The following is a 115,343-nucleotide window of genomic DNA, read 5'->3' on the forward strand; positions in this document are numbered from 1 at the left end:
CTCCTCAAGCAGGTCCTCCAGGGCCACGAAACCGATCGGCCGGGCCGGGCCACCGCCGTTGCGCACCAGCGCGAGCTGCGACTGTCGGGCCCGCATCGCCCCCACCGCCTCGGTCACCGAGGACGTCGCGGGCAGGGTGAACGCGGGCGTCATCAGCTCTCCGGCGGTGGCGACCCGGCCGGCGGTGACCACCCGTACCGCCTCCCGGACGTGCACCAGGCCGCAGACGTCGCCCGCCTCGTCCAGCACCGCCAGTCGGGATCGACCGCTGTCCCGGCTGACCTGTTCGACCCGTTCGGCCGGGTCGTCCCGACGGACGGTGACCATGGTGGCGAACGGTTCCATCACCTGCGCCACGGAGGTGCCCTGCAGCTCCAGCATGCTGGTCAGCAACTGGTGTTGCTCGGCGCCGAGCAGCCCGTGCTCGCGGGACTGTTCCAGCAGGATCTTCAGCTCGTCCGGGCCGTGCACCTGGGCGAGCTGATCCTGCTGGTTCACCCCCACCAGCCGCAGGATCGCGTTGGCCAGGGCGTTGAGCGCGGAGAGCACCGGCCGGGAAACCCGGGCGAAGGCGCGGAACGGCAACGCGAGCAGCGTCGCCGAACGCTCCGCATCGGTGATCGCCCAGGACTTGGGTGCCATCTCCCCCACCACCAGGTGCAGGAAGGTGACCACCCCGAGGGCGAAGACCAGGGCGACCAGGTGACTGGCCGCGTCCGGCAGGCCCACCGCGTGCAGCAGCGGGCTGAGCAGGTGCTCGATCGCCGGCTCGGCCAGCGCGCCGAGACCCAGGGTGCACAGCGTGATGCCGAGCTGCGCGCCGGCCAACATCAGCGACAGCTCGCGGACGCCGTCCAGCGCGGCGCGTGCCGCCCGACCGCCGTTCGCCGCCGCCTGCTCCAGGCGGTACCGCTTGCTGGCCACCAGGGCGAACTCGGCGGCCACGAAGAACCCGTTCAGCGCCAGCAGGATCACCGAGCTGAACAGCGCGATCCCGGGGCTCATCGGTGCTTTCCCTCATTCGCGACTGCGGGGCTCGCAAGCTCACTCCTCGCGCTCACGGGCCCACCCCCGGCTTGGTCAACTGCAACCGCACCGAGTCGGCCACGTGTCGGTCCACGGCCAGCACCTCGACCAGGGCCCGGGGCTCCGTCTCGTTGTCCTCACCGTCGGCGCCCTCGGGCAGCAGGCTGATCTCCAGCCGGTCACCGACCTCCGGCACCCGGCCCAGCTCCCGCATCACCAACCCGGACAGGGTGTCGTACTCCGGGGCCTCGGGCAGCGCGATGCCGGTGCTGTCGGCGACCTCGTCGATCCGCCAGCGGGCCGGCACCACCCACGACCCGTCGTCCTGCCGGGCCGGCGCGCGGTCCGGCGGGTCGTCCTCGTCCCGGATCGGGCCGACCAGTTCCTCGGCGATGTCCTCCAGGGTGATCACCCCGGCGAAGCCGCCGTACTCGTCGACCACGCACGCCATCTGCCGGTGCCCGGACCGCAGCCGGTCCAGCACCGTGGGCAGGGCCAACGTCTCCGGTACGAGCAGCGGCGGCCCGGCCACCGCGCTCACCGGTGTGGTGGCCCGCTCCGCCGGGGGTACGCCGAGCACGTCGGCGATGCCGACCACGCCGAGCAGGTCGTCGACGCCCTCCGCACCGCGCACCGGGAAGCGGGAGTGGCCGGTGTCCAACAGCTCGACCACCCGACTGACCGGCTCGTGCGCCCGTACGGTGTGCACGTCGACCCGGGGCACCATGGCCTCACCGGCGGTCAGCTCGCGGAAGTCCAGACCTCGGTCGAGCAGCGTGGACATCTCGGCGTCGAGGCTGCCCTCCTCGCGGGACTCGGCGATGATCTGTTCCAGGTCCGCCGGGGTGGCGCCACTGGGCAGCTCCTCGATCGGTTCGATGCCGATCCGGCGCAGCAGACGCACCGATGCCCGGTCGAAGAGGTGGATCACCGGCCCGGCGACGGCCAGGTAGAGCAGGGTGGATCGGCTCAGCGCCCGGGCCAGTTGCTCGGCTCGGGCGATGGCCAGGTTCTTCGGGGCCAGCTCGCCGAGCACCATCTGCACGACGGTGGCGATGACCAGGGCCAACGCCACCGACAGCGGCAGGCTTACCGACTCGCTGACGCCGGCCACGCCGAGCAGGTCGGCGAGGCCACCGCCCAGGTACGGCTCGGCGACGTAGCCGACCAGCAGGGCGGTGACGGTGATGCCGAGTTGGGCGCCGGAGAGCACGAAGGAGAGCCGGCTGGTGACGGTCAGGGCCCGGGCGGCGGCCTGGTCGCCGTCGTCGGCGAGCTGGCGCAGCTTGCCCCGGTCCACGGCGACGTAGCCGAACTCCTGCGCCACGAAGTAACCGGTGGCGGCAGTGAGAAGAATGATCAGAAGAAGGCCGACGACGATCAGCACGGGTCGCTCAGGGCTCCCGGGGTCGTCGGGACGGGGAGATGCCGGGCACGACCCGGCTGGCTACTGCTGCCCTCCTGGGCAGAGGAGTCGATCATGCCGCTATTTTATCGGCGCTGACTGGGACTCCGCTGGGGGTGGGCCGAAGGAGCAGCAACGTCCGGTTCGCCCGCCGTCACGCCGCTCCGGTCGACCCGCCACCCGAGCCGTGTTCGGCCAGCTCATCGGCATCGAGCAGACTCCGGTCCAGCCGCCCCGACCGGTACGCGGCCCGCCCGATCATCTGCGCCGAGACCGGCGCGGTCGCCAACTGGAAGACCGCCACCAGCGCGACCATGCCCAGATCCGCCGGAGACCGCAGGCGCAACGCGATGCCCAACAGCAGCAGGAGCACCCCGAGCACCTGCGGTTTGGTGGCCGCGTGCATCCGGGACAACGCGTCCGGGAAACGCAGCACGCCGATCCCGGCGGCCAGGCCGAGCAGCGCACCGGCCACCAGACAGGCGGCACCGAGCCAGTCCGCGATCGTCGCGATCACTGCTGCTCCCGGACGGCGAAGCGGACGATCGACACCGAGCCCACGAAGCCGAGCAGGGAGAGCACCACCAGCACGGGCAGCGTGGTGGCATGCCGGTTGACCGCCGCCTCGGCGCCCACCGCGCCGACCATGGTGGCGAGCAGCATGTCCGCCGCGATCACCCGGTCGACGAGCGACGGGCCACGGTAGAGGCGGGCCAGCGCGAGGAGCGCGGTCACCGACAGCAGGACGGTAAGGACGACGGCCAGGAACGTGGTCACGGGCTGGTACCCCTCTCGGATTCGTCGGTCTCGACGCGGCGCAGTTCGACGCCGGAGCCCACCGCGCGGATGATGCGTCGTTCGACGGTGCGGGTGCGTTCCCGGGCCGCGCCCAGGTCCGCCGGCCCGTGGGTGTCGAGCACGTGCAGGTAGAGCGTCCCGGAGTCCCGGTCCACCTCCAGGATCAGCGTGCCCGGCACCAGCGAGACCGCCTCGGCGGTGAGCGCCAGGTTCAGGTCGGTGGGCACCCGCAGCCGGACCGCGATGATGGCCCCGCGCGGCCGGTAGCCGGGCTGCACGGCGATCCGGGCGACGTGCAGGCTCGCGCTGACCAACTCCACGGCGAACCGCGCCGCGAACACCAGCAGCCCCCGCAACCGCAGCCGACCGGCGAAGCTGACCGCCGGCAGCGGGAAGAAGGCCAGCACCGCGCCGCCCACCAGCACACCGCCTGCCGCGTTGGCCCAGTTGACGTCACCCCAGAGCAGGTTCCAGACCACCACCAACCACCCGAGCGCCGCCGTCTGGTCCCGCCAGCGCCCGAGCCGGCCGCGCCCCGACGCCGGCGGCCCGGCGGCGTCGCGGGCCGACTCGGAGGGGCCGCTCACGGCACGCCGTTCGGCAGCACGGCATCGACGTACGGGGTACGCAGGCGCAGGTCGGCGGCCGCGTCGGCGGTGACGTCGAAGAGCGGACCGGCCAGCACGGTCAGCGCCAGCCCGAAGGCGACCAGGGCCACCGTGGCCCCGACCATCAGCTTCGGCAACCGGACGGCCGGCTCGCTGGTGGCCAGTCGCGGCGCGCGCCAGAAGGCGATGTTCCACACCCGCGACGCCACGTAGAGGGTGAGCAGACTGGTCAGCGTGCCCGCCGCGACCAGCGCCCAGGGCAGCGGACCGCCGACCGCCACCCCGGCCTGGAGCAGGCCGAGCTTGCCGAGGAACCCGGAGAACGGCGGCACCCCGGCGAGGTTCATGGCCGGGACGAAGAACAGGACACCGAGCAGCGGCGCCACCCGGGCCAGCCCGCCGATGCGGCGCAGGTCGGTGCTGCCCGCACGCTCCTCGACCAGCCCGGCCACGAGGAACAACGTGGTCTGGATGGTGATGTGGTGCACCACGTAGAAGATCGCGCCGGAGAGCCCGGCGGCGGTGCTCAACGCCACCCCGAAGATCATGTAGCCGATGTGGCTGACCAGGGTGAACGAGAAGAGCCGCTTCAGATCGGACTGGGCCACCGCGCCGAGGATGCCGATCACCATGGTCAGCCCGGCGACGACCATGAGCAGCACGTCGGCGTGCCCACCGGGAAACAGCAACGTCTCGGTGCGGATGATCGCGTAGACGCCCACCTTGGTGAGCAGACCCGCGAAGACGGCGGTGACCGGGGCCGGCGCGGTGGGATAGCTGTCCGGCAGCCAGGCCGACAGCGGGAAGACCGCCGCCTTGATCGCGAAGGCCAGGAGCAACATCAGCTCCAGGGCCAGTCGTACGCCGTCGGGCAGGTCGTCGAGGCGCCGGGCGAGCTGCGCCAGGTTGAGCGTGCCGGTGGCCGCGTACACCAGGCCCACCGCCGTCAGGAAGATCATCGAGGAGAGGATGCTGACCACCACGTACGTCGACCCGGTCCGGATCCTGGCCTCGGAGCCACCCAGGGTGATCAGCACGAAGCTGGCGGCCAACAGGATCTCGAAGCCGACGAAGAGGTTGAACAGGTCACCCGCCAGGAACGCGTTGGTGACGCCCGCGGTGAGCACCAGGTACGTCGGGTGGAAGATGACCACCGGTGAACTCTCCCCGGTCTCGCTGCGCCCCTGGCCGATCGAGTACAGCAGCACGCAGAGAGTGACCGCCGACGAGACCACGAGCATCAGCGCGGCGAGCTGGTCGGCGACCAGCACGATCCCGAACGGTGCCGGCCACGCCCCGACTGCCACCACCACCGGCCCGTGCCGGTACGCCTGCACCAACAGCAGCACCGCCACGGTGAGGGTGCCGCCCAGGCACAGCACGCTCACCAACCGCTGCAGGCGGGGCCGCGCGGCCAGCAGCAGGGTCAGCGCCGCACCGAGCAGCGGCACCACCACCGGCAGCGGCACCAGCGTGCTCATCACGCCTCCTCCCCGCGGCGCAGTCGGCGGCGGGCAGGCTCGGGATCGACCTGCTCCGGGTCGTCACCCGGCCCCTCCCCGCCGAGGTCGGCGGTGCCCGACTCGTTCCGAACGGCCCGACGGATGATCTTCTGGTCCTCCAGGTCGTCGGGCACCTCGTCGTCGCCGGTCAGATACCAACTGCGGTACGCCACCGCGAGCAGGAACGCGCTCAGCCCGAAAGTGATCACGATGGCGGTCAACACCATCGCCTGCGGCAGCGGATCACTCATCCGCTCGATCGGGCCGGTCCCGACGATCGGCGCCGCACCGGGCCGCCCGCCCAGCAGGATCAGCAGATTCACCCCGTTGCCGAGCAGGATCACCCCGAGCAGGATCCGGGTCAGGCTGCGCTCCAACAGCAGGATCACCCCGCACCCGACGAGCACCGCGACGGCCAACACCAGCACCAGCGTCGGCCCCGCGCCGGTCGCCGTCACTGTTTCGCCCTTGTTCGCGACTGCGGGGCGCGCAACCCCGGCGCGCTCCTCGCGCTCACGGCCGCTCACTCTTGTCGACGGCCAGGCCGCCGGTGGCCGTCCCGGTGGCCTCGATGTGCCGGTCCACCTCGGCGCCGAGGCTGCGCAGGATGTCCAACACCAGCCCGATCACGACCAGGTACACGCCGATGTCGAAGAAGAGTGACGTGACCAGGTGGGCGTCACCGACCAACGGCAGAGACCAGTCGACCTTGGCGCTCTCCAGCACCGACCCGCCGACCAGCAAACCCACCACGCCGCTGCCCACCGCCACGGCCAGTCCGGCGCCCAGGATCACTCCGGCGCCGATCGGGGCCGCCTCGGTCAACTCGTACCGGCCGCCGGCCAGATAGCGGACCACCAGGGCGAGACCCGCCACCAGACCGCCGGCGAAACCGCCCCCCGGCGCGTTGTGCCCGGAGAAGAGCAGGAACAGGGAGAACAGCAAGACGGTGTGGAAGATCAGCCGGATGACCACCTCCAACACGATCGAACGGCGTTCCTCGTGGAGAGTGGGGCCGCCCCGTAGCCACACCGGCCGACCGGGTCGATTCACCCGCGCATCCGACCCGGGCCGACGCGGTCGCGGCCCGGTGCGGGACCGCTCGAAGATCAGGCTGGCCACCCCGGTCGCGGCCACCACCAGGACCGCCAGTTCGCCCATCGTGTCCCAGGCCCGGATGTCGACAAGTGTCACGTTGACCACGTTGCGGCCGTACCCGTGGGTCACCGCCAGATCCGGAAAGGCGGCGGAGATGTCCGGTGCCCGGCGGGCACCGGCGGCGGTCAGGGCCAGCCCGGCGGCCACCACGCCCACCGCCACCCCGATGACCCGGCGGGTCCACCGGCTACGGCGCAGCGGGCGGGCCGAGAACCGCTGCGGCAGGCGACGCAGCACCAGCACGAAGACCGCGATCGTCGCGGTCTCCACCAGGAACTGGGTGAGCGCCAGGTCGGGTGCCCCGTACAGGACGAACAGCATCGCGGTGCCGTAGCCGGTCATCCCCACCAACAACATCGCGGTCAACCGACGGCGGGTGCCGACCGCCAACACCGCGGCCACCGCGATCACCAGCACGACCACCGGTTGGAGCAGGTTGTCCCAGAGCGGGAGCCGGGCCCGCCACGGGCTGGCGGAGAGCATCGCCGCACCGGGCACCAACACGAAAGTGACCAGGATGATGCCCAGATACTGCGGCAGGGAGCCGCGCTGCGTCGCCCCGGTGACCTCGATGGCCAGCCGGTCGAACCGGCCCACGAGCCACTCGTACCCCTGGTTGCCGCCCACCGGCGAACGGAGCCGGGCCAGCACCGGGGTGAGCGGCCCGCGCACGGCGAAGAGCAGGCCACCTCCGGCGAGCGCCAGCGCGGACAGGCCGAGCGCCGGGGTCGGCCCGGACCACAGCGCCAGGTGCGCGTCGACCCCACCGAGCAGATCGGCGTACGGGCGCAGCAGGTCGTCCAGCACACTCGCGGCCGGGCCGGCGAGCAGACCGAACCCGGCCAACACCGCCGGCGGCACCAGCAGCGACGCGGCGATCGGGCCCGGTCGGGCCGGTGCCACGCCCGGGCGGTCGGCGAACGCTCCCCAGAGAAAACGTGCGCTGTACGCGACAGTGAGCACCGTCCCGACGACCAGACCGGTGAGGAGCACCGGCTGGTCGGTGAACGCCCCGAACACCGCCTCCTTCGCGACGAAGCCGACAAGCGGCGGCACACCCGCCATCGACGCCGCGGCCAGCACCGCGACCACGAACAGCGGTGTCGACCAGTGCCGCAGCCCGGACAACCCGCCCAGGTCACGGGTGCCAGCGCCGTGATCGATGATGCCGACGACCAGGAACAACGCCGCCTTGAACAGGGCGTGCGCCAGGAGCATCGCGGTGCCGGCCAGGGCGGCGTCCGGGGTGCCGGAGCCGGTCACCGCGACCAGCAGGCCGAGCTGACTGACCGTCCCGTACGCCAGCAACAGCTTCAGATCGGTCTGCCGCAGCGCGGCCCAACCGCCGAGCAGCATGGTGGCCACACCGGCGATCTGCACCACCGGCCGCCACGGCCCGACCGTGGCGAGCACCGGCGCGAGCAGCCCGACCAGGTAGACGCCGGCCTTGACCATGGCGGCGGCGTGCAGGTACGCGCTGACCGGCGTCGGCGCCGCCATCGCGACCGGCAGCCAGGAGCTGAACGGCAGCACCGCCGACTTGGACAGCGCCCCGGCCAGGATCAACAGCACGGCGACCACGAGGTACGCGCCGCCGGGCGGTGGCTGGGCGGCGATCGCCGACCAGCGGTAGGTGCCGGCGTGTTCGCCCAGCATGATGAACCCGACGAGCATGGCGAGCCCGCCCAGCGTCGTGACGGTCAACGCCTGCGCCGCCGCCCACCGACTGGCACGCCGCTCGGTGCTGTGCCCGATCAGCAGGTACGAGAAGATGGTGGTCAGTTCCCAGCCGACATAGAGCAGCAGCAGATCGTCGGCGAAGACCAGGACGAGCATCGCGCCGGCGAAGGCGACCAGGACACCGACGTAGCGGGCCAGTCCGCTCGACCCGGCGTGGAAATAGCGGGCGCTGTAGACCAGCACCAGCGCGCCGACACCCCCGATCAGCAGCGTCATCAACCAGGACAGCGTGGTGAGCCGGAACGCGAGGTCGAGGCCCAACTGCCGGATCCACGGGTACGTCTCGACCACCGCCCCGCCGTCGCCGACGGCCGGGGTGTGGGCCAGCGCCCAGCAGAACGCGGCGGCCGGTGCCAGCGCCAGCGGGTAACACGCCCGTCGACCCCACCACCGGACGAGCAGGGGTGCGACGAGGGCCCCCACGAGGTGAAGGACGAGCAGTACCAGCACCTGCGCTCCCGATCGAGGTGGCCAGCGCCCGTGAAACAGGCCCTAGCAGCGATCAGACGTCAGTTCGTCGCCCACCGTGCCGTTTTGCTGGAATTCATCCATAAAGACCGGACCGCCGCCCCCGCCCGCAGGCACCTGACCCAAGGCCACCCCGGCCCGGCGACGCCGTTGCTCAAGAGACGTGCGTCATCCGCGGCGGCGCTTCTGACACAAACGTCAGCGTGGGATTGCGGGTGGGGTGGGTCAGCGGTGTAGGGCGTTGTTGCGGGGGTGGGGGTTGTCGGGGATGGGGCGGTCGTGGCGCAACTCGGCGAGCAGGTCGACGCGGCCGAGTTGGCGTGCGACCCGGTCGACCACCCGTTCCGCGGCGGCCAGCGACCGCACCGACAGCAACCGACCCCGGCTCTCCCGGCGCAGCACGAAATAGTGGACGGCGACGCGCACCTGGCCACGATCGGCGGCGCTGGCCTGGGCGGTGCACAGGACCAGCTCCCGCAGGCAGTGGGCGAGGCGTTCGGCGAGCTCAAGCTCGGGGCCGTGCAGGCCCGCGCGGAGGGCCGCAAGGTGACTGTCGACCTTGCGAATCAGCACGTCGGTGCCGGGTTCGACGGTGTGCTGCTCGCCGGCCATCAAATCCCCTCACCCCGGTTCGCGTTGGCAGTGAAGTTACTTTATGTTGCTCCTCAGAAGCAAGCAGTTAAGTGAGACTTAACGTATTAAGCGCACGTTCCATGCTTTTTGCTTTTGTCCGGCACATTCCACTGTCGGCCGGTCGTCGTTGTCGTACGGGCGGGGCAGGATGGACCGGTGACCGGGGCAGACGCAGACACCGGCGCGGTGCTCGCCGGCTTCGGCCCGGCCACCCGCGCCTGGTTCGAGGCCGCCTTCGCCGCGCCCACCGCCGCCCAGACCGGCGCCTGGCGGTCGGTCGCCGCCGGCCGCAGCGCCCTGGTTGTCGCACCCACCGGTTCCGGCAAGACGCTCGCGGCCTTCCTCTGGTCACTGGACCGGCTGGCCCGCGAGCCCGCGCCGGCCGAGGCACGCCAGCGGTGCCGCGTGCTCTACGTCAGCCCGCTCAAGGCCCTCGCCGTCGACGTGGAACGCAACCTGCGCGCCCCGCTCGCCGGCATCCGGCAGGCGGCCACGAGGCTGGGTGTCGCACCCCCCGACATCACCGTCGGCATGCGCACCGGCGACACGCCGGCCGACGAGCGGCGCGCCTTCGCCCGCACCCCACCGGACATCCTCATCACCACGCCCGAGTCGCTGTTCCTGCTGCTCACGTCCGCCGCCCGCGACTCTCTGCGCGGCATCCAGACGGTGATCGTCGACGAGGTGCACGCGGTGGCCGGCAGCAAACGCGGCGCCCACCTCGCCCTCTCCCTCGAACGCCTCGACGAGCTGCTGCCCGCGCCGGCCCAGCGCATCGGCCTCTCCGCCACCGTCCGGCCGATCGACGCCTGCGCGCAGTTCCTCGGCGGCGCCCGCCCGGTCGACGTGGTGCAGCCGGCCACCCCGAAGACCATCGAGGTCAGCGTGCAGGTCCCGGTGGAGGACATGACCCGCCTGGACGAGCAGGAGCAGCCACCGGAGGACGACCTGGGCGGCCCCGGGCCACGCCGCGCGTCGATCTGGCCGGCCGTGGAGGAGCGGGTCTTCACCCTCATCGGGCAGCACCGCTCGACAATCGTCTTCACCAACTCCCGCCGCAGCGCCGAGCGCCTCTGCGCCCGGCTCAACGAGCTGGCCGCCGAGGCGGTGGCCACCGAGGCAACGGCCGACGACGCGGGGGCCTCCGCGTGGGCAGAGGGCGCGATCGGCGTACCCGAGGGGTTGTCGGCGGGCGACGACCCGGCGGCCGACGGCGGCCCGGTGCCCGGCGCGCAGCGGTGGGGTGGTCCCGCCGGTCCACTGCGCAACCGGCCGCCGGCCGAGGTGCTGGCCCAGTCCGGTGCGGCCACCGGCGCGGCGCCGGTGATCGCCCGCGCCCACCACGGCAGCGTCTCCCGGGAGGAGCGCAAGCACATCGAGGAGGCGCTCAAGTCCGGCCAGCTCCCGGCCGTGGTGGCCACCTCCAGCCTGGAGCTGGGCATCGACATGGGCGCGGTCGACCTGGTGGTGCAGATCGAGGCGCCGCCGAGCGTGGCCGCCGGGCTGCAACGGGTCGGCCGGGCCGGGCACCAGGTGGGTGCGGTCTCCCGTGGGGTGGTCTTCCCCAAGCACCGTGGCGACCTGCTCTCCTGCGCGGTGGTCGCCGAGCGGATGACCGACGGCGCGATCGAGGAGTTGCACTACCCGCGCAACCCACTGGACGTGCTGGCCCAGCAGATCGTCGCGATGGTGGCCCTGGAGCCGTGGCCGCTCGGCGACCTGGCCGTGCTGGTCCGGCGGGCCGCGCCGTTCGCCGAGCTGCCCGACTCGGCGTTGCACGCCGTACTGGACATGCTCTCCGGCCGTTACCCGTCCACCGCGTTCGCCGAGCTGCGTCCCCGGCTGGTCTGGGACCGGGCCACCGACCTGCTCACCGGCCGTCCCGGCGCGCAGCGGCTGGCGGTGACCAGCGGCGGCACGATTCCCGACCGGGGGCTGTTCGGGGTCTTCCTGGCCGGCGCGGAACGGGCCGCCCGGGTCGGCGAGCTGGACGAGGAGATGGTCTACGAGTCCCGCGTCGGTGACGTGTTCCTGCTCGGTTCGTCGTCCTGGCGCATCGAGGAGATCACCCCCGACCGGGTGCTGGTCTCGCCCGCCCCGGGGCAGGCCGCGCGGATGCCCTTCTGGAAGGGCGACCAGCTGGGCCGGCCGGTGGAGCTGGGCCGGGCCATCGGTGCCCGGGTGCGCACCCTGCTACGCCAGAGCGACGAGGCGGCGCTTGCCGCGTTGCGCGACGGTGGGCTGGACGACTGGGCCGCCGGCAACCTGATGGCCTACCTGCGCGAGCAGCGGGAGGCCACCCGATCGCTGCCCGACGACCGCACCATCGTGGTCGAGCGGTTCCGCGACGAGCTGGGTGACTGGCGGCTCGCCGTGCACAGTGTCCTCGGTGCCCGGGTCAACGGGCCGTGGGCCCTGGCGGTGGGCCGCCGGCTGGCCGAACGCTACGGGGTGGACGCCCAGGTGATGCCCTCCGACGACGGCATCGTGGTGCGCCTGCCGGACACCGCCGACGAGCCGCCCGGCGCCGACGTGGTGGTCTTCGAGCCGGACGAGATCACCCAGCTGGTGGAGGAGTCGGTCGGCACGTCCGCGCTGTTCGCCGCCCGCTTCCGCGAGTGCGCCGCCCGGTCGCTGCTGCTGCCCCGCCGTGATCCGCGCCGCCGCCAGCCGCTCTGGCAGCAGCGGCAGCGTGCCGCGCAACTGCTCGACGTGGCCCGTGAGTACGCGGACTTCCCGGTCACCCTGGAGGCCGCCCGGGAGTGCCTTCAGGACGTCTTCGACCAGCCGGCGCTGGCCGGGTTGATGCGTGACCTGGCCAGCCGGAAGGTGCGGCTGGTCGAGGTGGAGACCAACGCGCCGTCGCCGTTCGCGCGGTCGCTGCTCTTCGGCTACGTCGGCGCGTTCCTCTACGAGGGGGACGCCCCGCTCGCCGAGCGGCGCGCCGCCGCGCTCGCCCTGGATTCCACGCTGCTCGGCGAGCTGCTCGGCCGGGTCGACCTGCGCGAGTTGCTCGACCCCGCCGTGCTCGCCGAGACCGATCGGCAGCTGCGGTGGCTGACCGAGCAGCGCCGCCCGCGCGATGCCGAAGACGTCGTCGAGTTGCTGCGGGTGCTCGGTGACCTGAGCGACGCCGAGTTGACCGAGCGGGGTGTGCCGGAGACCTGGCTGACCGAGCTGGAGGCCACCCGCCGGGTGCTGCGCGTCCGGATCGCCGGCGAGCAGCGCTGGGTGGGCGTCGAGGACGCGGCCCGGTTGCGCGACGCCCTCGGCGTGGCGTTGCCGGTGGGGGTGGCCGAGGCGTATCTCGCCCCGGTGGCCGATCCGCTCGGCGACCTGGTGGCCCGCTACGCCCGCACGCACGGGCCGTTCGCCGCGGCCAGCTGCGCGGCCCGCTTCGGGCTGGGCGTGTTCGTGGTCGAGCAGGCGCTGCGCCGGCTCGGCGCCACCGGGCGGGTGGTCTCCGGGGAGTTCACCCCCGATTCGGCCGGCGCCCAGTGGTGCGACGCCGAGGTGCTGCGGATGCTGCGCCGCCGCTCGCTCGCGGCGCTGCGCCGGGAGATCGAGCCGGTGCCACCGCGCGCGCTTGCCACGTTCCTGCCCCGCTGGCAGCAGGTCGGTTCGTCCGCCCGAGGGGTGGAGGCGCTCGCCGCGACCGTGGAGCAGTTGCAGGGCGCGGCAGTGCCGGCGTCCGCCCTGGAGCGGCTGGTGCTGCCCGGTCGGGTCGCCGACTACTCCCCCGCCCAGCTCGACGAGTTGTGCGCCAGCGGGGAGGTGCTCTGGGCCGGGTCGGGGGCGATCTCCGGGGGCGACGGCTGGGTCACCCTGGCGTACGCGGACGCCGCGCCGCTGCTGCTCCCGCCACCGGACGAGGCGTTGACCCGCACCCCGCTGCACGACGCGGTGCTCGACGCGCTCGGTGACGGGCAGGCGTTGTTCTTCCGGCCGCTGGCCGACCGCGTCGGCGCGACCGACGACGCCGCCCTGACCGGGGTGATCTGGGACCTGGTCTGGGCGGGGCACCTGACCAACGACACCCTCGCCCCGTTGCGCGCGGTGCTCGGCGCCGGCGGGGCACACCGCTCGCGGCCGTCCGCGCCACGCACCCGCTACCGGCGGCCCGGTCGGGTGGCGCTGCCCACCCGGGGCGGCCCGCCGACCGTCGCCGGTCGCTGGTCGCGCCTACCGGAACGGGACGTCGACCCGACCCGCCGCGCCGCCGCGCTCGCCGACGTGCTGCTGGAACGGCACGGGGTGGTCACCCGGGGTGCGGTGATGGCCGAGCAGGTGGTCGGCGGTTTCTCGGCGGTCTATCCGGTGCTGTCGGCGCTGGAGGAGCGCGGTGCCGCCCGCCGGGGCTACTTCGTCGAAGGGTTGGGGGCGGCGCAGTTCGCGGTGCCCGGTGCGGTGGACCGGCTGCGCGCACTGGCCGAGCCGATGGACGGCACCCGAGGTCGGGGCGCACCGGCCACCGTGCTCGCCGCCACCGACCCGGCCAACCCGTACGGCGCGGCTCTGCCCTGGCCGGAACGGGTTGTCGACTCCGGCGACGGTGCCGTCCCGGCGACCGGGCACCGGGCCGGCCGCAAGGCCGGTGCGCTTGTGGTGCAGGTCGGCGGTGACCTGGTGCTGTACGTGGAACGCGGCGGTCGGACACTGCTGTCCTTCAGCGACGACACCGACACGCTCGCGGTGGCCGGCAAGGCGCTCGCCGACGCCGTCCACTCCGGCGCGTTGGGTGCGTTGTCGGTGGAGCGGGCCGACGGGGAGGCGGTGCACTCCTCGCCGCTGCGCGACGCGCTGACCGCCGCCGGCTTCCGGGCCACCCCCCGTGGCCTACGCCTGCGCGGCTGACCCGCCACCCACCCGCCGTTGAGGAGGGGTCCAGCTCTCGCCCGGCCGGCCGGGCAATGCTTGGGGGGCGATGCCGCGGAGACCCTGATGCCGGTGAGTCATCAAGATGACTCACCGGCATCACGCTCAGCAGAACGACATGCCCCCGGCCGCGTCGAGGTCGGGCTCGGTGCTCAGCGCAGGCCGTTGAGCACCTTCTCGTAGCGCGGGCGCTCGGCCGCCGGGGTCTTCGCCTCCAGGTAGTTGAGCACCACGGCGCCACGCCGGTACGACTGGCCGCCCCAGGTCTCCGCGATGTCACCGGCGCTTGTCTCGTCCGGGAAGACGTACACCGTGACGGTGTCGGTGGCGATCAGCTCGGAGCAACCCAGGCCCAGCCCGTCCGGCCCGCAGTCGACCGAGCGGTCCACCGGGCGCGGCACCTTCAGGCCGGCGGCCCGGAACGCTTCGACGACCTGCTTCGCCCCGGGCGCCCCGGCCGGACGTGGGGGCAGCACCACCGGCGGTGGACTGGCCGGCCGGCGCTGCGTGGGCCCCTGCGGGGCAACGGAGGGTGTGGCCTGCGCAGGTGTGCTGGGCTGGGCCACCGAGGGCGTCGGTGCGCTCGGCGCAACGGCGGCCGTCGGGGCCACGGCGGGCGGGGCGGACGACGCGGACGAGGCGGTGGGGGCCGCGCTCGACGGGTCGGCTTCGTCACCGCCGCAGCCGGCGGTGAGGGCGACGGCGGCCAGCAGGACCGCGACAGCGGGCAGGCTCCGAGGGGTCACCAGGGCAGTCTGCCCGGCACCGCGCGACGGCGGGAGTGGCCGGTCGGTCAGCGCGCTGTCCCATATCCGCCAGCCACCGGTGGAGGACCGTATCCCGCCGCACGACGAACTGGTCCTGGAACGGCGCACCGACGCCGAGGGTTAGCCTGCGGGCATGCCCGCCACGCCCTGGATCTCGCTGACCACCGATTACGGCCTCACCGACGGCTTCGTGGCCGCCTGCCACGGGGTGATCGCCCGACTCGCACCGGCCGTCCGGGTCATCGACGTGACCCACCTGGTGCCACCGGCGGACGTCCGGCGGGGCGCTGCCGTGCTGGCGCAGACGGTGCCGTACCTGCCCGTGGGTGTGCACGTGGCGGTGGTCGACCCGGGGGTGGGTACCGCCCGGCGGGGAGTCGCACTGGCCACCCCGGGTGGGCTGCTGGTCGGTCCGGACAACGGGCTGCTGCCGGACGCCGCCGACGCTCTCGGCGGGGTGACCGCCGCGGTGCTGCTGACCGAGCCGCGCTGGCTGGCCGACCGGGTGTCCGCCACGTTCCACGGGCGGGACGTCTTCGCGCCGGTGGCGGCCCGGCTGGCGCTCGGCGCGCCCCTGGTCGAGGCGGGGCCGCCGGTCGACCCGGACGACCTGGTCCGGCTGCCGGCACCGACGCTGACCTCCGACGACGACGGCTTCACCGCCGAGGTGTCGACCGTGGACCATTTCGGCAACGTCCAGCTGGCCGCACCGGCGCACCTGCTCGACCCGTTGCCGGCGGCGCTGCGGGTGGGACCGCCCGGTCCGGAGCCGACCCGGCCGGCCGTCCGGGGCCGGACGTTCGGCGACGCCCCCGCTGCCGGCCTGGTGGTGTACGTCGACTCGGCCGATCTGGTGGCGATCGCCATCAATGGCGGGCGGGCGGTGGACCTCCTCCGGGTGGCCCCGGGAGACGTCCTACGGGTTTCCCGCTGATATTCGACTGTGGAATGCTGCCCCGGTGGGTGAACAAGTGGTTCCCGTGGGCTGTCCCTGCTGTGCATCCCGGACCGGCGGGGGGACCTGCCCGGTCTGTTTCTGGACCGACGACGGCCAGACCGACGCCGACGCCGACACGGTCCGGGGTGGCCCCAACGGCGATCTGAGCCTCTCGCACGCCCGACTCAACTACGCCGTCTACGGTGCCAGCCACCCGCGCTACCAGGACATGGTGCGCCCGGCCCGCCCCGACGAGCGCCCCTGAGGGCACCCGACGGGGCGAGCACGGGTCAGCAGACCGGCACGACGCCTCCGTACACCGTCGAGATGTACGCGTGGCTGACGTACTGGCCGGTGGCCAGCCGGTCCCAGCGGGTGGTGGTGCCGTAGGGCCCGGCCACGGACTGGCCGGTGACGTAGCACTGGATCGGCACGTTGGCGAACCGGGCGGCGAGGCCACGGCTCGGGTACGACGTGCTGGCCCCGGTGCGGATGGTGAGCGGCCCGTCGCCGACCACGCCGCGCAGCCCGCCACCGGTCCACAGGTAGGCGACATCCACCCAGGCGTTGGTGGTCAACTGGAGACCGTCCCAGAAGGTGCCGTCGGCCAGGTCGATGGCGGCCGGGTTGAGCACGGTCCTCCCGAACTGGTCCCGCCCGCCGTTGAAGCCGGACTGGTAGGCGGCCTGCGCCTCGGGTAGACCCTGCCCCAGGATCTTCCAGTTCTCGCGCACCGCCGCCGGGTTCCAGTAGTCGTCGCGGGTGTTCCACGGGCCGACGTCCCAGACCGGGGCGTACTCGCAGCGGGAGCCGGTGGTGGTGCAGACCCGCACGGAGTAGTCGCCCGAGTTGAGCGGGGACAGGCTGCGCCGCGACGGTAGCGCCACGAAGTGGTCCCGGGGCTGAACGGTGCGGCCGTTGGCGGTCTGCTGGCCGACCAGGCCGATGCGGGTGGCGTACACCCGGTAGGTGAGGCCCGGCGTGGCCTCGGCGACGGCGGCGGCCGTGGCGGCGGTGAGCTGGACGGCGCGTACCGTCGCGGTGGCACCGCCGGTGGGCGCGGTGAGCACCACGCGGCTCTGCACCCGGCTCACCGGCCTGTCGAAGGTCGCGCCGGCCGTGGCGGACCGCCACTCGGTCCAACCGCTGGCCCGCCAACCACGGACCTGGGCCTCGACTGTGGCGCCCGTCGGCACGTCGGCACTGACCTGGGCGCGGACCTGGTTGGCCGGCCGGCTGAGGGTCCGCGGAGCGCTCAGCAGCATCCCCTCCGCGGCCGCGCTGTGCGGGCTGCGCGGGCTGCGTCCGGCGGACCGGGCCTCGCGCAGCCGCAGCCCGGCGGCGGTACGCCGGACGTTGACGTCGTCGCGGTCGACGACGGACAGGTCGACGCTCCACCGCTCGCCGCCCGGTGCGGCGGCGGTGGAAGTGGGCAGGATTCCGGCGGCGGAGGCGGCCGGGACGGGGTTGGTGATGGGTAGGAGCGTGGCGATGAGGGCGAGGGTGACGGAGGCGACGAGGGAGAGGGATCGAGTACGACAATGCAGCCGTGACATAGGCATTCTCCTCAGAACTCCCTGACCCTCGCATGTCCGGAGATCAGTAGGAACCTGTGTACAAATAGCGACACATGCGAATCCTGCTCGAATGAGGGAGAATGGCGGGGTGCCCGAAGGCGACACCGTCTGGAACACCGCGCGTGTGCTGCACCGCGCGCTCGCCGGCGCGCGGATCACCACAAGTGACTTCCGGGTGCCGCGGTTGGCGACCACAGATCTCAGCGGCTGGACCGTCCGCGAGTCGGCCAGCCGGGGCAAGCACCTGCTGCTGCGTCTCGCCACCCCGGACGACGCGCACTGGACCCTGCACTCGCACCTGCGGATGGACGGCGCCTGGCGGGCGTACGCCCCGGGGGAACGCTGGACCGGCCGGCCCGCGCACCTGATCCGGGTGGTGCTGCGCAGCCCCGGCGCGGTCGCGGTGGGCTACCACCTGCACGAGATGACCCTGGTGCCGACCGCCGAGGAGGACCAGGTGGTCGGCCACCTCGGCCCCGACCTGCTCGGGCCGGACTGGGACGCGGCCGAGGCGGTCCGCCGACTCGCCGACCACCCGGAGCAGACCATCGGCGAGGCGTTGCTCGACCAGCGCAACCTGGCCGGGGTGGGCAACCTCTACAAGTGCGAGGTGCTGTTCCTGCGCGGTGTGTCGCCGTGGACACCGGTCGGCGCGGTGCCCGACCTGCCCGGCCTGGTGAGCCTGGCGCAGCGGCTGCTCGCCGCCAACCGCGGCCGGTGGACGCAGAGCAGCACCGGTTCGCTGCACCGGGGCCAGACCAGCTACGTGTACGGGCGCCGCGCCCAGCCCTGCCGCCGTTGCGGCACCGCCATCCGCAAGGAGGAGCTGGGTGACCGGGTCACCTACTGGTGCCCCGTCTGTCAGCCCGAGTCTCCGGACCCGGCCGAATCCGGCTGACCAGGGCACCCATCGGCCGAGGTCAGCCCAGATACGGACGATTGGGTAATTCCTATCTGGCCGTCGGAGTCGCATGCTGCGGTTGAGTGCTCACCGATAGTCAGCAGAGCGCCGAGGCAGCCACGCCGGGGTGGCGACCCTCGCGCTCCGACCCGGGGAGAGTCATGGCGCTGTTCCGCAGACTCCGCTCCACCTTCTTCGAACGGGCCACCCGTGCCACCGACGGCGACGCCAACGGCCGGACGGCGTCCGTGCCGGCCGCGCGTACCGCCGTGGAGACCGCCCCGGCGCCGAGCCTGGACCCGGCCGTGGTGCCCCGCTGCTTCGGCCCGGTGCCGAACTTCGCCCACAGCCCCCGCCCGACGCGCGACGCCGACGGGCGGGTGGTGCCCGGGACCGGACTGCGCAAGTTCGTGGACCCACTGCCCATCCCGGGCCAGTGGGCCGGCAGCGACCTCGGCGGACACCTGCCGGTGGCCACGCCGGACACGATCAGCTATCCGGGTTGCGACTACTACGAGATCGGCGTGCAGGAGTACGCGCAGCGGCTGCACCGGGACCTGCCCGCCACCCGGCTGCGCGGCTATCGACAGCTCAACCCGGGCACCGACCCGACGGGCCACAACACGGTCGCACCCCCGGGGCGGCCCTGGCACCTCGGTCCGATGATCCTCGCCCGTCGGGGCCGACCGGTCCGGGTGAAGTTCATCAACCAACTCCCCACCGGCCGGGCCGGTGAGTTGTTCCTGCCGGTCGACGACACGATCGAGGGCGCTGGCCTCGGCCCGCTGGACGGGCCCGCCCCGTTCCCGCAGAACCGCGCGGTGTTGCACCTGGCCGGGGCACAGACCGGCTGGACCAGCGCCGGCAACCCGGGGCAGTGGATCACTCCGGCCGGGGAGATCACCCCGTACCCGAACGGTGTGGGTGTGACCCACGTGCCGGACATGCCGGCGCCGGGTGCCGGTGCCACCACCCTGTACTACCCGAACGAGCAGAGCGGCCGGCTGCTGTGGTGGCACGACAACACCCTCGGCCTGGCCCGGCTCACCGTCTACGGCGGGCAACTCGCCCTCTACCTGCTCACCGACCCGGCCGAGGACCAGCTCGTCGCCGACGGGGTGCTGCCGGCCGACCAACTGCCGCTGGTGATCGAGGACAAGACGTTCGTGCCGGACGACGCCCAACTCGCCACCGAGGACCCGACCTGGGACCGGGACCGCTGGGGTGCCCGGGGGAGCCTCTGGCACCCGCACGTCTACCAGCCACGGCAGAACCCGTACCGGTCCGACGGGCGCAACCTGACCGGCCGGTGGGACTACGGCCCCTGGTCGCGCGACCCCGCGCCGGACGACACCCGTACCGACGGCTGGGTCACCAACCCGCACCACGACCCGGTCGACGCGCCGGACGAACCGCCGTCGCGCCCCGGCGTGCCGCACCCGTCCGCCGTCCCCGAGGCGTACGGCGACACCCCGCTCGTCAACGGCGTCGCCTACCCGTACCTGGAGGTGGCGCCGCGCGCGTACCGGTTCCGGATCCTCAACGCCTGCCTGGACCGCAGCCTCAACCTCCAGCTCTACCGGGCCTGCTCCGACGCGGCCATGTGGGCGGCCGACGGCACGCTCGCCGACGCCGAAGCCGGGGAGGTGCCGATGGTGCCCGCCGTGCGGGCGGCGGACCGGCCGACGGGGTGGCCGACCGACGGGCGCGACGGCGGTGTGCCGGACCCCCGCGCCGCCGGCCCGGAGTTCGTCCAGATCGGCAACGAGGCCGGGCTGCTGCCCGCCGCGGTGGTGCTGCCGAACCGGCCGGTCGGCTACCGCTACGACCGGCTCGACCCGACCGTGCTCAACATCGACGGGCACACCCTGCTGCTCGCCCCGGGTGAGCGGGCCGACGTGCTTGTCGACTTCTCCGCCGTGCCGGCGGGCAGCACGCTGATCCTGTACAACGACGCCCCGGCGCCGCTGCCCGGCTTCGACCCCCGCTACGACCAGCACACCGACGCCCCGGACCGGACGGCCGAGGGTGGGCCGCCGGGCACCGAACCGGGGTACGGCCCGAACACCCGCACCCTGCTCCAGTTCCGGGTCACCGGGACGCCCGCCCCGCCGTACGACCTGGGTCGGCTGCGCGACCGGCTGCCCGCGGCGTACGCGGCCAGCCAACGCCCGCCGATCGTGCCGCAGCCGGCGTACGATCCGGCGTTCGGCACCCGCACCGCGTCGACGACCACCGTGCCGGTGCACGCCACCTCGGTGGCGATCACACCGACGGCCGGCGCGGACCCGGTGACACTGCCGATCGCGGTCAAGGCCGCACAGCGGGTCTTCGAGCCCGACCACGGCCGACTGACCGGCCGACTCGGCGTCGGGCACCCGCACGCCGGGCCGCTCGACCCGCCAGCCCTGCCCCTCGGTCCGACCGACCCGGTCACCGAGGTGCTCTTCGCCACCGACCCCGCCGTGCCGCTGGGCAGCGCGACCGACGGCACCCAGCTCTGGCGGATCAGCGGCAACGTGCGGCAGACCGAACCGCTGCATTTCGGGGGCTGCGACGTGCAGGTGGTCAACCGGGTCGGTTGGGACGGCACGCTGCGGTTCCCGCACCCCAGCGAGTTGGGGTGGAAGCAGATCGTCCGGGTCAACCCCCGCGAGGACGTGGTGGTGGCGCTGCGCCCGGTCGCCCCGACGCTGCCGTTCAAACTGGGCGACAGCGTCCGGCTGCTCGACCCGGGCCGCCCGGCCGGCGCCCGGACCGGGTCGACCCCGATCAGCCCGGTGGACGGGCGACCCGCCACCGTGGTCAACCACCTGGTGAACCTCGGCTGGGAGTACCGCTGGCACAGCCAACTCGCCGGCCACCGCGACGGCGGGATGACCCGACCACTGGTGCTGCGGGTGACGCCGAAGGCACCGACCGGGCTGACCGCCACGCCGGTGCCGGGCTCGGCCACCGCACTACCCGCGATCGGGCTGGCCTGGACCAGCAACGGCGGCCGGCCCCCGGCCACCAGTCACCTGCTGCAACGGGCCACCGACGCGACATTCGACGGCGAGGTCACCACGATCACCGTCGCGGCGGCCGCCACCCGGTACACGGACGCGTCAGTGACCCCCGGCGTGACCTACCACTACCGGATCCGGGCGGAGAACACGGTCAGCTACTCGTCCTGGTCGAACGGCGTACCCGCCGCGGTGCACCTGGCCGCGCCGACCGGGCTGGTCGCCACACTGCCGCCCGCCGCGCCGCTGCGCGTGGCCCTGCGCTGGACGAACCGCTCGTTCGCCACAGGCGTCGACGTGCAGCGGGCCACCAACCCGACGTTCACCAGCGGGCCGGGCACCACGGCGATCGGTGCCGGCGACAACCACCTGGACGTCACGATCGCGCGGGACACCACCTACTACTACCGGGTACGCACCACCTATCTGGGTGCCGCCTCGGCCTGGTCGACTGTCGCCACGGTGACCTCCCCGCCCGCGCCGGGCACCCCGAACGAGGTGCGCGCCACCGCCAGCGCGCCGGGGCCGGACACCGCGACGGTGATCCTGGCCTGGGCGGCGAGCACCCCCGCCGGCCCGGGGTCCGGGTTCATCGTGCAGCGGGCGTTGGACCCGGCGTTCGACCGGGAGGTGGCCACCTTCACCGTGACCGGGCGGGGCTTCAGCAACACGGGACTGGCCCGGGGCGTCACCTACCACTACCGGATCCGGTCGTTCAACGTCGTGGGCAGTTCGCCGTACACCGGCCCGATCCTGGTCACGACGCCACCGTGACCGGCCGGCGGGCGCGGTGTCGGTCGCTCAGCGGGTCGGCGCCCGCAGCGGGGTGCCGACGGTGCGCAACTCGGCCAGGGCCCCGGCCACCCCGTGCAACAGGTCGGTCGCCTCGGTGAGCCGGTCCGCGGCCGGGTGGGTGGGCTCCGGTCGGGCGTCTTCGGCGAGATAACCGGCGGCGGCCACCACCAGCCGCTCGTAGGCCGCGACCCCGCCCTCCAACTGGGCGGTCAGCATGCCGTGCGCGTCGGCAAGCGGTGGGCGGGCGTCGGCCGGCGCCAGCCGCAACGCCCGTTCGACGCTGGCCACCCGTGCGGCCAGGTCGCGCAGCGAACGGTCGGCGGCGGCGGCCTCCAGCACCGCCGGCTCGGCCAGCCCGGTGAGCCGGGGGGCCATGCCGGCCAGGGTGAGCGCCGCCCGGTCGAGTCGGGCCCACTGCTCGCCCGCACTGGTGCCGCGCAGGGCGATCCGGGAGCGGACCCGGCGCACCTCGGCGAGCACCCCCGGCCCGACCGGCAGCCGCTCGACGGCGGCGATCAGCCGGGCTCGTGACCGGGCTGCCGCCTCCGCGGGGTCGAGCGCGGGAGGTGCCGGTTGGGCGGCCAGGGCGCGCACGTCGATCCAGCGCCAGGCGGCGAGTGCCACCGCACTGCCCGCGGCGCCGGCCCAGGCCGCGTCGGGCAGACCAAGGCCGGCGTACGGGGTCAGCACCGCCGCCGCGCCTCCGAGCCCACCGGCCAGCACGCTCCACCGTCGGGCGGACCGGCGAAGCCGACCCAGTTTGCGGAAGTACCGCGTCCGCTCGTCTGCCACCCTGACCTCCTCGGTCCGGTCGTTCAGCCGGCGGCGGTCGGGTCGCCGGTGCCCCGCTCACGAGCCATGCTGGCGCGCAGCTCGTCGAGGCGGGCGGCGGCCGTCGGGTCGGTGGCCGGGCCGGCCTTCTCGGCCTGCGGCACAGCCGGTCGCTGCCCGGCGCCGCCGAGCTGCTCCCCCGCCATGCTGGACCGGATCTGCTCGAGCCGGGCCGAGCCGGCCGAGTCGATCGTCGCCTTCTGGATCTCCAACATCCGGCCCTCGACGGAGTTGCCCGCCAGCTCGGCGCGACCCATCGCGTTGGCGTAGCGCCGTTCGATGCGGTCGCGCACCTCGTCCAGTGACGGGGTGTTCGTGGGCGCGGTCAACGACGACATCGACTCCAGCGAGCGGGCCACCGTCTCCTGCATCTTGGCCTGCTCCAGTTGGCTGAGCAGTTTGGTGCGCTCGGCGAGCTTCTGCTGGAGGATCATCGAGTTGTTCTCGACCGCGCGGCGGGCCTGGGCGGCGGCACCCAGCGCCTGGTCGTGCAGGGTCTTCAGGTCTTCGGTGGCCTGCTCGGCGGAGACCAACTGGGTGGCCAGGGTCTGCGCAGACTGCTCGAACCGCGCCGCCTCGGCCTCGTCACCCTTGGCCCGGGCCTGGTCGGACAGCACCAGGGCCTGCCGGGCGTTGCCCTGCAGCCGCTCGACCTCGGTCATCTGCCGGGACAGCTTCATCTCCAGCTGACGCTGGTTGCCGATCACCGCGGCGGCCTGCTGGACCAGCGCCTGGTGCTGCCGCTGGGCATCCTCGATGGCCTGCTGGATCTGCACCTTGGGATCGGCATGCTCGTCGATCTTCGCACCGAAGAGTGCCATCAGGTAGTTCCAACCCTTGACGAACGGGCTCGCCATCTCCGCGGTATCCCCTCAGTAGCGTCGCTCCACCACGGCCGGCCGGGCCCGATGGGCCGACCGACCACCACCGCCGGTCTCCATCGTCCCAGCCGAACGCCAACGAGGCATCCGTACCGGGCGGTCGACAGCACCGGCAGCTCCTGTGGGCCACCCTACGCGGCCGAAGCCAGCCCACCCATGGTCAACCGGACGGCGGTCTCAGGCGGCGCAGACCACGTCCCGGTCGCGCTCGGTCGGGCGGACGCGAGTGCTGCGCAGCGTGGCCTTGAGCGGCGAGTCCTGGCGGACGGAGACGGCGACCTTGCCGTCGGAGGTGACCTGACGGACACCCCGGCCGGTGCTCTTGGCCGCGGCCTCGGCCGACTCGTCCTGCATCGAGACGAGGACCTCGGGCATCTGCTCGGCGAGCGCCACGGTGTCGCTCACCTCACGCAGAAGCTCGGACAGCCGGGCACCGAGGGCGTCGCAGATCGCGGCGAGCAGCTCGCTGGACGGCTCCTTGTGCCCCCGCTCGATCTCGGAGAGGTAGCCGAGGCTGACGTTGGCGGCGGTGGAGACCTCACGCAGCGTGCGCTGCTGGCCCTGCCGGCGCGCCCGCAGTGCGTCACCGATCACCCGGCGTAGCAGGATCATCGCACCTCCCCCTGAGGGATACCTCGCGCCCGGCGCTGGGCGGCCGGCCGCGGCGGACCGCGCCGACCCCGAAACGTCGGAGCCTTCCCGCAACCGTACCCGCTACGAGCCCCGCCGACATCCCGCCCCGCCCGTCGGTTCGCCGAGACGGACTCACTTCGCGGCACCGATCGTTCCCAGCTGCCCCGGATGCCCCGGATGTCCCCCGGCTAACTCGCGGGCAGCGCGGCTTGCCCGGTGTCGGCGGCGGCGTGCGCGGTGTCGGCGGCGTGGATCCGGTCGGCGAGCAGCCGCAGCGCCTCGACCACCGCCGCGGAGCGGACGTGGTCCCGACCGCCACCCAGGTCGAGCTGTCGGACCACGGCACCGTTCGGGCCGGCGACCGCGACGTAGACCAGGCCGACGGGCTTGCCGTCCTGCGGTTCCGGGCCGGCGACGCCGGTGGTGGCCACTCCCCAGTCCGCGCCGCAGCGCTGGCGGCCACCCGCGGCGAGCGCCGACGCCACGTCCGGGTCCACCGGCCCCCGCTCGGACAGCAGGTCGGCGGGGACGCCGGCCAGGGTGCCCTTCAACTCGGTGGCGTAGACCACGAGGCCGCCCCGGTAGATTGCGCTGACCCCGGCGATGTCCACGATCGATGCGGCCAGCAGCCCACCGGTGAGTGATTCGACGGTGGCCAGGGTCTCGTGCCGCTGGGCGAGTCGGTGCACGACTCCGGCTGCCGCACTGCCCACCTCGGCATCGTCCGCCGCACCATCCGCCGGCCGTTCAAGCCCCGTGTCCCGCTGCATCAACCAGTCCTTCTCTCCCGCTACACACACCCTTCCCCACCCACCGCCCCCCAACCCAACCCAACCCCCCGCCCCGCCCCGCCCCGCCCCGCCCCCACCACCCGATCGCGTCGATCATGAGGTTAGCGGCGCGACACGCCGCCCCGGATGGCAATAACCTCATGATCAACGGAGGGGGTGGGGTGGGGGGATTCAGCGGGGGCGGCGGAGGCGGAGGGCTTGGGCTATGTAGTCGAAGCCGGTGGCGACTGTGACCAGGACGGCGGCGGCCATGATCCACGGGCCCACGGCGGCGAGGGCGGCCGGCATCGGCCAGAGGTACCAGGCGATGGCGAGGATCTGGAGCGCGGTCTTGACCTTGCCGCCTCGGCTGGCCGCGATCACGCCGTGCCGGATCACCCAGAACCGCAACCCGGTGATGCCCAACTCGCGGACGAGGATCAGCACGGTCACCCACCAGGGCAGCCGGTCGTACCAGGACAGCAGCACCAGCGCGGCCCCGGTGAGGGCCTTGTCGGCGATCGGGTCGGCCACCTTGCCGACCGAGGTGACAAGCCCGAACCGGCGGGCGATCCAGCCGTCGACCAGGTCGGTCGCCGACGCCACCGCGAAGATCAGGCACGCCGCCATCCGCCAGCCGGAGTGGGTCATCCCGGACATGACCACCGAAGCGGCGAAGACCGGCACCAGCGCCAGCCGCAGGGCGGTCAGCGCGTTGGCGGCGTTGACGACGGGCACCACGGCGACCACCCGGGCCGGAGTCGACCCCGTCGCCCCGGTCACCGCCGCACTCCGCTCGGGCCGCCGTGGCGTTCCCGGCACCGCACCACTGGGCTCCCCCGCTCCGCCTGGGCCCACCGTCACCGTGCCGCGCCGGGCGCCGCCGAGATCATCTCATCCGGCACCGCCAGCAGGTCGACCCCTTCGGTGCCGGTCACCGTCGCGCGTACCAGATCACCCGGTCGCAGCGCGGCGAGGTCGACCCCGCCCTCGGCCGGGGCGACCAGGGTGGTGGAACCGTCCACCTCCGGCGCCTGGTGCGCCGCCCGACCCTCCACCAGGCCGTCCGCGATCGAGTCGACGAGCACCTCGACGGTCGAGCCGAGCCGGTCCTCGGCCCGCTGCGAGCACAGCTCGTCGGCGAGCGCGCTGAGCCGGTCGTAGCGCCGCTTGATCGTCGCGGCGGAGACCTTGCCGGGCAGGCCGGCGGCCTCGGTGCCGTCCTCGTCGCTGTAGTCGAACATCCCGATCGCGTCCAGCCGGGCCTCGGTCAGGAACCGGACCAGCTCGTCGACGTCGGCGCGGGTCTCGCCGGGGAAACCGACGATGAAGTTGCTCCGGGCGCCCGCGTCCGGTGCCAACGCGCGGGCACCAGCGAGCAGCTCCAGGAAACGGTCGGTGGAGCCGAAACGCCGCATCCGGCGCAGCACCGGCTCGCTGGAGTGCTGGAACGACAGGTCGAAGTACGCGGCCACGCCTGGGGTGTTGGCGATCGCCTCGACCAGCCCGGGTCGGGTCTCCGCCGGCTGGAGGTAGCTGGCCCGCACCCGGACGATTCCGGTCACCGCGGCGAGCTGCGGCAGCAGCTTCTCCAACGCGCGGGGATCGCCGAGGTCCTTGCCGTACGAGGTGGAGTTCTCACTGACCAGCACCAACTCCCGGACGCCGGTCTTGGCCAGCCACTCCGCCTCGGCGAGCAACTCGTCCGGGGTACGCGAGACGAACGCCCCACGGAAGGCGGGGATGGCACAGAACGCGCAGCGCCTGTCGCAACCGCTGGCCAGCTTCAGCGAGGCCACCGGGCCGGTGTCCAGTCGGCGGCGCAGCACCTGGCGCAGGTGCGCGGGGGTGTGCTCGTCGGTGTCGACGACGGTGCGGCTCACCGTGCCGTGCCCGGGCAGCGACACCGTGCTGTCGCGGCGCTGCACCGGGGTCAGCGGCAGCAGCTCACGCCGGTCCCGAGGGGTGTGCGCGGTGATCTGCTCACCGGCGACGACCGCGTTCAGCCGGGCGGCGATGTCCGGGTAGTCGTCGAAACTCAGCACCGCCTGCGCCTCGGGCAGACTGTCAGCCAGCTCACGGCCGTACCGCTCGGCCATGCAGCCGGCCGCGACCACCTTGGCGCCGGTCCCGGCTGCGGCGAGCAGCGTCTGGATGGAATCCTGCTTGGCCTTCTCCACGAAACCGCAGGTGTTGACGACCACCACGTCGGCGCCCTCGCCGTCGGTGGTCACCTGCCAGCCGTCGGCGTGCAGCCGTGCGGCCAGCTCCTCCGAGTCGACCTCGTTGCGGGCGCAGCCGAGGGTGAGCAGGGCGACGCGGCGGCCCTCGGCGTGGTCAGAAGGAGAAGGAGAGGTGGCAGACACCATCCGAGGGTACCGGGCCGGCCGGCGAAGCCCACGCACGCGGGGCTTCGGCGACGGCCGGGCACGCGCCCGCATCGGTGTGCTCGCTTCCGGCGGCGGTCAGCGGGCCACGGCGCCGATGCGGGTCAGCGCATCGAGCAGGAACACCTCGGTGCCGGCCAGGCCGGTGGAGCAGAAGACCGAGATCTGGTCCGCGGTGGTCCGGCCGGGGACCGCGCCGGCCAGGATGCCACCCAGGTCCCGCAACCGCCCGGCGTACGGGGGTGTGGCCGCGAGCATCGGCGGCTGGTAGTCCGCCGCCTGGGCTGGCGAGTCGGTGACCAGCAGGTCGGCGGTGTCCAGCAGGTCGGTGCCGAACTCACTGCGGTCCCGCTGCTTGAAGCCGACCGCGTTGAGGTGCGTGCCGGGGCTGAGATCGGCGGCGCGGAGCACCGGGGTCGGGCTGGTGGTCGCGAGCACCACGATGTCCCGCCCGGTGACGGCCGAGCCCGGATCGGCCACCGTGCGGGCCGGCACACCCAGCTCGGCGCGGATCCGGACGGCGAGGGCGTCCCGCCGCGCCGCGGAGCGGCTGTGCACCACCACCTCGCGCAGGGAGCGCACGGCGGCGGTCGCCCAGACCTGGGTCCACGCCTGCCGGCCGGAGCCGATCACGCCCAGGGTGGCCGCTTCCGGCCGGGCCAGGGCGTCGACCGCCAGGGCACCCAACCCGCCGGTACGACGGGAGCCCAACTCCTCGCCCACCGCCACCGCCCGGATCGCCCCGGTTCCCGCGTCGTGCAGCACCACCACCTGCTCGCCCTGCGGGTGGCCGAAGGTGTCGTAGGAGCGAAAGCCGTACCACTCGCCGATCAGGTGCCCCGCGGTGAGCACCAGCCGCCCTCCGCCGAGCGGGGCGGCGGCCCGGGGCGGGGCCACGAGGCGTCCCTCGTACGCGGCCAGGAGGGCGGCACGCATGGCGTCGACCGTGGTGGCGGCGTCCAGTGCGGCGGCGACCTCCCGGTCGGCATAGATCAGCGTCATGGCGACCATCCTGCAAGTTAGAGTCAAGTTCAGGTCAATACGGGGTGGCGGGATTCACTGGGCCGTCGGCACCCGACCCGTCCACCCCGACCGTCGGCCGGTGCTAGCGTCGGCGTCGGTGGCCCGTGGCCACCCCGGACGAGTGGTGGGCGTACCCGGTGCGGCAAGACGCCCCGCGACGTGCAGACCCCGACTCGTCCCGGCGCCGGCGGCCCGGGCACTCCCGTGTGAGGTGGACGATGGCCTGGCTGGTGCTGGTGATCTCTGGACTGCTGGAGACGGCCTGGGCGGTGGCCCTGGACCGCAGTGCCGGCTTCAGCCGGCTGGGCCCGTCCGTGGTGTTCGCGGTGACGTTGGCCCTGAGCATGGCCGGGCTGGCGTACGCGCTGCGCGAGATCCCGGTCGGCACCGGTTACGCGGTCTGGGTCGGCATCGGCGCGGTCGGCACCGCGCTGGTCGGAATGCTGGTCCTCGGCGAGTCGGCGAGCCTGCCCCGGATCCTGTGCCTGCTACTGGTGGTCGCTGGCGTGATCGGCCTGAAAATCTTCCACTGAGGAGTCACCTCGGCAGGCGTGGTCGCCACCCACAGTGGGTAGTGATCGATTCGTCACGACAGGCTCTCACCCGGAGGACGACATGGCCGACCTGCCCAGCACCGCCCGCCCCCGCGCCAACGCCGCCCGCATCCTCACCATCGTGGGCTTCGTCTTCGCGGTTCTCGCCCTGCTCATCTCCCCGATCATCTTCGGCGTGCTCGGCATCGTCGCGGGCATCGTCGGCGCGGTGCTGGGTGACAAGCCCCTGGGCTGGTACGCCGCAGCGGCCAGCGTCGTCGGCGCGATCCTCGGCACCATCATCGCCGCCGCGTTGCTCAACTGAACGCTTCCCGACCCGCGGGCCCGCCGGATTCCGGCGGGCCCGTCGCGTTTCCCCAGGCCCGTCGCGTTTCCCGGGTCGGTCGCGTGTCCCGGGTCGGTCGTTGCGCCGGTCAGTCCACGTCGCCACGCAGGCCGACCAGGACCTCCTCCAGCTCGTCCGGCTTGACCAGCACGTCACGCGCCTTCGACCCCTCGGACGGCCCGACCACCCCGCGGGTCTCCATCAGGTCCATCAGGCGGCCCGCCTTCGCGAAACCGACACGCAGCTTGCGCTGGAGCATCGACGTCGAGCCGAACTGCGAGGTCACCACCAACTCCACCGCCTGCACCAACAGGTCCAGGTCGTCGCCGATGTCCTCGTCGGTCTTCTTCTTGGTCTCCTGTGCGGGGGCCAACACGTCCTTGCGGAACTCCGGCTCGCGCTGGTCCTTGCAGAACTTCACGACGTCGGCGATCTCCCGCTCGGTGACCCAGGCGCCCTGGATGCGGACCGGCTTGGAGGCGCCCATCGGCAGGAAGAGCCCGTCACCGCGGCCGAGCAGCTTCTCCGCGCCCGGCTGGTCGAGGATGACCCGGGAGTCGGCGAGGGAGGAGGTGGCGAACGCCAGCCGGGACGGCACATTCGCCTTGATCAGACCGGTCACCACGTCGACCGAGGGGCGTTGGGTGGCCAGGACCAGGTGGATGCCGGCCGCGCGGGCCAACTGGGTGATCCGGACGACCGAGTCCTCCACGTCGCGGGGCGCGACCATCATGAGGTCGGCCAGCTCGTCCACGATCACCAACAGGTACGGGTACGGGCGCATCTCCCGTTCACTGCCCGGCGGTGCCTTGATCTCGCCGTTGCGCACCTTGCGGTTGAAGTCGTCGATGTGCCGGACCCCGTTGGCGGCGAGGTCGTCGTAGCGCATGTCCATCTCGCGGACCACCCAGTCCAGCGAGTCGGCCGCCTTCTTGGCGTTCGTCACGATCGGGGTGACCAGGTGCGGGATGCCCTCGTAGCCGGTCATCTCGACCCGTTTCGGGTCGATCAGCAGCAGGCGCACCTCGTCCGGGGTGGCCCGGGTGAGGACGGACACCAGCAGGGTGTTGAGGCAGCTCGACTTGCCCGCGCCGGTGGCCCCGGCTATCAAGATGTGAGGCATTTTCGCGAGGTTGGCCACCACGTAGCCGCCCTCGATGTCCTTGCCGAGCGCCACCACCATCGGATGGTGGTCGCTGGTCGCCGCGCGTGAGCGCAGCACGTCGCCGAGGGCGACGTTCTCCGGGTCGGTGTTCGGGATCTCCACGCCGACCGCGCTCTTGCCCGGGATCGGGCTGAGGATCCGTACGTCCGGGGACTTCACCGCGTACGCGATGTTGCGGGAGAGCTGGGTGATCCGCTCGACCTTGACGCCGTGGCCCAGCTCGACCTCGTACCGGGTCACCGTCGGGCCACGCGTGAAGCCGGTGACCGCGGCGTCCACGTCGAACTGGTCGAACACGCCGGTCAGCGCGGCGATCACCTCGTCGTTGGCCTTGCTGCGGGTCTTCGCGGCGGCACCGGCGCTGAGCATGTTGGCCGGCGGCAGGGTGTAGTCCCCGGCCAGCCCGGTCAACGCGAGCTGCTCGGCCCGGGTCGGCGCGGGCGAGTGCTCCGGCGGCTCGACCGGCGGCCGGCGGCTCGCCGGCACCTTCGCCGGGGCCTTGCGCGGCAGCACCATGGTCTCCTGGAGGTCCGCGCCGTCCAGGTCCTCGAAGTCGTCCGGGTCGATCGGCGGCGGCGTCCGCTTCGCCGGTCGCCTCCGCGCCGGCTTCGCGGCCGGCTCGTCTTCTTCCTCGTCGGTCTCCGGTGCGGCGACCAACCCGCCGGCGAGCAGGCCCAACCGCTCCGGGATCTTGTTGATCGGTGTCGCGGTCACCACCAGCAGACCGAAGAGCAGCAGCAGGACCAGCAGCGGCACCGCCACCCAGGCGGTGACCGCGCGCTCCAGCAGCCCGCCGATGCCCGCACCGACCAGGCCGCCCGCGAAGTCCCGCTGGAGCGGGTTGGCCGGGGCCTGCCCGATGTGCAGCAGCGCGGCGGTCGAGACGAGCAGTGAACTCCAGCCGATCAGACCGCGGCCCCGGTGCTCCGGATCGGCGGGCTGACGCATCAACCGCCACGCCCCGATCATCAACAGCACCGGTACGACCACCGAGATCGCACCCAGGAACAGCCGGACCGTGTCGGCCAGTCGCGCGCCCACCGGGCCCGCTCCGGAAAGCCAGAGCGCCACGGCGGTGAGCAGGGCGAACCCGAACATCAGCAGCCCGGCGCCGTCGCGGCGGTGCTCCGGGTCGAGGTCGCGGGCGGAGGCGGCCTGCCGACCGGCGGCCCGCACCGCCCAGCCCATCCCGTGGGCCACGCCCATCCACAGTGCGCCCACCGCGCGACCCACGTAGACGGCCGCGCCGGGCCGCGTCGGCGCGGTACGACGCCGGACCGGTGCCCGGGTCTTCTTCGCCGGTTGACGGGCACGACTGTTGGTGCCACCGCGCGGCGACGCGCCGCGCCGCCGGCTCGCCTGAGAGGTACGGCCCGCCATAGAGTCACGGTAACGGTGGGGCCGGGCAGATCCCCGCTTTTCCGGGTCGTGTCCGCGCGTCGAAACACGGGCCCCGCCGCCGGTCGTGATATCCGCCTCAGAAGGGATGCCCCATGGCGTCGCCGGAAAACGAGGGCGATCCGGACGATCCGCTGGCCGGGCACCCGGGCGCGCTGCGCCCACTGACCGGCGAACTGGTCGCCGCGGTGCTCGCCGCCCGCGGCCGGTCCGTCGGCCTGACCGTGGCCGGCGAGTTGGTGGGCCACTTCGACGACAACATGATCTGGTTCCTCCGCCTCGGCGGGGACGGCGAGCTGCTCCAGGTCCGCACGATGGTGACTCCCACCTTCGGCATCGAGCAGGTGCCCGCCCTGTACGCGTTCTGCAATTCGTGGAACCACGACCGGCTCTGGCCCAAGGCGTTCGTGCACGTCGACGACGCCGGTCGGGCCCGGGTCTACGGCGAGGTGGTCACCGACCTGGAACGCGGGGTCACCCCGCACCAACTCGACCAACTGCTCGACTGTGGCATCTCCACCGGCTGCCAGCTCGCCGTGGCCGTCCGTCGGCTGCCCGGCGCGGTGCCGTCGTGACCGGCCGGGACGAGTTCACCGGCAGTCGCCTCGACCGGGCGGGCGATCCGGACCTCACCCGACGGCCGCCCGTGCAGCGTGACCCGGTACTGGTGAGCGCGCTGGCCGACGCACGGGACCTGCCCGACGGGCCGGCCCGGCTGCTGGCCCTCGAACGGCTCGCCGAGCGGGCCGACGCGTCCGGGGACCTCCGGTCCGCCCTGGACGCCCGGTTCGCGCTGATCGAGGCGTACCTGTTGCACAGCGAGCGGTGGCGGCTGGTCGAGCCGGTACGCCGGTGTCGAGCCGCCGCCGACTACCGGCCCGAGCTGCTCATCGGGGACGAGGCCGCTCTGCTGCTGCGCCTGCAGCGGTACGCCGTGGAGGCGCTGCTCGGCACCCCTCGGGTAGGGCTCGACCAGACCCGGTCCCTCCTGGACGATCTGGCCCACCGGATCGGGGCGGATGGCCCCGACGCGGCGACCGTCGCGGAGCTGCGCTGCCGGATCGCCGACCACCTCGGCGACGAGCCCACCGCCCGGCACTGGTACCAGCGGTGGGCGGGCACGGTCGGCGGGCCGTCCGGTGGCTGCCCCGGTTGTGCGCCGGCCCGCCGCGCCGAACTGCTCGCCGGCTGGGGGGAATGGCGCGCCGCGCTGACCGAGCTGCGGGCGCCCACCGGCGACGCGCTGGCTTGCACCGACCAGCCCGAGCGGGCGCTGGTGGCCGGTCTGCTCCCCGACCTGCGCGTCGGCGAGGCCGAACGGGCCGCGGTGGCGCACGTGCGGGCGTACCGGCGGCACCGACGCGAGCGCGCGGCCTTTCCCCACCTCGCCGCACACCTGCGGTTCTGCGCCCTCGGCGGGCACCTGGAACGCGGGCTGAGCATTCTGGCCGAGCAGCTACCCCGGTTGGACCGGCCCACCGACGACCTCGCCGCGATGGAGTTCGCCGCTGCCGGTGCGCTGGTGTGCGCGGTGGCCGTGGAGGCCGGGCTCGGCCTGCGCACGGTGCGCCGCCCGGCGTACGGCGGCCGGCCCGCCGCCGACCTGGACGTGGCCACCCTCGGCGCACTGCTGCTCGCGATGGTCAACGAGCTGGCCGGCAGCTTCGACGCCCGCAACGGCACCGGCCACCACTCCGGACGGATGGCCGCCTGGCTCGCCGAGCGCCCACTCGCGGCTCCGGTGCCCCTGCCCACCGACGACGAGCCCGCCGACGACGGAGCCGGCGACGAGGGATCGGGCGACGACGGTTTCGGCGACGTCGGATCCGGCGACGCTTCGCCCGGCGGCGCGGAGCGCGACTCCGAGACCGCCACCGACGACGAGCGAGAGCTGGTGACGCTCACCGTCGACCTGATCACGGCCGCCCTGGACCGCCGCGGGGACCGGTACGTCGTGGAGGAGGGCGACCGGGTGGTCGGCCGGTGGGACGGGGTGGTGATCCAGTTCCGCCGGGCCGGCGAACGCGGCGAGGTGCTGCACGCCCGGGCCATGGCCACCCGGCGGCTGCCGGCGACCCGCCGCGCCGAGGCGTACGCCTTCTGCAACGCCTGGAACCACGACCGGCTGCTGCCCAAGGCGTACGCGCACGATCTCGGCGGCGAGTTGGTGCTGGCCGGCGACGTGGCCACCGACCTGACCCACGGGGTGGCCCCGGCGCAACTCACGGTGCTGGTGGACGCCGCCATCACCACCGGCGTCGCCTACGCCGAGGCGGTCACCGCGCTGCCCTGACACCCCGGGCGCGGCGACGCCGGCCCACTCCGAACGGAGTGGACCGGCGTCAACGGGACAAACTCAGACCTCGACGACCGTGGGCACGATCATCGGGCGACGACGGTACTTGTCGTTGACCCACCGCCCCACCGTCCGGCGGACGATCTGCTGGAGCTGGTGCGGGTCGGTGATGCCGTCCGCAGCGGCCCGGTTGAGCGCCTCGGTGACGAGCGGGACCACCGGGTTGAACGCCTCCGGGTCCTCCGAGAAGCCCTTCGCGGACAACGTCGGGCCGGCGACCACCTTGCCGGTGACCGAGTCGACGACCACGGTGGTGGCGATGAAACCGCCGTCACCGAGGATCCGCCGCTCGGTGAGCAGCGACTCGCTGACGTCACCGACGGCGAGGCCGTCCACGTAGACGTACCGGCTCTTCACGTGCCCGACCAGGCTGGCGCGGCCCTCGACCAAGTCGACCACGTCACCGTCCTCGCAGATCACCACCCGGTCGGCGGCGACCCCGGACTCGATGCCGAGGCGGGCGTGGGCGCGCAGGTGGCGCCACTCGCCGTGCACCGGCATCAGGTTGCTGGGCCGGACCACGTTGAGCAGATAGAGCAGCTCCCCGGCGGGGGCGTGCCCGGAGACGTGCACCTTGGCCACGTCCTTGTGCACGACGACCGCGCCCGCCCGCGCCAGGCGGTTGATCACCCGGTAGACCGAGGTCTCGTTGCCCGGCACGAGGGAGGACGCCAGCACGACTGTGTCGCCGGGCGCGATGGTGATGTGCCGGTGGTCGCCGCTGGCCATCCGGCCCAGCGCGCTCATCGGCTCACCCTGCGAGCCGGTGGACATCAGCACGATCTCGTCCGGCGGCAACGTCGTCGCCTCGTCGATGCTGATGACCAGGCCATTCGGGATGTTGAGCAGGCCGAGATCCCGGGCGATGCCCATGTTGCGGACCATGGACCGGCCGATCAGCGCGACCTTGCGGCCGTGCTCCGCAGCGGAGTCGAAGACCTGCTGTACGCGGTGCACGTGCGAGGCGAACGAGGCCACGATGATCCGGCCCTTCGCCTTCGCGAAGATCGAGTCGAGCACCGGCCCGATCTCCCGTTCCGGGGTGACGAACCCGGGGATCTCCGCGTTTGTCGAGTCGGAGAGCAGCAGGTCGACGCCCTCGGCACCGAGCCGGGCGAAACCGGCCAGGTCGGTGATCCGGCCGTCCAGCGGGAGCTGGTCCATCTTGAAGTCGCCGGTGTGCAGCACCAGGCCGGCGGGGGTGCGGATGGCCACCGCGAGGGCGTCCGGGATCGAGTGGTTGACCGCGAAGAACTCACACTCGAACGGGCCGAGCCGCTCCCGGCCGCCCTCTCGCACCGTCAGCGTGTACGGCTGGATCCGCCGCTCGGCCAACTTCGCCTCGACCAGGGCGAGGGTGAACTGTGAGCCGACCAGCGGGATGTCGGGTTTGTGGGCGAGCAGGTACGGCACCGCGCCGATGTGGTCCTCGTGGCCGTGGGTCAGCACGATCGCCTGGACGTCGGCGAGCCGGTCCAGGATCGGGCCGAAGTCGGGCAGGATCAGGTCCACGCCCGGTTGCTCGACGTCGGGGAAGAGCACCCCGCAGTCGACGATCAGCAACTTGCCGTCGTACTCGAAGACGGTCATGTTCCGACCGATGGCGCCGAGCCCGCCGAGCGGGATGATCCGCAGGCCACCTTCGGGCAGCGGCGGGGGTAGTTCCGCCTCGATGTGCGCCTCGGTCACTCGTCCACCTCATTCTGCGACGCCGTCACTCGGCGCCCATCGTGTCGTTCGATCATTCGGGCAGCTCCAGGCCCGCTGCCGCGAAGTCCGCGCGCAGCTGGGCGATCTCGTCGTTGGTGGCGTCCACCAGCGGGGGTCGCACCGGGCCGGCCGGCAGACCCAGCGCCGCCAGGCCCGCCTTCACCAGGATGGTGCCCTGGGTACGGAAGATGCCGGTGAACAGCGGCAGCAGCCGCCGGTGCAGGGCCAGCGCGGCCGGCATGTCCCCCGCGTCGTACGCCTCGATCATCTGTGCGGTCAGTGCCCCGGTGAAGTGCGTCGAGGTCCCGACCACGCCCACCGAGCCGACGGCCAGCGCCGGCAGGGTGAGGGCGTCCTCGCCGCAGTAGAAGGCGAGGGCGGTCCGGCTGGTCACCCAACTGGTGGCGGTCAGGTCACCCTTGGCGTCCTTGACCGCGACGATCCGGCCGTGCTCGGCGAGCCGGACCAGCGTCTCGGTTTCGATCGGCACACCGGAGCGGTGTGGGATGTCATACACCATCACCGGCAGGCCGGTGGCGTCGGCGACGGCGGTGAAGTGCCGCAGCAGCCCGCTCTGCGGCGGCTTGTTGTAGTACGGGGTGACCACCAGCAGACCCTGCGCACCCGCCTTCTCGGCGGCCGAGGACAACTCGATGGTGTGCCGGGTGTCGTTGGTGCCCACCCCGGCGATGACCTTGGCGCGGTCTCCGACGGCCTCCACCACGGCCCGGATCAGGCGTTCCTTCTCCGCGTCGGTGGTGGTCGGCGACTCGCCGGTCGTGCCGTTGACCACCAACGCGTCGTTGCCCTGCTCGTCTACCAGGTGGCTCGCCAGCCGGGCGGCGCCGTCGAGGTCGAGCGAGCCGTCGGAGGTGAACGGGCTCACCATGGCCGTGAGAACCCGGCCGAAGGGGCGGGACACCGGTCGGGCCGCGGCGTCGGGGTGGTCGTGCGTCATACCCTCCAACCTAGCGGACGACCAGCCGGGGCCCGCCGGGGAAGGGCTCAGGACGCCTCGTGCGGGCTGGCCGCCACCTCGGTGCCGTCCGGCAGCGTGGAGATCACGAAGTCGGCGAACACGTTCGGGGCGACACCCTGGAGCTGGCGCAGGCACTCCACGGCCAGCTCACGGATCTCCACGTCGGCGTGCTCGGTGGCCCGCATCGCGACGAAGTGCCGCCAGGCCCGGTAGTTGCCGGTGACCACGATCCGGGTCTCGGTGGCGTTGGGCAGCACCGCGCGGGCCGCCTGCCGGGCCTGCTTGCGGCGCAGCGTCGGGTTCGGCTCGTCGGAGAAGCGCTGCTCCAAACCCTCCAGCAACTCCGTGTACGCCTGAACGCTCGCCTCGGCAGCCGCCACGAACTTCTTGTGCAGCTCCGGGTCGTCGGCGATGACCGCCGGCTCGACCATGGCCGCGTCCCGTTCCGGCACGTAGCGCTGGGACAGTTGGGAGTACGAGAAGTGCCGGTGCCGGATCAACTCGTGGGTGAAGGAGCGTGACACGCCGGTGAAGTAGAAGGTGACCGAGCCGTGCTCCAGCACCGACAGGTGCCCGACCTCGAGAATGTGCGCCAGGTAGCCGGCGTTGGTGGCGGTCGCCGGGTTCGGCTTCTTCCACGACTGGTAGCAGGCCCGGCCGGCGAACTCGGCGAGCGCCTGGCCACCCTCCGCGTCGGTCGACCACGGCACGTCGTCCGGGGCCGCGAACTGGGTCCACGCGATCAACTTGACCTGGGGCTGCACCATCTCCGGCATGCCAGGGACTGTAGTGGCGCGGCCCCTCCCGGCCCAACTCAGGCACGCCCCCTGCAATGTCGATCACTTCGTCAGCGGCGCGGGTGTCCACCCACCCATTGCGTTGATCGACTCGGCTTCCTGAGACCCGGGGTGTCCAGGTCGGGTGGATGGGCCGGTTTCCTGAAAGACGAGTCGATCGCGGCGCTCAGACGTAGAGCGAGGTGAACGGTGCCCAGGGCAGGTTGCGCAGCACCGAGAAGGCCAGCCACACACCCAGGAAACCGACGATGACCTTCGAGCTGATCTGCAGCTCCGGCAGTCGCCAACCGAATGCCTGGTTGGCCGCCCAGGCCACGAAGAGGTACGCGAGGAACGGCAACGCGAAGACGAACAGGAAGTGGTGCCGGGCGGCGGCCGGCAGGTCGGCGTGCAGCACGTACCAGAGTGCGCGGGTGCCGCCGCAGCCTGGACAGTCCAACCCGGTGGTCAGCTTGAGCAGACAGGTGGGTGCGGCATCCGGGGCGGCGTGGGCCGGATTGCTGAGTAGCGCGTAGCCCATGCCCGCGGCGACGCAGCCGACTGCGGCGAGTGGCACCGCCCAGCGCGGTGAGCGCTCGTAGAGGCGCAGCACGAACCGGGTGAGCCGGTCCGGCTCCGGCGCCGGGTAGCCACCGGGCGGGGTCGTCGGCCAACCAGCCGAGCCGGCGCCGTCGGGGCCAAAGCCAGCCGGACCCGCGCCGTCGGGGCCAAAGCCAGCACGACCCGCGCCGTCGGGGCCAAAGCCGGCACGACCCGCGCCGTCGGGGCCAACACCAGCCGGATCCACGTCGGCCGGACCCAGACCAGCCGGATTCACGCTGGCCGCATCGGCCGGCACGGTGTGCACCGCCCCGGGGGCGGGCTGCGGCTGGTCGAACGGACCGGGGACGCTCGTCACGCGCTCACGGTACACCGGGCACACCGGCCAACGCGGCGGTGAGCGGACCGGCCAGGTCGCCGGCCTGCGGCGGTGCCACCGCGTCCAGGCCGAGCCAGCCGGCGAGCCGGTGCAGCTCGACGGCGAGGGCCGCCGCGGTCTCCCCCGGGTCGGCTCCGGGTTCGAGCCAGGCGGCCGGCACCAGCAGCACCCCGGCCTTGCGGTCGGCCTTCAGGTCGACCCGGGCGGTGAACCGGTCGCCCTGGAGAAACGGCAGCACGTAGTAGCCGTAGACCCGCTGTGGCGCGGGAACGTAGATCTCGATCCGGTAGGTGAAACCGAACAGCCGCTCGGTGCGGGCACGTTCCCAGATCAGTGGGTCGAAGGGGCTGACCAGCGTGTTGCCGCGAATCCACCGGGGCAGCCGGGCGGACACGTGCAGCCACGCCGGCTGGCGCCAGCCCGCCACGGTGACCGGCACCAGCTCGCCGGCCTCGGCCAGCTCCGCGACGGCCTGCCGGGCACCGGCCAGCGGCAGCCGGAAGTAGTCGCGCAGCTCCGGCTCGGCCGCCACCCCGAGCGAACGCGCGGCAAGGGCCACCAGCGTGCGGTACGCCTCGGCGTCGGTCGGGGTGGGCGCGGCCAGCACCGCCGCGGGCAGCACCCGCTCGGGCAGGTCGTAGCGGCGGGCGAAGGAGGTGCTGCGTTCGGCGGCGGCCACCTCGCCGGCCCAGAAGAGGAACTCCAACGCCTGCTTGACCGCCGACCAGTTCCACCCCCAGTTGCCGGTTTCCCGGGGCGCGTCGTGCTCGATCTCGGCGGCGGTCAACGGGCCCCGGGCGGCCACCTCGTCGCGGACCCAGGCGACCAACTCCGGCTGCTCCTGGGCGATCCGCCGCATGCCGCCCCAGGATTCGCTGTGCGCGCGGGCCATCCGCCAGCGCAGCATCGGATGCAGCTCGACCGGAACCAACGACGCCTCGTGACCCCAGTATTCGAACAGCTCCCGCGGCCGGCGGTAGGCGGCCTGGTCGAGCAGTGTGGTCGGGTAGGGCCCGAGCCGGCTGTAGAGCGGCAGGTAGTGCGCGCGTTGCAGCACGTTTACCGAATCCATCTGGATCAGGTTGACCCGGTCGAGCACCCGACGCAGGTGCCGGCGGGTGGGCACGCCGGCGGGCGTCGGGTCGGCGAAGCCCTGGGCGGCGAGCGCCACCCGGCGGGCCTGGGCGAGCGAGAGTGATTCCGGTGCGGCCATCGTCGGCGACCTTAATTCATCGGTACGACGCCGGTGCGGGAAGTTGGACGGGAGGGCCACCTGGGCATAGAACGGTGCAATGCTGACCATCCGCCGGGAGGAGCCGGACGACGCTGAGGCGGTCGCCCGGGTGCACGTGCACGGCTGGCAGGCGGGCTACGCCGGCTTCATGCCCGACGAGGTGCTGGCGCGGCTGAACGTGGCGGCCTGGGCGCAGCGCCGCCGCGACGTGGGCACCGCCGATCCGGAACATCCGTTCACCACCCTGCTCGGAGAGGTGGACGGGTTGGTCGTCGGCTTCACCACCTTCGGGCCGTACCGCCGCAACCAGGACCGGGACGACCTGGACCCGACGGTCGGCGAGGTGGTGGCGCTGTACGTGGAACCGGCCTGCTGGGGTGACGGCACCGCCGCCGCCCTCCTGTCCGCCGCCCGGGTGGGGCTCGGCGAGCGGGGCTGGACCGGGTACCGCGCGTGGGTGCTGGCGGACAACCGGCGGGCCCGCCGGTTCGGCGAGCGGGCCGGGCTGTCAGCGGACGGTGAGCGGTCGACCTACCATGTGCCGCTCACCGGTGGGCAACCCGCGGTCAGTCTTGTCGAGCTGCGCTACGCCGGACGCCTCGACACCTGACCCGTGCGGGGTCAGCCAGCGGCGGACCGGCAGGAAGGCCAGCAGCGCCAGGCTGATCCACACGTAGGCGTTGCTGCCCAGGAAGCCGTCGACGCCGGTGAAGTCCTTCTCCCAGAACCAGACGGTCCGGCTGATCAGCAGTGCGTACCCGATGGTCGCGGCGACCAGCAGGACGCGCCGGCGGCGGCCGGCCGGCGCGGCCATCGCGTTGTCGACGAGCAGGATCAGCGCGGGCAGCAGCCAGACCAGATGGTGCACCCAGGTGACCGGGCTGACCAGGCACATCACCGCACCGGTCAGCGCCAGGCCGGTCGCCTCGTCACCGGCCGCCACGGCGGCCCGGGACCGCCACGCCCACAGGGCCAGGGTGCCGAGCACGAGCAGCAGCCAGAGCAGGGTGCTCGGGTGCTGCGGGTCGAGCCGGGCGACCACCCCGCGCAGCGACTGGTTGGAGACGAAGGCCAACTCGCCCACCCGCCCGGTGTTCCACAGCGCCTCGGTCCAGAACTCCCGGGACGCGTCCGGGAAGAGCGCGCCCGCCAGCAGCGACACCCCGGCGGCCGTGCCGCAGGCGGTGAGAGCCGCCCGCCAGCGCCCGGTCACCAGCAGGTAGACGATGAAGACGCCCGGGGTCAGTTTGATCGCCGTGGCGAGCCCGATGCCCACCCCGGCCCACCGGTTGCCGGCCGGCAGCAGCCACAGCAGGTCCACCGCCACCAGGAAGAGCAGCAACGTGTTGACCTGGCCGAAGTTGACGGTCTCCCGCATCGGTTCGAACGCGGCGGCCAGGCAGAGCGCCACGGCGAGCGCGAACCACCGGGTCCAGCCGGCCCGGCGCGCGATCGGGTCGACAAGCCACCAGATCAGCACCGTGGTGCTGACCACGCTGGCGAGCACGCTCACCGCGATCGCGGCCGACCACGGCAGGTACGCCATCGGCAGCATGACCAGCGCGGCGAACGGCGGGTAGGTGAAGCCGTACTGGGTGCCCGGCTTGAGGTAGTCGTAGATCTCCCCGCCGTCGTGCACCCACCAGGTCAACGCGCCGTAGTAGACCTTCAGGTCGAAGAAGCCGTGCCGCACCGCCGCGACGGCGAGGAACGCGGTGACCGCCGCGGCGAGCAGCACCACCCCGGCGACCTGCGCGGTCGTCCTCCTGGCACCCTGCGCCACCGTCGCCTCCCTCGCCCTGCGTAGGCTTCCGTCCCATGGCTCTCGGGTACGTCCGCCCGGCGCGTCCTGAGGACGCCGGCGAGATCGCACGCATCCAACTCGCGACCTGGCGGGTCGCGTACCGCCGGATCCTGCCTCGGCACGTGCTCGACAACCTGGACGAGGCGTTCCTCGCCCGGCGGTGGAACGCCGCGGTGCTGGAGCCGCCCTCCGGCGCGCACCGGGTGCTGGTCGCCGTCGAACAGGCCGAGCAATCGTATCTGGTGGGGTTCGCCGCCTCCGGGCCGGCCGACGCGGAGGCGCTGGCCCCGGGCGAGCCGGCCGAGGCGCTCGGCCCGGACGTGGCCGCGGTGACCGATCTGCTGGTGGAGCCGCGCTGGGGTCGGCGTGGGCACGGCAGCCGGCTGCTCGCCGCCGCCGTCGACCTGTGGCGGGAGGACGGTCTGAGCCGGGCGGTGGCCTGGGCGTTCGAGGGCGACGAGGCGACCCGCAAGTTCCTCACCAGCACCGGCTGGGAGCTCGACGGCGCGGCCCGCGCGCTGGACGTGGACGACATGCTGGTCCCCCAGGTGCGCCTACACGTGGGCGTCCCACCCGAAAAGGCCCCGCCCGAGTAACCCAGCAAACCCCACCCCACCCCCACCCCCACCCCCCGCCCGTCGATCATGGAGTTGTGGTGGGCGAAAGCTCCACCTGCGCCCCTTTTGTGAGGCACCACAACTCCATGATCGACGCGGGCCATGGCAGGGAGTGCAAGATCGCGGGTCAGCGGGTTTGTTCGGCGATCACCTCGTCGTCGTCCAGGGCGCCGGTGGGGTGGAAGCCCAGCGCGGTGTAGAGGGCGGCGGCCTGGGTGTTGTCCGGGTGGTACGAGAGGCGGACCGGGGGGTTGCCCTCCCGGGTGGACAGCCAGCCCGCCAGGGTCTGCACCGTCGCCCGGCCCACGCCACGGTTCTGCTCGGCGGCGTCGATCAGCATCCCGCCGATCCAGTGCGAGCCGTCGTCGTCCACGCCCCACATGACGTGGCCGACGACTGTCTCGTCGGCGTACACGGCCAGTGAGGTCCACACTTCGGAACGCATACTGAGCAGCAGGTAGCGCGCGCCCAGCGCGGCCACGAACCGGCGCTGGTCGTCGCGCGGGGCGACGTCGGCCACCGCCCGCCAGTTGTCGTCGTCGACCGGGCGCAGGGTGACGAGTCGCCCGACCCGGTCCAGGTGTCCCCCGTTGATCATGCGGCGGATGCTACCCGGCTCGCTCCCGCAGATCTTGGACACTTTCCGTCAGCGCCGAACGGAAACTGTCCAAGATCTGCGCTGTGCGGAGACAGGGAGGGGCGGAGGAACGGACCGGTCAGTCGAGGAGCGCGTCCAGTGCGACGGTGAGGCCGGGGCGGTTGCGCACCGCACGGACGGCCAGCAGCACGCCCGGCATGAACGACACCCGGTCGTACGAGTCGTGCCGGATGGTCAGCGTCTCGCCGGTGGTGCCGAACAGCACCTCCTGGTGGGCGACGAGGCCGGTGGCGCGCACCGCGTGCACGCGTACCCCCTCGATGTCGGCGCCGCGCGCACCCGGCACCTCGTCCTTGGTGGCGTCCGGCACCGGGCCCAGGCCGGCGTCGGCGCGGGCCTGGGCGATCTGCCGGGCGGTGTGGGTGGCGGTGCCGCTCGGGGCGTCGAGCTTGCGCGGGTGGTGCTGCTCGATGATCTCGACGGACTCGAAGTATCGGGCGGCCCGTACGGCGAACTGCATCATCAACACCGCGCCGATGCCGAAGTTCGGGGCGACGACGACGCCCACGCCCGGCTTGTCGACCAGCCAGCCGCGCACCTGCTCCAGCCGCTGCTCGGTGAAGCCGGTCGTGCCGACCACCGCGTTGATGCCCTGCTCGACGCACCACCGGAGGTTGTCCATGACGACGTCCGGGGTGGTGAAGTCGACGACCACGTCGGCACCGGAGGCGGCGGAGAGGTCGTCGCCCTGGTCGATCGCCGCGACCAGTTCGAGGTCGTCGGCGGCCTCGACCGCCCTGCAGACCTCGATGCCCATCCGGCCCCGGGCACCGAACACGCCGACCCGCAACGCCCCGGCCGGGGTCTTCTCCTGCTCGTCAGTCACGGGGCACAACCTATCCCAATCGGGACGCGCCCCTCTGGCCGGATCCGGTGCGCTCCACCGGCCGGGACGCCCCGACGGGGACACCCTCGACGCGCCGGGCGGCAGGCCTCAGACGGTGAAGTCGCCCGCGCCGAACGGGCCGACCACGGCCAGCGACATGGGCCGGCTGAGCAGCTCGGCGGCGAGGACGTTCACGTCCCGCACGGTGACCTCGTCGACCCGGCGGAGCAACTCGTCCACCGGCATCAGGTCGCCGTAGAGCAGCTCACCCTTGGCCAGTCGGCTCATCCGGGAGCCGGTGTCCTCCAGGCCGAGCACGAACGAGCCCTTGCTCATCCCCTTGCCCCGGGCCACCTCGGCCTCGGTCAGCCCGTCGGCGGCCACCCGGGCCAGCTCGGCGCGGGTCAGGGCCAGCACCTCGTCCACCTTGCCCGGCGCGCAGCCGGCGTAGACGGCGAACAGGCCGGTGTCGGCGTACTGGCTGGCGTACGAGTAGACCGAGTACGCGAGGCCGCGCTGCTCGCGGATCTCCTGGAAGAGGCGGCTGGACATGCCACCACCGAGCACGTTGTTGAGCACCCCGAGGGCGAAGCGCCGCTCGTCGAGGCGGTCGATGCCGGGGCAACCGAGGATGATGTGCGCCTGCTCGGTCTCCTTCGGCTCCACCAGGGTGGTCGCCGGCTTGGTGCGTACCGCCGGGGTGGCCGCGCGGTGCGGCGCCGGCGTGGCCGGGTCGCTGTCCAGCGGGGTGCCCCGCACCGCCTGACGCACCATCTTGACCACCGCGGCGTGGTCGAGGTTGCCGGCGGCGGCGATGACGATCTGCGGCGCGGTGTAGCGGCCCCGGTAGAAGCTCTGGATCTGCTTGCGGGTCATCGGCGTGACGGTCTCGGCGGTGCCGGAGATCAGCCGACCCAGCGGGTGGTCGCCGTAGACGGCCTGGACGAAGAGGTCGTGCACCTCGTCACCGGGCTCGTCGTCGTGCATGGCAATCTCTTCGAGGATCACGCCACGCTCGGTCTCCACGTCGGCCGGCTCGATCAGCGAGTCGGCGACCAGGTCGCACATCACGTCGACCGCGAGCGGCAGGTCCTCGTCGAGCACCCGGGCGTAGTAGCAGGTGTATTCCTTCGTGGTGAACGCGTTCGTCTCACCACCCACCGCCTCGATCCGCGAGGAGATCTCCAGTGCGGTGCGCTTGTGGGTGCCCTTGAAGAGCAGGTGCTCGAGGAAGTGCGCGGCGCCGGCCTGCGGGCCGCTCTCGTCCCGCGAGCCGACCGCCACCCAGACACCGAACGAGACACTGCGCATCGTCGGGATCGCCTCGGTGAGGACGCGCAGGCCGCTGGGCAGCACGGTACGTCGTACCGTGCCACCCAGCGGGTCGTCGCTGAGCGTCCGGGTCACCGCGCGGGCGGTGCCGCCGGAGCGGCCCGCCCCATTCCCCGGGGACGCAGCCACCCCCCGTCGATCCGGTGGAAACGGTGCGCTGATGGCCCGACTCACGACTTGCTCCCGGTTCGACGAGGGGTGGGTGATGCGAGGTACGACGATCAGCTGTGCCGGGTCCGGCGGCGCGGACGCTCGCCGCCCTCGCCACCCTCGCCGCCGCCGCCTTCGCCGCCACGCTCGGGGCCCCGGCCACCTCGGTCGCCGCCCCGGTCGCCGCCACGCTCGCGGTCGCCGCGGTCACGCGGACCCCGGTCGCCCCGGTCCCGACCAGCCGGCCGGTCGCCGCCGGCGGCCTCACCGGCGGCCGGAGCCTCGGTGCCCTCCGGGCGGACCTTGTCGAGGTAGATCTTGCCGCGGGCGTCGATGTCCGCGATCTCGACCTCGACCCGGTCACCGACGTTGAGGAAGTCCTCGACGCGCTCGACCCGCTTGCCGTCGCCCACCTTGGAGATGTGCAGCAGGCCGTCACGGCCCGGCAGCAGCGAGATGAACGCACCGAACGCGGCGGTCTTGACCACCGTGCCGAGGAACCGCTCGCCCTGCTTGGGCAGGGTCGGGTTGGCGATGCCGTTGATCCGGTCGACGGCCGCCTGGGCCGACGGGCCGTTGGTGGCGCCGACGTAGATCGTGCCGTCGTCCTCGATGGAGATCTCGGCGCCGGTCTCGTCCTGGATCGCGTTGATGGTCTGACCCTTCGGGCCGATCACCATGCCGATCTTGTCCACCGGGATCTTGACGGTGGTGACCCGCGGCGCGTAGTCCGACATCTCGGCCGGAGCCTCGATCGCGGCCTTCATGACACCGAGGATGACCTGCCGGGCCTCGTTGGCCTGCTGCAGCGCGGAGGCCAGCACGTCCGACGGGATGCCGTTGAGCTTGGTGTCGAGCTGGAGCGCGGTGACGAACTCCGGGGTGCCGGCGACCTTGAAGTCCATGTCACCGAACGCGTCCTCGGCACCGAGGATGTCGGTCAGCGTCACGTACTGGGTCTTGCCGTCCACCTCGTCGGAGATGAGCCCCATCGCGATGCCGGCGACCGGCGCCTTCAGCGGGACACCCGCGGAGAGCAGGCCCAGCGTCGACGCGCAGACCGAACCCATCGAGGTGGAGCCGTTGGAGCCGAGCGCCTCCGAGACCTGCCGGATGGCGTACGGGAACTCCTCACGCGACGGCAGCACCGGGATCAGCGCACGCTCGGCGAGAGCGCCGTGGCCGATCTCGCGACGCTTCGGCGAGCCGACCCGGCCGGTCTCACCCGTCGAGTACGGCGGGAAGTTGTAGTTGTGCATGTAGCGCTTGCGGTTCTCCGGGGACAGCGTGTCCACCATCTGCTCCATCCGGAGCATGTTCAGAGTGGTGACGCCCAGGATCTGGGTCTCGCCCCGCTCGAACAGCGCCGAACCGTGCACCCGGGGCAGCACGCCGACCTCGGCGGTCAACGCCCGGATGTCGCGCGGGCCACGCCCGTCCATGCGGACCTGCTCACGCAGTACGCGGTTGCGCACCTCGGACTTGGTCAGCGACCGGAAGGCGGCGCTGAGCTCCTTCTCCCGACCCTCGAACCGAGCGCCCAACTCCTCGGCGACGCGGGCCTTGACCCGGTCCAGGGCCTCCTCGCGGTCGGCCTTGCCGGCGATGGTGATCGCCTCGGCGACCTCGCCGCGGGCCAGCTCGGAGACGGCGTCGTACACGTCGTCCTGGTAGTCCAGGAAGACCGGGAACTCGGTGACCGGCTTCGCGGCGACCTCGGCCAGCTCGCTCTGCGCGCGGCACAGCTCACGGATCGCCGGCTTGGCGGCCTCCAGGCCGCTGGCGACGACCTCCTCGGTCGGGGCGGTGGCACCGGCCGAGATCAGGGCGACGGCGTTCGGGGTGGCCTCGGCCTCGACCATCATGATCGCGACGTCGCCGTCGTCGAGCGTGCGGCCGGCCACGACCATGTCGAAGGTGGCGCGGGCCAGCTCCTCCAGGGTCGGGAAGGCGACCCACTGGCCGTCGATGTGGGCGACGCGGGTCGCACCGATCGGGCCGGAGAACGGCAGGCCGGACAGCTTGGTCGACATGGAGGCGGCGTTGATCGCCACGACGTCGTACGGGTGCTGCGGGTCGAGCGCGAGGATGGTCTCGACGACCTGGACCTCGTTGCGCAGGCCCTTCACGAAGGACGGGCGCAGCGGCCGGTCGATCAGGCGGCAGGTGAGGATCGCGTCCTCGCTGGGCCGGCCCTCACGGCGGAAGAACGAGCCGGGGATGCGGCCCGCGGCGTACATCCGCTCCTCGACGTCGACGGTCAGCGGGAAGAAGTCGAACTGCTCCTTCGGGTGCTTACCGGCGGTGGTGGCGGAGAGAACGACCGTCTCGCCCAGCTGGGCGATGACGGAACCGGCGGCCTGGCGAGCCAGCCGGCCGGTGGAGAAGGTGATCTCGCGGGTGCCGAAGGACCCGTTGTCGATCACGGCGGTGCGGGATTCGGTGCCGAGTTTGGTCTCGGTCATGTGCTGTCGTGCTCCTTCGCGTCGTGGGCCCACGACATCGGGGAGCTGCTCAGCCGGCCGGTCTTCGATCGAAGCGCCCGGGGGCCGGCTCGATGCCGGGGTTCCCGGGGGCCACTACCGGAGACCGGTACGCTGACCGGCTCCCTCTCGGGTGGTCGCGCGGCCCGTGTTTCTTCAGGTGGGACGCCGTACGGGGGAGCAGCCGAGCGGCCACTCCCCCGTCACGTCACCGGCGCAGGCCGAGCCGCTCGATGAGCGACCGGTAGCGGGCAATGTCCTTCTTCTGGACGTAGTTGAGCAGCCGACGGCGACGGCCGACCAGCAGCAGCAGCCCACGGCGGCTGTGGTGGTCGTGCTTGTGCACCTTCAGGTGCTCGGTCAGCTCGGCGATCCGCTTGGTGAGGACCGCTACCTGAACCTCCGGCGAACCGGTGTCGCCCTCGGCGGTCGCGTACTCCGCGCGGATGCTGGCCTTGGCTTCCTGGTCGAGCGCCATGTTCTCCCTGTTTCGATGGGTTGATCAAGTAGGTGTCCGTCGTCCCGATGGACCGGGAACGGACCGGTACCTCGCACCCGCGGCGTCGAGCAGGCACGCGAGGCCCCACGCCGGTCACCCGACGTTTCGGCAAGACTACCAGCACTCGCCGGTAACACCCGGCGAAGGGCCTCGGCGGGGCCCCGTCACCCCACGACGATCAGGCCAGCGCGCGCCTGGTGCGCTCGACGTCCTGGTTCATCTGGGCGATCAACGGCTCGATCGAGTCGTACCGGATCTGACCGCGCAGGTGCGCCACGAAGTCCAGGGCCAACCGCTCGCCGTACAGGTCGCCGGAGAAGTCCAGCGCGTACGCCTCCACCCGCCGTTCCCGCCCGGAGAAGGTCGGGTTGGTGCCCACCGACACCGCCGCCAGCAGGGGCTCGTGCTGCCCGCGGCGGATCAGCCGGGCCGCGTACACCCCGTCGGCCGGGACCGCCGCGTACCTGTGGCAGAGCAGGTTGGCGGTGGGGAAGCCCAGCTCCCGCCCCCGCTGGTCGCCGCGGACCACGACGCCCTCGACGCGGTGTGGGCGGCCCAGCGCGGCGGCGGCCGCGCCGACGTCGCCCGCGTCGACGCAGGATCGGATGTACGTGGAGGAGAAGACGGTGCCGTCCTCGGTGACCAGCGGGCTGCCCTCCACCCCGAAGCCGAAGGTCTGACCGAGCCGCTCCAGCAGCGCCACGTCGCCGGCCGCCCGGTGCCCGAACCGGAAGTTGCCACCGACCACCACCAGCGCGCTGTGCAGGTGCTCGACAAGCACGTCGTGCACGAACTGTTCGGCGGGCAGCCGGGAGAACTCCGGAGTGAACGGCACCACACAGAGCACGTCCACGCCGAGTTGCTCGACCAGCTCGGCCTTGCGGGCCTGCTCGGTGAGCACCGCCGGATGCGAACCGGGGCGGACCACCTCGGCCGGGTGCGGGTCGAAGGTGACCACCACCGACTGCACGCCCAGCTCCCGGGCTCGGGCCACGGTGTGCCCGATGGTCGCCTGGTGCCCCTTGTGCACGCCGTCGAAGACGCCGATGGTGACGACCGAGCGTCCCCACCCACCGGGCGCCGCGTCGTACCCTCGCCACCGCTGCATGCCGCTCCTCTCTGGTGTCCCGAGACACCGCCGGCCGGGGCCGGCGGGCCTGCCTTCCGACCCGTCAGGCCGGGGCGAGCACGATCTCCGCCCGAGCCCGCCCGTCCCGCTCGCTGACGATAGCGATCAGACCGCCCTCCGGCCCGAAGACGGCGTACGGCCCGGTGCGGCCGGCCGGGTCCAGTGGCCCGCCGTGGGCGAGCACCCGGGCCTCGTCGGGCGTGGCCTCCCGGCGCGGGAAGAATCGGTCGGCCGCCGCGTCCAGCGGCAGGTTCACCACGTCCGGGGCGCGCTGCTCCAGCTCGTCGAGGGTGGCCGCCTCGGCCAGGCTGAAGCCGCCGACCGCGGTCCGCCGCAGGGCCGTCAGGTGGCCACCGACGCCGAGCGCCAGGCCCGCGTCCCGGGCGATGGCCCGGATGTACGTGCCGGAGGAGCAGGTCACGTCCACGTCCACGTCCACCACGTCCGGCTCGGTGCGGCGGATCGCCAGCACCTCCAGGCGGGAGATGGTGACCCGCCGCGCCGGCAGCTCGACGCTCTCCCCGTCGCGGACCCGCTTGTACGCCCGCTGCCCGTCGATCTTGATGGCGCTGACCGCGCTCGGCACCTGGTCGACCTCGCCGCTGAGCGCGGCCAGCCCCGACCGGATCGCGTCGTCGGTGACCTGCCCGGCCGGGGTGGTGGCGATGACGTCGCCCTCGGCGTCGTCGGTGACGGTGGCCTGACCGAGCCGGATGGTGGCGGCGTAGCTCTTGCCCGCGCCGATCACGTAGGTCAGCAGCCGGGTGGCCCGGCCCACACCGATCACCAGCACACCGGTGGCCATCGGGTCGAGGGTGCCGCCGTGCCCGACCCGCCGCGTCTTCGCCAGGCGGCGGATCCGCGCCACCACGTCGTGCGACGTCATGCCGCCGGGCTTGTCCACCACGATCAGACCATCGGTGCTCACGACACCCAAGCCTGCCAGACCGCCGGTCGGTGACAGTAGTCGCGGGGTGGCCCCCGCCCACCCCAGCCGGCCCTCACCCCCCGCTTCCCGCGATCTTGCAGTTTCTGCCCCGACACACGGTGCCATTCACCGCATACAGGCGACCGAAAGTGCAAGATCGGCGCGGATGTCGAGGTCAGCGGATCGCGCCGGTTACCGCCCAGCCGCCGCTGCGCAGGCGCAGCAGCAGGGCGACCAGCCGGATCACCACGAACAGGGTGAGCCCGGCCCAGATGCCGCCCAGCCCGAGGTCGAGGGCGTACGTCAGCCAGATCGCCGGCAGGAACCCGCCGAGGGCCGCCACGATGGTGAGGTTGCGCAGGTACCGCACGTCCCCCGCGCCGATCAGCACGCCGTCGAGGGCGAACACCACCCCGGCCAGCGGCAGCATGAGGACGAACCACGGCCAGGCCGTCATGGCCTGTGCGCGTACCCCGGCATCGGAGCTGAACCACGACGGAACGACGCCGGCGCCAGCGGCCACGAGCAGCGCGAAGCCGACGCCGCAGATGCCGCCGAGCAGCCCGATCCGGCGGGCGAGCGCCCGCGCGCCCACGTCGTCGCCAGCGCCGAGCGCGGCGCCGACGAGGGACTGGGCGGCGATCGCGAGAGCGTCGAGCACCAACGCGGTGAAGAACCAGAGTTGCAGGGCGATCTGGTGGGCACCGACGGCGGCGGCACCGAACCGGGCGGCGACGGCGGTCGCGGAGAGGAAACTGGCCTGGAACGCCAGCCCACGGATCAGCAGGTCCCGGCTGAGCACCAACTGCTGGCGGATCACCCGGGGCCGGGGCCGCAGCGACACCCGCTCGGCGACCAGCGCCGCGGCGAAGAGCGTCCCGCAGAGCGTCTGCGCGACGACGTTCGCCACCGCCGAACCGACCAGACCCAGCCCACCGGGGTAGACCAGCAGCGGGCAGAGCAGCGCGGAGAGCAGGTTGGGGCCGAGCACGAAGAACAGCGGGCGGCGGGTGTCCTGCACGCCGCGCAGCCAGCCGTTGCCGGCGGCGGCGAGCAGCAGGCCGGGAGCGCCGAGGGCCGCGATCCGCAGCCAGTGGGCGGCCGCGTCGGCCACGTCGCCGGCACCACCGGCGAGGGTACGCGCGAGCGCGCCCCCGCCGAACTGCATGCCGATCGCGATCAGCAGACCGACACCGAACGCCAGCCAGGACGACTGGACTCCCTCGGCCACCGCGGCGGCCCGGTCACCCGCACCGAAGCGACGGGCGGCGCGCCCGGTGGTGCCGTACGCGACAACGGTGCCGACCCAGGCGGTGAGCGTCATCACCGTGCCGCCGACGGCGAGCGCGGCGAGCGGCACCCGGCCGAGGTGGCCGACCACCGCCGTGTCGACGAGCACGTAGAGCGGCTCGGCGGCGAGCACCACGAGGGCCGGCAGGGCGAGGCTGGCGATCCGCCGCGGCGAGGCGCCTCGGTGGGTGGGTGCGGCGGCGGTCTGGCTCATCGCCGCCGATCCTGACATGGCTACGGTAAGGAGCACAAGGCCGCTGGTAACTTACGGGTCCACCTCGCGGCCGGCTCGGCGGACGTCGACGCGCTCCCATCCCGGCTTGCGGCGCTCACTACCCTGTCCGAGGCTCCCACGCGGGGGCACCACGACAGCGATAGGCCATATGACAGTGAGCGACAGTTACCCTCCGCCCGACCCGAACGTCACCCCCTGGAGCGGCCCCCCGGCCCCACCGCAGGGTGGCTACCCGCCGTACGGACAACCACCACCCCAGCCGTACTACGGCACACCACTGCCGCCGGCGCCGAACAAGTCGAACAAGGGCCTGATCATCGGGCTGGTCGCCGGCGCGGTGGTCGTCATGCTCGCCATCTGCGGCGCGGGAATCGGCATCCTGGTCGCCTACGGTGACGACGAGTCCGAACGGGGCACGGCCGCCACCCCCACTCCTGGCGCCGGCAGCACTCCGGGCACGGGGGCCGTCCCCACGCCGGGGCAGGCGGATGCACCGAACAACAACTCGATGACCGCCCGCTACTCCAGCGACCTGGCGAACGTCTGCGAAGGCAGCCCGATCCTGAACGCGGCGCCCTACGGCGGCCCGGCCGGCGCCAAGGCGTACACGTTCTCGAACAACCCCGACCGGCCGACGTCCTGGTCGTCGACGTACGTCCCCTCGGACAAGTCCTACTACGCCAAGGGCGCGGACTACCAGAAGGTGTCGGTGGTCGGCTGCCTGAAGTTCGTCGAGGGCAGCCAGGGCGCCCCGAAGAAGTGTCAGTACAAGGACAAGGCGGAAAAGCAGGTCAGCGTCGACTACGTCTCGTCGCGCTACACCCTGACCTTCTACGCGGCCAGGACCGCCGAGAAGATCGGCGACGGCGGCACCGTGACCGCCCCGACGAACAGGTGCCCGAGTTTCATCTCGTACGACAGGACCACCATGCGGGCGTACGCGGCGCCGGACTCCGGCACCATCGAGGCAGCCCTGGACACGTTCCTGTCCTGAACGACTCGACCCCCCACTGGCGGCCGGACGGTGACGCCGTCGGCGCGACGCATCGACGGCGTCACCACCGGTCGAGAAGAGTCACTGACGGGTGTCCATCGACGTCTGCAGCGCGCGGCGGGCCTGTTCGCGGGCGTCGTCCGTGGTCTCGGGCTTGGGCTTGTTCGGCATGGTGGTGGTCCTTCCAGGGCGTGGGCCACCGGCCTGCGGCAGCCCCTCACGGGCGGTCGTGCTGAGCGCCCCACGGCGGTCCGGGATTACCGGAGCAGCCGGCTGGGCAGCGTGAGCCCGGGTCGATCCGACCCCGAGGGGAGGCGGCACGAGGTGTGGCGCCACCACCCATGACCTGCGCCGCTACGCGGCACCGGCCTTCTCCCAAGTTATCGTTCAGGTTCACATGCTGCGCTCGTTTCCCGTCATTTGGACAGGCGGTGCGCCGGCTCAGCGGGCCAGGAAGTGCCAGCCCAGCCACCACCAGAACCCGAACAGACCGATTCGGCCCACCGGCACCGGGCCCACCTCGTACCGCATCACGTACGCGCAGACCTCGCCCAGCGTGGGAATGCGGGAACCCTCCCGCCGGGCCATCCACTCGACCACCGCGAAGAGCACCAACGCGGTGAGGAAACCGCCGATCGCGAGCGCCCGCATCATCGCCGCACCAGCCCCCAGAAAGCGGTCAGCCAGGCGAACCACACCGCCGAGCGGGTCAGCTGATCCTCCAGGAGAGGGTCGGCCAGCCGGGAGAAGGTGGGAAAGTCGTCACCGGCGGCCAGCACGAAGGTCACCCCCTCGAAGACACCGAAGACCACCACCGGCACCGCCCACCAGACCGCCCCCGAGCCCAGCCGGCGCGGTGCCGGTCGACGAGGCACCCGATTGCTCAGACCGAGCCAGATCAGCACGCCACCGGTGCCAAGGGTGAACAGATTGGCCTCGGTGGAGAACGACGCGAACCGGCCGCCGACAAGCGACAGGCAGACGAGGACGGGAACGGAGACGGCGGGCCGGTCCCAGGCGCGGGGGGCCTCCACGGTGAGGTCGTGCGGCTGCTCCATCCCGCAATTCTTCCCGGTCTCACGGAGCGCGGGAAGACCAACACTCCCCGGAGCTGACCCTGATCTTCCGGATCGACCGATCGATGGCGGCGAACGCCGCCGTCAGGCGCCGGGGCGGATCAACGCCGCGTCCAGTTGACCGCGGATCGACTCGACCACCTGCTCGACGGTGCCCCGACCGGTGAACCCGGCCGCGAACGTGTGGCCACCACCGCCCAGCGTGACCGCGACCCGGCTGACGTCCACCGCGCCCTTGCTGCGCATCGACACCGCCCACTCGCCGGGTGTGACCTGCTTGACCACACAGCTCACATCCGCCTCGGCGGTGCACCGCACCGAGTCGATGAGCGCCTCCAGCACGTACGGACGCTGGTCGTGCCGGGCCAGGTCGTCGAGCGTGGCGAAGGTCCAGACGAAGCCTCGGCCGCCAGCGGCCGCCGGCTCCAGCCGGGCCCGGCCGAGCACCTCACCGAAGAGACGCACCGCCCCGAACGGGCGGGTGTCGAAGACCCGCCGGGAGATGTCCCCGGGAGAGATGCCGGTCGCCAACAACCGGGCGGCCATCTGGTGCACCGCCGGGGTGGTCGCCGCGAACCGGAACGACCCGGTATCCGTGGTCAGTGCCACGTAGAGGCACTCCGCGATGGCCGGATCCACCACCACCCCGAGCCGGGCCAGCAGTTGCTCCGCCACCACCGATGTCGCCGCGGCGCCCGGGTCCACCAGGTTGACCGTGCCGAAGCCGGAGTTCGAGGCGTGGTGATCGAGCACCAGCGCCGCCCCCGCCGACGACAACCGCCCGGCCAGCTCACCGAGGCGCGACTCGCTCGCCGCGTCGAAGCAGATCACCAGGTCCGGTGCCGGGTCGGCGGCGTCCGCCGGGACCAGCAGGTCCAGACCGGGCAGCCCCCGGAACGGCTCGGGCACCTCCGGTGGCCCCGGGAACGTCGCCTGCACCTCGCGGACGCCGAACTGCCGCAGACCCAGACCGAAGCCGAGCATGCTGCCCAGCGCGTCGCCGTCCGGGTTGACGTGGCAGATCAGCAGCACCCGGGCGGTCGACGGGAGAGCCCGCACCAGCGCCTCGGCGGCAGCCCAGTCCATCTCGGCGGGGCCGACCCCGGCCGCACCGGCAAGCGGAACGCTGGCGGTGCTGGTCACCGCGTTTCCCCACCCCGCGGGGCCCCCGTGACGTCGGTGGCCGCGTCAGCCTCGTCCGCCTCGTCACCCTCATCCGTCTCGTCGTCGACCCGGTACGGCTGCGCCTCGCCCGCGTACTTCGCCTGGGCGGCGAGCCGCTGCACCTCCGCGTCGGCGTTGCGCGCGGCGGCGAGCAGGTCGTCGATGTGCTTGACCTGGTCCTGCACGTCGTCGAGGACGAACGTGAGGGTCGGCGAGTGCCGCAGCCCGAGGGCCTTGCCGACGGTGCTGCGCAGCAGCCCCTTGGCGCTCTCCAGCGCCGCCGCGGTGTCGGCCTGGGCCACCGCGTCACCGAGCACCGTGTAGAACACCGTCGCGTCCCGCAGGTCCGCGGTGATCCGGGCGTCGGTGATGGTGATCATCCCGAGCCGCGGGTCCTTGATCTGGCTCCGCACCACCGACGCGACCAGCTCACGCACCCGTTCCGCGTGCCGGCGTACCTTGGCCGGATCAGACATCTCGCCACCTCCACGGCGTCCTGCTCCCGGTCGACCCGGCGACCCGGGGCCGCCAGCCGACCGGCCAACATCTCGAACACTACCTTCGCGGCCGCACCGGTCGCCCGGCACAGCCGGCTCCGGGGTCAGTCGTCGTCCACGCCGTACAGCCGGCGGCGGACCGACAGCAGCTCGACCTCGGGGCGACCGGCCACCAGGCGCTCACAGGAGTCGAGCACCTCGCGGACGTGCGCCGTCTCGGCGGCCACCACGGCCACCGCCAGTTGCGCTCGACCGTGCAGGTCGAGCGCTCCCACCTCGGCGGCCGACACCTCGAAGCGGCGCAGCGCAGCCACGATCGGCCGTACGTATGATCTCTTGGCCTTGAGCGACCTGGAGTCGCCCGGCAGCAGCAGGTCGAAGACCGCGGTTCCGGTGAACATCGCCCCGGACGATACCGCCAACCCACCCCGCATGATCAAGGGGTTTACGCCGAACGGCGTAAACCCCTTGATCAGCGTGTCACTGCCGGATCAGGCGCGAACCTTCTCCCGCATCTCGAAGGTCTCGATGACGTCGCCGACCTGGACGTTGTTGTAACTACCCAGGGTCAGACCACACTCGAAGCCCTCGCGGACCTCGGTGGCGTCGTCCTTGAACCGCTTCAGCGAGCTGATCGTGAGGTTGTCCGCCACGACCGCCCCGTCCCGAAGCAGGCGAGCCTTCGCGTTGCGTCGGATGACGCCGGCCCGGACGATGCAACCGGAGATGTTGCCGATCTTGGACGAGCGGAAGACGTCGCGGATCTCCGCGCTGCCCAGCTCGACCTCCTCGTACTCCGGCTTGAGCAGGCCCTTGAGCGCTGCCTCGATCTCCTCGATGGCCTGGTAGATGACGGTGTAATACCGGATCTCCACGCCCTCGCGGTCGGCCATCTCACGGACCTTGTTGGAGGCCCGCACGTTGAAGCCGATGATCGTGACCGGCTCGGACGAGGCGCTCGCGAGCATGACGTTGCTCTCGGTGATCGCGCCCACGCCCCGGTCGAGGACCTTGAGCTGGACCTCCTCGGGGATGTCGAGGTTGAACAGCGCGTCCTCCAGAGCCTCCACCGAACCGGAGACATCGCCCTTGAGGATGAGGTTGAGCGAGGTCTTCTCGCCCTCCTTGAGCTGCTCCATGAGCGTCTCAAGAGTGGCCCGACCACGGGAGTTGGCGAAGGACGCCGCCCGCCGCCGTGCCTGCCGCTGCTCGGCGATCTGCCGCACCGTGCGGTCGTCCGCCGCGGCGAGGAACGTGTCGCCCGCGCCGGGCGGCGCGGTCAGACCCAGCACCATGACCGGACGCGCCGGCCCAGCCTCGGTGAGCTGGTTGCCGTTCTCGTCGAGCATGGCCCGGACCCGGCCGTGCGCCCCACCGGCGACGATCGAGTCGCCTGCCCGCAGGGTGCCCTTCTGCACGAGCACCGTCGCCACCGCACCGCGGCCCTTGTCCAGGTGCGCCTCGATGGCCACACCCTGCGCCGGCCCGTCGATCGGAGCGGTCAGCTCCAGCGACGCGTCGGCGGTCAGCAGGACAGCCTCGAGCAACTCCTCGATGCCGATGCCCGGCTTGGCGGCCACGTTGACGAACATGGTCTCGCCGCCGTACTCCTCGGCGACCAGGCCGTACTCGGTCAGCTGCTGGCGGACCTTGTCCGGGTTGGCGTCCGGCTTGTCGACCTTGTTGACCGCGACCACGATCGGCACGTCGGCCGCCTTGGCGTGGTTCAACGCCTCGATGGTCTGCGGCATCACGCCGTCGTCGGCCGCGACCACCAGGATCACGATGTCCGTCACCTGGGCACCACGAGCACGCATGGCGGTGAACGCCTCGTGACCCGGGGTGTCGATGAAGGTGACCGCCCGGTCCTCGCCCTCGTGCGGGACGTGGACCTGGTACGCACCGATGTGCTGGGTGATGCCACCCGCCTCACCGGCCACGACGTTCGCCTTGCGGATCGCGTCGAGCAGCTTGGTCTTACCGTGGTCGACGTGACCCATGACGGTCACCACCGGCGCACGGCTGACCAGACGCTCCTCGGCCACCTCCGCGTCGAGGTCGATGTTGAACTGCGCGAGCAGCTCGCGGTCCTCGTCCTCCGGGCTGACGATCTGGATGTCGAAGCCCAGGTGCTCACCCAGCAGGTGGAGGGTGTCGTCAGAACAGGACTGGGTCGCGGTGACCATCTCGCCCAGGTTGAACATCTCCTGGACCAGCGAACCCGGGTTGGCGTTGATCTTGTCGGCGAAGTCCGACAGCGAGGCGCCACGGGAGAGCCGGACGATCTGACCCTGACCCCGGGGAGCACCCGAGCTCATGGTCGGAGCCGACAGGTTGTCGAACTCCTGTCTGCGCTGCTTCTTGGACTTGCGACCGCGCGTCGGCCGGCCACCCGGACGCCCGAAGGCACCCGCGGCGCCGCCGCCACGGCCACGACCACCCGCACCCGGACGACCGCCGCCACCGGAGGGAGCACCCGGGCGGAAACCGCCACCGGGAGCACCGCCACCGCCGCCGGGACCGCCACGGTAGCCACCGCCGCCGCCGGCACCCGCGCCGCCACCAGGGCCGCCGCGGTAACCGCCACCGCCGCCGGCGCCACCGCCGGGACCGCCACGGAAGCCACCGCCGCCGCCACCGGGACGACCGGCACCGCCACCACCGCCGGGGCGACCAGCGCCACCGGGACCGGGGCGACCAGCAGCCGGACGCTGGCTCGGCATGGACGCCGGACTGGGCCGCGGCGGCATGGAGTTGGGACTCGGCCGCGGCGGCATGCCCGCCGGGCTGTTGGGCCGGGGACCACCCGCACCGGCGGCCGGGGGCCGCTGCTGCTGGCCACCCTGGATGCCGAACGGGTTGTTACCGGCGCCACGCGCCGGCGGACGACCGCCAGGCCGGGCACCCGGACCGGGAGCCGGCGTGCTCGGACGAGCGGCCGGCGAACCGGGACGGGGAGGCATCGCGGCGGGACCCGGCCGAGGACCGGGACGGTTGCCGCCGTCAGCCGGAGGCTCCCGGCGAACGGGGTTGTCCCGCTGCTGCTGGCGGGCGGCCTGCGCGGCCTTGACCGCGGCCTCCTGGTCAGCCTTCAGCGCGGCGGCGCGCGCCTCGGCGGCCGCCACCTCGATGTCGTGGGCACTCGCCGGCTTGGCGACCGGAGCCGCGGGCTGCGGTGCGGCGGGCACCGGGCCCTTCGGCTTCGGGCCGGGTGCCGGCGCGGCCGGCCGCCGAGGCGGCATCGGCTTGGCCGAGACCCGGGGCGCGCCCGGGGTCGGGGACAGCGTCGGGGTCGGGTTGGAAGCCGTCGTCGGCGCGGGCGCCGACGGGGCGGCCGGTGCCGGAGCACCGGCGGACGCGACGAATGCGTTACGCAGCCGTCGGGCGACGGGCGCCTCGACGGTGCTGGACGCGGACTTCACGAACTCGCCCATTTCCTTCAGCTTGGCGAGAACGGTCTTACTCTCGACCCCGAGCTCTTTTGCAAGCTCGTGTACGCGGGCCTTGCCTGCCACTGCACTCCTCACTCCGAGGTCGTGCGGGCAGCACCCGCAGCGACCTCACTCGTGCACTTGAAGCCTGGTCATTTCAGGGACTTCATCGTGTGCTCATGTCGGTCGTCCTACCCTGCTAGCGACCCTCGCCCGGTCGGGCTGACCGGACGTAGTGGTTGGCGCATCGACGTGCTCCGCCAGCACACCGTGGTCGAGGACCTCGGTGCTGCGCAGCGCACGCCCGAAAGCGCGGCGCCGCACCGCCAGCGCGAAGCAGGCCGGATCCGGGTGCATGTTCGCTCCCCGACCCGGCAGCCTGCGGCGCGGATCAGGCCGGAGACTGAGACCAGCCCCGTCCCGGACCGCGACGATCCGCAGCAATTCGCTGGCCGGCGCACGTTGCCGACAACCCACACAGGTGCGTTCCGGCGTTGTGCGTCGTACCACTGGAAGAAGTCTACCCCTAGCTGCCCGAGATCGCGCCGCCCGGCTCCCGCACGTGATCAGCTGCCGCACGCGCGGCGGGAGCGGTCTGCTCCGCGTCGGACCGAATGTCGATCCGCCAACCGGTCAATCGGGCCGCGAGTCGGGCATTCTGCCCCTCCCGGCCGATCGCGAGCGAGAGCTGGAAGTCGGGAACCGTCACCCGGGCGGCCCGATTCGCCAGGTCGACCACCTCGACCCGCAGTGCCTTGGCCGGCGACAACGCGTTGCCGACGAAGGTGGCCGGGTCGTCCGACCAGTCGATAATGTCGATCTTCTCACCGTGCAACTCGCTCATCACGGCCCGCACCCGCTGACCCATCGGGCCGATGCAGGCGCCCTTGGCGTTCACGCCGGGGGTGGTGGATCGTACGGCGATCTTCGTGCGGTGACCTGCCTCACGGGCGATCGCGCCGATCTCCACAGTGCCGTCGGCGATCTCCGGCACCTCCAACGCGAACAGCTTCTTCACAAGCGCCGGGTGCGACCGGGACAGGGTGATCTGCGGCCCGCGCATGCCCTTGGCCACGTGCACCACGACACAGCGGACCCGCTCGCCGTGCGCGTACCGCTCGCCGGGCACCTGCTCGGACTGCGGCAGCACGCCCTCCAACTTGCCGAGGTCGACGCTGACGATGCCCTTCTCCGTACGCGTCTCGTGCGCCTGCACCACGCCGGTGACCAGGTCACCCTCGCGGCCCACGTACTCACCGAAGTGCACCTCGTCGGTGGCCTCCCGCAGACGCTGGAGAATCACCTGCTTGGCGGTCATGGCGGCGATCCGGCCGAAGTCGTGCGGGGTGTCGTCCCACTCCCGCACCAGACTGCCGTCGGAGTCCATCTCCTGCGCGTACACCAGGGCTGCGCCCGACCTGCGGTCGATCTCCACCCGGGCGTGCGGTTCGGCACCATCGGTGTGCCGGTAGGCGGTCAGCAACGCGGTCTCGATCGCCGCGAGAATCGTGTCGAACGGGATCTCCCGCTCGCGCTCGAGTGCGCGCAGCGCCGCGAGGTCGATGTTCACCTCTCCTCGTCCTCCACATCATCTTCGTCGTCGATGTCGTCTGAATCGTCGATCTCGTCTGAGTCGTCCGTGTCGTCGAACTCTTCGTCCGGCTCGCCGAGTTCGGCGAGCCGGGTGAACTCGACCTGCACACGGCCGGGGCCAAGCTGGGCGTACGTCCAGGAGGCGCGACCGCCGTCGGTCTCCAGGTGCACGCCCTCGTCGTCGGCCGCGACCACCCGGCCGGTGAGCTGGCGGTCGCCGGCGGGCTGCTCGCCACGCTGGCCGGGCAACGCGGCCCCGCCCCGAGCGGTGACCTTGACCAGCCGGCCCACGTTGCGCCGCCAGTGGCGGGGCAGGGTGAGTGGCCGGTCGACGCCCGGCGAGCTGACCTCCAGTTGGTATTCCCCGGCGACGATGTCGCCACCGGTCTCCTCGGCGGCGTCCAGGGCGGCCGAGACCGCGCGGGAGACGTCGGCCACGGCGTCCAGGTCGATCCCGCCGTCGGCGTCCACCATCACCCGCACCACGTGCCGGCGACCGGCCCGGGAAACGGTCAGGTCCTCCAGGTCGTAGCCGGCGTCGTTGACCACCGGCTCGATCACGGCCCGCAACCGGGCACGCCGCGCTGCGAGGTCACCGCCACGGGGACCCGCGCCGTCGCGGGGTCGCCCAGTCGACCTGGTGGCACGGCCACGCTGCGTCATCTCCGCACCCTCTCCCTGGTCGACGGTGATCGGTCGTCCCGACATGCCGGCACACCACCGGAGCAGACGCGCCGGTGGCTGCGCAGAGCGTAACGCGCCTGCCCGCCGGTGGGCCGGGCGGCGCACCGACGGCGGTGGCCCCCGAACCGGCGGGCATGGTGTTGACTTGCCGGGTGGGGACCGGCAGAACGACACAGCGCGACCATGCATCCGGACATTCCCGGCGAAAGCTCTTGCGCGCCGGGGCGCTGCTGGCGCTCGGCGGCGCCGCGGTGCCGCTGACCGGCTGTGATCTTTTCGACCGTGACGATCAACCGGCGCCACCACCGGACCCGCTGCGGCCGATGGTGGACGAGTCACTCGCGCTCGCCGCCGCATACCAGGCGAGCGCGACCGCGCATCCCGACCTGGCCGGGCGGCTCGGCCCGATCGCCGAGGCGCACACCGCGCACGCCACCGAGCTGGCCCGGGTGATCGGCGTCGCCCTGCCGACCGCGGCCGCCACACCCACCACCGCCCCCGCCGCCGACCAGGCCGGCGCGCTCGCCGCCCTGCGCAGGTTGGAGAAGACCGCCCAGCAGTCGGCCACCGCCGCCTGCGCCGCGGCGAGCGCGGAACGGGCCGCACTGCTCGGGTCGATCGCCGCCGCCCGAGCCACCCACCAGGAGGCACTGAAGTGAGGCAGCCGTCCGCCGGGGAGGCGCTCGCCTCCGCCCTGTCCGCCGAGTACGCGGCCATCTACGCCTACGGCCGGATCGGGGTCCGACTCACCGGGGCGGCGCGGGACGCCGCGCACCAGGCCGAGGCCGCGCATCGAAGCCGACGCGACGCGCTCGTGGTGCAACTGAGCGCGGCCGGCGGCGTCGTGCCGCCCGACCGCGCCGGGTACGCGCTGCCGTTCCCGGTCACCGACCGGGCCAGCGCCCTGCGGCTCGCCGCGGAGGTGGAGGACCGCACGGCCGCGCACTGGCGGGCCGCTCTGGCGTCCACCACCGGAGCCGAACGCAACCAGGCGCTGGCCGCCCTCGTCGAGTACGCGGTGCGGGCCACCCGGTGGCGCAGGACGGCCGGGCTGACCCCGCTGACTGTCCCATTTCCCGGTCGGCCAACCTGAACCGTTCCGCTCCGGTTGCGGTACGCATACCAGGTATGCATACTCCGTGGCCATGTCCATCCGTCACGGGTTGCTCGCCCTGCTCGAACGCGGCCAGATGTATGGCTACCAGCTGCGCGCCGCGTTCGAGGAGTCGACCGGCTCGACCTGGCCACTGAACATCGGGCAGGTCTACACCACGCTGTCCCGGTTGGAACGAGACGGTCTGGTGCGCCCGCTGCCGGAGAGCGAGGCCGGTCAGCGCCCGTACGAGATCACCGACGCCGGCCGGGCAGACCTGGCGCTGTGGTTCGCCACGCCGGTCAGCCGCAACGACAGACCCCGCGACGAGCTGGCGATCAAGCTGGCCCTGGCGTTGACCACCCCGGGGGTGGACGTCCGCTCGGTGGTGCAGGCCCAGCGCAGCGCGACGATGCGGGCTCTGCAGGAGCTGACCCGGCTGAAGTACGGCAGCGACCGACCGGAGGACCTTCCCTGGCGCCTCGTACTGGACTCGATGGTCTTCCAGGCCGAGGCGGAGGTGCGCTGGCTGGACCACTGCGAGACCAGTCTGGTGCGCCACCGGCCCAGCGGCCCGGCACCTCCCCCGCCACGCGCGGGTGACGCCGACGCGCGGGACGGGGCGCGCTGGGCCGGCGAGGAGGCCCGACGGTGAGCGGGCCGGACGACGCGGTGCTGGAGCTCCGCGCCGTCCACCGCACCCACGGTGCCGGACCGGCCGCGGTGCACGCGTTACGCGGGGTCAGCCTGGTCGTTCGGCCCGGCGAGCTGGTCGCCGTGATGGGCCCGTCCGGCTCCGGCAAGTCGACGTTGCTGGCCCTCGCCGGTGGCCTGGACCGCCCGACCAACGGCGAGGTCCGGGTGGAGGGGCAACCGCTGGGGGCGCTGGACCGTCGCGGTCTGGCCCAACTGCGCCGCCGTCGGATCGGTTACATCTTCCAGGAGCTCAACCTGCTGGGCAGTCTGAGCGCGGTGGAGAACGTGGCGCTTCCGCTGGAGCTGGACGGCACCAGCGGACGGCAGGCTCGCGGACTGGCCATGGCCGCGCTCACCGAGGTGGGTCTACCCGCGTTGGGTGACCGCTTTCCGGACCAGCTCTCCGGCGGGCAGCAGCAGCGGGTGGCCATTGCCCGCGCGTTGGTGGGCGAACGGCGGCTGGTGCTCGCCGACGAGCCCACCGGGGCACTGGACTCGCAGACCGGCGAGGCGGTGCTGCACCTGCTCCGCCGCCGGATCGACGCGGGTGCCGCCGGGGTGCTCGTCACCCACGAGGCACGGCACGCCGGCTGGGCCGACCGGGTGGTGTTCCTGCGCGACGGCATCCTGGTCGACACGACGGCACCGCTGGGCAGCGTCGACCAGTTGCTGTCCGGCAGCGGCCGGTGACGATCCGCCGTCCGACGCGGGCCCCCGCTCCGGTCGACACCGCGACGGCGCGGCCGGTCTCGCCCGGCGCCCCGGTCGGCCGACGGCTGTTCGCCGAGCTGACCGGCTCCTGGCGGGCGGCGCTGCGGATCGCCCGGCGGGAGTCCCGCCGGGCCCGCCGCCGGACCGCCCTGGTGCTCGCGATGATCGCCCTGCCGGTGGCGGCGCTGGCCTTCCTCGCGGCGAGCTACGACATGGCCGAGCTGACCCCGGCCGAAGGGGTCGACCGTCGGCTCGGCGTGGCCGACGCGGAGCTGCGCTGGATCGCCGACGCGCCGGTGCGACAGGACGAGGAGGGTGACACCTGGTACGTCCGGGACGGCGGGCAGCAGCCACCCCACGCCCGGGCCACCTCCGCCCAGGTGAGTGCGCTGCTGGGACCGGGCAGTCGGGTCACCGAGGTGCGCGCCCGCATCCCGCTGACCCTGCGGGGCCCGCGCCTCGACGAGGACGTGGAAGGGCGGGTGCTGGACCTCGACGATCCGTTGGCCCGCGGGCTGGTGCGGTTCCGGGCGGGCCGGGCACCGCGGCAGCCCGGCGAGGTCGCGGTGAGTCCGGCGGCGCTACGCCGCCTGGACCTGCGCCTCGGCCGCGCCGTGGCCCTCGCCGACGGGAGCCGCGCGTACACCGTGGTGGGGGTGGTCGAGTTCCCCGACGATCTCGGAATGGTGGTGGCGCTGCATCCGGGTGCGGTGCCACCGACCGGTTCCAGCTCGGCGACCAGCTGGCTGGCGGACGTGCCCGGCACCGTCGACGCCGCGCTGGTGTCCCGACTCAACGAGCGTGGGGTGGTGGTCACCACCCGTCCACCGGCCGACGATCGGAAGCGGACGTGGCTCGGCCCGGTCGACCCGAGCGGCACCGGCGACCTGAGCACCGGTGTGCTCATCGCCGGCCTCGGGCTGCTGGAGGTCGTGCTGCTGGTCGGCCCGGCCTTCGCGGTCGGCATCCGTCGCCGACGGCGGGATCTGGCGCTCGTCGCGGTGGCCGGCGGGGATGCCGCCCAGCTTCGCCGGGTCGTGCTGGCCGACGGCGTGGTGCTGGGTGTGCTGGGCGCCGTCGCCGGCCTGCTGGTCGGCGTCGCCGCGGCGTTCGCCGGTCGTCCGCTGGTGGAGCAGTACGTCTTCCACGCCCGCTTCGGTGGGTACCGGTGCTGGCCGATCGCGCTGGTGCTGCTCGGCGGGGTCGCGGTGCTGGCCGGGGTGCTCGCCGCGCTGGCACCGGCCTGGACCGCCGCACGGCAGGACGTCAGCGCCGGGCTCGCCGGACGGCGTACCCCACCGGTGTCCCGGACCCGGTGGTTGGCCTTCGGTCTGTCGCTGGTGGTCGGCGGGGCGGGGTTGGCGGCGTTCGGGGCCACCCGTACCTCCCCGGCGGTGGTCCTCGCCGGCCTCATCCTCGGCGAGTTGGGCCTGGTGTGCTGCACGCCCACGCTGATCGGCGCGCTCGCCCGGCTCGGCCGGATGCTGCCGTTGGCACCGCGAATCGCGCTGCGCGACGCCAGTCGCAACCGGGCGGCCGCGGCGCCCGCCATCTGCGCCGTGATGGCCGCGGTCGCCAGCAGTGTGGCGCTCGGTGGGTTCCTGGCCAGCAGCGACGCCCGACAGTCGCGCGCCTACCAACCGTTGGTGCCGACCGGCAACGTGCTGGTCTACGCGAACGAATCAGCGCGGCAACCGACCCTGGCCCAGGTCGCCACCATCGCCCGGGAGCACTTGGGTGCCGACACGATCGCCCCGATCAACTCGGTGGGTTGCGCGTCCCGGAGGGGTTACTGCGACGTCGCGCCGGCGCTCCCACCCGCGCAGGTATGCCCCTGGCAGCCGGGGGTCGATCTCTCCGCGGCGCAGCGTCGGCAGGCTCGGGCCGACCCGCGTTGTCGGACCGGCCCACTGGGCTACGACGGCGGCTACGTGCAGACCGGAGTGGATGACGGGACCGCACTGCCGCTGCTCACCGGTGCGGACCCGGCGACGACCGCCGCCGCCACCGCCGTGCTGCGCGCCGGCGGCGTGGTGGTGACCGACCCGCGCTACCTGCACGACGGCCTGGTGACGGTACGGGTGAACCAGGTGGATTCCGGGACGGACGGGTCCACCGCCGCCGACCTGCCCGGGTACGCGCTGAGCGGGGTGGTCAGCCAACCCCAGCTGCTGCTCTCCGCGTCCGCGGCCCGGCACCTCGGCCTGACCTGGTCGCCGGCCGGTTGGGTGATCGGCACCTCGACCCCGCCGGACCGGCATCAGGAGCAACGGTTCACCAGCGCACTGCGGCCCTTCGGCACCTTCATGGTGTCCGTGGAGTACGGCGGTGGTCCCAACGACATCTCACCGTTGCTGCTGCTGCTCGCGGCGGCGGCCGGGGTGATCACGGTGGGGGCGGCGGGGATCGCCACCGCGCTCGCCGCCGCCGAGGGGCGCGCGGAGCTGACCACCCTCGCGGCCGTCGGCGCGGCGCCGTCGGTACGCCGAATGCTGGCGATCTGCCAGGCTGGAATCATCGCCGGTGTCGGTTCGGTGCTCGGCATCGTGGCCGGCCTCGGCACCGCCGCGATCGTGCTGGTCTCGGTCAACCGCGAGTACGCCAGCGACTGGCCGGCGTCCGATCCGTACCCCCTGCTGGTGCCCTGGCCCGCGCTCGGGGTCCTGGTGCTGGTGCCGGTGGTGGCGATGCTCGGGGCGGGCCTGTTCACCCGCGCCCGGCTGCCGATCGAACGGCGGCTGGACTGACGCCGGTGCGGTGGCCGGCCGGCTGACGATCCGGGCGCGTACGGGGGTGCCGCCGGGGCCGGGCAGCCGGCAGACTGATCGGCGTGTCAGCGCTGGGAAACATCACCCGTCGAGTCGGTCATCACCGCTGGTTCGGCGCCGCCGCACGCCTGCTGGTCCCCGCCGACCGGGTGGTCGGTCGACTCACCCGGGGGCGGGTGGTCGCGCTCGGCCTGATCCCGTCCCTGGTGATCACGACGACCGGCCGCCGCTCCGGCAGGCCCCGCAGCAATCCCCTGCTCTACGTGCCCGACGGCGACACCTACGTGGTGATCGGCTCCAACTGGGGGCAGACCCAGCACCCCGGTTGGGCGATGAACCTGCTCGCCGATCCCACCGCCGCGGTGGACGTCAAGGGCCGGCGGATCGCGGTGCGGGCCGAGCGGGCGTCCGGCGCCGAACGGGACCGGCTGTGGCAGCTGCTGGTGACCGAGTGGCCCGCGTACCGCACGTACGTGCAACGGGCCGGTGGCCGGGAGATCCACATCTTCCGGCTCGTGCCGACCGGCCCGCCGTCGGCCGGCTAGGACGAGCCGGCCCGCGAGCGGCCCGGGCCGCGTCAGAGCCCGCCCGGCACACCGATCAGCGAGCCGATCAGGTAGGTGGCGCCGGCGGCCGCGGCACCCAGCAGCAGTTGCCGCAGCCCGCTGGTCCACCACGGGCGTTGGGTGAAGCGGGCCACCACCGCGCCGGCGGCGAACAACCCGAGCCCGCCGACGGCGAGGGCCAGCCACAGCTCGGTGGCGCCGAACAGGTAGGTCAGGAGCGGCACCAGCGCGCCCGCCGAGAAGAACAGGAACGACGAGATCGCCGCCGCCCACGGGCTGGGCTGGTCGTCGGGGTCGACGCCCAACTCCTCACGGACGTGCACCCGCAGGGCCTCCTCCGGGTCGCGCCGCACCGCCTCGGCGACCTGGGTGGCCAGGTCGCGGGGCAGCCCCCGGGCCACCCAGGCGTCGGCCAACTCCCGGGCCTCCGCCTCCGGATGCCGTTCCAGCTCGCGTCGCTCCTTGGCCACCTCGGCGGCGACCTGCTCGTTGGCGGAGCGGACGCTCGTGTATTCGCCGAGGCCCATCGAGATCGCACCGGCCACCAGGCCTGCGGTGCCGGTCAGCACGATGTTGCGGGGCGACACCCCGCCGCCGCCGACGCCGGCGATCAGGGCGATGTTGGTGACCAGACCGTCCATCGCGCCGAAGACGGCCGGGCGCAGCCACCCGCCGGAGACGTCCGCGTGGTGCGCCTCGAGCAGCGCCGCTGGGGTGTCGGTCACGGCGCCTGCCCTTCGTTCGCGACTGCGGGACTCCGCTTCGCTGCGTTCCTCGCGCTCACGGAAGGGTCAGGATCTCGTGGCCGTCGTCGGTCACCACGATGGTGTGCTCGAACTGGGCCGTCCACTTCCGGTCCTTGGTGACCACGGTCCACCCGTCGTCCCACATGTCGTACTGGTAGGTGCCGAGTGTGATCATCGGCTCGATGGTGAACGTCATGCCCGGCTCCATGATGTCGGTGGGCCGCGGGCTGTCGTAGTGCGGCACGTAGAGACCGCTGTGGAAGGCCTCGCCGATGCCGTGGCCGGTGAAGTCGCGGACCACGCCGTAGCCGAACCGCTTGGCGTACGACTCGATGACCCGGCCCACCACGTTGATCTGCCGTCCCGGGACGACCGCGCGGATGCCGCGCATCATCGCCTCGTGGGTCCGCTCGACAAGCAGCCGGGCCTCCTCGCTGACCTCGCCGACGCAGAAGGTGGCATCGGTGTCACCGTGCACCCCACCGATGTACGCGGTCACGTCGACGTTGATGATGTCGCCGTCGGCCAGGACCGTGGAGTCCGGGATGCCGTGGCAGATGACCTCGTTGAGGCTGGTGCAGCAGGACTTCGGGAAGCCCTTGTAGCCGAGTGTCGACGGGTACGCGCCGTGGTCGCAGAGGAACTCGTGCACCACCTTGTCGATCTCGTCGGTGGTCACGCCGGGCTTGCAGTGCTCGCCGGCGAGCTGGGTCGCCTGGGCGGCGAGCCGGCTGGCGATCCGCATCTTCTCGATGGTCTCCGGCGTCTGCACGTGCGAGCCGCGCCACTGGATCGGGCGCTCCTTGCCCACGTACTCCGGTCGGGCGATCTGGGGTGGCACCTGACGCATCGGGGACAGCGCGCCTGGCGTCAGCGGCGGACGGACGGTCATGCCATCAGCCTATCGCCGGGGCCGCTGGTGACCCGCGCCACGGGCGCTGGAAGGGGGTTGTTGCCCTGCCAGGTCGGCTGTGCCATGGTGGCAGCGTGGATCAAGGGGGAGCACCACCCGTCTTCTCCGCCAGCGCGGAGATCGACGGTGACCACCTCCAGGTGGTGGTGGCCGGTGAGGTCGACATGGCGACCGCCGACACCATGCTCCAGACCGCGTTGCGCGAGCCCGCCCGGCGGATCACCCTCGACCTGAGCGCCGTCACCTTCTTCGACTCGGCCGCCATCCACGCCCTGGTCCGGCTCGCCCAGCAGTTTCCGGGCGTGCTCACCGTCCTGCCGTCGCGGCAGGTCCGCCGCGTGTTGGAGATCTCCGGCCTGGGCGAGCAGAGCTGGCTCCGTCCGGCCTGAGCTGGCTGCCCGCCGGGCCGGGCCATCAGCCGCCGCCGGGCGCGCGGTCAGCCCCGCAACTCCCGGCGCAGCGTCACTTCGGTGCCCTCCTCGGTGCGCCGCACCGACAGCTCACCCAACGCCCTGATCAGCGCCAGGCCACGTCCCCGGAAGCCGGAGCCTGTCGACTCACGCCACTGGCCGCTGTCGCGCACGGTGGCCGTCACCGTCCGGCCCTCGATGGCCACCGCCACGCTGATCATCGGCTCGGCCGGGTGGACCGGATGCTCGATGGCGTTGGCCGCGGCTTCGGAGACCGCCACGGTCAGGTCGAACACGTCCGTCTCGTCGACGGCGTGCGCGACGAGGAAGTCCTCCAGGCGCTTGCGCAGCACGCTCAGCCGGGTCGGGTCCGCCGGCAGCCGCAACGCGAAACGGTTCAGCTCGGCCGCCTCAAGGGCGAGGACCGCCACGTCGTCGCGGCGCGGACGCCCGTCGACCCGCTCGACGACCGCGTCGATCAGGTCGACCACGTGCTCACTGGGGGTCGCCGCGTCGACGCGCAGTTGGGCCAGCGCCGCGTCGATGCCGAGCTGACGGTCCTCGATCAGCCCGTCGGTGTAGAGCAGCAGCCGGCTGCCGGCTACCAACTCGCCGTCGACCGCCTCGTACGTCGCGTCGGGGATCGCGCCGATCGGTGGGCCGAGCGCACGGTCGTGCAGGAACGACACGTCACCTCCTCTGATCACCAGCGGGGACGGGTGACCGGCGCTCGCGTACCGCAGCCGGCCGGTGCGTGGGTGGAACAGCAGACAGACCACAGTGGCGAAGGAGCGACCATCGGTGGAGCCGACCAGCCGGTTGAGCCGGGTCAGCGACTCGCCCGGGTCGTAGCCCTCCAGCAGGTACGCCCGCAGCGCGTTGCGCAGTTGCCCCATCGCCGCCGCGGCCTGGACGCCCTTGCCGACCACGTCGCCGATGACCAGCACCAGGTCGTCGTCCTCGACGTTTATCGCGTCGTACCAGTCGCCGCCGACCTCGACGTCGGCGGTGCCGGGCAGGTACCGGCTGGCCAACACCGCTCCCGGTAGCTGCGGCAGCGACCGGGGCAGCAAGCTGTGCTGCAGGGTGGTCGCGATGCGGTGTTCGGCTTCGTAGAGCTGGGCGTTTTCCAGGCGTACCCCGACCAGCCGGGCCAGTTGGGTCAAGGCGGCCTCGTCGGTCTGCGCGTCGTCACCGGCCGGACGCCAGACCCGCAGCTCGCCCAGCGGTTCGCCGGCGGTGCCGGTCAGTTCGGCAACGAAGGACGGGTCGGCGGCGGTGGCGCCGCCGGTGTCCGCCTCGGACCGGGCCCCGGCGGCGGTGACCACCACCCGCGCGGCCTCGGCGAGGCACAACGCGTGCCGGGCGGCGACCTGGAGCACGTCGGCGGTGGACCGGGCGGTGTTCACCGCCACCGCCGCGTCGGCCAGCGCCCGGAGCCGACGGATGATCTGGCCACGGAGCTGACCCAGCTCGACGTTGGCCCGGACCCGGGCGATCAGCTCCTGGCCGGAGAACGGCTTGGTGAGGTAGTCGTCGGCGCCGGCGGAGAGACCGGCGACGGCCTCCGCGGAGCCGGCCCGCGCGGAGAGCAGCACGATCGGCACATGACGGGTACGCGGGTCCGCACGCAGCGCGGCGACCAGCCCGAACCCGTCCAGTCGGGGCATCATCACGTCGCTGAGCACCAGGTCGAACCCACCCTCGCGGGCCAGCGGCAGAGCGGCCAGCCCGTCGCTCGCGGTGACCACCTCCCAGGTCGGGGAGAGTAGTCGGGTGACGTGCTCGCGCAGGTCCACGTTGTCGTCGACGACCAGGATCCGGCCGGCCGGCGCGCCGTTCGTCGGTCGGCCGGCGACCTCGGGCGTCGGCTCGACGCCGGTCCAGAACGCGGTCTCCGCCACGTAGAGCCGGGCCTGCTCGGGCTCACCCGGGGGCAGCAGGTCGAAGGCCGCGACCCGGTCCGCGGGCAGGTGTGCCGACCCGAACGGGACTGTCACCGTGAAGGTGCTGCCCTCGTCGACCTGGCTGACCAGCCCGGTCTCGCCGCCGTGCATCTCGACCAGCTCCCGGACCAGCGCCAGGCCGATCCCGGTGCCCTCGTGGGTGCGGGCGCGAACGCCGGGCACCCGGTGGAACCGCTCGAAGACGTGCGGCAGCTCGTCCGGCAGGATGCCGACGCCGGTGTCCGTCACCTCCAGTCGGGCCGTGCCATCCATCGCCCGGATCCGCACCCGGATCTCGCCGTCGAAGGTGAACTTGACGGCGTTCGACACCAGGTTGAGGACGATCTTCTCCCACATGTCCCGGTCGACGAAGACCGGCGCCGGCAAGGGTGGACAGTCCACCACCAGCCGCAGCCCGGCCCGGTCGGTCGCCGAGCGGAAGGTGCCGGCCAGCCGGGCGGTGTAGCTGGCGAGGTCGGTGGGCTGGTAGCGGGCGACGAGGCGACCGGACTCCAACCGGGAGAAGTCCAGCACGGTGTTGACCAGTTTGAGCAGCCGCAGCGCGTTGCGGTGCATCATGGTGAGCCGGTCGGTGTCGGCCGGGGGCAGCGCCGGGTCGGCCAGCATGTCCTCCAGCGGGCCGAGCACCAGGGTCAGCGGGGTGCGGAACTCGTGGCTGACGTTGGCGAAGAAGTTGGTCTTCGCCAGGTCCAGTGCGGCCAGCTCGGCGGCGCGGGCCCGCTCCTGCTCGTACGCCCGCTGGGTGCCGGCCGCGCGGGAGACCTGGGCGGCGATCAGCTCCAGGAAGTCGCGGTAGTCGGCGCCGAGCGGGAGTTGGCGGGCCACGCCGACGACAAGCGCGCCGACCGTCTGGTTGGTCGCGGTGAGGGGCAGCACGAGGGCCTGGTCGGCGGCGTCGGCCGGCGGCGGGTCGAGCAGGTCGGCCACGTCGACGGTCGCGGGCGCGGTGTCGGCGGTGACCCGGGCCAGCAGCTCGGCGGTGTCGCCGACCGCGGCCGGGGCGGTGCCGGTGGACCCGGCCAGGGCGAGACGACCGCTGTCGTCGGCCAGGTAGATCAGGGCGAAGGGCACGTCCGCCCGGTGCCGGCCGAGCACCTCGGCGACGCTCCGGCCGAGTTCGGCAACACTGCCCGTGTCGGTCAACTCGGCACCCAGCTCGGCGAGTGCCCGCAGCCGGCGCTCGCCGAGCACCCGGCCGGTGGTCTCGTTGACGATGCAGTAGACGCCACTGACCGAGCCGTCGGCGCCCCGGATCGGGTCGTACGAGACGTTGAAGTAGGTCTGCTCGACGAAGCCGTGCCGGTCCAGCAGGAAGGGGTGGTCGTCACCGCGGTAGGAGCACCCGGTGCTCCGCACGCCGTCGAGCAGCGGACCGAGCACCGACCAGGTCTCCGCCCAGTGCTGCCGGGCCGGTTGGCCGAGCGCCTCCGGATGCTTGCCGCCGATGGTCGGTCGGTACGCGTCGTTGTAGAAGGCGAGCTGCTCGTCGCCCCAGAACATGACGATCTGCGCACTGGAGGCGAGCATCATGCCGACCGCGTTGGAGAGCGCCGGCGGCCAGCGGGCGGGCTCGCCCAGCGGGCCGGTGGACCAGTCGAAGCCGCTGATCAGCTCGCCCATCTCGCCGCCGGCCGCGAACGCCGCCGCCAGCATCGGAGGAGCCTGCGGACCGGGCGCGACGAAACGCCCGATGTCCGCACCCCCCTGGGCCGAGCTCATACAGCCTCCGCTCCGGCCGGCACCCCGCGACCGTTGATCTTTACCCGCCGTGCCTCGACTTGTACCCCAGCGGACCAGCAACGTAACGCAACACGACGGTCGGGCGCTGTTTACCTACGCGCGAGCCGTCCGGCACCGGACAGTGCGGGCGCGCACCGCGACGAGCGGCGGTCGGCGGGGTGCCCGACCAGTCAGAAGACCGGCAGCCCGTCGATGCTCGTGGCGTTCTTGGTGGCCCGATAGACCACCAGGTCATCCGCGCTACGACGGGAGTGTGAGGTGAGTAACAGGTCGCGCTCGGCGCGGAAGTCCATCAGGGGCACCGCGTAGCCGCACGAGTCGCTGACCCGGTCCACGTCGACGGTGATCACGGCCCGGACGGCGTGCACGTCCGGCGGTGCGGGAAACTCGGCCAGCCGGTCGGCGAAGGCGTCCTCGGTGACCGCGACGCTGTGGCCCCGGCCCTGCAGTCGGACGATCTTCGGTGGCCCGTCGAAGGCGCAGAACATCAGCGTGATCCGGCCGTTGTCGCGCAGGTGGGCGATGGTCTCCGCCCCGCTGCCGTGATAGTCGAGGTAGGCCACCCGGTGCGGGCCGAGGATGACGAACGTGCCCCGCATGCCCTTCGGTGAGACGTTGACATGCCCCTCGACGTCGGACGCCGCGGTGGCCACGAAGAAGACCGGCTGGCCCGCGATGAAGTCACGTAGCCGACTGTCGATCTCCGGATAGACCTTGCCCATGCGCCGATCCTCCCACCGGCCCCACCAACCGACCGCGGCGAGCTACGTCACACCGCATGCCCGGACCAGCGCGGTGATCGGGCGGGGGTCCGGTTCGTTCTCCGGATGCCACTGCACGCCGAGCACGAACGGCAGCGCCGGATCCTCGACCGCCTCGACCACGCCGTCCTGGGCCCACCCGGTGACCGTGAGTCGGCCCGGGTCGGCGACCGCCTGGTGGTGGTACGAGTTCACCCGGTCCACCCCGGTCAGCACCCGCGCGGCCAGACTCCCCGGGGCGAACCGCACCGCGTGGGTCCCGTAGACGCCGGGCGCCGGACGGTGCCCCTCGTGGCCCACCACGTCGGGCAGGTGCTGGTGCAGGGTGCCGCCGTAGGCGACGGCGAGCAACTGCATCCCCCGACACACCCCCAGCACCGGCAGCCCGGCGGCGAGCGCGGCGGCCAACAGCACCAGCTCACCGGCATCCCGGTCCGGCCGATCCTCGGTGCGCGGGTCGGGCCGCTGGCCGTACCGCCCCGGACCCACGTCGGCGCCACCGGCCAGCAGCAGCCCGTCCAGGGCGGCCACCACGTCGCCGTCCACGTCGTCGGGCGGCAGGACCACCGCACGGCCACCCGCCGCCGTCACCGCCCGCGCGTACGCCTCGGGCACCAGCACGGCCCGCACGCCCCGCCAGGCCGCCCAGTCGACGGGTTCGACATACGAGCTGATCCCGATCAGCGGCCTCCTCACAGGGGTGTGACGTAGGCGCCGGTGATGCCGCCGTCGACCACGAACTGCGCGGCGGTCATGAACGAGGCGTCGTCGCTGGCCAGGAACGCCACCGCGGCGGCGATCTCCTCGGGTTGCCCGAACCGGCCCATCGGCACGTGCACCAGCCGGCGGGCGGCCCGCTCCGGGTCGGCGGCGAACAGCTCCAGCAACAACGGGGTGGCCACCGGGCCGGGACAGAGCGCGTTGACCCGGATGCCCTCGCGGGCGAACTGCACACCCAACTCCCGGGTCATCGCCAGCACCCCGCCCTTGCTCGCGGTGTACGCGATCTGCGACGTCGCCGCCCCCATCAGCGCCACGAACGACGCCGTGTTGATGATCGAACCCCTGCCCTGGCGGCGCATGTGCGGTATCGCGTACTTGCAGCAGAGGTAGACGCTCGTGGTGTTGACCCGCAGCACCCGCTCCCACGCGTCCAGGCCGGTGTCCAGGATGGAGTCGTCGTCGGGCGGGGAGATGCCGGCGTTGTTGAACGCGATGTCCACCCGCCCGTGCCGGTCGGCCACCCCGTCGAACAGGTCGCGTACCGCCGACTCGTCGGCCACGTCGGTGGCCACGAACTCGCCGCCGCACTCCTGCGCGGCCCTCGTGCCGGCCTCCGCGTCGATGTCCACGCAGACCACCCGGGCACCCTCGGCGGCGAACCGCCGCACGGTGGCCAACCCGATGCCGCTGCCCGCTCCGGTGACCACGGCCACCCGGTCCTGCAACCGACCCTGCACTGGCGTCACTCCTCTGTCGCGATGAACACGTTCTTGACGTCGGTGAAGGAATGCAGCGCATCTGGGCCCAGCTCACGGCCGAGCCCGGAACGCTTCATCCCGCCGAACGGGGTCCAGTAGCGCACCGAGGAGTGCGAGTTGACGCTGAGGTTGCCCGAGTCGACGGCACGGGCCATCCGCAGCGCCCGACCCACGTCCCGGGTCCAGATCGAGCCGGAGAGCCCGTACTCGGTGTCGTTGGCGAGCCGGACCGCCTCGGCCTCGTCGTCGAACGGCAGCACCGAGACCACCGGGCCGAAGATCTCCTCCCGCCAGTGCCGGTCGGCCGGCGAGTCGGCCAGCAGCACGGTGGGCGCGTGCCAGAAGCCGGGCCCGTCGGGGCAGGAGCCGGTGAACGCGACACGCGCACCGGGCAGGTAGCCGGCGACCCGGTCGCGTTGGGCGGCGGAGATCAGCGGACCCATCTCGGCGCCCTCGCCCGACGGGTCCTCCACCCGCACCGCGCGTACCGCTGGTTCGAGCAGTTCCAGGAACCTGTCGTACACCGTGCGCTGGACCAGGATCCGCGACCGTGCGCAGCAGTCCTGGCCGGCGTTGTCGAAGACCGCGCCCGGCGCGGTCGCGGCGGCCCGTTCCAGGTCGGCGTCGGCGAAAACGATGTTCGCGCTCTTGCCGCCCAACTCCAGGGTGAGTCGCTTCACCTGGGCGGCACAGCCGGCCATGATCCGGGTGCCGACCTCGGTGGAGCCGGTGAAGCAGATCTTGCGGACCGCGGGATGGGTGACGAACCGCTCCCCCACCACCGCGCCCTGGCCCGGGAGCACGGTGAACACGCCGTCGGGCAGGCCCGCCTCGCGGGCCAACTCGGCCAGCCGCAGCGCGGTGAGCGGGGTCAGCTCGGCGGGCTTGAGCACCACTGTGTTGCCGGCGGCGAGGGCCGGGACGAACCCCCAGGCGGCGATCGGCATCGGGAAGTTCCACGGCACGATCACGCCGACCACGCCGAGTGGCTCGTGGAAGGTGACGTCCAACCCGCCCGGCACCGGGATCTGTCGCCCGGTCAGCCGCTCGGGCGCACCGGCGTAGTAGTCCAGGACGTCGCGGACGTTGCCGGCCTCCCACCGGGCGTTGCCGATGGTGTGCCCCGAGTTGCGCACCTCCAGCAGGGCCAGTTCCTCCAGGTGCGCGTCCACGACGGCGGCGAACCGCCGCAGCAACCGAGCCCGATCCCCCGCCGCAACGGAACGCCAGGTGGCAAAGGCCGAAGCGGCCCGCGAGATCGCCCCGTCCACGTCCTCCACCGAAGCCGCAGCAACCTCCCGAAGAGCAACCCCAGAAGCCGGATCCACCAGTACCGTCACACGCCCCACCCCTCGCCACACCAGTCGATCATGGAGTTGTGGTGCCTCACAAAAGCCGCCTCAGGCGACTTTCCGCCCACCACAAGTCCATGATCGACCCGGTGAAGGGGTGGGGGCTAGAGGCGTTCGAAGCCACGGGTCAGCTCCCAGTCTGTTACCGCCGCTTCGAAGGCCTTCAGCTCTACTTTTGCTTGATTGGCGTAGTGGGCTACCACCTCTTCGCCGAACGCCTCCCGGGCCACCGTCGACGCCTCCCAGAGGGTCAGGGCGTCGCGCAGGGTGCTGGGGACGCGCTCGGCCTCCGGGTCGTCGTACGCGTTGCCGGCGCACTCCTCGCCCAACTCCAACTCCCCGTCGATGCCGTGCAGTGCGCCGGCGACCAGCCCGGCGATCGCCAGGTACGGGTTGACGTCGGCACCGGGCACCCGGTTTTCCACACGCATGCCCTGCCCGTGCCCCACCACCCGCAGCGCGCAGGTGCGGTTGTCCACGCCCCAGCGCAGCGCGGTCGGGGCGAACGACCCGGGCTGGTAGCGCTTGTAGGAGTTGATGTTGGGGGCGAACAGCAGGCTGAACTCCCGCATGGTGGCCAGCAGCCCGGCCAGCACCCGCTGCCCGGTCGGCGACAGGTGCGCCGGCCCGTCACCGAGCATCGCCGAGCGACCGTTGCCGTCGCGCAGCGAGAAGTGGATGTGGCAGGAGTTGCCCTCCCGCTCGTTCGGCTTGGCCATGAAGGTGATCGCCATCCCCTCCTGGGCGGCGATCTCCTTGGCACCGTTCTTGTAGATCACGTGGTGGTCGGCGCAGGCGACCGCCTCGTCGTACCGGAACGCGATCTCGTGCTGGCCGAGGTTGCACTCACCCTTGGCGCTCTCCGGCGTGAGCCCCGCGCCGGCCATCTCGGTGCGGATCCGGCGCAGCAGCGGCTCCACCCGCGCGGTGCCGAGCAGCGAGTAGTCCACGTTGTACTGGTTGGCCGGCGTGAGATCGCGGTAACCGCGCCGCCAGGCGTCCTCGTACGAGTCGCGGAACAGCACGAACTCCAACTCGGTGCCCGCGTACGCGGTCAGCCCGTGCTCGGCCAACCGGGCCAGTTGCCGGCGCAGGATCTGCCGGGGCGAGGCGACCACGTCACCCGAACCGTCGAGCCAGGTCAGGTCGGCCAGCAGCAGCGCGGAGCCCGGCTGCCAGGGCATCCTGCGCAACGTGCCGAGGTCCGGCACCATCGCGAAGTCGCCGTAGCCGCGGTCCCAGCTCGACATCGCATACCCGTCGACGGGGTTCATGTCGACGTCGACGGCGAGCAGGTAGTTGCAGCCCTCGCTGCCGTGCTCGACCACCTGGTCGAGGAAGAACGGCGCGTGGAACCGCTTGCCCTGCAGCCGACCCTGCATGTCGACAAGGGCCAGCACCACGGTGTCGATCTCGCCGGCCTGGACGGCGACCCGCAACTCTTCCAGCGTGAACGGAGCTTTCGTCATGCGCGGGCCTCCATCACCAAGGTCTACTGGCAAACCGGATCACCGTCAATGCCCCCGATGGCGACGGCGGCAAACCCGGCGGGACGGGCGCGCCGCCCATCCCGCCGGGCACCGACTCAGGCCGGGCCGTCGACCGGTGCCGCCTCGTCCGCCGGCGCACGCTCCTCGACGGTACGCACGGGGCCGGTGAACCACCTACGGGCCGAGGCGTACCACCACACGGCGACCACCAGCAGCACCCCGCCCACGGCCAGCGGCGCGTAGTTCACCGCCGACCAGGTGAAGTCGTCGTTGCCGGGCACCCCGGCGGGCACGATCGGCAGCACGAAGTAGACGGCGATGATCGCGATCTCGATCACCGCGATCCAGCCGAGCGGCTTGTACTTCCGCCCGAGCGTCCACGGGCCGGGCACGAACCGGTCGCCCATCCGCAGTCGCAGCGCGATCGGGATGAGAAACGACAGGTAGAGCCCGAGAACCGCGACGGAGACCACCGCGTAGAAGGCGATCGGGATGCCGGCCGAACTCTCGTAGAGCGCCGGCAGGGTCAGCACCAGGCCGGCCAGGGTCGCGCCGATGATCGCCTTGACCGGGGTGCCGTTGCGGTCGACTGTCGACCAGAGTCGCCACCCGGGCACCGCCCGGTCCCGGCTGAACGCGTACGCCATCCGGCTCATCGAGGTCACGCAACTCATCCCGCAGAAGAACTGGCCGATGGTGGAGATGATGATGACGATCTTGAAGAAGACCGGGGTCAACGCGGACTCGAAGATCGCACCGGAGAAGCCGCCCGCGGCGTTGACCGCCTCGACGTCGGTGGCCGCGAAGAGGAACGCCAGCAGCAGGATCCAACCCCCGATCGCCGAATAGAAGATCGACTGCCAGAGCCCCCGGGCCGCCGCCTGCGAGGCGTCCCGGGTCTCCTCGGAGACGTGCGCGCAGGCGTCGAAACCGGTGATCGTGTACTGGGTCAGCAGGAAGCCCAGCGGCAGCACGAAGAACCAGAACGTCAGCCCGCCGGTGTCGCCGTCGCCGAAGCCGGAGTTGTTGAACCGCTCGGTGAACACGAACTGGAAGCTCTGGTGGTTGTCGGGCACCAGGACCAGGATGGCCACCACGACGGCCGCGCCGGCCACGTGCCACCAGACCGAGACGTTCTGGAGTACGTCGATGATCCGGTGCCCGAAGATGTTGATCAGACCGTGCAGCACCAGGATGATCACGAAGAGGAAGAACGCCTGCCGCAGCGTCCCGGCCCAGCCGTCGAAGAGCGCCGACAGGGTGAGGTTGAGAAACGTCGCGCAGCCGTAGTCGACCGAGGCGGTGACCGCGACCAGGCCGATCAGGTTCAACCAGCCGGTGAACCAGCCGTGCACCGGGCGCCCCATGGTGGCCGCCCACCAGTAGATCCCGCCCGCGGTCGGGTACGCCGACACCAACTCGGCCAGGCAGAAGCCGATGATCAGGATGAACAGCGAGATCAGCGGCCATCCCCAGGAGATGGCGACCGGCCCGCCGTTGTTCCACGCCTGACCGAAGGTGGTGAAGCAGCCGGCCAGGATCGAGATGATCGAGAACGAGATGGCGAAGTTGGAGAAGCCACTCCACTTGCGGCGCAACTCCTGTTTGTAGCCGAGTTCGGCGAGCCGTCGGGCGTCGTCGTCCATCGGTTGCTCGGCGGTCGGCATCGGGGTCGTTGCCACTGCACACCTCCCTGAGGTGGTTCCGCGTGCGAGTGCGCAAAGTGTCGACCCGGCCGATCAAGACGGTCAATACATCGCGGGTGGGAATCTCACCGCCGGAGGGCTAATTGCGTTGCCGTCCGACCGCTCCGACCCGCATCCTTGACCCCGTGACCAGGCCCGATCCACGGGCCACTCCCGGGCACTCGGACCGCCCGGCCCACGGCGCGGGGCACGCCTCTCTCTCACACACGGCATCCCGCCGTACCCAAAAGTGCCCCGCGCCCCGGGCGGGGGTCAGGTTAGGAGGAGGCCGGTTACCCAGAGGGCTGCGACCACGAGGCCGGCCAGGAACTCCACGAGCATCGACAGGCCGGCCGCCTTCAGGGCCTGCACGGTGGACGGCCACGCCAGCTGGTTGCTGCCCAGCCGCAGTCGCTCCGCCGCCCACACCCCGGCCACGAAGCCGAGCACCAGCCCGACGACCGGCACCACGAAGAACCCGACGATGCCGAGCACCCCGCCGGCGAGCAGCGTGGACGTCGGCACACCGGTGCGCTTCAGGTTGCGACCCGGCCACGCGTACTTGATCACGGTGCCGCCCGCCGCGACGACGGTGGCGGCGGCGAACACCGCCCACCCGCCCGTCCCGGCACCGCCGAAGATCGCCCAGACCAGTACGCCGCCCCAGCACAGCGGCAGCGCCGGCAGGCCGGGCACCACCACGCCGGCCAACCCGGCCAGGATGGCCAGCCCGGCCACCACTGTCACCGCCGTCTGCGAATCCGTCAGATCCACGCCGCCACCTTCCATCGCCGCCATCCGACCGGACCGAGCCGACCGGACCGCAGGTGCCCCTCGCGCACGCCGTCCGGCGGGCGGTCCACGGTGGTGTGGCCGCGCCAACCGCCGCCACCCCACCCCCGCTCACGTCGCCCCGCCCCGCAGCCGGGCGGTGATCTCGTCGGCCGGGGCCGGGGCGCCGAAGTACCGGCCCTGCCCGGTGTCGCAGCGCAGCGCCCGCAGCCGTTCCGCCTGCACCCCGGTCTCCACCGCCTCGGCGGTGACCCACAGCTCCAGGGCGTGCGCCAACCGGACCAACGCGTCGACGATCCGTTCGTCGCGGTGGTCGGCGGCGACGTCGGTCCCGTCGGCGCGGATGCCCTCGACGAACGGGCCGGCGAGCTTCAGGCAGTGGATCGGCAACCGCCGCAGGTACGCCAGGTTGGAGTAACCGGTACCGAAGTCGTCCACGGCCAGCCGGACACCGAGCGCGGCGAGCCGATAGAGGCTGCGCAGCGGCTCACCGGCGCTGCCCATCACGGCGCTCTCGGTCAGCTCCAGCTGGAGCAGCTCGGCGGGCAGCCCGCTGGTGTGCAGCACGTCGGCCACCGTGTCCACGATCGCCGGGTCGTCGGCCTGCCGCGCGGCCAGGTTGACGCTGACCACCAGCCGGGCGTCGGGGAACTCCCGCCGCCACCGCTCGGCGTCCTGACAGGCCTGCCGCAGCACCCACTCGCCGAGCCGGACGATCAGGCCGGTCTCCTCGGCCAGGCCGATGAACCGGTCCGGCCCGATCAGACCAAACTCCGGGTGGTCCCATCTGACCAGCGCCTCCACCGCGAGCATCGTGCCCTCCAGCAGCGACACGATCGGCTGGTAGTGCAGCACGAACTCGCCCCGGTCCAGGGCGGCCGGCAGCCCGGCGACGAGTGCCGACCGGGCGATGTCCCGGGCGCTGCGCTCCGGGTCGTACACGGCCCAGCGGCCCCGGCCCGCTCCCTTGGCCCAGTAGAGCGTGGTGTCCGCCGCCTTCATCAGCTCCGACGCGGTGGTCTCCGCCGCCGGGCACTGCACGATGCCCACACTTGCCGAGACGGCCAACTGGTGGTCTCCGACGTGCACCGGGGCCGCGACGGCGGCCAACGCGGACTCCGCGACGGCCACCGCGTCGTCGATGTCGTCCCCTCCGTCGACGAGGATCACGAACTCGTCGCCACCCATCCGGGCGACCAGGTGGCCGCGGTCGGCCACGCACGCGGCCAGCCTGCGGCCGATCATCACCAGCAGTTGGTCGCCGAGGTCGTGACCGAGGCTGTCGTTGATCGCCTTGAAGCCGTCCAGGTCGAGGAAGCACACCCCGACCCGCTGCCCGGTGCCTGCGGCGTCGAGGACCCGACCCAGCGTCTCGAAGAACAGCGTCCGGTTGGGCAGCCCGGTCAGCGGGTCGTGCAGCGCCTGGAAGCGCAGCCGCTGCTGGAGTTCGTACCGCTCGGTGATGTCCTCGATCATCGCGACGGTGAACCGGGGTCGGCCGTCGCCGTGCCGGATCAGCGAGACGGCCAGATCCGTCCAGACCACGCTGCCGTCCTTGCGGTGGTAGCGCTTCTCCACCCGGGCGGCGTCGTGTTTGCCCTCGATCAGCTCCTGGTAGAGCTCCCACATCCCGGCGGCGTCGTCGGCGTGGAACAGCGCCGCCACGTTGATCTCGCGCAACTCCTCGATCGAGTAGCCGAGCATGTCGGCGAACGCCTGGTTGACGTCGATGATCTGACCGTCGACGCCGGCGATACCGATCCCGATGGCGGCGCCGGTGAAGACCGCCCGGAACCGGGCCTCGCTGTCGCGCAGCGCCTGCTCGACCTGGTCACGCGCCTGCCAGGCAGACTGGGCGATCCGCTCCTGCTGGCTGAAGGTGCGGTCGCGCAGGGCGCGGGCGAACCCGGCGGCCAGCCGGCCCTGCAGCGCCGCGATCCGCTCCGCCAGGTCCGCCGGCCGGTCGGCAGCACCGAGTACGCGCCGCGAGAAGTCCGAACCGAGTGCGCTCAGCGTCCACTCCAGGGCTCGCGGCTCGCTGAGGTGCGCCTCGACAAGCGCCCGCCCGACCTCCTCGGCGGGGCCGGAGTGGAACGGCTCGGCCGACACCGCCTCCGCCAGCCGGATCGTGTGCGTCAGCAGCAGCCGTTCGGTCTCGGCCGCGCTGAACGGCACGAACCCGAGGCGACGGACCGCGCGGGCCCAGTCCGCGGCGAACCCCTGGACGTCGGCCCGGCCGGCGTCGACCCCGACCGGGTCCGGGACGGCGGCCATGTCGATCAGCCGGCGGGCTGGTCGTACCGGGCGACGCCGCCGAAGGCACCGAACCGCTCCGGGTGCTCGTCCACGTCGGACGGTGAGTCGGGACGCCAGAGCGGCATGTGCACCACACCCGGGTCGAGGACCGTCCAGTCGCCGAAGAAACCGGTGACCTGGGCACGGGAGCGCAGGGTGATCTCGGTGGCCGTCCGGGCGGAGAGCCGCTGGGCGTCCAGCATCTCCTGCGGCTGGTCCTCGAAGGTGGAGTGCGAGACGACCAGGTAGCTGCCCGGTGCGGCGGCGGCCCGCAGGGTGGTCAGGATCTCCTCCGGACGGTCGGCGTCCGGGACGAAGTGCACCACCCCGGCCAGCAGGATGCCCATCGGCCGGCCGAAGTCGATGAGCCCGAGCTGTCGGGTCTCGGCGAGGATCCGCTCCGGCTCGCGCAGGTCGGCGTGGATGACGCCGGTCAGCTCGTTGCCCGCGAGCAACTCCCGGCTGTGCGCGACGGCCACCGGGTCGATGTCGACGTACACCACGCGGGCCTTCGGGTTCACCCGCTGAGCCACCTCGTGCACATTGCCCACGGTGGGAATTCCGGAGCCGATGTCGAGGAACTGGTCGATGCCGGCGTCGAGCAACACCCGGACGGCCCGACGCAGGAACTCCCGGCCGGAGCGCATGGTGGCGGCGAGATTCGGGGTCATGCTGGCGATCTGTTCGGCCAGCCGCCTGTCGATCTCGAAGTTGTGTGCCCCACCCAGAAAATAGTCGTACACCCGGGCCGCGCTCGGCCTGGTCAGATCGATCTCGGTCGGTAGTCCGTCCGGCATCAGTGTGCTCCCCAGTTCATCGCCGCTGCACGGGACGGCACCGGCGTCGACGGGCGTACGCGAACACCGGCCGACCCGCGGGTCGTGTGGTGTGCACCACTCTAGGCGGCTGACTCCAGCATCAGCGAGATGCCTTGACCGACGCCGATGCACATGGTGGCCAACGCCCGCCGGCCACCGCGTCGGCGCAGCTCCAGGGCGGCGGTCAGCGCCAGCCGTGCCCCGCTGGCACCGAGCGGGTGCCCCAGCGCGATGGCGCCGCCGTTCGGGTTGACGTGGTCGGCGTCCACGGGCAACCCCAGCTCACGCAACACCGCCACGGACTGCGCGGCGAACGCCTCGTTCAGCTCCACCACGTCCACCGCGCCCACCTCGACGCCCACCCGGCCGAGCAACTTGCGGGTCGCCGGCACCGGACCGATCCCCATGATCCGGGGTGGTACGCCGGCCACCGCCGCACCGCCGATCCGGGCCAGCGGGGTGAGGCCGTACCGGGCGACCGCCGCCTCGCTGGCGACGAGCAGCGCGACCGCGCCGTCGTTGACGCCCGAGGAGTTGCCCGCGGTGACCGTGCCACCCTCGCGGAACGGGGTGGGCAGCGCGGCCAACTTCGCGAGCGTGGTCTCCCGGGGGTGCTCGTCGACCTCGACCAGCCGGGTCTCGCGTCGACCGGCCGGCACCGACACCGCCACGATCTCCTCGGCGAACCGGCCGTCGGCCTGCGCCTTGGCCGCACGCTGCTGCGAGCGGTACGCGAAGGCGTCCTGCTCGGCACGGCTGACGCCGTACTCGGCGGCCACGTTCTCCGCCGTCTCCGGCATCGAGTCGACCCCCCACCCGTCGCGCATCAACGGGTTGACCAGCCGCCAGCCCAGCGTGGTGTCGTACACCTCGGCCGAGCGGGAGTACGCCGACGTCGCCTTCGGCATGACGAACGGCGCCCGGCTCATGCTCTCCACCCCGCCGGCGATCATCAGCTCCGCCTCCCCGGCCACGATGGCTCGGGCGGCGGTGGCCAGGGCGTCCAGGCCGGAGCCGCAGAGCCGGTTGACGGTGCTGCCCGGCACCTCCTCGGGCAGGCCGGCGAGCAGCGCCGCCATCCGGGCCACGTTGCGGTTGTCCTCGCCGGCCTGGTTGGCGCAGCCGAGCACCACATCGTCCACCCGCGCCCAGTCCACCGACGGGTGTCGGGCGACCAACTCGCGGATCACGTGCGCGGCCAGGTCGTCGGGGCGGACGCCGGCCAGCGCGCCGGCGTACCGACCGATCGGGGTGCGGACACCGGCCACCAGGTATGCCACGGTCATCGCGAGTCCTCAGGGGTGCAGACGGCGGGGGTGGGGACATGCCCACCGGGTCGCGGGGGCTGCCGGCCGCCAGGATATCCGCGCCGGCAGCGGATAGGTTGGCGGCATGCCCCGGGCCCAGTTCAGCGCAGAGACCAGCGGCGGCGGCGCGTTCGTCCGCCAGCCCAACCGGTTCACCGGGCGGGTCACCGCCGACTCGACCGCCCCACCCGGTGGCGGCCCGGACGAGCAGGACCGCTGGCCGTTGGAGGCCGGCCGGTACCGGCTGGTCTGGTGCCGGGCGTGCCCGTGGGCGCACCGGGCGAGGATCGTGCGCGGCCTGCTCGGGCTGGACGACGCGATCTCACTGGGCACCGTCGACCCGATCCGCGACGAACGGGGCTGGGCGTTCGCCCTCGACCCGGACGGCTTCGACCCGGTCCTCGGCGTCGGTTTCCTCTCCGAGGCGTACCTGGCCACCGACCCGGACTACACCGGCCGGGTGACCGTGCCGGCGCTCGTCGACACCCTGACCGGCCGGGTGGTCACCAACGACTACCCGCAGCTCACCCTCGACCTCTCCACCGAGTGGCGATCGTTGCACGCGCCCGACGCACCGGACCTGTACCCGGTCGCGCTGCGCCCGGAGATGGACGCGCTGATGGCCCAGATCCACGCCGACGTCAACAACGGCGTCTACCGGTGCGGGTTCGCCACCTCCCAGGAGGCGTACGACGAGGCGTTCCGGGCGCTCTTCGCCCGGTTGGACGCGCTCTCCGAGCGGCTGGCCGGGCAGCGTTACCTGCTGGGTGACGCGATCACCGAGGCCGACGTGCGGCTGTTCACCACACTGGTCCGCTTCGACGCCGCCTACCACGGCCACTTCAAGTGCAACCGCAACAAGCTGACCGAGATGCCGGTGCTGTGGGCGTACGCCCGGGACCTGTTCCAGACCCCGGGCTTCGGCGAGACTGTGGACTTCGACCACATCAAGCGGCACTACTACGGCACACACCGGGAGATCAACCCCAGCGGCATCGTGCCCCTCGGGCCGGACGAGTCGGGCTGGCTCACGCCACACGGGCGTGGCTGAGCCGGGCCGGTCCGGCACCACGACCGCGTCGAGGGCCGGCTCGGACGTCGCCCGCCGGGTCGCCGCCTCCGCCGCGGCGGGCTGCGCGCTGGCCGGTGCGGTCGCGGTGACGTTCGCCGTGGCCGCCGGTCCCGGTCCGGGGCTCACCGGGTACGTCAGTGAGGCGGGCATCGCCGGCAGTGGACACGCCGCGACGTACCGGATCGGGGTCCTGGCCCTTGCCGGCGCGTTGCTGCTGCTCGGCGCGGCGCTGCCCCCGGGGGTGTGGGCGGCGCCGGCGCTGCTCGCCACCGGTGCCGTGTTCGCCGCCGTGTCCGGGGCGGTGACCTGCTCCGCCGGCTGCCCGCTGCCGCCCTTCGAGCGCGCCACCACGGCGGATCTGGTGCACGGCGGCGCGAGCATCGCGGCAACCGCGTCGGTGGTCTTCGCCATGCTCACGCTCGCCGTGTCCGGGCCGGCCGGGCCGGCGGTGCGTCGGCTGGCCGGCGTTGCCGCCGCGCTGACCCTGCCGCTGTGCGCGACGGTCGGGCTGGCCATGCTCGTCGTCGGCCGGGGCGCGCTGGCGGGTGTGCTGGAACGGCTGGTCCTCGCGCTGGTGGTCGCCTGGGGTCTCGCCACCGCCACCGCCACCGCCCTGGCCCTGGACCACCGGCAGGCAACGCCCTGGTAAGGATCCTCACGCCAACCGCTCCTTGCGATACGCCACTGGCGGCGTAACGTCGGTTGGCGATGAGCAATGTCTGGGGCCTCACTGTCCGCCTGTATGTCGATCTCCGACTACAGGCCAGTGGCATCTGTCCGGGTTAGTCGCCTTCCCACGCCTGCCCTGATCAGACCGGACAATTGGATAGCTTCCTCATGCCCTTCAGCCTGCGCAAAATTCCCTTCGCCGTGCAGATCCTGCTCGGCCTCGTGCTCGGCGTCGCGCTCGGCTTCGTTGCCCGCAGCAACGACCTGAGCTGGCTGACCAGCACCCTGCACACCGTCGGCAGCCTCTTCGTCCAGCTACTCAAGCTCGCCGTACCGCCGCTGGTCTTCACCGCCATCGTGGTCAGCGTGGTCAGCCTGCGCGGCGTGGCCAACGCCGCCCGGCTCGCCCTCAGGACCCTGCTGTGGTTCGGCATCACCGCGCTGATCGCGGTGAGCATCGGCATCGGCCTCGGCCTGCTCACCAACCCGGGCAAGGGCGTGACCCTCGACCTGGGTGGCGCCACGGCGCCGAAGAAGACCGGCTCCTGGACCGACTTCCTCACCGGCATCGTGCCCACCAACCCGGTCGGCGCGTTCGTCGAGGGCAACGTCCTGCAGATCGTGTTCCTCGCCGTCGTCATCGGCGCCGCGGCCCTGCTGGTCGGTGACGCCGCCGAACCGTTCGTGGCGCTGAACCGCTCCCTGCTGGAGATCGTCCAGAAGGCGCTCTGGTGGGTCATCCGGCTCGCCCCGATCGGCACCCTCGGCCTGATCGGCAACGCCGTCGCCTCGTACGGCTGGGACCTGCTGGCACCCCTCGCGAAGTTCACCACCGCCGTCTACGTCGGCTGCGCCATCGTGCTGTTCGTGGTCTACCCGCTGGTGCTGATCCTCGCCGGCCGCCTCAACCCGCTGCGCTTCTTCGCCGGCGCCTGGCCGGCGATCGAGCTGGCCTTCGTGTCCCGCTCCTCGGTCGGCACCATGCCGGTGACCCAGCGCTCCGTCGAGCGCCTCGGCGTGCCCCGCGAGTACGCCTCGTTCGCGGTGCCGTTCGGCGCGACCACGAAGATGGACGGCTGCGCCGCCATCTACCCGGCCCTCGCCGCGATCTTCGTGGCGCAGGTCTTCGGCGTGCACCTCGGCGTCGGCGACTACCTGCTGATCGCGTTCGTCTCGGTGGTCGGCTCGGCCGCCACCGCCGGCCTGACCGGCGCGATCGTGATGCTCACCCTGACCCTCAGCACGCTCGGTCTGCCGCTGGCGGGTGCCGGCCTGCTGCTGGCCATCGACCCGATCCTGGACATGATCCGCACCGCCACCAACGTGGCCGGGCAGGCCCTGGTGCCGACCGTGGTCGCCGCCCGCGAGGGCACCCTGGACCGGGCCGCGTACGAGTCCGCCGGTCGACGCGACCTGACCGACCCGGAGCCGGTCGCGGAGACCCGCCCCGAGCTGACCCCCGTTCCCGCCTGACCACAGCACACCGACGGCGACCGGCCCCTCCCCGCAGGGGCCGGTCGCCGTCTTCGAGAGGATGACCCCCATGAGCTCCCTGTTCACTCCCCTGGCCCTGCGCGCCGTCACCCTGCCCAACCGGATCGCCCTGGCGCCCATGTGTCAGTACTCGGCCGGCCCGGATGGTCTGCCCACCGACTGGCATCTGGTCCACCTCGGCAGTCGCGCCGTCGGCGGCGCCGGCCTGGTGCTGACCGAGGCGACCGCCGTGCTCCCCGAGGGGCGGATCAGCCCGCAGGACACCGGGCTGTGGTCCGGCGCGCACGTCGACGCCTGGCGGCCGGTGACCGCGTTCGTCGCCGCACACGGCGCGGTGCCGGCCGTGCAACTCGCGCACGCCGGGTTCAAGGCCTCCACCTACCGCCCGTGGGCGCCGGAACGCGGCGGCGTACCGGACACCGAGGGCGGCTGGACGCCCGTCGCTCCCGGTTCGGAGCCGTTCACCGCCGGCTACCGGACGCCGACAGCCCTCGACGAGGCCGGCATCGCCGGTGTGGTCGACGCGTTCGCCGCCGGAGCCGAACGCGCGCTGGCCGCCGGCTTCGCCGCCGTGGAGATCCACGCCGCGCACGGTTACCTGCTCAACGAGTTCCTCTCCCCGCTGACCAACCACCGCACCGACGGCTACGGCGGCGACCGGGCCGCCCGGATGCGACTCACCCTGGAGGTGGCCCGCGCGGTGCGCGCCGCGGTCGGCGAGGACGTGCCGGTGCTCACCCGGATCTCCGCCACCGACTGGGTCGAGGGCGGCTGGACGATCGAGGACAGCGTGGTGCTCGCCGGCGAGCTGGCCGGAGTCGGCGTGGACCTGGTCGACGCCTCCTCCGGCGGGGTGAGCCCGGACCAGCGCATCACGCTCGGCCCCGGCTACCAGGTGCCGCTGGCCGCCCAGATCCGCCGCGGGGCCGGCGTGCCGACCGGCGCGGTGGGCCTGATCGTGGAGCCCGAGCACGCCGAGCAGATCGTGGCCGGCGGCGAGGCCGACCTGGTGCTGCTCGGCCGGGAGTTGCTGCGCGACCCGTACTGGCCGCGCCGGGCCGCCGCCAAGCTCGGCGTCGTCCACAGCGGGCCCGCGCAGTACGCCCGCGCCTGATCCCCCGCTCGGACGGCTGCCGGGAACGGCAGCCGTCCGAGAGGATCAGCCCGCGCTGCCGCCGTCCTAGAGATCAGCCCGCGCTGCCGCCGTCCGAGGGGTCAGCCCGCCAGGTGCGACCAGTCGTCCTCCAGGTCCTGCCAGGTGCCCTGGGCGGCCACCGTGCCACCGAGCAACACCACCACGTGGTCGGCGCGGACCAGGGCGGCACGCTTCGCGGTCGAGCCGACAACCGTCACCCCGTGTTCGCGCAACGCCTGCCACAACGCCAGCTCCGTGGTGACGTCGAGCGCCGACGACACGTCGTCGGCGACCAACAGTTCGGTACGCGGTGCCAGCGCCCGAGCCAGCGCCAACCGCTGCAACTGCCCGCCGGAGAGCCGGGTGCCCTTGTGCCCGATGAGCAGACCCAGCCCACCGCCGGCGGCGGCCAGGTCGTGGTCGAGCTGGGCGGTGCTGACCGCGCCGGCCGCGTCCACCTGATGGCCCAGCGCGATGTTGTCGGCCACCGTGCCGGAGAGCACGCGGGGCAACTGGCCGACGTAGCCGACCTGGTTGGGACGCAGGAACAGCTCCGGCTCGGTGACCGGATCACCGTTCCAGGTCAGCTCGCCGGTGTGGTGCACGATCCCGGCCAGCGCCCGCAGCAACGAGGACTTACCCGAACCCACCGGCCCGACGACAAGCACCAACTGCCCCCGCTGCACGGTCAGGTCCACCTCGCGGACGGCCACCGTACCGTCGGAGTGCACCACCCCGAAGCCACGCAGCTCCAGCCGCCGCAGCGGATGGCGCGGCGCGGGCGTCGGCGCGGGCGCCGTCCCGGCGGCCAGGTCGACAGCCGGAACCCCCGCGGAGTACGCGCCCACCCCGGTCATCGCCGTCGTGCGCCGGGTCCAGACCCGCGCCGAGGGCAACTGCGAGATCAGCGACGCCGTCGTCCAGGCGAACCAGCGTGCCGCCCCCAGCGTGGAGACGGCCACCAGCACCGCACCGGCGGACAGCGAACCGCCCAGGTAGAGCGCCCACGCGCCGATCGGCAGCAGCCCGCTGGCCATCGACGGCGTGGAACGCGCCCACACCTGCACCGAGATCTCCCGCCGCTGCCGGTCGCTGCGCAGCACGTCCAGGCTCGCCAGGTGACGCAGCACCGCCGTGGTCGCGCCGGCGAGCTTCACCGTCCGCGCCGCGGAGAGCGCCGAGACCAGCGCCGTGGCGAAGGCCGCCCGCGCCGTCACCGTCGCCTGGGCCGCACGTTCGAGCTTCGGCCCGAACAGCGTAGCGGCCAGCCCGGAGACGACCATCGTGCCGAGGAAGAACAGCCCCGGTACGACACTGCCGGTGACCGCCGTCATGGCGACCACCAGGACCAGCGCGACGCTCTGGTCCAGCACGTTGTCGGCGAGCTGGACCACCCGCTCGGTGTCGCCGCCCTGCGCCACCACCTCGGCCGGGGTGTGCGAGCTGACCCGGCGCGGCCCGGTCTGGCCGTGCACCAGGCGCAGGCCGATCCGCAGCATCTGCCGCACCCACCACTGCGGGAACCAGACGTGGGTGTAGTACGGCAACGGCAGGGTGACGAGCAGCCCGGCCACGATCCCGGCCGCCGGCAGGTACGGGTTGCCGGTGCCGTCGACCAGGTCGGCCCAGAGCCAGGGCAGCACCGGGCCGTCCAGCCCCAGCAGGCTGAGCCCGAGGAACAACCCGATCGCGGCCAGCCCGTACCGGGGATCGTTGGTGCACAGCCGGACGATCTCCCGCAGCGTCCGGGCCGGGGGCACGGGTGGCAGTGGCGGCGGCTCGGTCCGCGTCGGCCCGACCGGTGTGGTTTGCGCTTCGCCCGGCCAGGCATCGGCAAGGTCGGAGTCGGCGGCATTCGACGGGCCGCCCGGCCACGCGCCGGCCAGGTCGGAGCCGGCGGCTGTCGGCGGGCCGCCCGGCCAGGCCGGGGCCAGGCCGGGACCGACCAGCAGGTCGGTACCGGCGCCGGTGCGGCCGTTCGGCGCCACCGCGGCGTACGCGGCGGCGTGACTGGTCGCCAGCAGTTCGGCGAAGCGCGTCGACGTCTCCAGCGGGCCAGCCTCGACCACCGCGCCGTCGGCCAGCACCACCACCTCGTCACAGCGACGCACCGAGGAGAGGCGGTGGGCGATGACGATGCCGATCCGATCGCGCAGCAGTCGTTCGGTGGCCCGCTGCACCCGCGCCTCGGTGACGGGATCCAGACGCGCGGTGGCCTCGTCGAGGATCACCACGTGCGGGTCACGGACCAGGATCCGGGCGAACGCCACAAGCTGCTCCTGGCCGGCGGAGAGCACGTGCCCACCCTCCCCCAGGCGGGTCGCCAGCCCGTCCGGAAGCTCGGCGATCCAGCCGGCCAGGCCCAGCTCGTCGAGTGCCCGGGCCGCGGCGTCGAGCAACTCCGGGTCGTAGAGCGCGACGTTCTCCGCGAGCGTCCCGGCCAGGATCTCCGTACGCTGCGGCACCAGCGCCACCCAGCGGCGCAACTGCTCGACGTCGAGGTCGCACAGGTCGGTGCCGCCGAGGAAGACCGTGCCCGGCGGCACGTCGACCGCCCTGGTCAGCACCTTCGCCAGCGTCGACTTGCCCGAACCGGTCCGCCCGATCAGCGCGTACGAGCGGCCGCGCGCGAAGGTGAGGCTGAGCCCACGCAGCGCGGCGGCCCGATCGTTCTCTGATCCGCTCACCTGGTACTCGAAGGTCAGGTCCCGGATGCGCAGGTCACCCTCGGTCGGGTTGGCGCCGCCGACGGGCTCCTGCCGAGCCTTGTGCAGCAACCGCACCCGGGCCCACGCGCCGAGAGCCTCCTGGATCTCCGGCACCATCCGGCTGACGTGCTCGGCAGTGGCCCCGAAGGCCAGGGCGAGCAGCCAGATGGCGGTGAGCCGGGCGGCGTCGATCCGGTCGGTGGCCAACGCCCAGGCCCCGCCGAGCACCACCACGCCGATGCCACCCCGGATCGTCGCGGTGGCGGCCGCGGCCACCCGGGCGGACAACACCCAGACCAGACCGCCCCGGGACAGCACAGCGGCGGCCCGCCTGGCGTACAACCGCAACACGTACGGTCGGGCCAGGCTGGTGCGGACGTCGTCCTGGCCGTGCACCGCCTCCTCCATCACCGCGGCCAGGTCGGACCACGCCTCCTCCTCGGCCATCCGGGCCGGGGCGATCCGCGCCGTCGGCCCGCGCAGACCGGCCGCGAGCACCACCGTGAGCAGCAGCATCGCGACCCCGGCCGGCCACCACACGAACAACGCGACGACCATCGACAGCAGGCCGACGCAGAGACCCTGGGCGAGCCGGGTGCCCTGGTTACGGATCCCCGACGCCACCTGGTAGACGTCCCCGTCGATCCGGTCCAGCAGCTCACCCACCGGGGTGGTCTCCAGGGTGGGCAGGTCCTGTCCGAGAGCGACCCGGCAGAGCCGGCGGCGCACGTGGGCGGACCAGTCGGCGGTCACCCTGGCCATCAGCAGGCTCACCGCGAGGTCGCTGAGAACAACGGCGACCAGCGCCGCGGCCAGCACGGCGAAGAAGCCGGCCGAGCGGTGCACCAACACGGCGCCGGCCAGCGCGGACGCGCCCGCCTGACCGGCGGCGCCGAGCACGATCAGGACCGCCACGATCGTCATCCGACGGGTCGAGGTGCCCCACAGATCACGGAGCAGGCGCATGGAAAGTCCTCCGGAGGTGGGGTGGCGGAGACTTCAGCCTGCCGGCGTCAACGACCAGATTCAACCGAATTTCCGCCCCTGAGCAGGGCCTCAGCCCACCAGGAACTCCATGATCCACTCGGCTTTCATGAAACGGGGGTGTCACCGGGTCCCGGACACCGCGACTTCCTGAAAGCCGAGTGGATCATGGCCGACCCGCGACGCCCGACGCCCGACGCGCGGGCTCGCGGGCTCGCGACGCGACGCAGCGGTCAGAAGAGGACGGTGGCCAGGGTGCCGATCGGCTGGAAGCCGCAGCGTTCGTAGACCCGGCGGGCCGGCAGGTTGAAGTCGTTGACGTACAGGCTGACCGTGGGGGCGACCCGCAGCAGCGCGTCGCGGACCACCGCGGCCATGGCGGCCGTGGCGATCCCCCGGCCCCGCCACTCCGGTGCCACCCAGACGCCCTGGACCTGTGCCGTCCGCTTGGTGACCACGGCCAGCTCGGCCTTGAACACGACCTTGCCATCGACGAAGCGGGCGTACGCCCGACCGGAGCGGACCAGGTCGTTGACCCGCCGGCGGTAGCTGCGCCCGGCGTCCTCGGCCAGCGGGGAGACGCCGACCTCCTCGGTGTACATGGCCACCGCGGCCGGGAAGAGCAGATCGACCTCGCCGGAGCGGACCTGGCGGACCTCCGGGTCGGCCGGTACGGGTGGCAGGGTGTCGGCGGCCAGCAGTGGCTGGTTGGGGCGAACGTCTCGTGCTGGCCCCCAGGTGTCGGAGAGCCGGTCCCACAGCCCGAGCACGGCATCGGCTCGGCCGACGATCGAGGAGCAGAGCCGCTCCTCGCCCGCGAGCAGATCGGCGAAGGCGGCCACCGCGGCGTCGCTCGCCAGCACCGGTGTGAGGTTGCCGCCGAGCCAGCACAGCGATTCCAGGTTGCGCCGCGCGCCGTACCCCAGGATCCGGCCCTCGGCCCTCCACCAGGACAGGCCGCGCGCGGCGATCCGCTCAGCGACCTGCGCGCCCGCGAACGGGTCATGGTCGAGTAGTCGCTCGACCGCGCGGCGCTCCGATTCCCCCAGTTGGCGTACCGGCACCGTCAGCACGACTACCAGCCTGCCAGATCGACCCCCGACCCCGCCGGCCGAGTGACAAGGCGGGCGTAGGCCCGGCCGACGCAAGCCCGGCCGACGCGGGCCCGCTGACCGGCCGGGTCCGCCCGGCCCACCGGACGACCGGGGGCACCAGCGCTCCGCGATCACGTGTGCGAACGCTCCGAGGCCGAGCAGGACCACCGCACCGGTGGCAACTGAAGACTTGTCGACGACGCATTGCCGATATATCGTTGATGCATCAGCGACAGTACGAGATGAAGGAGAACCCGATGAGGTTCCATCGAGAGCACCACCCGCTGCACGAGGCCCGGATGCGGGGATTCGGCTTCCCGCCGGTCCCGCCCGGCCCGCACGGGCACGGACACGGCGGCCCCTGGGGCGGTCGGGGCCGCGGCCGAGGCCGAGGACGACGCCCCAACGTCCGAGCCGCCGTGTTGGCTCTGCTCACCGAGCGTCCGATGCACGGCTACGAGATGATCCAGGAGATCGACTCCCGCACCGGTGGTGCGTGGCGGCCGAGCCCGGGGTCGATCTACCCCACCCTTCAGCTTCTGGAGGACGAGGGTGTGATCGTCGCCAGCACCGAGGAGTCCGGCGGCGGGCGGAAGCGGTTCACGGTCACCGAGGCCGGCCAGGCCGAGGCCACCGAGGCCGCGCAGGCCCCCGCGTGGGCGGACGTCGCCGAGGGCACCGTGACCAGTTGGCACGACATCCGCGACTCCGGCGCGCAGGCGATGAACGCCCTGCGCCAGGTGATGATGAACGGCACCGACGACCAGCGTGAGCGGGCCGCCCAGGTGCTCGACGAGACGCGCCGCAAGCTGTACGCGATCCTCGCCGAATCCGAGTGACGCCAGGCCGCGCCACAGCGCCACAGCGCCACAGCGCCACAGCGCCACAGCACGAGAAGACCAGGAACGCACAGCGGCCGTTCCCCGCAGGGGGAACGGCCGCTGTGTGCAGATGGAAGATCAGTGCACGGTGACCGTCGGGCCGCTGATCAGCCCGCGCAGCTCCTCGGGCAGCTCGGCGCCCATCTCGTCGGCGATCCGCAGCGCCTCCTCGATCAGCGTCTCCACGATCTGCGCCTCGGGCACCGTCTTGACGACCTTGCCCTTGACGAAGATCTGGCCCTTGCCGTTGCCGGAGGCCACGCCGAGGTCGGCCTCGCGGGCCTCGCCCGGACCGTTGACGACGCAGCCCATCACGGCGACCCGCAGCGGCACCGGCAGCCCTTCCAGGCCGGCGGTGACCTCCTCGGCGAGCTTGTAGACGTCCACCTGGGCGCGTCCGCAGGACGGGCAGGAGACGATCTCCAGGCCGCGCTCGCGCAGGCCCAGCGACTCCAGGATCTGGTTGCCGACCTTGATCTCCTCGACCGGCGGGGCGGACAGCGACACCCGGATGGTGTCGCCGATGCCCTCGGCGAGCAGGGCACCGAAGGCGACCGCCGACTTGATGGTGCCCTGGAAGGCCGGACCGGCCTCGGTGACGCCCAGGTGCAGCGGGTAGTCGCACTGCTCCGCGAGCTGCCGGTACGCGCGGATCATCACGACCGGGTCGTTGTGCTTGACCGAGATCTTGATGTCGCGGAAGCCGTGCTCCTCGAACAGCGAGCACTCCCACAGCGCCGACTCGACGAGCGCCTCGGCGGTGGCCTTGCCGTACTTGCTGAGCAGCCGCTTGTCCAGTGAGCCGGCGTTGACGCCGATCCGGATCGGCACCCCCGCCGCCCCCGCGGCACGGGCGATCTCCTTGACCTTGTCGTCGAACTGGCGGATGTTGCCCGGGTTGACCCGGACGGCCGCGCAGCCGGCGTCGATCGCGGCGAAGACGTACTTGGGCTGGAAGTGGATGTCGGCGATCACCGGGATCTGCGACTTCTTGGCGATCGCGGGCAGCGCCTCGACGTCGTCCTGGGACGGCACCGCCACCCGGACGATCTGGCAGCCGGACGCGGTCAGCTCGGCGATCTGCTGGAGCGTGGCGTTGATGTCGGAGGTGAGGGTCGTGGTCATCGACTGCACGGACACCGGAGCACCACCGCCGACCGGCACCGAACCGACCATGATCTGGCGGCTGGCCCGCCGGGGAGCGAGCGGCGGGGGCGGCACGGCGGGCATACCGAGACTGATAGCTGTCACTTCAGGCACTCACCTTGAGAAGAGCGTGATGGGGTTGACGACGTCCGCGGCGATGGTCAGCAGCGTGAACGCGCCACCGATCAGGATCACCGCGTACGTGAAGGGCATCAGTTTGAGGTAGTCCACCCGGCCGGGGTCGGTCCGGCCGATCCGCGCGTACAGCCAGGAGCGGGCGCGTTCGAACCAGGCGATGGCGATGTGGCCGCCGTCCACCGGGAGCAGCGGCAGCAGGTTGAACACGCCGATGAAGAAGTTCAGTGAGACGAAGAGCATGAAGAAGACCAGCCAGGCGTTGTTCTCCACCGCCTCGCCGCCGAGCCGGCTGGCGCCGACCACGCTGATCGGGGTGTCGACGTCCCGTTCGCCGCCGGTGAGGGCGGTCCACAGGGCGGGGACCTTCTGCGGGAGCCGTTGCAACGCCTGCACGGTGCCGACGGCCAGTTCGCCGGTGAAGTCGGCGGTGGCGCCGAAGGCGCCGACCGGGCCGTACGTCACGCGGGTGGGCGTGCTGGGGACGAGCCCGACGCCGAGCGCGGCCACCGGCGCGGCGGCGCCCTTCGGGTCGTCCAGCGGCGGACGCTGGGTCTGCGCGAGCACCGTGCTGGCGGTGCCCGGCTGCCCGTCGCGGACGTACTGGATCTGCGCGGTCTCCCCCGGCTTGAGCGCGCGCAGGGTGGTGAGCAGGTCGCCGTAGTTGCCGATCGACCTGCCGTTGATCGAGGTGATCCGGTCACCGTCGCGCAGTTGCGCCTGGGCGGCCGGGCTGGCCGCGTCGGCGGGGGTGCACGCCCGCACCGAGTTTTCCGGCACCACGCACTCACTGAGCCGGATGACGGCGGGCTCCTGGCGGGCCTGCGCGTCGGTGGTCGGGAAGTCGGGGTTGGGCAGGCCGGCGGAGACGGCGAGGATCCAGATCGTGATCAGGGCGAGCGCGAAGTGCGTGAACGACCCGGCGGCCATCACGATCGTCCGCTTCCAGACGGGGTAGCGCCACATCACCCGCGACTCGTCACCCGGCTCGACGTCGTCGTCGTGCGGGGTCATTCCCACGATCTTGCAGAAGCCGCCGAGGGGGATGCCCTTGAGGCCGTACTCGGTCTCACCCCGCCGAAACGACCAGATGGTGGGGCCGAAGCCGACGAAGAACCTCGTGACCTTCATCCCGAACGCCTTGGCGGTCACCATGTGACCCGCCTCGTGCAGGCTTGTCGAAATGAGAATGGCCAGGGCGAAGAGGACCACCCCGAGCAGGTACGACATCAAGCTCCTTCCACCGAACCCGCGATGATCTCCTGCGCGTGCGCGCGTGCCCACGACTCGGCCGCGAGCACGTCCTCGACGGTACCTGGTTCGTCGAAGTCCGGGGCCTCCTCCAACACGCGTTCGAGGGTGTCGACGATGCCGAGGAACGGCAGTCGGCCGGCCACGAACGCCGCCACGCACTCCTCGTTCGCCGCGTTGTAGATCGCCGGGCGGCAGCGCCCGGCCTTCCCCGCGGCCTTGGCCAGCGCGACGGCCGGGAACGCCTCGTCGTCGAGCGGCGCGAACTCCCAGGTGTGCGCCGCCGTCCAGTCGACCGCCGTGGCCGCCTCGGGCACCCGGTCCGGCCAGCCGATGCCGAGCGCGATGGGCAGCCGCATGTCCGGTGGGCTGGCCTGGGCGATCGTCGACCCGTCGACGAACTCGACCATCGAGTGGATCACCGACTGTGGGTGCACCATCACGGTGATGTCGGCGTACGGCACGTCGAACAGCTCGTGCGCCTCGATCACCTCAAGCGCCTTGTTGACCATGGTCGCCGAGTTGATCGTGACGACCGGCCCCATGTTCCACGTCGGGTGTGCGAGCGCCTGCTCCGGTGTGACCTGCGTCAACTCGTCGCGCCGCCGACCCCGGAACGGGCCGCCGCTGGCCGTGACGATCAACCGGCGCACCTCGCCACGCGACCCGGACCGCAGGCACTGGGCCAGCGCCGAGTGCTCCGAGTCGACCGGCACGATCTGCCCCGGCCGCGTCACCGCGCCCCTGACCAGGGGGCCGCCGGCAACCAGCGACTCCTTGTTGGCCAACGCGAGGGTACGACCACCACGCAGCGCGGCCAGCGTAGGAGCGAGGCCCAGCGAGCCGACCACCCCGTTGAGCACGACGTCGCACGGCCACTGGGCCAGCTCGGTCATCGCGTCCGGCCCGGCCACGATCTTGGGAAGCTTGAAGTCACCGGTGGCCCAGCCGCGCCGGCTCGCCTCGGCGTAGAACGCGAGTTGCAGATCCTGCGCGGCGGACGCCTTGGCCACCCCGACCGCCTCGACGCCCAACTCCAGGGCCTGCGTGGCGAGCAGCTCGACGTTGCCGCCACCCGCACCCACGGCGACCACCCGGAACCGGTCCGGGTTGCGCCGGACGATGTCGATGGCCTGCGTACCGATCGAACCGGTGGACCCGAGCAGGACGAGGTCACGGGGGGAAGTCACGCGGCCATTCTCCCCCACCGTCACTGAACGCCCGCTGGGAGCCTCAACCCTCCCCGCCCGCACCTCGCGCCGCGCCCCGCGCCGCCCCGCCCGCCGCTTCCGCCCCGCGCCCCGCCCGACCTCGCTTGATCAACTCGGCTTTCAGGAAGTCGGGCTATCCCAGGCACTCGGACACCCCGGTTTTCTGAAAGCCGTGTCGATCAAGCGTTGTCGTCGGAGGAGTCGCTGGTGCATGTGTCCGGGGGTGCCTCCTCGCCGAGCAGGTCGGCCGGATCGATGGAGAACTCGAACGGCTCCCGCATGACGAAGCGCGTCCCGGCCGCGGCGGCAGCCACCGGCCGGTACTCCCCCTCGGCCAGCTCGTACAACGCGATGGTGGGCACCCGATTGCGCAGGTCAACCCGGAGGAAGAAGGGCACGGCCGCGGCGGCGTACTCACGTGGGCGGTCGATGATGTCCTTGCGTCGGTTTCCGGGAGAGACGATCTCCCCGAGAAGCGCGGCGTGCCCGATGTCCATCGTCGTGCGACCGCCGCCAGGCGAGTCGAGAATGACGATGTCCGGAATGAAGAGATCCTCGCCCGAGACGATGTTCGTCTCAAGATAGAGCCACAGTTTCGCGCGACGGGCCGCCTGCTTGAGGAGATAGGCGAGATCCAGCTCCGCGTCCTGATGGTCGTACCCGGCATGTGGTGTCACGATCACGCTTCCGCTCAGGACCTCAACCTTGGGGCCGTTGGTCTCCGGCAACAGGTCGAGGGCGAGCTGCGCGGTCCACGGCTCGTCGTGCCACCGCAGCACGTCGAACGACGGCTCGGTGTGCTGCGGCGCCGGCTCCGGCGCGAACGCTGCCTGGGCCATCCGGGCTCACCCCCTCAGCGGGACATTCGGCTCAGCTCAGCCTAGCCACCGCAGCCCTCGATTTAGGGATCGCACACCGAGTCCGTCATTGAGATCTACCACATCTCGAAACGCCTCAAGCGATGATGACTTCCTCTTGACGGCAACCGTGACGGCAACGGCGACAAGCAACTGCAGCTGTTGACACATTGGACATCATCTTGACCACGCAGAGCGATCTGAAAAAGGCCCAGATCGCACGAATAGCGTTCTCGCACATCGGGTCGCTCGATTTGGCCACCTTCGATAAGGCCGTCGAAGCCACTCCGCCACGAAGCCAGCCGATATTAGGCCTGCACGGAGCCTTTTATGCTGTTCAATGGCCGGATCGACACACTCTCCACAGGAACCTCCAGCTCTTCCGGGGCCGGTGTCATTAAGTAAATTCCGAGGCCCGGCAGTTCGAAAGCTAGATCAGCAACGAACTCGGGATTGATGGCAGACCGCCGCAGATCATCGATAACTTCACTAAGGGGACGGTCAAGCAACTGCACCCCTTCCACGAAGGTATCTGCACCACCTATCTCAATCTCCCTCAGTCGGTCTTCCTCGTCATAAGAAAGCATTAGAGTGACATCAAAGTAGGCGTCCACGACTCCCGAGCCAGGAACGCGCTCGAAGGATGTCCGACTTCCAAGCCTTGCTTGGTGGATAGCGCGCATCTCGCCGAAATGCGCCCCGGGCACCCCCACACCTGGAACGATGCTGTACGACGGAAGCATGAATCACTCACCCCGGCTCATTCTGGTTACCGCCCGACACCTTCAAGCATTTGAAGTATCGCACCATCATACTTCGGCCCGAACTTGGAACGTATATCCTCGATGTCCATCATTACAGCACCAGCCGTGTCGCCTGAGTCCCACAATGCCTTCTGCCTGGCACGATAGTCTGCCTGGGCGGATCCTGGACCCCCACCGGTACTGGCAAGTTGGCGATGGTCGGCCCTATCCATTTGGATAGCCCAGCCCCGCGAGAATGGCATATCAGTGGAAGAGTGCGCAGGAATATGGTTGATCTCGATCCCGGCCGGATTGCGCGGCCCCTTAGGCGTATCAACCTTGAGGCCGCCGTGCTGGCCGCCGAGATATACATGTGCCGGATCAGCGCGTGGCTGACGGCTGCCGCACTCACAAGCATTTCCATTCGCATCCGTTCCTCCACCGCAGTTGTGGACGAGGACTGACTCGGTGCCTGCGAGCACATAGTACGTGTGGATGTTTGCGACGGTGAGGTTGTGGACGGTGGCCCACGGGGTGGTCCAGCGCTCGATCGCGGTGATCTGTACGAGGGTGCCGGCGCTCGTCCGCAGCATCTGGCCGGATCGCAGGTCGGTGGCGTCGATCCACTCGTTCAGCTCCGGTACCCAGAACGGGTGACCGTCGGTCGCCGTGACCTCGGCCGTAGCCGACGCCTGGTCGCCGTCGGTGTCGATGGTGACCTTCACCAGGTGCTTGACGCCGTCACCCTTGATCGCCGCGGTGACCGTCTCCACCTCGACCCGGCCCGTCTCCGGGTCAGTGACCTGGACCTTGTCGCCCGGCTTGACGTCCTCGATCGGCTTCGTCGATCCATCGGCCATGAGCACCTTGGTACCGGGTACGAAGCTGTTTCCAGAAGTCTTGCAGGATCCGCCGCTGGAGCCGCCGTTACTCCGCTCGGAAGCGCCCGTGTTTCCCCCGGCTTTTGATTGACCCTTACCGGCACCGGACTTTCCGGCACCGCTCGCCGCAGCCGAGGAGCCCCTCGGGTTAGCCTTCGCCTGGGCGTTCTTCTGGACCGGGTTGCCGGTCTTCTTCGTGGCGTTTGTCGCCTTGTTACTTGTCGTACTGACCTTGTCGGCGGCCTTCTTCTTCGCCGCCTGCGCCGCCTGCTTCGCCCGTTCGATGGCCAACTTCTTGGCGTTCAGCGCCGCCGTTTCCGCCGCTTTGGCGGCGGCAAGGACAGCTTCGGCGGCTCTCTTCGCCGAACGCCAAGCCTGGATGGCGCCGATCGTTCGGTCGATGGCCCTGGCCACCTTCGGAGCCTTGAGAATCTTGCCAGGTGGAATCGCCCCGAGGATCAAACTCCCACACGCCCACAGGTCACCGCCGAAGCAGTTCATGGCGTCGTTGATGCCGATGAACTCCTTCAGGATGGACCAAGCCGAGTCGAGCACCACCGACATCAACGACCGGCCCATGTTCGCCTGCGCCTGGGAGACCATCGCCGCCGACAGACCCGCGCCGGCCAGCGCCGCCGCCGTCTCCGAGGCGGTAAGCGCCACCGACAGACCGGACGGGTCGGACAGCGTCGCCGGGTTGTTGTGGGCGTACGCGTACCCGTTGGACTGGGCCGGGTCGCTCAGGTCCAGGATCGGGTCCGCGGACAGGAACCGGCCCACCGTCGGGTCGTACAGGCGCGCTCCGAGCGGGGTGTAGCCGGAGGCGTCATCGCGGAGGGCACCGAGGAATCCGGTGTTGTTCAGAAGGTTGACGTTCAGGGGTGCGGCACCGCGCTCGTTGCCGAACGGATCCTGCTTGCGGACCCGCACCGGCATCGCCGAGTTGTACATGCCGATTTCGGCGTACGTGCTGCCCTGGTGATCACCGGCGAGGGCCAGCAGGTAGGAGTTGGAAACGGCGTTGTTCGCGTAGCGCACCACAGCGCCACCCGGGGTGGCGTACGAGCGGTTGACGGAGACCTGCGCCCCGCCCCGCTGCACGGTGAGCTGCGCCTCGCCCAGGTTGAGGGTGGCCTGTCGCTGCTGGATCGTCAGCAGACGGGTGCCGCCCGGCCCGTAGATGTGCCGGGTCTCGTTCTGCGCCTCCCACTGCTGCGCGGGCACAGTGGCGCACGCGGCCAACACGATCGGCGTGCCCTCGGCGGTCGCCGCGTCCTTGACGGCCACGCACAGGCCGGAGGCGATGTGCTTGAGCTGGCCGGTCGACTGACGTTCCAACTGCTGGCTCGCGCCGGCGTCGCAGCTCTGCACGGCGAGGGCCGAGCCCGCGGTGTTGGCCGCCGGCTGGATGCACCACTTGTCGTACACGGACAGCGTGCCCAGGTTGGCGTTGCTCTGACTCGGAGTGGCGGTGAACGTGAACTTCTGGGCGGGGGAGTCGTTGCACGGGTACAGCTGGATGGGCTGGTTCGGGACGGCGAGGCCACCGCTGAGGTCGAGGCAACTGCCGGCCAGACCGGCGTACACGCTCTTGCCCTTGCTACCCGCGCCGACGACCCGCTCGACCTGGCCGTCGTAGGTCCAGGACAGCGTCTGCTCGTCACCGTTGTCGATCGAGGCGACGGACTTCGTCTCGCCGGTCAGCTCGTACAGCCGCTCGGCGGCGGCGGTGACCGCGGCACCGGCCGGGGTGACGTAGTTCTTGGTCACCTTGGTCAGGGTGCGCGGCTGGCTGCCGTCGGCCTTGCCATAGGTGTACGTGGTGGTGGAGTCCTTGGCGGCGACGCCGGTCAGGTCCTTCTCCACCAGCTTGGTGCGGTTACCGAGCAGGTCGTACTCGTACTCCTGCCAGTAGCCGGACTTGTCCGGGCCGGCCGCCACGTTGAGAGAGCCGTCCCCGTTTGACCGGGCCTGGGGAACACTGCGCCTGGTCCTTGGCGGTCCAGGCCGTCTTCAGCCGGCCGACCGAGTACTGGAAGCACTGCCGCTCCTCGATGCCGGTGGCCTGCTCGCGGATCGCGGTGACGTTGCCGGCGTCGTCGTAGGCGTAGGAGCGGTTCGAGACGAGGTTGCCGCCGACGATGGTCTTGTCGCCGGTCTGTTCGCGGTAGACCTGCTGGCTGTTGAGGGCACCGCTGGCGTCGTCGTACGACGCCAGGGCCCACACCCGGTACGGCTGGGCGCCGAGGGTCGAGCGCAGCACCTGCCCGTACGGCGAGTAGGTGGTCTCCGCGCCGTACCAGTCCTTGCCGGACACCGAGAGTGGCAGCCCGTCCTTCGTGTAGCGCATGACGAGCTTCTCGGACGGCAGGCTGCCCACGGCGGGCAGGACGGCCGACTCGGGCAGACCGGTGTCGGTGTAGGTGTAGTCGTAGCGGTGCGAGCTGCGCAGACCCCAGGTGTCCGCGACCGACTGCGGCCGGTGGCGGTCTTCTGCCGACCCCGCTGGTCGTAGGTCCAGGTCCACGGGCGGGTCGGGTCGGCGGAGTGGGTGGCCTGCGCCAGTTGGCCGCGCGCGTCGTACTGGTAGCGCATCGACGTGAACGTGGTGCGGTTGGCGCTGGGTTCACTGAAGACGCCTGGCGGATCGCGCAGCGGTGACGTCTTCTACGGCTCAGGATGGACGGCCAGCAACATCACCGCGCTCATCGCCGTTCCCGACCTCAACGGGGACCGGGTGCCCGACTTCTGGGCGCGGCACGCGTCGGGCGGCGGGATCTGGGTCTACTACGCCACCACCACGGGCACCGGCTCGGCAATGATCGTGATGGGTGACGACGTGAGCAGTGTCAAGGCCCTCGGCTGAGACCGGCCGACGACGGGCCCGAGCAGTGACCTGCTCGGGCCGTCGTTCTGCCTGAGAGGCGGTAGCGCCGAGGACCGGCGGCCGGTCGTCAGGCTTGCTCGGTAACGTGCTTGGCCGCCTGAACGAAGGCGGTCCAGGCCGAGGGGGTGAAGGTCAACGCCGGCCCCTGCCGGTCCTTGCTGTCGCGTACGCCGATCGCGTCGGCGAACCCGGCCACCTCGACGCAGTCGCCCTCGCCGCCGGACCGGGACGACGTGCGCCAGACTCCGTCACGCACCATCTGTCATCTCCTTCGCTATCGCCGCGATCACCTCGCGGGACTCGTCGGCACTCAGCGCCCGCTCGCCGAGGGAGCGCCACGCGTCTTCGTAGATCTCGATCTCGTGGGTCTTGTCAAGGTAGACCGCCCCGCACGGACCGTCCATGTAGATGGTGGTCGGCTCCGGCTCGCGCACGTCGGACGGGAAGTCGAGCATGGTGAACGTGCCGGCCTGCGCCCAGCGCACCAGCCCCGCGTCGAGCGGCAACACCCGGATGCCGATGTTGTGCTGCCGCGACGACACCACAAGCGACTCCAGTTGCCGGGCCATCGCCGCACGGTCGCGCAGCGGGCGGCGCAGCACCGCCTCGCTCAGGATGACGTCGAGGCGTGGCGCGCGGGGCACCGCCCGAGCCAGCAGGCGTTGGCGGCGCAGCCGCACGTCGACCTTCGTCTGACGTTGCTGCTCGTCCATCTGCGGCTGGTCGGTAGCGATCACCTCGGTCATGTACTCGACCGTCTGCAACAAGCCCGGGACGAGGTCCGCCTCGTACTTCCGGATGCGGGTGGCGGCGGCTTCCAGGCCGACGTACAGCTTGAACCAGTCCTTGATCGCTTCGCCGTAGCTGTGCCACCAGCCGTGCGCCTTGGTCTCGCGCGCCAGCGCCCGCATCCGCTCGATCGTCTCGGGAGACGCGGCGTAGACCCGGCACATGGCCTCGACGTCGTTCGGGTGCATGGGAACCTGACCGGTTTCGTAGCGCCAGATTCGAGGGGCCGACCATTCCAATTCCTTGGCCGCTGCGGTGACCGTCACATAGGCATTTTCGCGAAGCTCTCTCAGGTATCTGCCAAGTTGCCTCCGTGGGACCGTGCTGCCGGAGTCGTCCACGTCATCTCCCTGGTTGTCGTCGCGTAAGACACCCTGACCCTTGGTCTGCATTCTGCCGCGAAAGATTGCGTTGGGCGAGCACCGGAATGACCATCGTGGATGACCAAGAAAAAGCCAGCCCAACCGAAGGAGGGTCATGGACCCGGTCGACGACAGCACCGAAGACCTGCCGCTGCCGCCCTACGTGACCAAGGAGGACGTCGTGTTCGCGCTGAGGGCCGTCGCCGTGCACGCCGCCGACCTGACACCCGACGGCGAGCGTTGCCGCAAGGACGAGGCCGCGCATCCGTGCCGGCTGCACCGCTGGGGCCGTCGCGTCCTGGAACGGCGCGGCCTGACCGACGCACAGGTGCAGACCCTGATCGCCGGAGGAACGGTGGCGCTGCGATGAGCTGCTGTGGCCCGACGACGCCCGACAACCGGCGACCGCGATGACCGCCCCGTGCTGGATCATTCACCTGCCGACCACGCTGACCAGCCCCGACGAGGCCACCGCCCTGGCCGTGGCGCTACGGGACTCGCTCGGCCACCTCGGCGTTCTCGACTTCGGCGAGATCACGCTGAGCGAGGAGGACGCGCAGTCTCTGCGTACCCGAGTGTTCTGTGACGCCGCGCTCGACGGTGCTGGCCGCTGCCGGCGGCGCGACGGCCACGACGGACCCTGCGCCGCGGTGCCCAGCACGGAAGTGGGGGGGGGGGGGGGGGGGCGGGCGCCCCCCCCCCCCGGGGGGCCGGGGGGGGGGGGGGGGGGGGGGGCCGGGGGCGGGGGGCGGCCCGCCCCCCCCGCCCCCGCGCCGGGGGGCCCCCCCCGGTTTGGGGGGGGGGCCCCCCCCCGCCCCCCCCCCGACTTCCTGGAGAGCGTGTGGATCAGGGAGTGACGACGAACTGTGAGCCCGGCTGGATGACGATGTTGCCGTCGGCCGAGTTGGTGATTGTCACGTTCGTCAGGTTGGCGTTACCGCGTGCGCCGCTCATCGCGAGGATGCCGGCACCGTTGTTGGACCTGTCGATCCGCACGTTGGTGATGGCGACGTTCGGTATGTTGCCGCCACCGTTCTTGAACTGGATGCCGTCGAACGTGGAGTCGACGATGTCGGTGTCGCGGATCGTGACCCCGACGATGTCCCGGGTGGCCGGGAAGAGGGTGATGGCACCGAACTCCTGGTCCTCGTTCCAGAACGCGCCACCGGTGCGGTAGAGCCCGTTGTTGGCGATCAGCGTCGTGCCGGAGAACGGCAGCGGGTCGTGGTCGGTCGCCAGCATGATGCCCGGGTAGTTGGCGGTGTCGTAGATCAGGTTGTTCTCGATCGAGTTGTCGTAGCCGCCGTAGATGGCGATGCCGTTGGCCCGCCAGGGCAGCTGGATGGTGTTGTTGACGAAGTGGTTGTCGTGGGCGATGTCGACGCTGCGGTCCTTGACGTACGGGTTCGCCCAGACGGCCAGGGCGTCGTCACCGGTGGTGCGGAACGACGAGTTGAACACCCGCGAGTTACGCGTGCCGTTGCTGAAGTTGATGCCGTCGGCGTACGTGTTGCGGATCCGCATCCCGCTGAAGTCCAGACCGTCGGCCGGGCCCCACAGGTCGGGGATGTTGTCGTAGTCGCGGCCCACCCAGACACCCACGTTGGCGTGCTCGATCCACACGTTGCTGATCTTCGTGCCGGTGCCGAAGCGCCCGTTCAGACCGACGCCACCTTCGGCGTTGCCGTCACCGCCCCGGATCCGGCCGGAACCGAAGATGGCGATGTCGGAGATCTGGGTGTTCCTGTCGATGTCGAAGCCGAAGTTGCCCTCGTGCGGGTGGTTGATGCCGCCCACCACGTTCTGCGGCTCGGTCAGCGTGTAGAGCTGCGAGTGCCACATCCCGGCGCCCCGGATGGTGACGTTGCTGATGCCGACCTGGTTGTGCGTACCCCGGTTCTGTGGGTCGTCGGTCAGGATCTTCTGCTCCTGCCGCCACTGCCCGGCGGGGATCCAGACGCAGCCGATGACGCCGTTCTGGTCGTCGGTCACCGCCCGCTGGATGGCCGCGGTGTCGTCGAGCCCGTCGTTCGGGACCGCACCGTACGACGTGATCGAGGTGCAGCCGGCCGGCTGGCTCGCCGCCGGTGCCACCTGCTCCAGGTCGATCATGTCGATGACGTAGAACGAGGCGGTGTCACCCGAGTCGCGCTGCAACTTGAAGCGGGTGCCGGCCGGGTACGACTGCGCCAGCAGCGCGTTCGACTCGTCGAAGAGCCGTCGGGCGTCGGCCTGCGGGGTGTTGGTCAGCGCCTCCGGCCCATCGGTGTTGCCGTAGAGCCAGCTGTGCCTCGACGACAGGGTCAACTTCCGGGAGAAGACGTCGTTGACGTAGAGGCTGATGGTCGCCTCGATGCCGCCGCCACCTGGCGCGTCCGGAATCGAGTTACGCACCACGATGGAGTTGGCCTGGTTGGCCGAGGTGAACTCGACGAACTGGCCGGTGCTGGTGAGCCGTACCGACTTGCGGCCCGAGGACTCGCTGGCGAAGTTGGTGTGCCCGAAGGTGCGCAGCGGGTCGGCCTCCAGCAGCGTGCCCTGGTAACGGCCGGCTTCCGCCTCGTAGGAGACGTACGGAACGGCGGCCCCACGGCCGACCACGATCGACTGGCTGTACGCGTTGTTGGTCTCGTTGGTCTCGGCGACCACGTTCGTGGCGTCGGCGGTGGCGGTGATGGTGGCGCCGCCGCTGGTGGCGGTCCAACTGCCGGTGACGGCCACGTTGACCGTCGCGCCGGCAGCGATCGAGGCGGTGTTGGTGTTGAGCGTGGTGCTGCCCGCCACCAGCCGGGTGACGGTTGTCGCGCCGGTCGCGGTGGTGCCTCGGTTGCCGACCGTCACGGTGAAGGTGACGGACGCCCCGACGGCCGGGTTCGGCGGGTTCGAGGCGATGCTGAGCACCTGGAGGTCGGGGCCCGGGGCCTGCGCCACCACCAGCGGTGACGCGGCCGTGAAGCTGTTGTTGCCGTTGTTCTGCTCGACGATCGTGTTGGTCGGGTCGACCACCGCCGAGACGGCGTAGCTGCCCATCGGCCGGGCACCGGCGTTGAACGACACGGTGGTCGAGGCGCCCGCGCCGAGCGCGCCCACCGTGGCGCTGCCGACGACCGCGCCGGCCAGGCTGAAGTTCACAGTGGTCGCACTGGCGGCTGCGGAGCCGATGTTCTGCACCACGGCCGAAAGGGTGACCGGGGAGACCTCGCTGGGCGACGTCGGCGACCAGCTCACCGAGCTGACCACCAGGTCCGGGTTGGGCGCCGGCGTACCGCACACCTCAAGCTCGGCCACCTGCCCGGACGGGGCGCCGGTGTTGCCGGTGAACCGCAACTGCACGTCCGCCGTGGTCGCGCTGACCGGGATGCTCACCGCGTTGGTGCCCTGGACGAACTGGTAGGCCGCCGCCGACACCAGACTGGTGTACGCCGACGACGCCTGGTCGCGGCCGAGGACCTGGATGGTCTGGGTACGGGTGCCCCACGACGAGTCCGGGTTGAGCCGGACGGTGACGCCGGAGATGGAGTGGTTGGCACCGAGCGCCACTGTCAGGTTCTGCGGGTAGCTCGCCGCGCCCTCCCAGTAGGTGCCGAGCTGCCCGTCGTTCGCCTTGTCCGGGGTGAAGCTGAAGGTCGAGCCGCTCGCCGTCATGGCCTTGCCCGATGCCACGTTGGTGCAGGCGGGCGGGTTGCTGCCGGTCCGGGTCACGGTGTTGCTGTTGCCGGAGAGATTGCCCGCGGCGTCGCGCGCCCGGACGTGGTAGGACACGGTGGCCGTCGCCGGCTGGGTGTCCTGGTAGGTGAGGACGGTGCCCAGCGCCGCGATCAGGTTGCCGCCCCGGTAGACGTTGTAGCCGGCCAACCCGCTGCCGCCCGCGTTGTCGGTGGAGGCGACCCAGGTGAGGCTGATGGTGGTGCCCGCCTGGGTGTAGGAGAGGTTGCCGGGGACGCTCGGCGCGGTGGTGTCCGGGGTGGTGCCGCCGCTGCCGTACACCTCCAGCTCGGAGAGCTGCCCGGCCGGCCAGCCGCTGTTGGCGGTGATGGTGATCCGGACGTACCGGGTGGAGGTCGAGCTGACGTCGATCGTGACGGTGTTGCCGCTCGCCGGGTTGAAGGTGTAGGTCTGCGACCCGACCAGATCGGTGAAGTACGAACCATTGGTGCTGCCCCGCACGCTCAGCGTCTGCGTCCGGGTCCCCCAACCGGAGGTCGGCAGCTTCAGCACGACCTGGTTGACGTTCTGCGACGAGCCGAGATCGACCTGCACCCACTGCGGGAACGCGTTGTTGACGCTCTCCCAGTAGCTGCCCGCGCTGCCGTCGACGACCTTCGACGAGTCGTAGACGTCGGCGTGGCCGCTCTCCTGGGTGGGGCGGCCCTGCGCGAGGTTGGTGGCCGCCGCGGCGAAGCCGCCGCTCGACGGGGCCGCTTCGGCGGCGGGGCGGTCGGCGTTCGAGGCACCGGCGCTCGCCGGGTTCGCGAGGGCTGTCGCCCCCGCCGTGGCCATCAGCGTGGCCGCGGCTGTGGCCGCCACCATCCTGAACAGACTCGTTCGTCTCATCACTGTCCTTGTCGTCGGGGACGGCTGCCGCGGCGGCTTGACCACGGGGTGGGGGTGCGGCGGTGGGGACGACCATCAACGGGCCCCTCCAGGAGACCCGTTGAATCTTCCGAGTGCGTGCCAGAAATCCTGCACGCGTTTGTCGAAATCTTGCGTCACTTTGGCCAAAGATTACTGACGTGCTACGGGAGCGTCAACACTTCGACCGACGTGACTATTTATGGCCGTGCGCGCCCTACGGGCTGTCGCGGCCACCGTGGGTGGCGCGGTCCTCGACACATGAGTGATGCCGGTGAGTCATCAAGATGACTCACCGGCATCAGACTTCTCGACGCGCCGGCCTCTCGACGCGCGGGCACTGGCATGCCCTGGTGCTCAGGCGGTCGGTGCCTCCAGAACGAAGGTCTCCAACAGTTCCCCGCCGTACCAGTCGGTGCGCTGCCCCACATGGGTCATGCCCAGCCGCCGGGCGACCGCCATCGACGGCTCGTTGCCCGGCGACACGACCGCGTAGATCTCCGGGGTGCCGGTGGCGAACTCCCGTGCGATGAGCGCACGGGCCGCCTCGGTGGCGTAGCCGTGACCCCACGAATCCGGGTGCAGGTGCCAGCCCGTCTCGATGTCCTCGGTACGCACCGCCTCGTCCCGCCCCGGCAGCGGCTTGAGCAGCGCGGTGCCCACCACCTGGCCGGTCTCGCGTACCTCGATCGCCCAGGTGCCGTACCGGCCGCCGTCGTCGGCGTGCCGGTCGCGCCAGATCCGCAACCGCTCGACGGCCTGGGCCGGGTCGGTCATCGGCAGACCCGGCGAGGCGCCCAGCCAGCGGGTGATCTCCGGGCGCCGGTAGATGTCGTAGATCCGGGCCAGATCGGCCGGATCGTCGGTCCAATCCCGCAGGATCAGGCGTTCGGTGGTGAGAACAGTCATGACCGGCGATCTTAGGGAGTGACGGTCCCGACGACAGGGAAGGAGGACCCGATGGGCAACGGATGGCAGCGCACGAAACGGATCACCAGTGCCGCGTTCCGTCCGGTGCGCGGCCGGGACCTGTCGCTGCACGCCGCCGCGATCACCTTCTACGGCGCGATCGCCGTGGTGCCGGTGGCCCTGCTGGCGATCTGGCTCACCGCCCTGGTGGCCGGGGCCGACCGGGTCCGCCGACTCACCTCGTACGCCGTGGAGGCGCTGCCCACCGCGATCGGCGCGCCCCGGGCGGTGCAGGCGCTCGTCGAGGCCGGGGTGGGGTTGACCCCGTTGCTGGCGCTGGCCTCCCTGCTGCCCGCCTCGCTGTACGGCGAGGGCCTGCGTCGGGCGTTCGTCTCGGTTGCCGCACCCCGCTCCGACGAGCACCTGATCGGCTGGCGGGGCCGGCTCCTGCTGCTGCCCCTGCTCGCCCCGGCCCCCGCCCTGCTGCTGTCGATCCTGCTGGCGCTACCGCTGACCACCCGCCTCGTACGGCAGGGTGGTTGGCTCGGTGTGCTCGGTGTGGTGCTGTCGTTCCTGGCGGTCTGGCTGGTGCTCACGCCGGTGCTGGTGTGGGTGTTCCGGGTCGTCGGGCCGGCCTCACCGGACTGGCTCTCCACCCTCGGCGTCGGGTCGTTCACCGCGGCGAACCTCTCCGGCTTCCTGCACGGCTTCGTGCTCTTCGCCTCGCTCCCGCTGGACCTGGGCGTGCCCTTCGGCGGCTTCGACGACATCGGCGCCGGCGTGGCCGTGCTCCTGTGGCTGTACCTGTTCCACGTGATCGTCCTGGCCGGCTACTCCGCCACCCTGGCCCTCTCGAACTGGCGCACCACCCGCCCCCGAACCCCCACCCCCAACCCGCCGGGTTGAGGGCAGGGGGTTAGGGAGTGGAGAGGGCTTCGGTGGGGGTCAGGCGGGCGGCTCGGATTGACGGGTAGACGCCGGCTACCACCCCTACCAGGAGGGCGCCGGTGATTCCGCCTAGCACCGAGGTCGGTGGGATCGTGGGTGGCCAGCCCTGGTAGCTGGCGTAGCCGACCGTGGCGAGCACCCCGAGGGCCGCCCCGGCCGTGCCGCCGAGCACGCTGAGCAGCACCGACTCGGTGAGGAACTGCACCCGGATCTGGCCACGGTTCGCACCGAGGGCCCGGCGCAGGCCGATCTCCCGACGGCGCTCCAGCACCGAGATGACCATGGTGTTGGCCACGCCGATCCCGCCGACCAGCAGGGCGACCGCCGCCAACCCGAGGAACAGCGCGGAGAAACTGTTCTCGGTGGCCCGTTTCGCGGCGAGCGCGTCCGAGGGGCGGCTGACCTGGACCAGCCCGGGCAACTGCGGGTTGAGGGTGGCCGGCAGCACGGCCCGGACGTCCTCCAACGCGTCCTCCCTGGCCCGCAGGTAGACGACAGTGGGGTGACCGTCGAAGCCGAGCATGGCCTTGGCGGCGTCCCACCCGACAAGCACCGAGCGGTCGAGATCCGGGGAGAGCGGCAACGGGTCCAGGATGCCGATCACGGTGAACCAGCGTTCGCCGATGAACAGCTGGGGTGGTTGCCGGGGGTCCACGGTGGCGAAGCCGAGCCGGCTCGCCGCGACGTAGCCGAGGACGGCGGTCGGGAGCCGGGCCGTCCCGGCGTCGAGGGCCCGACCGCTGCGGATCCGGCCGTTGACAGTCCCCATCAGGTCCGGCCGGGACGCGAGCACACTGAGCCCGGACGTGTCGTACCGGTCCAGCAGCTCGTTGCGGCGCACGGCGGTGTGGGTGTTCGCGACCGCGCTCGCCGTCTCGACCGGCCCGATCCGCGCCACCATGGCGGCGGCGTCCTCGGGCAGCAGGACCGGCGGATCCTGATCCGGTACGGGCTCGGCCCGCAGCAGGTTGGTGCCGAGCGCGTCGAGCTGGTCCATCAGGTCACGCTGGCTGGACGCGGGGATGCCCACCACGACGACGAGCGTGGCGATGCCGATGGAGATGCCCAGGGCGGAGAGGACCGCCCGCATCCGGCGGGTGGTGATCCCGAGCAGACCGAGCCGGAGTACGTCGGTCGGGGCGAGCCGGGTCGCGCTCACGTCCCGCTCCCGGTGACGGTGTCGGCCACGATCCGGCCGTCGCGGATCTCCACCTGTCGGGGCGTACGGGCGGCGAGATCGCGGTCGTGGGTGATCACGGCGATGGTGGTGCCCTCCGCGTTGAGGTTCGTGAGCAGGGTCAGCACCGCCTCCCCGTTGGCCGTGTCGAGGGCGCCGGTCGGCTCGTCGGCCAGCACCAGCGCGGGCTCGTTGACCAGTGCCCGAGCGATCGCCACCCGCTGCCGCTCCCCGCCGGAGAGTTGCTGCGGCAGGTGGTCCACCCGGTGCGCCAGGCCGACCCGGGCCAGCGCCTCGATCGCGGTGCGGCGGCGACGACGGCGGGGCACCCCGGCGTAGAGCAGGCCGGTGGCGACGTTCTCGGCGGCGTCTAACCCGTCGGTGAGGTGGAACTGCTGGAAGACGAAACCGAGCCAGCGACCCCGTAGCGCGGAGAGCCGACGGTCGGACAGGGCGGTGACCTCCTGCCCGGCCACGCGTACCCGGCCACGTGTCGGCAGGTCGAGGGTGCCCATGATGTTCAGCAGCGTGGACTTGCCGGACCCGGACGGCCCGACGATGGCGAGCATCTCGCCAGCGCGCACGGTCAGGGAGACGTCGTCCAGCGCGGTCACCCCGCCGGGGTACGTCCTGCTGACGCCATCGACGTTGAGCACCGGCTCGGCGATCACGATGCCGTCACCACGTCGAGGCCCTCGGTCACACCGGTGCCGCTGATCTCGACCAGCCCTCGGGCGAACATCCCGGTCTCCACGGCCACCAGCCCACCGTCGGGCAGTTGCAGCGCGTGCCCACCCTCGCGGAGCGCCACCAGCGCGCCGACCGGCACCGCGAGCACGTCCTTGTGGACGGCGGTGGTGAACCGGACCTGCACCGCGGCCGCGTCCAGCTTGGCCACGTCCGCCGCCCGGGTCGGTGCGACGAGGACGTCCACCGTCGGCGGGCTGCCCTGCCCGGTGCCGCCGTCCTGCCCACCGCCGCGCACCGTCTGCGAGATCGAGGCGACAGTGGCCGGGATCTCGGAGCTGTCCGGCAGGGCGACGACCACGGCAGCGCCGACCGTGATGGCGGCGACCTCGGTGGCACCGACCGGTACGGTGACCAGCTTGACCTTCTCGGTGACGGCCAGCAGCTCACCGGCGACCGGGTCACCGGGCAGCGCCTTCACCGCGCTGACCCGGGCCGGCCCGGTCAGCACCGCGACCTGCCCGACCCCGATCATGCCGGAGGCCTCCAGACCGAGGGCCTCCTGCCACTTCTTGATCGCGGCGACGAGGCTCGCGGTGAGCAGGGCCTGACCCGTGCCGATCCTCGTGCCGTCGGTGCCCCGGGACGGTTGGGAGCCGGTCTGGTAGCCCAGCGCCCTCAGGTTGTCCGACACGATCCGTACGTCGCTGCCCACCAGTCCGGGCTTGTCGAGGGTGCGAAAGAGCGGGCTCCCGCCGAACAGCACCGGCACCGGTCGGTCGTTGACCCAGTAGAGCGGCTTGCCCCGGGCCACCGTGTCGCCCACCTTCGGCAGCCGGGTGACGACGCCCTCCCCGGCACCCTTCACCAGCCGCTCCGGGCCGTAGCCGAGCGTCCCGTTGAGCGAACGGGTGTCCGACAGGTCGGCCCGGGTCACCGTCGTCGTGGTCACCGACGGCGGGGCGCTCGCCACGTCATCGTCGGCGTGCCGCCGCAGCGCCAGCACCCCGATGCCGGCGCCGACGGCGATCACCAGGGTCACCGTCGCCACCACGACCGCGGTACGCCGGGTGGTGCGCCGACCGGGAACGTCACTCGGGTTACTTCTTGGCACCGAAGATCTCCATGGTGCATTCCCGCTCGGCCTTGTCCATCGCGGGATCGTCAAGGCCGCCGGTCGGGTCGGCGACCCCGTCGTCGTAGGTCCAGCCGGAGCCGTCCGGCAGGGAGTGGATCTTCAGGCCGCGCCCGCGCAGGCACTGGACGTAGTCGTTCCACTGGCTCACGTAGTTCGGGTTCTTCTCCGGGTCCAGCTCCGGCGGCTGGAGCGGCAGCTTGTTGGCGCACGCCACGTACGCCGCCTTCGGCTCCCCGCTCTGGTCCAGGGACAGGCCCGTACCGTCCCCCACCGGGCCGGGTTGCGACCGGCCCTCGTTCAGCTTCACGCCGTTGTCGTGCAGGCAGATGTTGTACGCCCCCCAGAGCCGCTCCTCCTCCTCGTCGGTCATGTCCAGGCGCAGCTGCGGCCGACCGTTGGCGGCACCACCGGCGGGGGTGGCGCTGGCCGAGGCCGACGGGGTGGTGAGCGAGGCGACGTCACCGCCGGCGGTGCC

Annotated in this window: 97 protein-coding genes, 1 pseudogene and 1 riboswitch (2 of these 99 cut by a window edge); of the genes and pseudogenes, 27 read left to right on the plus strand and 71 right to left on the minus strand. The window is 72.1% G+C overall.

The genetic code is table 11. The features are described 5' to 3' along the window. From ACGFIQ_RS01660 to ACGFIQ_RS01700, 9 genes are all read right to left on the minus strand, one after another. Positions 1 to 1,005, minus strand: the 5' portion of a protein-coding gene (locus ACGFIQ_RS01660; protein WP_393237701.1) for a hemolysin family protein. The gene continues 60 nt to the left of window position 1, outside the view; only the first 1,005 of its 1,065 coding nucleotides appear in the window; the start codon lies at positions 1,003 to 1,005; its stop codon lies off the left edge, out of view. Positions 1,006 to 1,057: 52 nt separating this feature from the next. Further along, on the minus strand, positions 1,058 to 2,413 hold the full coding sequence (locus ACGFIQ_RS01665) for a hemolysin family protein (protein ID WP_393237704.1): 1,356 nt from the start codon (positions 2,411 to 2,413) through the stop codon (positions 1,058 to 1,060). Positions 2,414 to 2,585: 172 nt separating this feature from the next. Further along, positions 2,586 to 2,945 (minus strand): monovalent cation/H(+) antiporter subunit G, encoded by a 360-nt coding sequence (gene mnhG / locus ACGFIQ_RS01670; RefSeq protein WP_357073270.1) that lies wholly within the window; start codon positions 2,943 to 2,945, stop codon positions 2,586 to 2,588. Beyond that, positions 2,945 to 3,208, minus strand: coding sequence for a monovalent cation/H+ antiporter complex subunit F (locus ACGFIQ_RS01675; RefSeq protein WP_393237707.1), 264 nt, complete (start codon positions 3,206 to 3,208; stop codon positions 2,945 to 2,947). The genes mnhG and ACGFIQ_RS01675 overlap by 1 nt, the downstream gene beginning before the upstream one ends. Next, positions 3,205 to 3,816, minus strand: coding sequence for a Na+/H+ antiporter subunit E (locus ACGFIQ_RS01680; protein ID WP_393237710.1), 612 nt, complete (start codon positions 3,814 to 3,816; stop codon positions 3,205 to 3,207). Before ACGFIQ_RS01680 ends, ACGFIQ_RS01675 begins: the two co-directional genes overlap by 4 nt. Further along, complete coding sequence (locus tag ACGFIQ_RS01685; RefSeq protein ID WP_393237713.1) at positions 3,813 to 5,318, minus strand: Na+/H+ antiporter subunit D; 1,506 nt, start codon at positions 5,316 to 5,318, stop codon at positions 3,813 to 3,815. Before ACGFIQ_RS01685 ends, ACGFIQ_RS01680 begins: the two co-directional genes overlap by 4 nt. After that, entirely contained in the window at positions 5,318 to 5,797 is a 480-nt protein-coding gene (locus ACGFIQ_RS01690; protein WP_393237715.1) for a Na(+)/H(+) antiporter subunit C, read from the minus strand. Before ACGFIQ_RS01690 ends, ACGFIQ_RS01685 begins: the two co-directional genes overlap by 1 nt. 55 nt (positions 5,798 to 5,852) lie before the next feature. Next, positions 5,853 to 8,687: a Na+/H+ antiporter subunit A gene (locus ACGFIQ_RS01695; protein ID WP_393237718.1), complete on the minus strand. Its 2,835-nt coding sequence runs from the start codon at positions 8,685 to 8,687 to the stop codon at positions 5,853 to 5,855. Positions 8,688 to 8,930: 243 nt separating this feature from the next. Further along, positions 8,931 to 9,317, minus strand: coding sequence for a hypothetical protein (locus ACGFIQ_RS01700; protein ID WP_393237721.1), 387 nt, complete (start codon positions 9,315 to 9,317; stop codon positions 8,931 to 8,933). Positions 9,318 to 9,494: 177 nt separating this feature from the next. On the opposite strand from ACGFIQ_RS01700, the gene ACGFIQ_RS01705 reads away from it, so the two are divergent. Next, positions 9,495 to 14,192, plus strand: coding sequence for a DEAD/DEAH box helicase (locus ACGFIQ_RS01705; RefSeq protein WP_393237724.1), 4,698 nt, complete (start codon positions 9,495 to 9,497; stop codon positions 14,190 to 14,192). Positions 14,193 to 14,365: 173 nt separating this feature from the next. On the opposite strand, the gene ACGFIQ_RS01710 is transcribed toward ACGFIQ_RS01705, so the two are convergent. Continuing rightward, positions 14,366 to 14,959, minus strand: a complete 594-nt coding sequence (locus ACGFIQ_RS01710) for a hypothetical protein (RefSeq protein WP_393237727.1) — start codon at positions 14,957 to 14,959, stop codon at positions 14,366 to 14,368. A 154-nt stretch (positions 14,960 to 15,113) separates the two neighbouring features. Here ACGFIQ_RS01710 and ACGFIQ_RS01715 point away from each other — a divergent pair, with 154 nt between their 5' ends. After that, positions 15,114 to 15,914, plus strand: a complete 801-nt coding sequence (locus tag ACGFIQ_RS01715; protein ID WP_393237730.1) for an S-adenosyl-l-methionine hydroxide adenosyltransferase family protein — start codon at positions 15,114 to 15,116, stop codon at positions 15,912 to 15,914. Positions 15,915 to 15,939: 25 nt separating this feature from the next. Continuing rightward, positions 15,940 to 16,182: a CPCC family cysteine-rich protein gene (locus ACGFIQ_RS01720; protein WP_357073052.1), complete on the plus strand. Its 243-nt coding sequence runs from the start codon at positions 15,940 to 15,942 to the stop codon at positions 16,180 to 16,182. A gap of 25 nt (positions 16,183 to 16,207) precedes the next feature. On the opposite strand, the gene ACGFIQ_RS01725 is transcribed toward ACGFIQ_RS01720, so the two are convergent. Then, positions 16,208 to 17,473, minus strand: a complete 1,266-nt coding sequence (locus ACGFIQ_RS01725; RefSeq protein WP_393237733.1) for a hypothetical protein — start codon at positions 17,471 to 17,473, stop codon at positions 16,208 to 16,210. 109 nt (positions 17,474 to 17,582) lie between these two features. Between ACGFIQ_RS01725 and ACGFIQ_RS01730 the strand changes: the two genes are divergently transcribed. Together ACGFIQ_RS01730 and ACGFIQ_RS01735 are read left to right on the plus strand one after the other, a co-directional pair. Further along, the gene (locus tag ACGFIQ_RS01730; RefSeq protein ID WP_393240270.1) at positions 17,583 to 18,392 is read left to right on the plus strand and encodes a DNA-formamidopyrimidine glycosylase family protein; all 810 of its coding nucleotides are present in this window, start codon (positions 17,583 to 17,585) and stop codon (positions 18,390 to 18,392) included. A 164-nt stretch (positions 18,393 to 18,556) separates the two neighbouring features. Then, positions 18,557 to 22,174, plus strand: a complete 3,618-nt coding sequence (locus tag ACGFIQ_RS01735; RefSeq protein WP_393237736.1) for a hypothetical protein — start codon at positions 18,557 to 18,559, stop codon at positions 22,172 to 22,174. Between the two features lie 27 nt (positions 22,175 to 22,201). On the opposite strand, the gene ACGFIQ_RS01740 is transcribed toward ACGFIQ_RS01735, so the two are convergent. From ACGFIQ_RS01740 to ACGFIQ_RS01770, 7 genes are all read right to left on the minus strand, one after another. Further along, positions 22,202 to 22,987: a hypothetical protein gene (locus tag ACGFIQ_RS01740; RefSeq protein ID WP_393237739.1), complete on the minus strand. Its 786-nt coding sequence runs from the start codon at positions 22,985 to 22,987 to the stop codon at positions 22,202 to 22,204. A 23-nt stretch (positions 22,988 to 23,010) separates the two neighbouring features. Further along, positions 23,011 to 23,883 carry a PspA/IM30 family protein gene (locus ACGFIQ_RS01745; RefSeq protein WP_357073063.1) on the minus strand — a complete coding sequence of 291 codons (873 nt, stop codon included), beginning with the start codon at positions 23,881 to 23,883 and terminating at the stop codon, positions 23,011 to 23,013. A gap of 201 nt (positions 23,884 to 24,084) precedes the next feature. Beyond that, on the minus strand, positions 24,085 to 24,519 hold the full coding sequence (locus tag ACGFIQ_RS01750) for a helix-turn-helix transcriptional regulator (RefSeq protein WP_357073066.1): 435 nt from the start codon (positions 24,517 to 24,519) through the stop codon (positions 24,085 to 24,087). A 209-nt stretch (positions 24,520 to 24,728) separates the two neighbouring features. Next, positions 24,729 to 25,310, minus strand: coding sequence for a CinA family protein (locus ACGFIQ_RS01755; RefSeq protein ID WP_393237743.1), 582 nt, complete (start codon positions 25,308 to 25,310; stop codon positions 24,729 to 24,731). 192 nt (positions 25,311 to 25,502) lie between these two features. After that, on the minus strand, positions 25,503 to 26,093 hold the full coding sequence (pgsA, locus tag ACGFIQ_RS01760; RefSeq protein ID WP_393237746.1) for a CDP-diacylglycerol--glycerol-3-phosphate 3-phosphatidyltransferase: 591 nt from the start codon (positions 26,091 to 26,093) through the stop codon (positions 25,503 to 25,505). Positions 26,094 to 26,170: 77 nt separating this feature from the next. Continuing rightward, complete coding sequence (gene rimO / locus ACGFIQ_RS01765; RefSeq protein ID WP_393237749.1) at positions 26,171 to 27,679, minus strand: 30S ribosomal protein S12 methylthiotransferase RimO; 1,509 nt, start codon at positions 27,677 to 27,679, stop codon at positions 26,171 to 26,173. A gap of 96 nt (positions 27,680 to 27,775) precedes the next feature. Next, entirely contained in the window at positions 27,776 to 28,699 is a 924-nt protein-coding gene (locus tag ACGFIQ_RS01770) for an ornithine cyclodeaminase family protein (RefSeq protein ID WP_393237752.1), read from the minus strand. A 114-nt stretch (positions 28,700 to 28,813) separates the two neighbouring features. Beyond that, a riboswitch (guanidine-III (ykkC-III) riboswitch) is annotated at positions 28,814 to 28,877 on the plus strand. Positions 28,878 to 28,938: 61 nt separating this feature from the next. Between ACGFIQ_RS01770 and ACGFIQ_RS01775 the strand changes: the two genes are divergently transcribed. Further along, positions 28,939 to 29,253, plus strand: coding sequence for a DMT family transporter (locus ACGFIQ_RS01775; RefSeq protein WP_393237755.1), 315 nt, complete (start codon positions 28,939 to 28,941; stop codon positions 29,251 to 29,253). 82 nt (positions 29,254 to 29,335) lie between these two features. Beyond that, the gene (locus ACGFIQ_RS01780; protein ID WP_393237758.1) at positions 29,336 to 29,578 is read left to right on the plus strand and encodes a hypothetical protein; all 243 of its coding nucleotides are present in this window, start codon (positions 29,336 to 29,338) and stop codon (positions 29,576 to 29,578) included. 109 nt (positions 29,579 to 29,687) lie between these two features. Here the strand turns inward: ACGFIQ_RS01780 and ACGFIQ_RS01785 are convergent, their stop codons facing one another. Next, positions 29,688 to 32,144 (minus strand): DNA translocase FtsK, encoded by a 2,457-nt coding sequence (locus ACGFIQ_RS01785; protein WP_393237761.1) that lies wholly within the window; start codon positions 32,142 to 32,144, stop codon positions 29,688 to 29,690. A gap of 113 nt (positions 32,145 to 32,257) precedes the next feature. Here ACGFIQ_RS01785 and ACGFIQ_RS01790 point away from each other — a divergent pair, with 113 nt between their 5' ends. Together ACGFIQ_RS01790 and ACGFIQ_RS01795 are read left to right on the plus strand one after the other, a co-directional pair. Beyond that, on the plus strand, positions 32,258 to 32,737 hold the full coding sequence (locus ACGFIQ_RS01790; protein WP_393237764.1) for a YbjN domain-containing protein: 480 nt from the start codon (positions 32,258 to 32,260) through the stop codon (positions 32,735 to 32,737). Between the two features lie 71 nt (positions 32,738 to 32,808). Next, a complete protein-coding gene (locus ACGFIQ_RS01795; RefSeq protein ID WP_393240273.1) occupies positions 32,809 to 34,455 on the plus strand; it encodes a YbjN domain-containing protein in 1,647 nt (548 codons plus the stop codon). A 63-nt stretch (positions 34,456 to 34,518) separates the two neighbouring features. Here the strand turns inward: ACGFIQ_RS01795 and ACGFIQ_RS01800 are convergent, their stop codons facing one another. From ACGFIQ_RS01800 to ACGFIQ_RS01820, 5 genes are all read right to left on the minus strand, one after another. Then, positions 34,519 to 36,207, minus strand: a complete 1,689-nt coding sequence (locus ACGFIQ_RS01800; protein WP_357553721.1) for a ribonuclease J — start codon at positions 36,205 to 36,207, stop codon at positions 34,519 to 34,521. Between the two features lie 52 nt (positions 36,208 to 36,259). Beyond that, positions 36,260 to 37,186 (minus strand): 4-hydroxy-tetrahydrodipicolinate synthase, encoded by a 927-nt coding sequence (dapA, locus tag ACGFIQ_RS01805; protein ID WP_393237768.1) that lies wholly within the window; start codon positions 37,184 to 37,186, stop codon positions 36,260 to 36,262. 47 nt (positions 37,187 to 37,233) lie between these two features. After that, entirely contained in the window at positions 37,234 to 37,974 is a 741-nt protein-coding gene (gene thyX / locus ACGFIQ_RS01810; RefSeq protein ID WP_357553904.1) for an FAD-dependent thymidylate synthase, read from the minus strand. Positions 37,975 to 38,170: 196 nt separating this feature from the next. After that, positions 38,171 to 38,791, minus strand: a complete 621-nt coding sequence (locus ACGFIQ_RS01815) for a DUF2752 domain-containing protein (RefSeq protein WP_393240277.1) — start codon at positions 38,789 to 38,791, stop codon at positions 38,171 to 38,173. A 115-nt stretch (positions 38,792 to 38,906) separates the two neighbouring features. Then, positions 38,907 to 40,136 (minus strand): winged helix-turn-helix domain-containing protein, encoded by a 1,230-nt coding sequence (locus ACGFIQ_RS01820; protein ID WP_393240280.1) that lies wholly within the window; start codon positions 40,134 to 40,136, stop codon positions 38,907 to 38,909. Between the two features lie 79 nt (positions 40,137 to 40,215). Between ACGFIQ_RS01820 and ACGFIQ_RS01825 the strand changes: the two genes are divergently transcribed. Continuing rightward, positions 40,216 to 40,767 (plus strand): GNAT family N-acetyltransferase, encoded by a 552-nt coding sequence (locus tag ACGFIQ_RS01825; RefSeq protein WP_393237771.1) that lies wholly within the window; start codon positions 40,216 to 40,218, stop codon positions 40,765 to 40,767. On the opposite strand, the gene ACGFIQ_RS01830 is transcribed toward ACGFIQ_RS01825, so the two are convergent. Continuing rightward, on the minus strand, positions 40,666 to 41,940 hold the full coding sequence (locus ACGFIQ_RS01830; RefSeq protein ID WP_393237774.1) for a glycosyltransferase 87 family protein: 1,275 nt from the start codon (positions 41,938 to 41,940) through the stop codon (positions 40,666 to 40,668). The two genes, ACGFIQ_RS01825 and ACGFIQ_RS01830, sit on opposite strands and share 102 nt — an antisense overlap. A 35-nt stretch (positions 41,941 to 41,975) precedes the next feature. Here ACGFIQ_RS01830 and ACGFIQ_RS01835 point away from each other — a divergent pair, with 35 nt between their 5' ends. Continuing rightward, a complete protein-coding gene (locus ACGFIQ_RS01835; protein WP_393237777.1) occupies positions 41,976 to 42,557 on the plus strand; it encodes a GNAT family N-acetyltransferase in 582 nt (193 codons plus the stop codon). Between the two features lie 148 nt (positions 42,558 to 42,705). On the opposite strand, the gene ACGFIQ_RS01840 is transcribed toward ACGFIQ_RS01835, so the two are convergent. From ACGFIQ_RS01840 to ACGFIQ_RS01875, 8 genes are all read right to left on the minus strand, one after another. After that, entirely contained in the window at positions 42,706 to 43,176 is a 471-nt protein-coding gene (locus ACGFIQ_RS01840; RefSeq protein ID WP_393237780.1) for a GNAT family N-acetyltransferase, read from the minus strand. 118 nt (positions 43,177 to 43,294) lie between these two features. After that, positions 43,295 to 44,062, minus strand: coding sequence for a 4-hydroxy-tetrahydrodipicolinate reductase (gene dapB, locus ACGFIQ_RS01845; protein ID WP_393237783.1), 768 nt, complete (start codon positions 44,060 to 44,062; stop codon positions 43,295 to 43,297). A 108-nt stretch (positions 44,063 to 44,170) separates the two neighbouring features. Further along, positions 44,171 to 45,568: a M16 family metallopeptidase gene (locus ACGFIQ_RS01850; protein WP_393237786.1), complete on the minus strand. Its 1,398-nt coding sequence runs from the start codon at positions 45,566 to 45,568 to the stop codon at positions 44,171 to 44,173. 47 nt (positions 45,569 to 45,615) lie between these two features. Then, the gene (locus tag ACGFIQ_RS01855) at positions 45,616 to 48,009 is read right to left on the minus strand and encodes a polyribonucleotide nucleotidyltransferase (protein ID WP_393237788.1); all 2,394 of its coding nucleotides are present in this window, start codon (positions 48,007 to 48,009) and stop codon (positions 45,616 to 45,618) included. A 226-nt stretch (positions 48,010 to 48,235) separates the two neighbouring features. Then, on the minus strand, positions 48,236 to 48,505 hold the full coding sequence (gene rpsO / locus ACGFIQ_RS01860) for a 30S ribosomal protein S15 (RefSeq protein WP_030337594.1): 270 nt from the start codon (positions 48,503 to 48,505) through the stop codon (positions 48,236 to 48,238). 199 nt (positions 48,506 to 48,704) lie between these two features. After that, the gene (locus tag ACGFIQ_RS01865; protein ID WP_393237791.1) at positions 48,705 to 49,634 is read right to left on the minus strand and encodes a bifunctional riboflavin kinase/FAD synthetase; all 930 of its coding nucleotides are present in this window, start codon (positions 49,632 to 49,634) and stop codon (positions 48,705 to 48,707) included. Between the two features lie 64 nt (positions 49,635 to 49,698). Beyond that, positions 49,699 to 50,541 carry a tRNA pseudouridine(55) synthase TruB gene (gene truB / locus ACGFIQ_RS01870; RefSeq protein WP_393240283.1) on the minus strand — a complete coding sequence of 281 codons (843 nt, stop codon included), beginning with the start codon at positions 50,539 to 50,541 and terminating at the stop codon, positions 49,699 to 49,701. 217 nt (positions 50,542 to 50,758) lie between these two features. Then, positions 50,759 to 52,087: an MATE family efflux transporter gene (locus ACGFIQ_RS01875; RefSeq protein ID WP_393237794.1), complete on the minus strand. Its 1,329-nt coding sequence runs from the start codon at positions 52,085 to 52,087 to the stop codon at positions 50,759 to 50,761. A 169-nt stretch (positions 52,088 to 52,256) separates the two neighbouring features. Between ACGFIQ_RS01875 and ACGFIQ_RS01880 the strand changes: the two genes are divergently transcribed. After that, a complete protein-coding gene (locus tag ACGFIQ_RS01880) occupies positions 52,257 to 53,102 on the plus strand; it encodes a hypothetical protein (RefSeq protein ID WP_393237797.1) in 846 nt (281 codons plus the stop codon). A gap of 441 nt (positions 53,103 to 53,543) precedes the next feature. Here ACGFIQ_RS01880 and ACGFIQ_RS01885 read toward each other — a convergent pair whose 3' ends face one another. The 9 genes from ACGFIQ_RS01885 to rimP form a co-directional block, all read right to left on the minus strand. Next, the gene (locus ACGFIQ_RS01885; protein WP_357073285.1) at positions 53,544 to 53,753 is read right to left on the minus strand and encodes a DUF6186 family protein; all 210 of its coding nucleotides are present in this window, start codon (positions 53,751 to 53,753) and stop codon (positions 53,544 to 53,546) included. Beyond that, on the minus strand, positions 53,753 to 54,160 hold the full coding sequence (locus ACGFIQ_RS01890; protein ID WP_393237800.1) for a hypothetical protein: 408 nt from the start codon (positions 54,158 to 54,160) through the stop codon (positions 53,753 to 53,755). The genes ACGFIQ_RS01885 and ACGFIQ_RS01890 overlap by 1 nt, the downstream gene beginning before the upstream one ends. A gap of 102 nt (positions 54,161 to 54,262) precedes the next feature. Next, on the minus strand, positions 54,263 to 55,264 hold the full coding sequence (locus tag ACGFIQ_RS01895) for a bifunctional oligoribonuclease/PAP phosphatase NrnA (RefSeq protein ID WP_393240286.1): 1,002 nt from the start codon (positions 55,262 to 55,264) through the stop codon (positions 54,263 to 54,265). A gap of 53 nt (positions 55,265 to 55,317) precedes the next feature. Beyond that, positions 55,318 to 55,818, minus strand: coding sequence for a 30S ribosome-binding factor RbfA (rbfA, locus tag ACGFIQ_RS01900; protein ID WP_357073144.1), 501 nt, complete (start codon positions 55,816 to 55,818; stop codon positions 55,318 to 55,320). Positions 55,819 to 55,943: 125 nt separating this feature from the next. Next, on the minus strand, positions 55,944 to 56,240 hold the full coding sequence (locus ACGFIQ_RS01905; protein WP_030489481.1) for a DUF503 domain-containing protein: 297 nt from the start codon (positions 56,238 to 56,240) through the stop codon (positions 55,944 to 55,946). Between the two features lie 90 nt (positions 56,241 to 56,330). After that, on the minus strand, positions 56,331 to 59,354 hold the full coding sequence (gene infB, locus ACGFIQ_RS01910; RefSeq protein WP_393237804.1) for a translation initiation factor IF-2: 3,024 nt from the start codon (positions 59,352 to 59,354) through the stop codon (positions 56,331 to 56,333). A 93-nt stretch (positions 59,355 to 59,447) separates the two neighbouring features. Then, on the minus strand, positions 59,448 to 59,780 hold the full coding sequence (locus ACGFIQ_RS01915) for a YlxR family protein (RefSeq protein ID WP_393237807.1): 333 nt from the start codon (positions 59,778 to 59,780) through the stop codon (positions 59,448 to 59,450). Between the two features lie 16 nt (positions 59,781 to 59,796). After that, positions 59,797 to 60,840, minus strand: coding sequence for a transcription termination factor NusA (nusA, locus tag ACGFIQ_RS01920; RefSeq protein ID WP_393237810.1), 1,044 nt, complete (start codon positions 60,838 to 60,840; stop codon positions 59,797 to 59,799). After that, entirely contained in the window at positions 60,837 to 61,526 is a 690-nt protein-coding gene (rimP, locus tag ACGFIQ_RS01925) for a ribosome maturation factor RimP (RefSeq protein ID WP_393240289.1), read from the minus strand. The genes nusA and rimP overlap by 4 nt, the downstream gene beginning before the upstream one ends. A 155-nt stretch (positions 61,527 to 61,681) precedes the next feature. Between rimP and ACGFIQ_RS01930 the strand changes: the two genes are divergently transcribed. The 6 genes from ACGFIQ_RS01930 to ACGFIQ_RS01955 all read left to right on the plus strand — a co-directional run bounded on the left by ACGFIQ_RS01930 (position 61,682) and on the right by ACGFIQ_RS01955 (position 67,360). Further along, positions 61,682 to 62,206: a hypothetical protein gene (locus tag ACGFIQ_RS01930; protein WP_393240292.1), complete on the plus strand. Its 525-nt coding sequence runs from the start codon at positions 61,682 to 61,684 to the stop codon at positions 62,204 to 62,206. After that, positions 62,203 to 62,640, plus strand: a complete 438-nt coding sequence (locus ACGFIQ_RS01935; protein WP_393237813.1) for a ferritin-like domain-containing protein — start codon at positions 62,203 to 62,205, stop codon at positions 62,638 to 62,640. Before ACGFIQ_RS01930 ends, ACGFIQ_RS01935 begins: the two co-directional genes overlap by 4 nt. Positions 62,641 to 62,692: 52 nt before the next feature. Beyond that, a complete protein-coding gene (locus ACGFIQ_RS01940; RefSeq protein WP_393237816.1) occupies positions 62,693 to 63,295 on the plus strand; it encodes a PadR family transcriptional regulator in 603 nt (200 codons plus the stop codon). Continuing rightward, on the plus strand, positions 63,292 to 64,026 hold the full coding sequence (locus ACGFIQ_RS01945; RefSeq protein ID WP_393237819.1) for an ABC transporter ATP-binding protein: 735 nt from the start codon (positions 63,292 to 63,294) through the stop codon (positions 64,024 to 64,026). The genes ACGFIQ_RS01940 and ACGFIQ_RS01945 overlap by 4 nt, the downstream gene beginning before the upstream one ends. After that, entirely contained in the window at positions 64,023 to 66,794 is a 2,772-nt protein-coding gene (locus tag ACGFIQ_RS01950) for an FtsX-like permease family protein (protein ID WP_393237822.1), read from the plus strand. The genes ACGFIQ_RS01945 and ACGFIQ_RS01950 overlap by 4 nt, the downstream gene beginning before the upstream one ends. A gap of 83 nt (positions 66,795 to 66,877) precedes the next feature. Further along, positions 66,878 to 67,360 carry a nitroreductase/quinone reductase family protein gene (locus ACGFIQ_RS01955; RefSeq protein WP_393237825.1) on the plus strand — a complete coding sequence of 161 codons (483 nt, stop codon included), beginning with the start codon at positions 66,878 to 66,880 and terminating at the stop codon, positions 67,358 to 67,360. A 32-nt stretch (positions 67,361 to 67,392) separates the two neighbouring features. On the opposite strand, the gene ACGFIQ_RS01960 is transcribed toward ACGFIQ_RS01955, so the two are convergent. Together ACGFIQ_RS01960 and map are read right to left on the minus strand one after the other, a co-directional pair. Continuing rightward, positions 67,393 to 68,106 carry a VIT1/CCC1 transporter family protein gene (locus ACGFIQ_RS01960; protein WP_393237827.1) on the minus strand — a complete coding sequence of 238 codons (714 nt, stop codon included), beginning with the start codon at positions 68,104 to 68,106 and terminating at the stop codon, positions 67,393 to 67,395. Positions 68,107 to 68,161: 55 nt separating this feature from the next. Next, a complete protein-coding gene (gene map / locus ACGFIQ_RS01965; protein WP_393237830.1) occupies positions 68,162 to 69,019 on the minus strand; it encodes a type I methionyl aminopeptidase in 858 nt (285 codons plus the stop codon). Positions 69,020 to 69,114: 95 nt separating this feature from the next. Between map and ACGFIQ_RS01970 the strand changes: the two genes are divergently transcribed. Continuing rightward, positions 69,115 to 69,429, plus strand: a complete 315-nt coding sequence (locus tag ACGFIQ_RS01970; protein WP_393237833.1) for an STAS domain-containing protein — start codon at positions 69,115 to 69,117, stop codon at positions 69,427 to 69,429. A gap of 47 nt (positions 69,430 to 69,476) precedes the next feature. Here the strand turns inward: ACGFIQ_RS01970 and ACGFIQ_RS01975 are convergent, their stop codons facing one another. The 11 genes from ACGFIQ_RS01975 to pcaF form a co-directional block, all read right to left on the minus strand. Further along, positions 69,477 to 73,136 (minus strand): SpoIIE family protein phosphatase, encoded by a 3,660-nt coding sequence (locus ACGFIQ_RS01975; RefSeq protein WP_393237836.1) that lies wholly within the window; start codon positions 73,134 to 73,136, stop codon positions 69,477 to 69,479. Between the two features lie 191 nt (positions 73,137 to 73,327). Further along, positions 73,328 to 73,879, minus strand: coding sequence for a pyridoxamine 5'-phosphate oxidase family protein (locus ACGFIQ_RS01980; protein ID WP_393237839.1), 552 nt, complete (start codon positions 73,877 to 73,879; stop codon positions 73,328 to 73,330). 42 nt (positions 73,880 to 73,921) lie between these two features. Continuing rightward, a complete protein-coding gene (locus ACGFIQ_RS01985; protein WP_393237842.1) occupies positions 73,922 to 74,614 on the minus strand; it encodes a gamma-glutamyl-gamma-aminobutyrate hydrolase family protein in 693 nt (230 codons plus the stop codon). Beyond that, entirely contained in the window at positions 74,611 to 75,378 is a 768-nt protein-coding gene (locus tag ACGFIQ_RS01990) for a 3-oxoacyl-ACP reductase (RefSeq protein ID WP_357553754.1), read from the minus strand. Before ACGFIQ_RS01990 ends, ACGFIQ_RS01985 begins: the two co-directional genes overlap by 4 nt. Before the next feature lie 5 nt (positions 75,379 to 75,383). Then, complete coding sequence (locus ACGFIQ_RS01995; RefSeq protein ID WP_393240295.1) at positions 75,384 to 76,727, minus strand: aldehyde dehydrogenase family protein; 1,344 nt, start codon at positions 76,725 to 76,727, stop codon at positions 75,384 to 75,386. A 128-nt stretch (positions 76,728 to 76,855) separates the two neighbouring features. Beyond that, the gene (locus ACGFIQ_RS02000; protein ID WP_393237847.1) at positions 76,856 to 78,220 is read right to left on the minus strand and encodes a glutamine synthetase family protein; all 1,365 of its coding nucleotides are present in this window, start codon (positions 78,218 to 78,220) and stop codon (positions 76,856 to 76,858) included. Positions 78,221 to 78,336: 116 nt separating this feature from the next. Further along, the gene (locus tag ACGFIQ_RS02005; RefSeq protein WP_393237850.1) at positions 78,337 to 79,923 is read right to left on the minus strand and encodes an amino acid permease; all 1,587 of its coding nucleotides are present in this window, start codon (positions 79,921 to 79,923) and stop codon (positions 78,337 to 78,339) included. A gap of 276 nt (positions 79,924 to 80,199) precedes the next feature. Beyond that, positions 80,200 to 80,700: a DUF456 domain-containing protein gene (locus ACGFIQ_RS02010; RefSeq protein ID WP_393237852.1), complete on the minus strand. Its 501-nt coding sequence runs from the start codon at positions 80,698 to 80,700 to the stop codon at positions 80,200 to 80,202. 129 nt (positions 80,701 to 80,829) lie between these two features. Further along, complete coding sequence (locus ACGFIQ_RS02015) at positions 80,830 to 82,992, minus strand: putative bifunctional diguanylate cyclase/phosphodiesterase (protein ID WP_393237855.1); 2,163 nt, start codon at positions 82,990 to 82,992, stop codon at positions 80,830 to 80,832. 5 nt (positions 82,993 to 82,997) lie between these two features. Beyond that, positions 82,998 to 83,810 carry an SAM-dependent methyltransferase gene (locus ACGFIQ_RS02020; protein ID WP_393237858.1) on the minus strand — a complete coding sequence of 271 codons (813 nt, stop codon included), beginning with the start codon at positions 83,808 to 83,810 and terminating at the stop codon, positions 82,998 to 83,000. A gap of 101 nt (positions 83,811 to 83,911) precedes the next feature. Beyond that, positions 83,912 to 85,117: a 3-oxoadipyl-CoA thiolase gene (gene pcaF / locus ACGFIQ_RS02025; RefSeq protein WP_393237861.1), complete on the minus strand. Its 1,206-nt coding sequence runs from the start codon at positions 85,115 to 85,117 to the stop codon at positions 83,912 to 83,914. 106 nt (positions 85,118 to 85,223) lie between these two features. Between pcaF and ACGFIQ_RS02030 the strand changes: the two genes are divergently transcribed. The 4 genes from ACGFIQ_RS02030 (at position 85,224) to ACGFIQ_RS02045 (ending at position 89,487) form a co-directional block, all read left to right on the plus strand. Beyond that, positions 85,224 to 86,189: a glutathione S-transferase family protein gene (locus tag ACGFIQ_RS02030; protein ID WP_393237864.1), complete on the plus strand. Its 966-nt coding sequence runs from the start codon at positions 85,224 to 85,226 to the stop codon at positions 86,187 to 86,189. Then, positions 86,182 to 86,859, plus strand: coding sequence for a DUF998 domain-containing protein (locus tag ACGFIQ_RS02035; RefSeq protein ID WP_393237867.1), 678 nt, complete (start codon positions 86,182 to 86,184; stop codon positions 86,857 to 86,859). Before ACGFIQ_RS02030 ends, ACGFIQ_RS02035 begins: the two co-directional genes overlap by 8 nt. Positions 86,860 to 87,059: 200 nt before the next feature. Next, the gene (locus tag ACGFIQ_RS02040; RefSeq protein WP_393240298.1) at positions 87,060 to 88,352 is read left to right on the plus strand and encodes a dicarboxylate/amino acid:cation symporter; all 1,293 of its coding nucleotides are present in this window, start codon (positions 87,060 to 87,062) and stop codon (positions 88,350 to 88,352) included. A gap of 70 nt (positions 88,353 to 88,422) precedes the next feature. After that, the gene (locus tag ACGFIQ_RS02045; protein WP_393237870.1) at positions 88,423 to 89,487 is read left to right on the plus strand and encodes an NADH:flavin oxidoreductase/NADH oxidase; all 1,065 of its coding nucleotides are present in this window, start codon (positions 88,423 to 88,425) and stop codon (positions 89,485 to 89,487) included. Between the two features lie 101 nt (positions 89,488 to 89,588). Here the strand turns inward: ACGFIQ_RS02045 and ACGFIQ_RS02050 are convergent, their stop codons facing one another. Both ACGFIQ_RS02050 and ACGFIQ_RS02055 read right to left on the minus strand, forming a co-directional pair. After that, positions 89,589 to 93,182 (minus strand): ATP-binding cassette domain-containing protein, encoded by a 3,594-nt coding sequence (locus tag ACGFIQ_RS02050; protein WP_393237873.1) that lies wholly within the window; start codon positions 93,180 to 93,182, stop codon positions 89,589 to 89,591. Positions 93,183 to 93,433: 251 nt separating this feature from the next. After that, on the minus strand, positions 93,434 to 94,273 hold the full coding sequence (locus tag ACGFIQ_RS02055; protein WP_393237876.1) for a GNAT family N-acetyltransferase: 840 nt from the start codon (positions 94,271 to 94,273) through the stop codon (positions 93,434 to 93,436). 278 nt (positions 94,274 to 94,551) lie between these two features. Between ACGFIQ_RS02055 and ACGFIQ_RS02060 the strand changes: the two genes are divergently transcribed. Then, positions 94,552 to 95,133: a PadR family transcriptional regulator gene (locus ACGFIQ_RS02060; protein ID WP_393237879.1), complete on the plus strand. Its 582-nt coding sequence runs from the start codon at positions 94,552 to 94,554 to the stop codon at positions 95,131 to 95,133. A 120-nt stretch (positions 95,134 to 95,253) separates the two neighbouring features. On the opposite strand, the gene ispG is transcribed toward ACGFIQ_RS02060, so the two are convergent. From ispG to ACGFIQ_RS02090, 6 genes and pseudogenes are all read right to left on the minus strand, one after another. Then, positions 95,254 to 96,426 (minus strand): flavodoxin-dependent (E)-4-hydroxy-3-methylbut-2-enyl-diphosphate synthase, encoded by a 1,173-nt coding sequence (gene ispG / locus ACGFIQ_RS02065; RefSeq protein ID WP_357073235.1) that lies wholly within the window; start codon positions 96,424 to 96,426, stop codon positions 95,254 to 95,256. A gap of 9 nt (positions 96,427 to 96,435) precedes the next feature. Beyond that, entirely contained in the window at positions 96,436 to 97,686 is a 1,251-nt protein-coding gene (locus tag ACGFIQ_RS02070; RefSeq protein WP_393237882.1) for a M50 family metallopeptidase, read from the minus strand. Then, positions 97,686 to 98,897, minus strand: a complete 1,212-nt coding sequence (gene dxr / locus ACGFIQ_RS02075) for a 1-deoxy-D-xylulose-5-phosphate reductoisomerase (RefSeq protein ID WP_393237885.1) — start codon at positions 98,895 to 98,897, stop codon at positions 97,686 to 97,688. Before dxr ends, ACGFIQ_RS02070 begins: the two co-directional genes overlap by 1 nt. 200 nt (positions 98,898 to 99,097) lie before the next feature. Continuing rightward, positions 99,098 to 99,757, minus strand: coding sequence for a Uma2 family endonuclease (locus tag ACGFIQ_RS02080; RefSeq protein ID WP_393237888.1), 660 nt, complete (start codon positions 99,755 to 99,757; stop codon positions 99,098 to 99,100). 326 nt (positions 99,758 to 100,083) lie between these two features. Continuing rightward, entirely contained in the window at positions 100,084 to 100,518 is a 435-nt protein-coding gene (locus tag ACGFIQ_RS02085) for a hypothetical protein (RefSeq protein WP_393237891.1), read from the minus strand. Positions 100,519 to 100,958: 440 nt separating this feature from the next. After that, a pseudogene (locus ACGFIQ_RS02090) lies at positions 100,959 to 104,018 on the minus strand (ricin-type beta-trefoil lectin domain protein); the annotation flags it as partial. On the opposite strand from ACGFIQ_RS02090, the gene ACGFIQ_RS02095 reads away from it, so the two are divergent. Then, the gene (locus ACGFIQ_RS02095) at positions 103,999 to 104,265 is read left to right on the plus strand and encodes a hypothetical protein (protein WP_393237894.1); all 267 of its coding nucleotides are present in this window, start codon (positions 103,999 to 104,001) and stop codon (positions 104,263 to 104,265) included. The pseudogene ACGFIQ_RS02090 and the gene ACGFIQ_RS02095 overlap by 20 nt on opposite strands. Positions 104,266 to 104,353: 88 nt before the next feature. Here ACGFIQ_RS02095 and ACGFIQ_RS02100 read toward each other — a convergent pair whose 3' ends face one another. Continuing rightward, positions 104,354 to 104,545, minus strand: a complete 192-nt coding sequence (locus ACGFIQ_RS02100; RefSeq protein WP_393237897.1) for a DUF397 domain-containing protein — start codon at positions 104,543 to 104,545, stop codon at positions 104,354 to 104,356. Further along, positions 104,535 to 105,416, minus strand: coding sequence for a helix-turn-helix domain-containing protein (locus ACGFIQ_RS02105; protein WP_393237900.1), 882 nt, complete (start codon positions 105,414 to 105,416; stop codon positions 104,535 to 104,537). The genes ACGFIQ_RS02100 and ACGFIQ_RS02105 overlap by 11 nt, the downstream gene beginning before the upstream one ends. A 136-nt stretch (positions 105,417 to 105,552) precedes the next feature. On the opposite strand from ACGFIQ_RS02105, the gene ACGFIQ_RS02110 reads away from it, so the two are divergent. Then, positions 105,553 to 105,807, plus strand: coding sequence for a hypothetical protein (locus tag ACGFIQ_RS02110; RefSeq protein ID WP_393237903.1), 255 nt, complete (start codon positions 105,553 to 105,555; stop codon positions 105,805 to 105,807). 476 nt (positions 105,808 to 106,283) lie between these two features. On the opposite strand, the gene ACGFIQ_RS02115 is transcribed toward ACGFIQ_RS02110, so the two are convergent. Beyond that, positions 106,284 to 109,991 carry a CARDB domain-containing protein gene (locus tag ACGFIQ_RS02115; protein ID WP_393237906.1) on the minus strand — a complete coding sequence of 1,236 codons (3,708 nt, stop codon included), beginning with the start codon at positions 109,989 to 109,991 and terminating at the stop codon, positions 106,284 to 106,286. Positions 109,992 to 110,366: 375 nt separating this feature from the next. Then, complete coding sequence (locus ACGFIQ_RS02120) at positions 110,367 to 110,918, minus strand: GNAT family N-acetyltransferase (RefSeq protein WP_393237909.1); 552 nt, start codon at positions 110,916 to 110,918, stop codon at positions 110,367 to 110,369. 51 nt (positions 110,919 to 110,969) lie between these two features. Here ACGFIQ_RS02120 and ACGFIQ_RS02125 point away from each other — a divergent pair, with 51 nt between their 5' ends. Further along, positions 110,970 to 111,824 (plus strand): YhjD/YihY/BrkB family envelope integrity protein, encoded by an 855-nt coding sequence (locus tag ACGFIQ_RS02125; RefSeq protein WP_393237912.1) that lies wholly within the window; start codon positions 110,970 to 110,972, stop codon positions 111,822 to 111,824. Positions 111,825 to 111,834: 10 nt separating this feature from the next. Here ACGFIQ_RS02125 and ACGFIQ_RS02130 read toward each other — a convergent pair whose 3' ends face one another. The 4 genes from ACGFIQ_RS02130 to ACGFIQ_RS02145 form a co-directional block, all read right to left on the minus strand. Beyond that, complete coding sequence (locus tag ACGFIQ_RS02130; protein WP_393240301.1) at positions 111,835 to 112,956, minus strand: ABC transporter permease; 1,122 nt, start codon at positions 112,954 to 112,956, stop codon at positions 111,835 to 111,837. Positions 112,957 to 113,021: 65 nt separating this feature from the next. Continuing rightward, on the minus strand, positions 113,022 to 113,711 hold the full coding sequence (locus tag ACGFIQ_RS02135; protein ID WP_393240304.1) for an ABC transporter ATP-binding protein: 690 nt from the start codon (positions 113,709 to 113,711) through the stop codon (positions 113,022 to 113,024). After that, positions 113,711 to 114,844, minus strand: a complete 1,134-nt coding sequence (locus tag ACGFIQ_RS02140) for a hypothetical protein (protein ID WP_393237915.1) — start codon at positions 114,842 to 114,844, stop codon at positions 113,711 to 113,713. Before ACGFIQ_RS02140 ends, ACGFIQ_RS02135 begins: the two co-directional genes overlap by 1 nt. Next, positions 114,831 to 115,343, minus strand: partial view of a hypothetical protein gene (locus ACGFIQ_RS02145; RefSeq protein ID WP_393237918.1) — the 3' portion only. Its footprint extends 102 nt past the window's final position; the window shows 513 of its 615 coding nt (coding positions 103-615); its start codon lies beyond the right edge, outside the window; it ends in the stop codon at positions 114,831 to 114,833. The genes ACGFIQ_RS02140 and ACGFIQ_RS02145 overlap by 14 nt, the downstream gene beginning before the upstream one ends.

This window comes from Micromonospora sp. NPDC048898 (genome assembly GCF_043198035.1).
Classification (GTDB): Bacteria; Actinomycetota; Actinomycetes; order Mycobacteriales; family Micromonosporaceae; genus Micromonospora.

Coding starts and splice junctions, on each gene's coding strand:
- ACGFIQ_RS02125 (WP_393237912.1), top strand. CDS start 110,970: ATGGGCAACGGATGGCAGCGCACGAAACGGATCACCAGTGCCGCGTTC.
- ACGFIQ_RS01685 (WP_393237713.1), bottom strand. CDS start 5,318: ATGAGCACGCTGGTGCCGCTGCCGGTGGTGGTGCCGCTGCTCGGTGCG.
- map (WP_393237830.1), bottom strand. CDS start 69,019: ATGACCGTCCGTCCGCCGCTGACGCCAGGCGCGCTGTCCCCGATGCGT.
- ACGFIQ_RS01880 (WP_393237797.1), top strand. CDS start 52,257: ATGACAGTGAGCGACAGTTACCCTCCGCCCGACCCGAACGTCACCCCC.
- ACGFIQ_RS01890 (WP_393237800.1), bottom strand. CDS start 54,160: ATGGAGCAGCCGCACGACCTCACCGTGGAGGCCCCCCGCGCCTGGGAC.
- ACGFIQ_RS02130 (WP_393240301.1), bottom strand. CDS start 112,956: ATGCGGGCGGTCCTCTCCGCCCTGGGCATCTCCATCGGCATCGCCACG.
- ACGFIQ_RS01790 (WP_393237764.1), top strand. CDS start 32,258: ATGGCGTCGCCGGAAAACGAGGGCGATCCGGACGATCCGCTGGCCGGG.
- rpsO (WP_030337594.1), bottom strand. CDS start 48,505: ATGGCGCTCGACCAGGAAGCCAAGGCCAGCATCCGCGCGGAGTACGCG.
- ACGFIQ_RS01975 (WP_393237836.1), bottom strand. CDS start 73,136: ATGAGCTCGGCCCAGGGGGGTGCGGACATCGGGCGTTTCGTCGCGCCC.
- ACGFIQ_RS02115 (WP_393237906.1), bottom strand. CDS start 109,991: ATGAGACGAACGAGTCTGTTCAGGATGGTGGCGGCCACAGCCGCGGCC.
- ACGFIQ_RS01755 (WP_393237743.1), bottom strand. CDS start 25,310: ATGCAGCGGGACACGGGGCTTGAACGGCCGGCGGATGGTGCGGCGGAC.
- ACGFIQ_RS01930 (WP_393240292.1), top strand. CDS start 61,682: ATGGTGTTGACTTGCCGGGTGGGGACCGGCAGAACGACACAGCGCGAC.
- ACGFIQ_RS01840 (WP_393237780.1), bottom strand. CDS start 43,176: ATGATCAACGGGGGACACCTGGACCGGGTCGGGCGACTCGTCACCCTG.
- rimO (WP_393237749.1), bottom strand. CDS start 27,679: ATGGTGTCTGCCACCTCTCCTTCTCCTTCTGACCACGCCGAGGGCCGC.
- ACGFIQ_RS01885 (WP_357073285.1), bottom strand. CDS start 53,753: ATGCGGGCGCTCGCGATCGGCGGTTTCCTCACCGCGTTGGTGCTCTTC.
- ACGFIQ_RS02085 (WP_393237891.1), bottom strand. CDS start 100,518: ATGCTTCCGTCGTACAGCATCGTTCCAGGTGTGGGGGTGCCCGGGGCG.
- ACGFIQ_RS01745 (WP_357073063.1), bottom strand. CDS start 23,883: ATGGCGAGCCCGTTCGTCAAGGGTTGGAACTACCTGATGGCACTCTTC.
- ACGFIQ_RS02015 (WP_393237855.1), bottom strand. CDS start 82,992: ATGGCCGCCGTCCCGGACCCGGTCGGGGTCGACGCCGGCCGGGCCGAC.
- ACGFIQ_RS02120 (WP_393237909.1), bottom strand. CDS start 110,918: ATGACTGTTCTCACCACCGAACGCCTGATCCTGCGGGATTGGACCGAC.
- ACGFIQ_RS01770 (WP_393237752.1), bottom strand. CDS start 28,699: ATGACGCTGATCTATGCCGACCGGGAGGTCGCCGCCGCACTGGACGCC.
- ACGFIQ_RS02000 (WP_393237847.1), bottom strand. CDS start 78,220: ATGACGAAAGCTCCGTTCACGCTGGAAGAGTTGCGGGTCGCCGTCCAG.
- ACGFIQ_RS02110 (WP_393237903.1), top strand. CDS start 105,553: ATGGACCCGGTCGACGACAGCACCGAAGACCTGCCGCTGCCGCCCTAC.
- pcaF (WP_393237861.1), bottom strand. CDS start 85,117: ATGACCGTGGCATACCTGGTGGCCGGTGTCCGCACCCCGATCGGTCGG.
- ACGFIQ_RS01895 (WP_393240286.1), bottom strand. CDS start 55,264: ATGGACTGGGCTGCCGCCGAGGCGCTGGTGCGGGCTCTCCCGTCGACC.
- ACGFIQ_RS01775 (WP_393237755.1), top strand. CDS start 28,939: ATGGCCTGGCTGGTGCTGGTGATCTCTGGACTGCTGGAGACGGCCTGG.
- ACGFIQ_RS02060 (WP_393237879.1), top strand. CDS start 94,552: ATGAGGTTCCATCGAGAGCACCACCCGCTGCACGAGGCCCGGATGCGG.
- ACGFIQ_RS01750 (WP_357073066.1), bottom strand. CDS start 24,519: ATGATCCTGCTACGCCGGGTGATCGGTGACGCACTGCGGGCGCGCCGG.
- dapA (WP_393237768.1), bottom strand. CDS start 37,186: ATGACGCACGACCACCCCGACGCCGCGGCCCGACCGGTGTCCCGCCCC.
- ACGFIQ_RS02100 (WP_393237897.1), bottom strand. CDS start 104,545: ATGGTGCGTGACGGAGTCTGGCGCACGTCGTCCCGGTCCGGCGGCGAG.
- ACGFIQ_RS01735 (WP_393237736.1), top strand. CDS start 18,557: ATGGCGCTGTTCCGCAGACTCCGCTCCACCTTCTTCGAACGGGCCACC.
- ACGFIQ_RS01865 (WP_393237791.1), bottom strand. CDS start 49,634: ATGCAGCGGTGGCGAGGGTACGACGCGGCGCCCGGTGGGTGGGGACGC.
- ACGFIQ_RS01725 (WP_393237733.1), bottom strand. CDS start 17,473: ATGTCACGGCTGCATTGTCGTACTCGATCCCTCTCCCTCGTCGCCTCC.
- rimP (WP_393240289.1), bottom strand. CDS start 61,526: ATGACGCAGCGTGGCCGTGCCACCAGGTCGACTGGGCGACCCCGCGAC.
- ACGFIQ_RS01855 (WP_393237788.1), bottom strand. CDS start 48,009: ATGACCGAGACCAAACTCGGCACCGAATCCCGCACCGCCGTGATCGAC.
- ACGFIQ_RS02020 (WP_393237858.1), bottom strand. CDS start 83,810: ATGCCGGACGGACTACCGACCGAGATCGATCTGACCAGGCCGAGCGCG.
- ACGFIQ_RS02080 (WP_393237888.1), bottom strand. CDS start 99,757: ATGGCCCAGGCAGCGTTCGCGCCGGAGCCGGCGCCGCAGCACACCGAG.
- ACGFIQ_RS01940 (WP_393237816.1), top strand. CDS start 62,693: ATGTCCATCCGTCACGGGTTGCTCGCCCTGCTCGAACGCGGCCAGATG.
- ACGFIQ_RS01825 (WP_393237771.1), top strand. CDS start 40,216: ATGCTGACCATCCGCCGGGAGGAGCCGGACGACGCTGAGGCGGTCGCC.
- ACGFIQ_RS01835 (WP_393237777.1), top strand. CDS start 41,976: ATGGCTCTCGGGTACGTCCGCCCGGCGCGTCCTGAGGACGCCGGCGAG.
- ACGFIQ_RS01905 (WP_030489481.1), bottom strand. CDS start 56,240: ATGTTCACCGGAACCGCGGTCTTCGACCTGCTGCTGCCGGGCGACTCC.
- ACGFIQ_RS02050 (WP_393237873.1), bottom strand. CDS start 93,182: ATGCGCCTGCTCCGTGATCTGTGGGGCACCTCGACCCGTCGGATGACG.
- thyX (WP_357553904.1), bottom strand. CDS start 37,974: ATGGTGCAGCCCCAGGTCAAGTTGATCGCGTGGACCCAGTTCGCGGCC.
- ACGFIQ_RS02030 (WP_393237864.1), top strand. CDS start 85,224: ATGCCCCGGGCCCAGTTCAGCGCAGAGACCAGCGGCGGCGGCGCGTTC.
- ACGFIQ_RS01875 (WP_393237794.1), bottom strand. CDS start 52,087: ATGAGCCAGACCGCCGCCGCACCCACCCACCGAGGCGCCTCGCCGCGG.
- ACGFIQ_RS01700 (WP_393237721.1), bottom strand. CDS start 9,317: ATGGCCGGCGAGCAGCACACCGTCGAACCCGGCACCGACGTGCTGATT.
- ACGFIQ_RS01980 (WP_393237839.1), bottom strand. CDS start 73,879: ATGGGCAAGGTCTATCCGGAGATCGACAGTCGGCTACGTGACTTCATC.
- truB (WP_393240283.1), bottom strand. CDS start 50,541: ATGACGTCGCACGACGTGGTGGCGCGGATCCGCCGCCTGGCGAAGACG.
- ACGFIQ_RS01715 (WP_393237730.1), top strand. CDS start 15,114: ATGCCCGCCACGCCCTGGATCTCGCTGACCACCGATTACGGCCTCACC.
- ACGFIQ_RS01785 (WP_393237761.1), bottom strand. CDS start 32,144: ATGGCGGGCCGTACCTCTCAGGCGAGCCGGCGGCGCGGCGCGTCGCCG.
- ACGFIQ_RS01780 (WP_393237758.1), top strand. CDS start 29,336: ATGGCCGACCTGCCCAGCACCGCCCGCCCCCGCGCCAACGCCGCCCGC.
- rbfA (WP_357073144.1), bottom strand. CDS start 55,818: ATGTCTGATCCGGCCAAGGTACGCCGGCACGCGGAACGGGTGCGTGAG.
- ACGFIQ_RS02045 (WP_393237870.1), top strand. CDS start 88,423: ATGAGCTCCCTGTTCACTCCCCTGGCCCTGCGCGCCGTCACCCTGCCC.
- ACGFIQ_RS01820 (WP_393240280.1), bottom strand. CDS start 40,136: ATGGCCGCACCGGAATCACTCTCGCTCGCCCAGGCCCGCCGGGTGGCG.
- ACGFIQ_RS02070 (WP_393237882.1), bottom strand. CDS start 97,686: ATGTCGTACCTGCTCGGGGTGGTCCTCTTCGCCCTGGCCATTCTCATT.